The organism is Embleya sp. NPDC127516 (assembly GCF_044765325.1).
Lineage (GTDB): Bacteria > Actinomycetota > Actinomycetes > Streptomycetales > Streptomycetaceae > Embleya.
On record NZ_JBIWJT010000012.1, the window covers coordinates 113,308 to 228,650 of the forward strand.

At 72.2% G+C, this 115,343-nt stretch carries 103 protein-coding genes, 1 tRNA gene and 1 riboswitch (2 of these 105 only partly in view); of the genes, 76 read left to right on the forward strand and 28 right to left on the reverse strand.

Annotated elements, in window-relative coordinates; genetic code table 11:
- The 4 genes from ACIRL2_RS23975 to ACIRL2_RS23990 form a co-directional block, all read right to left on the reverse strand.
- A protein-coding gene (locus tag ACIRL2_RS23975) for an ArsA family ATPase (RefSeq protein WP_402234437.1) crosses the window boundary here: on the reverse strand, positions 1-161 show its 5' end (the start). The gene continues 1,045 nt to the left of window position 1, outside the view; 161 of the gene's 1,206 nt are visible here — the first part of the coding sequence; its start codon is at positions 159-161; its stop codon lies beyond the left edge, outside the window.
- Positions 158-1,231: an ArsA-related P-loop ATPase gene (locus ACIRL2_RS23980; protein WP_395866649.1), complete on the reverse strand. Its 1,074-nt coding sequence runs from the start codon at positions 1,229-1,231 to the stop codon at positions 158-160. The genes ACIRL2_RS23975 and ACIRL2_RS23980 overlap by 4 nt, the downstream gene beginning before the upstream one ends.
- Positions 1,232-1,379: 148 nt before the next feature.
- Positions 1,380-2,675, reverse strand: a complete 1,296-nt coding sequence (gene kynU / locus ACIRL2_RS23985; RefSeq protein WP_395866651.1) for a kynureninase — start codon at positions 2,673-2,675, stop codon at positions 1,380-1,382.
- Positions 2,676-2,697: 22 nt separating this feature from the next.
- Entirely contained in the window at positions 2,698-3,573 is an 876-nt protein-coding gene (locus ACIRL2_RS23990; protein ID WP_402234438.1) for a tryptophan 2,3-dioxygenase, read from the reverse strand.
- A gap of 180 nt (positions 3,574-3,753) precedes the next feature.
- Here ACIRL2_RS23990 and ACIRL2_RS23995 point away from each other — a divergent pair, with 180 nt between their 5' ends.
- The 5 genes from ACIRL2_RS23995 (at position 3,754) to ACIRL2_RS24015 (ending at position 6,742) form a co-directional block, all read left to right on the forward strand.
- Positions 3,754-4,206 carry an Lrp/AsnC family transcriptional regulator gene (locus ACIRL2_RS23995; protein ID WP_395866655.1) on the forward strand — a complete coding sequence of 151 codons (453 nt, stop codon included), beginning with the start codon at positions 3,754-3,756 and terminating at the stop codon, positions 4,204-4,206.
- Between the two features lie 11 nt (positions 4,207-4,217).
- Positions 4,218-4,385, forward strand: a complete 168-nt coding sequence (locus tag ACIRL2_RS24000; protein ID WP_395866657.1) for a hypothetical protein — start codon at positions 4,218-4,220, stop codon at positions 4,383-4,385.
- A complete protein-coding gene (locus ACIRL2_RS24005; RefSeq protein ID WP_395866659.1) occupies positions 4,382-4,849 on the forward strand; it encodes a RidA family protein in 468 nt (155 codons plus the stop codon). The genes ACIRL2_RS24000 and ACIRL2_RS24005 overlap by 4 nt, the downstream gene beginning before the upstream one ends.
- A 114-nt stretch (positions 4,850-4,963) precedes the next feature.
- Positions 4,964-5,839 carry an NUDIX hydrolase gene (locus tag ACIRL2_RS24010; RefSeq protein WP_402234441.1) on the forward strand — a complete coding sequence of 292 codons (876 nt, stop codon included), beginning with the start codon at positions 4,964-4,966 and terminating at the stop codon, positions 5,837-5,839.
- A 78-nt stretch (positions 5,840-5,917) separates the two neighbouring features.
- Complete coding sequence (locus ACIRL2_RS24015; RefSeq protein WP_395866662.1) at positions 5,918-6,742, forward strand: MBL fold metallo-hydrolase; 825 nt, start codon at positions 5,918-5,920, stop codon at positions 6,740-6,742.
- A 55-nt stretch (positions 6,743-6,797) separates the two neighbouring features.
- On the opposite strand, the gene ACIRL2_RS24020 is transcribed toward ACIRL2_RS24015, so the two are convergent.
- A complete protein-coding gene (locus tag ACIRL2_RS24020; protein ID WP_020554920.1) occupies positions 6,798-7,472 on the reverse strand; it encodes a Crp/Fnr family transcriptional regulator in 675 nt (224 codons plus the stop codon).
- A 167-nt stretch (positions 7,473-7,639) separates the two neighbouring features.
- Here ACIRL2_RS24020 and nth point away from each other — a divergent pair, with 167 nt between their 5' ends.
- From nth to ACIRL2_RS24040, 4 genes are all read left to right on the forward strand, one after another.
- A complete protein-coding gene (gene nth / locus ACIRL2_RS24025) occupies positions 7,640-8,641 on the forward strand; it encodes an endonuclease III (protein WP_402234443.1) in 1,002 nt (333 codons plus the stop codon).
- Complete coding sequence (locus tag ACIRL2_RS24030) at positions 8,638-9,372, forward strand: NUDIX hydrolase (protein ID WP_395866665.1); 735 nt, start codon at positions 8,638-8,640, stop codon at positions 9,370-9,372. Before nth ends, ACIRL2_RS24030 begins: the two co-directional genes overlap by 4 nt.
- A 138-nt stretch (positions 9,373-9,510) precedes the next feature.
- Positions 9,511-10,695: a MarP family serine protease gene (locus ACIRL2_RS24035; protein WP_395866667.1), complete on the forward strand. Its 1,185-nt coding sequence runs from the start codon at positions 9,511-9,513 to the stop codon at positions 10,693-10,695.
- Positions 10,696-10,781: 86 nt separating this feature from the next.
- Positions 10,782-11,468 (forward strand): metal-dependent hydrolase, encoded by a 687-nt coding sequence (locus ACIRL2_RS24040; RefSeq protein ID WP_395866669.1) that lies wholly within the window; start codon positions 10,782-10,784, stop codon positions 11,466-11,468.
- 495 nt (positions 11,469-11,963) lie between these two features.
- Here ACIRL2_RS24040 and ACIRL2_RS24045 read toward each other — a convergent pair whose 3' ends face one another.
- The 5 genes from ACIRL2_RS24045 to ACIRL2_RS24065 form a co-directional block, all read right to left on the reverse strand.
- The gene (locus tag ACIRL2_RS24045; RefSeq protein WP_402234445.1) at positions 11,964-12,884 is read right to left on the reverse strand and encodes an alpha/beta fold hydrolase; all 921 of its coding nucleotides are present in this window, start codon (positions 12,882-12,884) and stop codon (positions 11,964-11,966) included.
- A gap of 76 nt (positions 12,885-12,960) precedes the next feature.
- Positions 12,961-13,380, reverse strand: coding sequence for a phage holin family protein (locus tag ACIRL2_RS24050; protein WP_395866673.1), 420 nt, complete (start codon positions 13,378-13,380; stop codon positions 12,961-12,963).
- A gap of 110 nt (positions 13,381-13,490) precedes the next feature.
- Positions 13,491-14,813 carry a Na+/H+ antiporter NhaA gene (nhaA, locus tag ACIRL2_RS24055; protein ID WP_402234447.1) on the reverse strand — a complete coding sequence of 441 codons (1,323 nt, stop codon included), beginning with the start codon at positions 14,811-14,813 and terminating at the stop codon, positions 13,491-13,493.
- Between the two features lie 310 nt (positions 14,814-15,123).
- Entirely contained in the window at positions 15,124-16,461 is a 1,338-nt protein-coding gene (locus ACIRL2_RS24060) for a hypothetical protein (protein ID WP_395866677.1), read from the reverse strand.
- Positions 16,462-16,671: 210 nt separating this feature from the next.
- Entirely contained in the window at positions 16,672-17,658 is a 987-nt protein-coding gene (locus ACIRL2_RS24065; RefSeq protein ID WP_395866679.1) for a sulfite exporter TauE/SafE family protein, read from the reverse strand.
- 258 nt (positions 17,659-17,916) lie between these two features.
- Between ACIRL2_RS24065 and ACIRL2_RS24070 the strand changes: the two genes are divergently transcribed.
- Both ACIRL2_RS24070 and acs read left to right on the forward strand, forming a co-directional pair.
- Entirely contained in the window at positions 17,917-20,265 is a 2,349-nt protein-coding gene (locus ACIRL2_RS24070; protein WP_395866681.1) for a SulP family inorganic anion transporter, read from the forward strand.
- 148 nt (positions 20,266-20,413) lie between these two features.
- On the forward strand, positions 20,414-22,399 hold the full coding sequence (acs, locus tag ACIRL2_RS24075; protein WP_402234450.1) for an acetate--CoA ligase: 1,986 nt from the start codon (positions 20,414-20,416) through the stop codon (positions 22,397-22,399).
- A gap of 78 nt (positions 22,400-22,477) precedes the next feature.
- Here the strand turns inward: acs and ACIRL2_RS24080 are convergent, their stop codons facing one another.
- Entirely contained in the window at positions 22,478-23,458 is a 981-nt protein-coding gene (locus tag ACIRL2_RS24080; RefSeq protein ID WP_395866685.1) for an ATP-binding protein, read from the reverse strand.
- A 249-nt stretch (positions 23,459-23,707) separates the two neighbouring features.
- On the opposite strand from ACIRL2_RS24080, the gene ACIRL2_RS24085 reads away from it, so the two are divergent.
- Complete coding sequence (locus tag ACIRL2_RS24085; RefSeq protein WP_402234452.1) at positions 23,708-24,535, forward strand: oxidoreductase; 828 nt, start codon at positions 23,708-23,710, stop codon at positions 24,533-24,535.
- A gap of 456 nt (positions 24,536-24,991) precedes the next feature.
- Here ACIRL2_RS24085 and ACIRL2_RS24090 read toward each other — a convergent pair whose 3' ends face one another.
- Positions 24,992-25,798, reverse strand: coding sequence for an HAD family hydrolase (locus tag ACIRL2_RS24090; protein ID WP_395866689.1), 807 nt, complete (start codon positions 25,796-25,798; stop codon positions 24,992-24,994).
- A gap of 689 nt (positions 25,799-26,487) precedes the next feature.
- Here ACIRL2_RS24090 and ssd point away from each other — a divergent pair.
- From ssd to ACIRL2_RS24125, 7 genes are all read left to right on the forward strand, one after another.
- Positions 26,488-27,540: a septum site-determining protein Ssd gene (gene ssd, locus ACIRL2_RS24095; protein ID WP_395867028.1), complete on the forward strand. Its 1,053-nt coding sequence runs from the start codon at positions 26,488-26,490 to the stop codon at positions 27,538-27,540.
- A complete protein-coding gene (locus ACIRL2_RS24100; protein ID WP_402234454.1) occupies positions 27,537-28,943 on the forward strand; it encodes a TadA family conjugal transfer-associated ATPase in 1,407 nt (468 codons plus the stop codon). Before ssd ends, ACIRL2_RS24100 begins: the two co-directional genes overlap by 4 nt.
- 282 nt (positions 28,944-29,225) lie before the next feature.
- Positions 29,226-30,068 carry a type II secretion system F family protein gene (locus tag ACIRL2_RS24105; RefSeq protein WP_395866693.1) on the forward strand — a complete coding sequence of 281 codons (843 nt, stop codon included), beginning with the start codon at positions 29,226-29,228 and terminating at the stop codon, positions 30,066-30,068.
- A gap of 753 nt (positions 30,069-30,821) precedes the next feature.
- Positions 30,822-31,343 (forward strand): type II secretion system F family protein, encoded by a 522-nt coding sequence (locus tag ACIRL2_RS24110; RefSeq protein WP_402234455.1) that lies wholly within the window; start codon positions 30,822-30,824, stop codon positions 31,341-31,343.
- Positions 31,344-31,389: 46 nt separating this feature from the next.
- A complete protein-coding gene (locus ACIRL2_RS24115) occupies positions 31,390-31,599 on the forward strand; it encodes a DUF4244 domain-containing protein (protein ID WP_395866697.1) in 210 nt (69 codons plus the stop codon).
- A 55-nt stretch (positions 31,600-31,654) separates the two neighbouring features.
- Positions 31,655-31,990 carry a TadE family type IV pilus minor pilin gene (locus ACIRL2_RS24120; protein WP_402234457.1) on the forward strand — a complete coding sequence of 112 codons (336 nt, stop codon included), beginning with the start codon at positions 31,655-31,657 and terminating at the stop codon, positions 31,988-31,990.
- Positions 31,987-32,361, forward strand: a complete 375-nt coding sequence (locus tag ACIRL2_RS24125; RefSeq protein WP_395866701.1) for an Rv3654c family TadE-like protein — start codon at positions 31,987-31,989, stop codon at positions 32,359-32,361. Before ACIRL2_RS24120 ends, ACIRL2_RS24125 begins: the two co-directional genes overlap by 4 nt.
- 977 nt (positions 32,362-33,338) lie before the next feature.
- On the opposite strand, the gene ACIRL2_RS24130 is transcribed toward ACIRL2_RS24125, so the two are convergent.
- Positions 33,339-35,756: a DEAD/DEAH box helicase gene (locus tag ACIRL2_RS24130; protein ID WP_395866703.1), complete on the reverse strand. Its 2,418-nt coding sequence runs from the start codon at positions 35,754-35,756 to the stop codon at positions 33,339-33,341.
- A 126-nt stretch (positions 35,757-35,882) separates the two neighbouring features.
- On the opposite strand from ACIRL2_RS24130, the gene ACIRL2_RS24135 reads away from it, so the two are divergent.
- The 12 genes from ACIRL2_RS24135 (at position 35,883) to ACIRL2_RS24190 (ending at position 55,218) form a co-directional block, all read left to right on the forward strand.
- Positions 35,883-36,224 (forward strand): STAS domain-containing protein, encoded by a 342-nt coding sequence (locus ACIRL2_RS24135; RefSeq protein ID WP_020549531.1) that lies wholly within the window; start codon positions 35,883-35,885, stop codon positions 36,222-36,224.
- Between the two features lie 74 nt (positions 36,225-36,298).
- Positions 36,299-36,766, forward strand: a complete 468-nt coding sequence (locus ACIRL2_RS24140; RefSeq protein WP_402234459.1) for an ATP-binding protein — start codon at positions 36,299-36,301, stop codon at positions 36,764-36,766.
- Positions 36,767-37,021: 255 nt separating this feature from the next.
- Complete coding sequence (locus ACIRL2_RS24145; RefSeq protein WP_395866707.1) at positions 37,022-39,376, forward strand: sodium-translocating pyrophosphatase; 2,355 nt, start codon at positions 37,022-37,024, stop codon at positions 39,374-39,376.
- Positions 39,377-39,511: 135 nt separating this feature from the next.
- Positions 39,512-40,291, forward strand: coding sequence for a hypothetical protein (locus ACIRL2_RS24150; RefSeq protein WP_395866709.1), 780 nt, complete (start codon positions 39,512-39,514; stop codon positions 40,289-40,291).
- Positions 40,292-40,318: 27 nt separating this feature from the next.
- Positions 40,319-41,851 carry a methyltransferase gene (locus ACIRL2_RS24155; RefSeq protein WP_402234461.1) on the forward strand — a complete coding sequence of 511 codons (1,533 nt, stop codon included), beginning with the start codon at positions 40,319-40,321 and terminating at the stop codon, positions 41,849-41,851.
- Positions 41,852-42,267: 416 nt separating this feature from the next.
- Complete coding sequence (gene topA, locus ACIRL2_RS24160) at positions 42,268-45,132, forward strand: type I DNA topoisomerase (RefSeq protein WP_395866713.1); 2,865 nt, start codon at positions 42,268-42,270, stop codon at positions 45,130-45,132.
- Positions 45,133-45,315: 183 nt separating this feature from the next.
- Positions 45,316-48,504: a dTMP kinase gene (tmk, locus tag ACIRL2_RS24165; protein WP_402234464.1), complete on the forward strand. Its 3,189-nt coding sequence runs from the start codon at positions 45,316-45,318 to the stop codon at positions 48,502-48,504.
- A gap of 109 nt (positions 48,505-48,613) precedes the next feature.
- Entirely contained in the window at positions 48,614-49,798 is a 1,185-nt protein-coding gene (locus ACIRL2_RS24170; RefSeq protein ID WP_395866717.1) for a DNA polymerase III subunit delta', read from the forward strand.
- Between the two features lie 297 nt (positions 49,799-50,095).
- Positions 50,096-51,601 (forward strand): alpha/beta hydrolase-fold protein, encoded by a 1,506-nt coding sequence (locus ACIRL2_RS24175; protein WP_402234466.1) that lies wholly within the window; start codon positions 50,096-50,098, stop codon positions 51,599-51,601.
- Between the two features lie 98 nt (positions 51,602-51,699).
- Positions 51,700-53,331: an alpha/beta hydrolase gene (locus ACIRL2_RS24180; RefSeq protein ID WP_395866721.1), complete on the forward strand. Its 1,632-nt coding sequence runs from the start codon at positions 51,700-51,702 to the stop codon at positions 53,329-53,331.
- A gap of 178 nt (positions 53,332-53,509) precedes the next feature.
- Positions 53,510-55,060 (forward strand): alpha/beta hydrolase, encoded by a 1,551-nt coding sequence (locus ACIRL2_RS24185; RefSeq protein WP_402234468.1) that lies wholly within the window; start codon positions 53,510-53,512, stop codon positions 55,058-55,060.
- A gap of 81 nt (positions 55,061-55,141) precedes the next feature.
- Positions 55,142-55,218 (forward strand) — tRNA-Thr (locus tag ACIRL2_RS24190).
- 137 nt (positions 55,219-55,355) lie between these two features.
- Here the strand turns inward: ACIRL2_RS24190 and ACIRL2_RS24195 are convergent.
- Positions 55,356-57,902: an FtsX-like permease family protein gene (locus tag ACIRL2_RS24195; protein ID WP_402234470.1), complete on the reverse strand. Its 2,547-nt coding sequence runs from the start codon at positions 57,900-57,902 to the stop codon at positions 55,356-55,358.
- Positions 57,902-58,735, reverse strand: a complete 834-nt coding sequence (locus ACIRL2_RS24200) for an ABC transporter ATP-binding protein (protein ID WP_402234472.1) — start codon at positions 58,733-58,735, stop codon at positions 57,902-57,904. The genes ACIRL2_RS24195 and ACIRL2_RS24200 overlap by 1 nt, the downstream gene beginning before the upstream one ends.
- Before the next feature lie 273 nt (positions 58,736-59,008).
- Between ACIRL2_RS24200 and ACIRL2_RS24205 the strand changes: the two genes are divergently transcribed.
- Positions 59,009-59,203 (forward strand): DUF5708 family protein, encoded by a 195-nt coding sequence (locus ACIRL2_RS24205; protein ID WP_395866729.1) that lies wholly within the window; start codon positions 59,009-59,011, stop codon positions 59,201-59,203.
- A 202-nt stretch (positions 59,204-59,405) separates the two neighbouring features.
- Here ACIRL2_RS24205 and ACIRL2_RS24210 read toward each other — a convergent pair whose 3' ends face one another.
- Positions 59,406-59,951, reverse strand: coding sequence for an Ig-like domain-containing protein (locus ACIRL2_RS24210; protein WP_395866731.1), 546 nt, complete (start codon positions 59,949-59,951; stop codon positions 59,406-59,408).
- Between the two features lie 625 nt (positions 59,952-60,576).
- A riboswitch (cobalamin riboswitch) is annotated at positions 60,577-60,703 on the forward strand.
- 58 nt (positions 60,704-60,761) lie between these two features.
- Here ACIRL2_RS24210 and ACIRL2_RS24215 point away from each other — a divergent pair.
- The 3 genes from ACIRL2_RS24215 to ACIRL2_RS24225 all read left to right on the forward strand — a co-directional run bounded on the left by ACIRL2_RS24215 (position 60,762) and on the right by ACIRL2_RS24225 (position 63,489).
- Positions 60,762-61,355: a cob(I)yrinic acid a,c-diamide adenosyltransferase gene (locus ACIRL2_RS24215; RefSeq protein WP_402234474.1), complete on the forward strand. Its 594-nt coding sequence runs from the start codon at positions 60,762-60,764 to the stop codon at positions 61,353-61,355.
- Entirely contained in the window at positions 61,331-62,146 is an 816-nt protein-coding gene (locus ACIRL2_RS24220) for a (2Fe-2S)-binding protein (RefSeq protein WP_402234476.1), read from the forward strand. Before ACIRL2_RS24215 ends, ACIRL2_RS24220 begins: the two co-directional genes overlap by 25 nt.
- 368 nt (positions 62,147-62,514) lie before the next feature.
- Positions 62,515-63,489, forward strand: a complete 975-nt coding sequence (locus tag ACIRL2_RS24225; RefSeq protein WP_395866737.1) for a hypothetical protein — start codon at positions 62,515-62,517, stop codon at positions 63,487-63,489.
- 88 nt (positions 63,490-63,577) lie between these two features.
- On the opposite strand, the gene ACIRL2_RS24230 is transcribed toward ACIRL2_RS24225, so the two are convergent.
- On the reverse strand, positions 63,578-64,363 hold the full coding sequence (locus ACIRL2_RS24230; RefSeq protein WP_402234478.1) for a phosphotransferase: 786 nt from the start codon (positions 64,361-64,363) through the stop codon (positions 63,578-63,580).
- Positions 64,364-64,406: 43 nt separating this feature from the next.
- Positions 64,407-64,694, reverse strand: a complete 288-nt coding sequence (locus tag ACIRL2_RS24235) for a hypothetical protein (protein ID WP_402234480.1) — start codon at positions 64,692-64,694, stop codon at positions 64,407-64,409.
- A 261-nt stretch (positions 64,695-64,955) separates the two neighbouring features.
- On the opposite strand from ACIRL2_RS24235, the gene ACIRL2_RS24240 reads away from it, so the two are divergent.
- Both ACIRL2_RS24240 and ACIRL2_RS24245 read left to right on the forward strand, forming a co-directional pair.
- A complete protein-coding gene (locus ACIRL2_RS24240) occupies positions 64,956-65,636 on the forward strand; it encodes an HAD-IA family hydrolase (RefSeq protein WP_395866743.1) in 681 nt (226 codons plus the stop codon).
- 94 nt (positions 65,637-65,730) lie between these two features.
- Positions 65,731-66,438 (forward strand): L,D-transpeptidase, encoded by a 708-nt coding sequence (locus ACIRL2_RS24245; RefSeq protein WP_402234482.1) that lies wholly within the window; start codon positions 65,731-65,733, stop codon positions 66,436-66,438.
- Positions 66,439-66,549: 111 nt separating this feature from the next.
- Here ACIRL2_RS24245 and ACIRL2_RS24250 read toward each other — a convergent pair whose 3' ends face one another.
- The 3 genes from ACIRL2_RS24250 to ACIRL2_RS24260 all read right to left on the reverse strand — a co-directional run bounded on the left by ACIRL2_RS24250 (position 66,550) and on the right by ACIRL2_RS24260 (position 69,791).
- Positions 66,550-67,812, reverse strand: coding sequence for a TerD family protein (locus tag ACIRL2_RS24250; RefSeq protein ID WP_402234484.1), 1,263 nt, complete (start codon positions 67,810-67,812; stop codon positions 66,550-66,552).
- A gap of 144 nt (positions 67,813-67,956) precedes the next feature.
- On the reverse strand, positions 67,957-68,880 hold the full coding sequence (locus tag ACIRL2_RS24255; protein ID WP_395866749.1) for a TIGR03619 family F420-dependent LLM class oxidoreductase: 924 nt from the start codon (positions 68,878-68,880) through the stop codon (positions 67,957-67,959).
- Between the two features lie 59 nt (positions 68,881-68,939).
- Positions 68,940-69,791: an SDR family NAD(P)-dependent oxidoreductase gene (locus ACIRL2_RS24260; protein WP_402234486.1), complete on the reverse strand. Its 852-nt coding sequence runs from the start codon at positions 69,789-69,791 to the stop codon at positions 68,940-68,942.
- Between the two features lie 109 nt (positions 69,792-69,900).
- Between ACIRL2_RS24260 and ACIRL2_RS24265 the strand changes: the two genes are divergently transcribed.
- A complete protein-coding gene (locus ACIRL2_RS24265) occupies positions 69,901-70,317 on the forward strand; it encodes a MarR family winged helix-turn-helix transcriptional regulator (protein WP_395866753.1) in 417 nt (138 codons plus the stop codon).
- A gap of 139 nt (positions 70,318-70,456) precedes the next feature.
- On the forward strand, positions 70,457-71,437 hold the full coding sequence (locus ACIRL2_RS24270; protein WP_395866755.1) for an LLM class flavin-dependent oxidoreductase: 981 nt from the start codon (positions 70,457-70,459) through the stop codon (positions 71,435-71,437).
- A 44-nt stretch (positions 71,438-71,481) separates the two neighbouring features.
- Here ACIRL2_RS24270 and ACIRL2_RS24275 read toward each other — a convergent pair whose 3' ends face one another.
- Positions 71,482-72,240, reverse strand: a complete 759-nt coding sequence (locus ACIRL2_RS24275) for a hypothetical protein (RefSeq protein ID WP_402234488.1) — start codon at positions 72,238-72,240, stop codon at positions 71,482-71,484.
- 119 nt (positions 72,241-72,359) lie between these two features.
- On the opposite strand from ACIRL2_RS24275, the gene ACIRL2_RS24280 reads away from it, so the two are divergent.
- The 4 genes from ACIRL2_RS24280 (at position 72,360) to ACIRL2_RS24295 (ending at position 76,623) form a co-directional block, all read left to right on the forward strand.
- Positions 72,360-73,238: a metal-dependent hydrolase gene (locus ACIRL2_RS24280; protein ID WP_402234490.1), complete on the forward strand. Its 879-nt coding sequence runs from the start codon at positions 72,360-72,362 to the stop codon at positions 73,236-73,238.
- Between the two features lie 147 nt (positions 73,239-73,385).
- On the forward strand, positions 73,386-74,108 hold the full coding sequence (locus tag ACIRL2_RS24285; protein ID WP_395866761.1) for a DedA family protein: 723 nt from the start codon (positions 73,386-73,388) through the stop codon (positions 74,106-74,108).
- 40 nt (positions 74,109-74,148) lie between these two features.
- Positions 74,149-75,087: a hypothetical protein gene (locus tag ACIRL2_RS24290; protein WP_402234491.1), complete on the forward strand. Its 939-nt coding sequence runs from the start codon at positions 74,149-74,151 to the stop codon at positions 75,085-75,087.
- Between the two features lie 216 nt (positions 75,088-75,303).
- On the forward strand, positions 75,304-76,623 hold the full coding sequence (locus tag ACIRL2_RS24295) for an NlpC/P60 family protein (RefSeq protein WP_402234492.1): 1,320 nt from the start codon (positions 75,304-75,306) through the stop codon (positions 76,621-76,623).
- A gap of 122 nt (positions 76,624-76,745) precedes the next feature.
- On the opposite strand, the gene ACIRL2_RS24300 is transcribed toward ACIRL2_RS24295, so the two are convergent.
- Entirely contained in the window at positions 76,746-77,237 is a 492-nt protein-coding gene (locus ACIRL2_RS24300; RefSeq protein ID WP_395866767.1) for an inorganic diphosphatase, read from the reverse strand.
- Positions 77,238-77,388: 151 nt separating this feature from the next.
- Between ACIRL2_RS24300 and dacB the strand changes: the two genes are divergently transcribed.
- The 11 genes from dacB to ACIRL2_RS24355 all read left to right on the forward strand — a co-directional run bounded on the left by dacB (position 77,389) and on the right by ACIRL2_RS24355 (position 87,917).
- Complete coding sequence (dacB, locus tag ACIRL2_RS24305; protein ID WP_402234494.1) at positions 77,389-78,792, forward strand: D-alanyl-D-alanine carboxypeptidase/D-alanyl-D-alanine-endopeptidase; 1,404 nt, start codon at positions 77,389-77,391, stop codon at positions 78,790-78,792.
- A gap of 125 nt (positions 78,793-78,917) precedes the next feature.
- Positions 78,918-80,072 (forward strand): zinc-dependent metalloprotease, encoded by a 1,155-nt coding sequence (locus ACIRL2_RS24310; protein ID WP_402234496.1) that lies wholly within the window; start codon positions 78,918-78,920, stop codon positions 80,070-80,072.
- Between the two features lie 228 nt (positions 80,073-80,300).
- Entirely contained in the window at positions 80,301-81,281 is a 981-nt protein-coding gene (gene tilS, locus ACIRL2_RS24315) for a tRNA lysidine(34) synthetase TilS (RefSeq protein ID WP_402234498.1), read from the forward strand.
- A 46-nt stretch (positions 81,282-81,327) separates the two neighbouring features.
- The gene (gene hpt / locus ACIRL2_RS24320) at positions 81,328-81,894 is read left to right on the forward strand and encodes a hypoxanthine phosphoribosyltransferase (protein WP_395866775.1); all 567 of its coding nucleotides are present in this window, start codon (positions 81,328-81,330) and stop codon (positions 81,892-81,894) included.
- Positions 81,895-82,201: 307 nt separating this feature from the next.
- Positions 82,202-84,256, forward strand: coding sequence for an ATP-dependent zinc metalloprotease FtsH (gene ftsH, locus ACIRL2_RS24325; protein ID WP_395866777.1), 2,055 nt, complete (start codon positions 82,202-82,204; stop codon positions 84,254-84,256).
- Between the two features lie 2 nt (positions 84,257-84,258).
- Positions 84,259-84,864, forward strand: a complete 606-nt coding sequence (gene folE, locus ACIRL2_RS24330; protein ID WP_395866779.1) for a GTP cyclohydrolase I FolE — start codon at positions 84,259-84,261, stop codon at positions 84,862-84,864.
- Between the two features lie 108 nt (positions 84,865-84,972).
- A complete protein-coding gene (gene folP, locus ACIRL2_RS24335; RefSeq protein WP_395866781.1) occupies positions 84,973-85,857 on the forward strand; it encodes a dihydropteroate synthase in 885 nt (294 codons plus the stop codon).
- A complete protein-coding gene (locus ACIRL2_RS24340) occupies positions 85,854-86,318 on the forward strand; it encodes a nuclear transport factor 2 family protein (RefSeq protein ID WP_078976561.1) in 465 nt (154 codons plus the stop codon). The genes folP and ACIRL2_RS24340 overlap by 4 nt, the downstream gene beginning before the upstream one ends.
- A 191-nt stretch (positions 86,319-86,509) precedes the next feature.
- Positions 86,510-86,872 carry a dihydroneopterin aldolase gene (gene folB / locus ACIRL2_RS24345; RefSeq protein WP_395867030.1) on the forward strand — a complete coding sequence of 121 codons (363 nt, stop codon included), beginning with the start codon at positions 86,510-86,512 and terminating at the stop codon, positions 86,870-86,872.
- On the forward strand, positions 86,869-87,456 hold the full coding sequence (gene folK / locus ACIRL2_RS24350) for a 2-amino-4-hydroxy-6-hydroxymethyldihydropteridine diphosphokinase (RefSeq protein ID WP_395866783.1): 588 nt from the start codon (positions 86,869-86,871) through the stop codon (positions 87,454-87,456). Before folB ends, folK begins: the two co-directional genes overlap by 4 nt.
- Positions 87,453-87,917 carry a DUF3180 domain-containing protein gene (locus tag ACIRL2_RS24355; RefSeq protein WP_395866784.1) on the forward strand — a complete coding sequence of 155 codons (465 nt, stop codon included), beginning with the start codon at positions 87,453-87,455 and terminating at the stop codon, positions 87,915-87,917. The genes folK and ACIRL2_RS24355 overlap by 4 nt, the downstream gene beginning before the upstream one ends.
- Before the next feature lie 49 nt (positions 87,918-87,966).
- On the opposite strand, the gene ACIRL2_RS24360 is transcribed toward ACIRL2_RS24355, so the two are convergent.
- Entirely contained in the window at positions 87,967-89,115 is a 1,149-nt protein-coding gene (locus ACIRL2_RS24360) for an ABC transporter ATP-binding protein (protein ID WP_395866786.1), read from the reverse strand.
- 169 nt (positions 89,116-89,284) lie between these two features.
- Between ACIRL2_RS24360 and ACIRL2_RS24365 the strand changes: the two genes are divergently transcribed.
- The 4 genes from ACIRL2_RS24365 to ACIRL2_RS24380 all read left to right on the forward strand — a co-directional run bounded on the left by ACIRL2_RS24365 (position 89,285) and on the right by ACIRL2_RS24380 (position 93,426).
- Entirely contained in the window at positions 89,285-90,025 is a 741-nt protein-coding gene (locus tag ACIRL2_RS24365; protein WP_395867032.1) for an ABC transporter permease, read from the forward strand.
- Positions 90,022-90,696, forward strand: a complete 675-nt coding sequence (locus ACIRL2_RS24370) for an ABC transporter permease (RefSeq protein WP_395866788.1) — start codon at positions 90,022-90,024, stop codon at positions 90,694-90,696. Before ACIRL2_RS24365 ends, ACIRL2_RS24370 begins: the two co-directional genes overlap by 4 nt.
- 23 nt (positions 90,697-90,719) lie before the next feature.
- Positions 90,720-91,643, forward strand: coding sequence for an ABC transporter substrate-binding protein (locus ACIRL2_RS24375; protein ID WP_402234615.1), 924 nt, complete (start codon positions 90,720-90,722; stop codon positions 91,641-91,643).
- A gap of 226 nt (positions 91,644-91,869) precedes the next feature.
- Complete coding sequence (locus ACIRL2_RS24380) at positions 91,870-93,426, forward strand: hypothetical protein (protein ID WP_402234502.1); 1,557 nt, start codon at positions 91,870-91,872, stop codon at positions 93,424-93,426.
- Between the two features lie 54 nt (positions 93,427-93,480).
- Here ACIRL2_RS24380 and ACIRL2_RS24385 read toward each other — a convergent pair whose 3' ends face one another.
- Positions 93,481-94,632: an NADH-quinone oxidoreductase subunit D gene (locus ACIRL2_RS24385; protein WP_402234504.1), complete on the reverse strand. Its 1,152-nt coding sequence runs from the start codon at positions 94,630-94,632 to the stop codon at positions 93,481-93,483.
- Positions 94,633-94,702: 70 nt separating this feature from the next.
- Here ACIRL2_RS24385 and ACIRL2_RS24390 point away from each other — a divergent pair, with 70 nt between their 5' ends.
- From ACIRL2_RS24390 to ACIRL2_RS24400, 3 genes are read left to right on the forward strand one after another with little or no spacing between them, the layout of a single operon-like run.
- A complete protein-coding gene (locus ACIRL2_RS24390; protein ID WP_395866794.1) occupies positions 94,703-95,200 on the forward strand; it encodes a PH domain-containing protein in 498 nt (165 codons plus the stop codon).
- Complete coding sequence (locus ACIRL2_RS24395; protein ID WP_402234506.1) at positions 95,197-96,567, forward strand: PH domain-containing protein; 1,371 nt, start codon at positions 95,197-95,199, stop codon at positions 96,565-96,567. Before ACIRL2_RS24390 ends, ACIRL2_RS24395 begins: the two co-directional genes overlap by 4 nt.
- 36 nt (positions 96,568-96,603) lie before the next feature.
- On the forward strand, positions 96,604-97,857 hold the full coding sequence (locus ACIRL2_RS24400; RefSeq protein WP_395866798.1) for a CaiB/BaiF CoA transferase family protein: 1,254 nt from the start codon (positions 96,604-96,606) through the stop codon (positions 97,855-97,857).
- 167 nt (positions 97,858-98,024) lie between these two features.
- Here the strand turns inward: ACIRL2_RS24400 and ACIRL2_RS24405 are convergent, their stop codons facing one another.
- Positions 98,025-98,999, reverse strand: coding sequence for an SAM-dependent methyltransferase (locus ACIRL2_RS24405; protein WP_402234508.1), 975 nt, complete (start codon positions 98,997-98,999; stop codon positions 98,025-98,027).
- A gap of 107 nt (positions 99,000-99,106) precedes the next feature.
- Here ACIRL2_RS24405 and ACIRL2_RS24410 point away from each other — a divergent pair, with 107 nt between their 5' ends.
- From ACIRL2_RS24410 to ACIRL2_RS24420, 3 genes are all read left to right on the forward strand, one after another.
- Positions 99,107-100,285, forward strand: a complete 1,179-nt coding sequence (locus tag ACIRL2_RS24410; protein WP_395866802.1) for a sensor histidine kinase — start codon at positions 99,107-99,109, stop codon at positions 100,283-100,285.
- A gap of 118 nt (positions 100,286-100,403) precedes the next feature.
- Positions 100,404-101,636, forward strand: a complete 1,233-nt coding sequence (locus ACIRL2_RS24415; protein ID WP_402234510.1) for a histidine kinase — start codon at positions 100,404-100,406, stop codon at positions 101,634-101,636.
- A complete protein-coding gene (locus ACIRL2_RS24420) occupies positions 101,633-102,331 on the forward strand; it encodes a response regulator (protein ID WP_402234511.1) in 699 nt (232 codons plus the stop codon). The genes ACIRL2_RS24415 and ACIRL2_RS24420 overlap by 4 nt, the downstream gene beginning before the upstream one ends.
- Before the next feature lie 177 nt (positions 102,332-102,508).
- On the opposite strand, the gene ACIRL2_RS24425 is transcribed toward ACIRL2_RS24420, so the two are convergent.
- Positions 102,509-103,318, reverse strand: a complete 810-nt coding sequence (locus ACIRL2_RS24425; protein WP_395866808.1) for an SDR family NAD(P)-dependent oxidoreductase — start codon at positions 103,316-103,318, stop codon at positions 102,509-102,511.
- A 139-nt stretch (positions 103,319-103,457) separates the two neighbouring features.
- Here ACIRL2_RS24425 and ACIRL2_RS24430 point away from each other — a divergent pair, with 139 nt between their 5' ends.
- From ACIRL2_RS24430 to ACIRL2_RS24485, 12 genes are all read left to right on the forward strand, one after another.
- The gene (locus ACIRL2_RS24430) at positions 103,458-103,916 is read left to right on the forward strand and encodes a 2,4'-dihydroxyacetophenone dioxygenase family protein (protein WP_395866810.1); all 459 of its coding nucleotides are present in this window, start codon (positions 103,458-103,460) and stop codon (positions 103,914-103,916) included.
- Positions 103,917-103,949: 33 nt separating this feature from the next.
- Positions 103,950-105,131, forward strand: a complete 1,182-nt coding sequence (locus tag ACIRL2_RS24435) for a cytochrome P450 (protein WP_402234513.1) — start codon at positions 103,950-103,952, stop codon at positions 105,129-105,131.
- A 357-nt stretch (positions 105,132-105,488) separates the two neighbouring features.
- Complete coding sequence (locus ACIRL2_RS24440) at positions 105,489-105,926, forward strand: hypothetical protein (protein ID WP_395866814.1); 438 nt, start codon at positions 105,489-105,491, stop codon at positions 105,924-105,926.
- A 64-nt stretch (positions 105,927-105,990) separates the two neighbouring features.
- Positions 105,991-106,929 carry a Rossmann-like and DUF2520 domain-containing protein gene (locus ACIRL2_RS24445; RefSeq protein ID WP_395866816.1) on the forward strand — a complete coding sequence of 313 codons (939 nt, stop codon included), beginning with the start codon at positions 105,991-105,993 and terminating at the stop codon, positions 106,927-106,929.
- A complete protein-coding gene (panC, locus tag ACIRL2_RS24450; RefSeq protein ID WP_402234515.1) occupies positions 106,926-107,786 on the forward strand; it encodes a pantoate--beta-alanine ligase in 861 nt (286 codons plus the stop codon). Before ACIRL2_RS24445 ends, panC begins: the two co-directional genes overlap by 4 nt.
- Entirely contained in the window at positions 107,783-108,214 is a 432-nt protein-coding gene (panD, locus tag ACIRL2_RS24455) for an aspartate 1-decarboxylase (RefSeq protein WP_395866820.1), read from the forward strand. The genes panC and panD overlap by 4 nt, the downstream gene beginning before the upstream one ends.
- Positions 108,211-109,860: an L-aspartate oxidase gene (locus ACIRL2_RS24460; protein WP_402234517.1), complete on the forward strand. Its 1,650-nt coding sequence runs from the start codon at positions 108,211-108,213 to the stop codon at positions 109,858-109,860. The genes panD and ACIRL2_RS24460 overlap by 4 nt, the downstream gene beginning before the upstream one ends.
- The gene (gene nadC, locus ACIRL2_RS24465) at positions 109,857-110,747 is read left to right on the forward strand and encodes a carboxylating nicotinate-nucleotide diphosphorylase (protein ID WP_402234519.1); all 891 of its coding nucleotides are present in this window, start codon (positions 109,857-109,859) and stop codon (positions 110,745-110,747) included. The genes ACIRL2_RS24460 and nadC overlap by 4 nt, the downstream gene beginning before the upstream one ends.
- Positions 110,748-110,857: 110 nt before the next feature.
- The gene (locus tag ACIRL2_RS24470) at positions 110,858-111,646 is read left to right on the forward strand and encodes a type III pantothenate kinase (RefSeq protein ID WP_020549599.1); all 789 of its coding nucleotides are present in this window, start codon (positions 110,858-110,860) and stop codon (positions 111,644-111,646) included.
- 90 nt (positions 111,647-111,736) lie between these two features.
- Positions 111,737-112,804: a hypothetical protein gene (locus tag ACIRL2_RS24475; RefSeq protein WP_395866826.1), complete on the forward strand. Its 1,068-nt coding sequence runs from the start codon at positions 111,737-111,739 to the stop codon at positions 112,802-112,804.
- 70 nt (positions 112,805-112,874) lie between these two features.
- Positions 112,875-114,383, forward strand: a complete 1,509-nt coding sequence (lysX, locus tag ACIRL2_RS24480) for a bifunctional lysylphosphatidylglycerol synthetase/lysine--tRNA ligase LysX (RefSeq protein ID WP_395866828.1) — start codon at positions 112,875-112,877, stop codon at positions 114,381-114,383.
- Between the two features lie 109 nt (positions 114,384-114,492).
- Positions 114,493-115,122 carry a GDSL-type esterase/lipase family protein gene (locus ACIRL2_RS24485; protein WP_402234521.1) on the forward strand — a complete coding sequence of 210 codons (630 nt, stop codon included), beginning with the start codon at positions 114,493-114,495 and terminating at the stop codon, positions 115,120-115,122.
- Between the two features lie 21 nt (positions 115,123-115,143).
- On the opposite strand, the gene ACIRL2_RS24490 is transcribed toward ACIRL2_RS24485, so the two are convergent.
- Positions 115,144-115,343 carry the 3' end of a M23 family metallopeptidase gene (locus tag ACIRL2_RS24490; RefSeq protein WP_402234523.1) on the reverse strand. The gene runs 691 nt beyond the window's last position, so the window shows 200 of its 891 coding nt (coding positions 692-891); its start codon lies beyond the right edge, outside the window; it ends in the stop codon at positions 115,144-115,146.

Genomic DNA, 115,343 nt, shown 5'->3' on the forward strand with positions numbered 1-115,343 from the left:
GCGGGGTCGATGGTCAGCACCACCACGTCCCGACCGCGTTCGGCCGCGCGCAGCCCGAGCGCCGCGGCGGTGGTGGTCTTGCCGACGCCGCCGGAGCCGCAGCACACCAGGATGCGGGTGCCCGGGTCGTCGATCAGCTCGTCGATCTCCAGCCTGTTCATGCCATCCCCTGCTCGCGCAGCGCTTCGGCGAGGCGGTACAGACCGCCCAGGTCCATTCCGTCGGCCAGCAGCGGCAGTTCGTACACCGGCAGGTCCAGCCCGCGGACCAGGGCGCGGCCGGTGCTCTCCAACTCGATCCGGCTCGCGTGCTCGTCGGCCTCGGCCAGCAGCGAGGTGACCAGCGGCCGGGTGGGCTTGATGCCGCCCGCGACCAGGCCGGCCTCGAGCAGCTCGGCGGTGAGCCGCTGTCCGGTGTCGCTCTCGTCCTCGGCTTGGAGCGGCGGCCGGGCCATGTTGATCACCACGCCGCCGGTGGGCAGGCCCGAGTCGCGCAGTTCGGTGACGCCGTCCACGGTCTCCTGGACCGGCATCTCCTCCAGCAGGGTGACCAGGTGGACCGCGGTCTGCGGTGAGCGGATCACCCCCATCACCGCCTCGGCCTGGGTGTGGATCGGGCCGAATCTGGCCAGCCCCGCGACCTCGGTGTTGACGTTGAGGAAGCGTGCGATCCGGCCGGTGGGCGGCGCGTCCATGACCACCGCGTCGTAGGCGAACTTCCCCTGCGTGCGGCGCCGGGCCGACTCGCACGCCTTGCCGGTCAGCAGCACGTCGCGCAGCCCCGGCGCGATGGTGGTCGCGAAGTCGATCGCCCCGAGCTTCTTCAGGCCCTTACCGGCCCGACCCAGGTGGTAGAACATGTCGAGATATTCGAGCAGCGCCTCTTCCGGGTCGATCGCGAGCGCGTACACCTCGCCGCCACCCGGGGCGACCGCGATCTTGCGGTCCTCGTAGGGCAGATGCGGGCAGTCGAAGAGCTGCGCGATGCCCTGTCGCCCCTCCACCTCGACCAGTAGCGTGCGCCGCCCGCCCGAGGCCAGCGCCAGTGCCAGCGCGGCGGCCACGGTGGTCTTGCCGGTGCCGCCCTTGCCGCTGACCACGTGCAGGCGCACGCCCTCCCAGTCGGCGTTGCCGTCGGTCGTGCGTGCGCCCGCCGTCGAGGTGCTCACGGCGTCCGTCCAGCGGGTACGGCCGGGGCGGCCGGCGCGACGGTCGTCTCGGGTACGTGGCATGCCCGGATCCCTGCCCTCGAAGGCTTGCGCCATTCGGCCGCAGCCGAGGCGTTACCGGACCCGTGTGACCGCGCACCCAAACTCACGAGTCGAGCCTAACCACCCCGTCCCCGCCCGGTCGGAGGTGATCCCCCTGTGGTGACCCGCGTCACGTCACCGTCGCCCGAACGGCGTAGCGCGCGTCCTTGTACGCCCCCGTCTCCAGGATGTCCCCGAGGACGCGCGCGGCCTCGACCACGTCGGCGTGGCCGATGTAGAGCGGGTTGAACCCGAAGCGCAGCACATCCGGCGGCCGGACGTCGCCGATCACGCCCCGGTCGATCAGCGCCGCCATCACCGCGTGCGGTTCCGGGTGGCGCACCGCGACCTGGCTGCCGCGCCGCGCGTGCTCGAGCGGGGTCAGCGTCTCCAGGCCCAGATCGGTGACGCAGGCGATGAACAGGTCGGTCAGCGCCAGGCCCTTGGCCCGCACGGCCGTCATGGACACGTCGTCGTAGGCGCCGAGCGCGGCTTCGAGCGCGAGCATCGACAACAGCGGCGGGGTGCCTATCCGGGCCCGCTCGATGCCCGGCGCGGGCGCGTATCCCGGCTCCATGCCGAACGGGTTCGCGTGCCCGTGCCAGCCGGTCAGGGCGGGCGCGAAGTCGGCGATGTGCCGCTCGGCCACGTAGACGAACGCCGGCGCGCCGGGGCCGCCGGACAGGTACTTGTAGCCGCAGCCGACGGCGAGGTCGACGTCGTGCGCGTCCAGGTCGATCGGGAACGCGCCGGCGGAGTGGCACAGGTCCCACAGCGCCAACGCGCCGACCGCGTGCGCCGCGGCGGTCAATCCGGGCAGGTCGCGCAGTTCGCCGCTGCGGTAGTCGACGTGGTTGTAGGCGATCACCGCGACCGTGTCGCCGTCCGCGCGCAGCACCTCGGCGAGTTCGCCGACCGGGACCCGGCGCACCTGGGCGCCGAGCAGGCCGGCCATCGAGTCGGCCAGGTAGAGGTCGGTGGGGAAGCTGTCCGGGTCGGCCAGCACCACGGTGCGTCCCGGGCGCAGCCGCAGGGCACCGGCGATCGCGTTGAAGATCTGCACCGACGTCGAGTCGCCGCACACCACCCGACCGGGCGCGGCGCCGATCAGCGCGCCGATCCGGTCGCCGATCCGCGCGGGCGCCCCCCACCAGTCGTTGGCGTTCCAGGAGCGGATCAGGTCGGTGCCCCACTGGCGGTGCACCGCGTCGTTCAGCGCCTCGGGCACCGCGGCGGGCAGCGCGCCCAGCGAGTTGCCGTCGAGGTAGATCACGCCTGCCGGCAGCAGGAACCGCTCGCGCACGTGCGCCAGCGGGTCGGCCGCGTCCAGTTCGGCGGCTTCGGCCACCCGTCCGGCCGCTAGGCGACCGTTGGAGAGTCGGACCGACGCGTCGTCGGCGGCCGTGTTCGGCAAGGAATCGGACATGCTTCACCCATCTTTCGATGAATCAGACCTTCGATGGTTCGACCAAGGTGCGCATGGTCCACAATTCGGGAAAAACGCGCACACGTACGGTCTGCTCCAACCAAGACGCTCCGGCCGAGCCACCCGTGCCCGGCCGGTTTCCCAGCGCTCGCAGTGTGGCGGCCAGATGTCGCTCGCGCCAGCGGGTCCAGCGCTCGGAGATGTCGGTGAGCACCTCGCCGAGCTCGACCAAGTCGACCACGCCGTCCGTATACACGCCCGCCCACGCGCGTTCGACGTCCTGGGACGGCTCGTACGGCCGACTCGGATCCGCGCCGGGAGTCGGGGTGTGTCGACCCCGGCGGGCGAGCAGGGCGAGCGCGTGGTCGTACAGGCTCGGCGCGCGCAACGAGCGCTCCAGCTCGGCGTGCACCTCCGGACTGCCCGTGTAGGGCCGCAGCACGCCCGCGCGTTTGACGCCGAGCAGGAATTCGAGATGCCGGTACAGGTGCGACTGGAAGCCGGACGCGTCGCCGAGCGCGTCCCGGAAGCCGCCGAACTCGCCGGGGGTGAGCGTCGCGAGCAGGTCCCACGTGGACACCAGCACGTCCAGCTCGCGGATGCTGCGCCGCAGCGTGCCGATCGCGCCGGGCACGTCGTTTGCGTCGAGCCGTTCGCCCGCGATCGTCCATTCGTGCCGCAGCAGCGCGAACAGCAGCTCCATCACCTGGGAGGAGATCAGGAACGACAGCTCGGCGGGCACGTCGGTGCGGGTGCGCTGGAGGGAGAGCAGCCGGTCGAGTTGCACGTAGTCCGCGTACGGCGGCGCCGCGGCGTCCGCGGAGCCTCGACGCGGGCCCGCCATCGGACACGTCGCGCTCGCCGGATCGGCCGGTGGGGTCCGTTCGTCGAACGTCATCGCAGGTCACCTCTCCGGCCGGTCCCGCCGGTGCGCCGGAAGGGCCGGTCGGGGAGTGCCCATATGGAATCGTGCGACCATTCGGTTGGGAATGGGTGTCGAGCATCGGAAGCCCCGGTTCGGTTTACGCTCGCAAAGTGTCGAAGGACATGTGCTCACGATCGTGAACGGAGGGTGCGCATGGACGCGATCGACCGCAGATTGCTCGCCGAATTGCAGCGCGACGCCCGGGTCTCGCTCAACGAGTTGTCCCGGCGGATCAACCTCTCCGCGCCCGCGGTGGCCACCCGGGTGCGCCGGCTCGAACACACCGGCGTGATCACCGGTTATCACGCGCATGTGGATCCGGCCGCGGCCGGCCGCGGTGTGGTGGCGCTGGTCCGGATGAATTGCTACGGCCCCGGCTGCCTGCTGCGCCGGGACGCGGACACCGTGCGCGAGTGGCCCGAGGTGCTCCAGGTGCACCGGGTCACCGGTGACGCGTGCTGCCTGCTCATGGTCGCGGTCGCATCGATGTCCGACTTCCAGATTCTGATCGACCGGCTCGCCGAGCACGGCAAACCCTCCAGCACGATGGTGTTGTCCTCGCCGGTGGCGTGGCGCCCCGTCGAACCGCCCGACGTGTCCGTCTAAAGTCTGCACACATGACGAAGTGGGAATACGTGACGGTCCCCCTGCTGGTGCACGCGACCAAGCAGATCCTGGACAACTGGGGCGACGACGGCTGGGAGCTCGTGCAGGTCGTGCCCGGCCCCAACCCGGAGAGCCTGGTGGCCTACATGAAGCGTGCGAAGCAGGAGGCGGCGAAGTGAGCGAGGTACACCCCGAGCAGCGCCTGACCGAGCTGGGGCTTACCCTGCCCGGCGTGGTGCCGCCGGTGGCCGCGTACGTTCCGGCGATCCGCACCGGCAATTACATCTACACCTCGGGCCAGTTGCCGATGGTCGAGGGCAAGCTGCCCTCGACCGGCAAGGTCGGCGCCGAGGTCACCGCCGAGGAGGCGAAGGAACTCGCCCGCCAGTGCGCGCTCAACGCGCTCGCGGCGGTCAAGGCCGAGCTCGGCGACCTGTCGCTGGTGCGTCGGGTGGTCAAGGTGGTCGGGTTCGTGGCCAGCGCCCCGGACTTCACCGGCCAGCCCGGCGTGATCAACGGCGCCAGCGAACTGCTCGGCGAGGTGTTCGGCGAGTCCGGGCGGCACGCCCGCAGCGCGGTCGGGGTGGCCGTGCTGCCGCTGGACGCCCCGGTCGAGGTGGAGATCCTCGTCGAGGTGGTCTGAGCGGATCGCCCGCTGCGCCATCGTGATGATCGGACCTGGCCCTTTCGGGTCGGGTCCGATCGTTTTCGGGGGCGAGGGATGGAACTTGACTCGGTCAGGCGTACGATCCGGCGCATGGCCGAATCAGGGAGTACGCGAGCCGGGAAGGCCCAGCCGGGCATGCCCGCGTCCTGGGCCGAGCGGGCCCGCGCGATCATCGCCGGCGAGGCGGAACCGGTGGCTCCGCGCCGCGCGGCGACCGTGGTGCTGCTGCGCGAGCGGCCGCACGGTGCCGAGGCGTATCTGCTGCGCCGGCACACCACGATGAAGTTCGCGGCCGGGATGTACGCCTTCCCCGGCGGCGGCGTCGACCCCCGGGACGCGGACCACTCGGTGGCCTGGGCCGGCCCCGAACCCGCCGAGTGGGCCAAGCGGCTGGGCACCGGCGTCGCCGAGGCCCGCGCGATCGTCTGCGCCGCCGTGCGCGAGACCTTCGAGGAATCCGGTGTGCTGCTCGCCGGGCCCGACCCGAGCACCGTCGTCTCGGACACCACCGGCGCGGACTGGGAGGCGGACCGCGCCGCGCTGGTGGCGCGCGAGCAGACGCTGACCGAGTTCCTGGAGCGGCGCGAACTGGTGCTGCGCTCCGACCTGCTGGGCGCGTGGGGGCGCTGGATCACCCCCGAGTTCGAGGACCGCCGCTACGACACGTGGTTCTTCGTCGCCGCCCTGCCCGCCGGCCAGCGCACCCGGGACGTCTCCGGCGAGGCCGACCGGGTCACCTGGGCCCGGCCCGGCGACGCGCTGGCACAACACCGGGCGCAGGAGATGGCGATGTTGCCGCCCACCATCGACACGCTGCGCCACCTGGCGGAGCTGGCCGACCCGGCGGCTGCCCTGGCCGCCGCGGCCGACCGGGAGATCACCCCGATCATGGCCCAGGGCCGTTTCGACGGGGATCGCCTCGTGCTCGAATGGCCGGGGGTCGCGGACCCGTTCGGTCTGCGCTGAGGCCCCACCGACGACCCGGAGCCGGTCCGAGGGCATCCACCGGATCGGTCCGGGCCACCGAGGTACAGGATGACCACCATGAACGCACAGCCCCTGCCCGGCAACCCGCGCCCGACCATCGGCGGACCCGCGAGCTCCCGGGTGACCTGTCTGCTCGCACCGAACCCGAGCGCGATGTCGCTGGACGGCACCAACACGTGGATCGTGGCCGAGCCGGGCGCGGACACCGCCGTGGTGATCGACCCCGGCCCCGACGACGAGGGCCATCTGCGCGCGATCGTGGCCGCGGTGGAGGCCGAGGGCCGCCGCGTGGGCCGGATCCTGCTCACCCACGGCCACCCCGACCACTCGGCCGGCGTGGCCGGCCTCAAGGCGCTCACCAACGCCGTCGTGCACTCGGTCGACCCGCAGTGGCGCTACGGCGGCGAGGGCCTGGTGGACGGCCAGGTGATCGACGACGGCGGCTTGGACCTGCGGGTACTGGCCACTCCCGGCCATTCCGGCGACTCGGTGTGCTTCGTGGTGGCCGCGGACCGCTTCGTGATCACCGGCGACACCGTGCTGGGTCGTGGCACCACGGTGGTCGCGCACCCCGACGGCCGACTCGGCGACTACCTGGACTCGCTGCGCCGGCTGCGCGCCCTCGCCGCCGCCGGCGAGGTCACCGCGGTGCTGCCCGCGCACGGCCCGATCCTGGACGACGCGGTCGGCGTGCTCGACTTCTACCTGGCCCACCGGGCGGCCCGGCTGGCCCAGGTGGAGGCCGCGGTCGCGGCGGGCGACAAGACCGCCCAGGACGTCGTCGAACGGGTCTACGCGGACGTGGACCGCGGCCTGTGGTGGGCCGCCGAGATGTCGGTCCGCGCCCAGCTCGAATACCTGACCGAGCGCGCGGACGCCTGAACGCCGCGTGGGGGCCCGCCGACGGCGGACCCCCACGTGTTCGGTGCGCGACGTGCTAGCGCGAGCGGCGCGACAACCGCTCGACGTCCATCAGGACCACCGCACGCGCCTCCAGTCGCAGCCAACCCCGGCTGGCGAAGTCGGCGAGCGCCTTGTTGACCGTCTCCCGCGAGGCGCCGACCAACTGGGCCAGCTCCTCCTGGGTGAGGTCGTGCGCGACGTGGATGCCTTCGTCGGCGGGCACGCCGAACCGGCGGGACAGGTCGAGCAGGGCCTTGGCCACCCGTCCCGGGACGTCGGAGAAGACCAGGTCGCCCAGGCTCTCGTTGGTCCGCCGCAGCCGACGCGCTATCGCCCGCAGCAGTGCCGCGGCGACCTTGGGCCGACCGGTCAGCCAGGGCTGCAGGTCGGAGTGGCCCAGGCCGAGCAGGCGCACGTCGGTGAGCGCGGTCGCGGTCGCCGTACGCGGTCCGGGGTCGAACAGCGACAGCTCGCCGAACATCTCGCCCGGGCCCAGCACCGCGAGCATGTTCTCGCGGCCGTCGTTGGAGCTGCGGTGCAGCTTGATCTTGCCCTCGATCACCACGTACAGCCGGTCACCCGGGTCACCCTCGTGGAAGAGCGAGTCCCCGCGCTCGAGCGCGACCTCCGTCATGGAGGCCCGCAGCTCGGCGGCGTCCTCATCTTCGAGCGCCGCGAACAGCGGAGCCCGCTGCAAAACGTCGTCCACGAGGTTCCTCCTAGGCCGGCCTGGTCGACACCAATGAAAGCCGAGCGGTCAAACAGTGCGATCGGTCACAGTCTGACGCACCGGTACCCGCAATCATCACGCGGGGTGGCCTGGATCACGAACGGGCGGATCCACAGTAACCGGACATGTCGCTCCTGTGATCAAGCATGTGCGGACTGCTCGACCGTACGCCCCGTCCATCTGCGTACTCTGGCCGGGTGTCGAGCAACGTGACGGAGCCCGCGCCGCGCAGGTCGCGGGCGGCCGCGAAGGTCGTGAAAACCGAGTCCCATCTCGCTCTGGTGCGCCGCGCGCGCCGGATCAATCGCGAATTGGGCGAGATATACCCGGGTGCGCACTGCGAACTCGACTACGGCGACGCGTTCCAGCTCCTGGTCGCGGTGGTGTTGTCCGCGCAGACCACCGACCGACGGGTCAACACGGTCACCCCGGCACTGTTCGCCCGCTTTCCCGACGCCGCCGCGGTGGCCGCCGCGGAACCGGCCGAACTGGAGGCGATCATTCAGCCGACCGGGTTCTTCCGGGCCAAGACGCGCTCGGTGCAGGGCCTGGCCCAGGCGCTCCTGGAACGCTACGACGGCGAGGTGCCGGGCAAGCTCGCCGAACTGGTCACGCTGCCCGGCGTGGGTCGCAAGACCGCCAACGTGGTGCTCGGCGAGGTCTTCGACGTGCCCGGCATCACCGTCGACACCCACTTCGGCCGGCTGGCCCGGCGCTTCGGGTGGACCAAGGACGATGATCCGGTCAAGGTCGAGCAGGAGGTCGGCGCGCTGTTTCCGCGCAAGGACCTGACCCTGCTGTCGCACCGGGTGATCTTCCACGGCCGCCGGGTCTGCCACGCCCGCCGCCCGGCGTGCGGGGCGTGCGCCATCGCGCCGCTGTGTCCGGCGTACGGCGAGGGCGAGACGGATCCGATCAAGGCCAGGGCGCTGCTGAAGTACGAGATGGCCGGGCAACCCGGCCAACGGCTCAAGCCGCCGGCCAAGCCGGTGCTTGCCGTGCCGGGCGACGCATCCGAAGACGTGGACGCATCCGAAGACGTATCCGAGACGAAGGCCGCACCGGCCGAGGCCGCACGAACGAAGGCCACCCGAGCGAGGGCCGCACGAGCGAAGGCCGCACCGCGAGACGAGGGGGACGCCGGGTGACCCAGACCGGAACCGGGATCCAGACCTGGGCCGAAGCGGATCTGCCGGAATGGCTGCGCCCGGTCGCGCGCGCCGCTCGGGAGATCCGCCCCGAGCAACTGAGCCGTTTCCTGCCACCGGCCGAGGGCGGTCGGCGCTCCGCCGTGCTGGTGTTGTTCGGCGAGGGGCCCGACGGTCCGGACCTGCTGCTGCTGCAACGCGCCGCGACGCTGCGCTCGCACGCGGGCCAGCCCGCGTTTCCGGGCGGTTCGGTGGACCCGGGCGACGACGGCCCGGAGGGCACCGCGCTGCGCGAGGCGCAGGAGGAGGTCGGGCTCGACCCCTCCGGTGTGCGGGTCTTCGGCCGGCTGCCGGACCTGTACATCCCGGTGAGCGACTTCGTGGTCACGCCCGTGCTCGCGTGGTGGCACCGGGAGAGTGAAGTCGCCCCGGGGGCACCCGAGGAGGTCGCGCGCGTGTTGCGGGTGTCGATCGCCGAGCTCGCCGAACCGGCGAACCGGGCCCGACTGCGCCACCCCGGCGGTCACCTGGGCCCGGCGTTCCTGGTGCACGACCTGGTGGTCTGGGGCTTCACCGCGGGGCTGATCGACCGGGTCCTGCACCACACCGGCTGGGAACGGCCGTGGGACAGCCGCCGCGAGGTCGCCCTTTCGGAGACCGAGAGCCGGTTGGCCCGGCGCGGGTTCGACCGCTACGAGGAGACCGCCTCCGAGCCCGAGGTCCGCGACTGACCGCCGGCCCGCCCGCCGCACCCGGTGCGGGGCGGGCTGACGGCACGTCAACACCGGTCCTGTACGGCTGTGTCACCGGTGTTCGACGAACCGGCACGGCGGCGGACAGCGCGGGCTCGCACATGAGAACGTGAGCCCGTGAATGTCCTGGACCTGTTGCTGCTCGCCGCCGCGGTGGCCTTCGCCATCTCCGGATACCGGCAGGGCTTCATCGTCGGCGTGCTCTCGTTCCTGGGCTTCATCGGCGGCGGTGTGTTCGGCATGTGGCTGGTGCCGTCGCTGCTCAACCGGTTCGAGCCGGGGCTGGGTCCCTCGATCGCGGCGATCTGTGTCGTGCTCGTGCTGGCCACCGCGCTCCAGGCGCTGACCACCGCGGCCGGCAACCGGCTGCGCCGGCAACTCACCTGGCGTCCGGCGCGACTGGTGGACGCGGCCGGGGGCTCGATCGTGAGCGTGTGCGCGCTGCTGATCGTGGTCTGGCTGATCGGCTCCTCGGTCGCGGGCGCCTCGATGCCCACCATCTCGCGCGAGGTGCGTTCCTCGCAGGTGCTCGGCGGCGTGCAGAAGGTGTTGCCGCAGGGCGCCGACACGTGGTTCTCCTCGTTCGGCAACCTGCTCGACCGCAACGGCTTCCCGCAGGTCTTCAGCCCGTTCGTTCGCGAGGACATCCCGCAGGTCCCGCCGCCGGACCCGAGGTTGTTGTCGATGCCGGCGGTCCAGGAGACCCGGGACAGCATCGTCAAGATCGTCGGCACCGCGAAGAGTTGCGGCAAGGTGATCGAGGGCTCCGGCTTCGTCTACGCCCCGCAGCGCGTGATGACCAACGCCCACGTAGTAGGTGGCGTCAAGAAGCCGACCGTGCAGATCGGCGGCGAGGGCCGCGAATACCCGGCCGAGGTCGTGCTCTACGACTGGAAGCGCGACATCGCGGTGCTCAAGGTGCCCGGACTCAAGGCCACCCCGCTGCAGTTCGAACCCAAGGTGGAGAGCGGCGCGGACGCGATCGTGGTGGGCTTCCCGGAGAACGGCGCCTTCCACGTCGAACCCGCCCGGGTCCGGGCCCGGATCCAGGCCGGCGGCCCGGACATCTACAAACGCGGCACGGTCAGTCGCGACGTCTACTCGCTGTACGCGAAGGTGCGCCAGGGCAACTCCGGCGGCCCGCTGATCTCACCGAACGGCAAGGTCGCCGGGGTGATCTTCGCCAAGTCGCTCGACGACGAGTCCACCGGGTACGCGCTCACCGTCGAGGAGGTGCGCGCGGACGCCGAGGCGGGCGCGGTCGGCGACCGTCCCGTGGACACCCAGAGTTGCGCCATGTGACGCATGTCCGCCGGGTTCTCGGGCAGACGTTCGGGCACAGCCGCGACGAGCGGCGAGGGCGGGGCGAGGCGGGGTGGGGTGGGGGAATGCTCGGGCATTCGCACGCGGTCAGCGGGGCACTGGTGTTCGCGGCGACGGCACCGACGCTGCCCCAACACCTGTGGCACAACCACCTGTCCCCGTCCGAGATCGTGATCGGTACGTTCCTGACCGCCGGCGCGGCGCTGCTGCCCGACCTCGATCACCACAACGGCACGATCGCCAACTTCCTGGGACCGCTCTCGCGGGCGCTGTGCGCGGGCGTGGCCAAAGTGTCCGGCGGGCACCGACACGCGACCCACTCGATCGCCTTCGTCGTCCTGGCCGGACTGCTGACCTGGCAGGGGGTCGAGCACTTGGGGCGGCCGTTCACCCTCACCATGGTCTTCCTGCTGCTCGCGCTCGCGCTGCGCGCGCTGAACCTGTGTCCGCCGGGCAAGGGCGTCGCCTCCTGGATCACCATCGTCGCGCTCGCCGGCGGCGGCACGGCGGTGGTCGACCACTGGATGCCGGCGGCCCCCGACTGGTTGCCGATGGTGATCGTGCTGGGCTGTATCGCGCACCTGCTCGGCGACTTCCTCACCAAGCAGGGGATACCGCTGTTCTGGCCGCTGGGCACCCGCTTCGAGGTGGCCGTGGTCAGCCGGACCGGAAATCGCGTGGAGACGCTCGTCCTGGTGCCGGTGATGATGCTCGCCACCGTCGCGCTCTTGTGGTTCAGCACGTTCGCCTGAGCGGCGAAAAGCGGCATCGAGCGCTGCGCGGAGCCCGTGCGCGAAGCGGAACCCGTACGCGAGACAGGGGATGGTGCGACGCGACCCGGTCCCGGGTCGCGTCGACACGTCAACGCAGGAAGCGCAGGCGCAGACTCAACCAACGCGCTCGTCGGCGCAATATCCCCATCAGCCCCGGCAAATGATCCCCCCGGTCGGCAACCGCGCCGGCCGGCGCCCCTCGCGTGTGCTCGAACCCGTGAGTGCCAGTGGTGCCGATCTCAACCATGAGGGTCTCTGCCGTCTCCGACCGGGTGTCCCCGGCCCCCGCCGCCATGCTCGGAGCGTTGTACGTCCGGCTCATACGGTGGCGCCTACCCGGGTCACCGACGGCGTAATCGCGCCGCCTCGGCGGTCCGAAAATCATTTCCGGACACGTCGGAGGCGATCTGTACGGAAGTGTCGGATATCCCCGTCAAGATCGTACAAGAAAGGCCCGGAAGCGCTGTCGGAACTTCAGCGCTCGGGTTCCGGGTCCTTCAACCAACCCAGGAGTTCCTCGGTGAACACGGCCGGTTGTTCCTCGTGCGGGAAGTGCCCCACGCCCTCGATCAGTCGCCAGCGGTAGGGCGCCTCCACGTAGCGCCCGGAGCCGGCCGCCGTGCGCGGCAGGATCACCGGGTCGAGCGCGCCGTGCAGATGCAGCGTGGGCACCTCGACGGGGGCCTTCATCCGGGCCGAGTACTGGATGCCGTCCGGGCGCGGGATGGACCGGATCAGCCAGCGGTAGTGCTCCGCCGCGCAGTGCGCCGTGCCGGGCACCAGCATCGCCTGGCGATAGCGCGCGATCGACTCGTCGGCCGGCCGGCCCGGCGCCGACCACGCGCTCAACATGTCGCCCACCATCGCCGCGCCATCGCGGACCAACTGCCGCTCGGGCACCCACGGTCGCTGGAAGCCGAAGATGTGCGAACTCGCGGCCATCTGGTGCCGGTCGGTCAACAGCGCGCCGCGCAGTTGCCGGGGATGCGGCATGGACACCGCGACCAACCGGCGCACCACCTTGGGCCGCAACACGGCCGCGGTCCAGCCCAGGTAGGCGCCCAGGTCGTGGCCGACCACGATCGCGTCCGGCTCGCCGAGCGAGCGGATCACCCCGGTCACGTCCAGGGCCAGGGTGATCGGGTCGTAGCCGCGCGGGGTGCGGTCACTGCCGCCGTACCCGCGCAGGTCCATCGCGACCGCGCGGTAGCCGGCCCGGGCCAGCACCGGCATCTGATGCCGCCAGGCCCACCAGAACTCCGGGAAACCGTGCAGCAACAGCACGACCGGCCCCTCGCCCATTTCGGCGATGTGGAACCGCGCGCCGTTGGCGGCGATGTCGCGGTGTGTCCAGGGCCCGTCCACGTTGACCACGGTGCTCTCGGGAACCGTCATGCGGAGCAGCGTCGCACACTCGCCATCGCACCCCGGTTTCCGCCGCCGGTTTGGCCGGCCCGGGCGCGTTGCCGGATCAACCGACGTTCTTGAGCGTGGTGACCGTGTCCCGGGTGGTGGTGATCGTGCGCTCCGGCGCGCGGACGTTCTTGAACGACTTGATGCCGTAGAACGCGAGCCCGCCCGCGAGCAGGAGGTAGAAGCCGCCGACGATCAGGAAGCTCCACGCCACGCCGAGACCGAGGGCGTGGATTCCGTACACGATCGCGAAGCTCAGGAAGATGAACGCGAACACGCCGATGAAGGCAGCCGCGCCGAACGCGCCGCCGCCCTTCGCGACGTTGACCACGCTGACCTTGACCTCGCTCTTGGCGAGCGCGATCTCGCTGCGCACCAGCGTGGACATGTCGCGGCTGGCCGACGAGAACAGCTCGCCGAGGGATCGCTGTGCGTCGACGGGCACGTCCTGGGCCGGGGACCTGTCGGTGCCTGCCATGGTCACTCCTTGTACCTGTATGGATAATCCGACCCCGATCATGCCCTGCTGCGGCGATACGTATCCAGCGGGGCGCGTCGTACGAGTGTTTCGGATGGGAAACGAAGTATTCAGGAGTGGCCGAGCTTCTCGTCGCGGAGTCGATCCGCGTCCGCTTGATAGACGTCCGGAATGCCGTCGCCGTCGTCGTCGCGATTCTCCTCGACGCACAACCGGGCGTAGGTGTTGTTCCTTATCCGCAGCACCACCGACGCCGCGACGGCCGCGAGCACCGAGCCCACCAGCACCGCGGCCTTGGCCTGTTCGGTCAGCGTCGGGTCGTCGGTGAAGGCCAGTTCGCTGATCAACAGGGACACCGTGAAGCCGATGCCGGCGAGCATGGACATGCCGAACACGTCCGACCACGCGAGGTCGTCGCTGAGTTGGGCCCGGGTGAACCGGGCGACCAGCCAGGTGCCCGCGAAGATCCCGACCACCTTGCCCGCGACCAGGCCGATCATGATGCCGAGCGTGGGCCGCTGGGTGAACACGTCGCCGAGCACCGAACCGGAGACCGCGACGCCCGCGGACAGCAGCGCGAAGATCGGCACCGCCACGCCCGCGGAGACCGGCCGCACCAGGTGCTCGACGTGCTCGGCCGGCGAGGTTCGCTCGTCCGGGTCCGGGACCACGCGCATCAACAGGCCCATCGCGACACCCGCGACCGTGGCGTGTACGCCGCTCTCGTGCATCAGCGCCCAGGTCACCAGGGCGAGGGGTACGTACCACCACCAGCCGCGCACCCGGAAGCGCTGGAGCAGCGCGAACACCACGAGCAGGGCGAAGGCCCCGGCCAGCGCGAGGAAGTCGACCGAGTCGGTGAAGAAGATCGCGATGATCAGGATCGCGCCGAGGTCGTCGACCACCGCGAGGGTGAGCAGGAACGAACGCAGCGCGGAGGGCAGGCTGGTGCCGATCACCGCGAGTACGGCCAGCGCGAACGCGATGTCGGTCGCGGTGGGGATGGCCCAGCCGTCGGGCGATCCGCCGCCCGCGTTGACCGCGAAGTAGAACAGCGCGGGAGTGAGCATCCCGCACGCGGCGGCCACCACCGGCAGCACGGCCTGGGCCGGATTGCGCAGGTCGCCGACCACCAGTTCGCGCTTGAGTTCGATGCCCGCCACGAAGAAGAACACCGCGAGCAGGCCGTCCGCGGCCCACGTGCCCAGCGACAGGTCCAGGTTGAGCGCGCTCGGACCGATGCGGAAATCGCGCAGGTCGTGGTAGGCCCCGCTCCACCCGGTGTTCGCCCAGATCACCGCGATCACCGCCGCGATCAGCAACAGCGCGCCGCCGACGGTCTCGGTGCGTAGCGCGTCCGCGATGAAGTTCCGTTCGGCCAACGTGGACGGACGCCGAAAGAACTTGGTGCGTGGTGCGGACTCGGCAGCCACGGGACCTCCAGGTCGGCTGTGGTTCGCAGGCGTATACCGCCCTGCGAAAACGACAAAACAGCGCCGACCAGACTTCCCGGCATGCCTCCAAGAGGAGACCCCTGACGCGGGACGGCGGAACCCGAACCGACCCGATCCCCGTCAGTGTATCGACAAGATGCGCACCACGAGGGAACCGAACCGCGCACGGCCGCGTCGGCGCCCCTCGGCTCGCCGATGCACCTGCCGACCCGCGCCGCCCACGCAAAGGCCCCGTACCGAAGGGGATTTCGATACGGGGCCGGAGCCGGACGCGGATTCGGCCGGTCGCTCAGTCCTGGCGACGAGGCAGCACCGCGGAGTCCGAGGCGGCGAGCGGGCGAAGCGCGGCGGGCTTGTTCTGGCCCCCGGCGGAGGCGGTGATGATCGTGCTCCAGTCGGTCACGTTCTGGCCGACGCCCAGACCCTGCAGCTTGGTGATCACCGCGGGGTCCTGGCCTTCGAGCCAGTCGGTCAACTGACGGAAGGTCACACAGCGCACGTCGGACTTGGTGCAGATCGACTTCACCGTGTCCCGGACGGCATTCATATAGATGCCGCCGTTCCAGTCCTCGAAGTGGTTGCCGATGAACAAAGGCGCGCGATTGGTGGTATAGGCGCGCTGGAATCCGTTCATGTAGAACTCGTGGGCCTCTTTCTCCCACGCGTCCTTCTTGGACGGGTCGTACTTACCGTGCAGCGCTTCCTGCTCGTACATGATGTTGTAGTCCATGGAGAGCTGCGACTTGCTCGGGTTCCCCGGCCACGGCAGCGACTGGAGCGGGAAGTCCCAGATGCCGGTCTCCTTGCCGCGCTTGGGCCACACCTGAAGACCACCGGCGGAACTCGCGTCGTAGCGGAAGCCCATTTCCTTGCCGGCCCGCATCAGATTCGTCTGGCCCTCCAGGCACGGTGCCCGGCCGCCGATGAGTTCCTTGCCGAGCGAGTAGTCGAACGGCAGCGGCGGCAGATCGGCGAACCCGGTGTTCGTCTTCCAGTTCTGGACGAACTTGACCGCCTGTTCGGTCTCGTTCTTCCAGTCCGCCGGGGCCCAGGACTTGCCACTCGTGGAACTGTTGCAGAAGTGGCCGTTGAAGTGCGTGCCGATCTCGTTGCCCTTGAGCCAGACCTCGCGCATCTGGACGATCGTGTTGCGGATCGTCTCGTCGGACATGAACGCGATGTCCGATGCGCCGGCCGCGTGCTTCGGTCCGGTGTACATGGCCCGCTTCGCCTTCGGGAGCATGTAGATGCCGCTCAGGAAGTACGTCATCTGCGCCTTGTTCGCCTCGGACAGCTTCAAGAATTCCGAGACCAGCTTGTTGCCGTCCTCGGCCGCGCCGTCCCAGGAGAACACGACGAACTGCGGCGGTTTCTCACCCGGCTTGAGCTTTTCCACCTTCGGCTGGTTCGGCTGCGGACCGGTGTCGGCGGTCGAGCCGTCGCCGATCGGCCGGACCGGACCTCTCGGTTTGTCCGATTCCTTGCCCGGAGCGCTCGGATTTCCGTTGCCAGAGGTCTTTGCAGAGGAGTTGCCGGAATCTTTCCCGTCCTTTGCGAAAACCACGAAACCGATAGCGGCCAGGACTGCGACAACGACGAGCACCGCAGCGCCGCGGACAGTTCGCACAGTTCACCTCTTCCCATGGACATGCCGGACCGAGCTGTATTCCCTATCGATACATACGCACGCCGGGGTCACCCGGTTGCGTGCGTGCCCGGACCGCTTTCCCCGCGTACCCGAGTCGGGACGCGTCGGATCGCACGGGGCGCGTGAGTGCGGACACATCACCGTACGGGGCGGAAGGGCCCCAAAGCGATCCGCCGTCACCCGGGACGGTCAGGGGTCGGCCCGGAACTCGATCCGTCCGCTGTACATGCCCATCGAGCAGGTCCAGGTGAGGGTGCCGGCGTGCGGCGTGCCCAGGTCGATCCCGGTCTCGCCGGACGTCGGCAGGACGCGCTGCACGTTGCGGGCGGGCAGGACGAAGCCCCGGGTGCAGCCGGTGGTGCGGTCGGTACGCAGCACCAACACGGTGCGTACGCCGGCCCGGGCGAGCGCGCGGGCCGGGTGGTAGCCCTCGTTCCCGACCCGCACGGTGACCCGCTGCACGCCATCGGCCCCGGTGCTCGCCGCCGCGTGGTCCACCGTGCCCACCGCGGCCGGCGTCCACCAGCCGCCCAGGCGCAGTCCGGAGGCGATCGTCCAGGCGGCCACCGCGAGCACCAACAGGCCCACGGCGGCCGTCGGTCGGCCGCGCAGGAGCCGTCCCGACGCGCCGACCAGCAGGCCGAGCGCGGCGAACAGCGGGAAGGTGCCGAGCACGAAGCCGGTCAGCACGGCGGCCCCGCCGAGGGCGTTCCCGGCGGTCACGGCGACCAGTTCGACGCTCAGCGTCACTCCGCACGGGACCAGCACCGTGGCCGCGCCCAAGAGCAGCGGACCGCGACCGGCGCCGCGCGGCGAGGGGCGCGGCAGCAGTCGGCCGACGCCGGGCACGCCGAGCATGGACAACCCGAAGAGCACCATCAGCGCGCCCGCCAGGAGCAGCAGAATCGCACGGGTGCCCGGCGCCGGTTGCACCGCGCCGCCGAGCAGGCCGAGCAGTGCGCCGAGGATGGTGTGCGCGAGCAGCTTCGCGCCGAGGAACGCGGTCAGTGCGCGGGGGAGCAGGCCGCGCGGCGGCGTGCTCGCGCAGTCGCCGGCCGGGTTCTCGCACGGGCGCACGGCCCCGGCCAGCAGGCCGCCCTGGACCGCCGCGCAGGACGCGCCACCCGCGACGATCCCCGCACCGAGCCCGGTCGCGAACAGCGTGAGCACCTGCACGGCACCACCCCCACTCCGGGGAGATTACGTGCCATCACGCACAGTGTGGAAGATCTCCGGCGCGAAACACTCGTTTCACCCATGCGGGTGCATATTTTACGTTCCGAAAAGGATAGCCTTACTGTGACGATGTAAACACTTAGAGTTAACTTGGCCTACCGGGCCCGGAACTCTCTCGTTCGACCCGCGCGCCGCCATCCCTGCGGCAGCCATGCCCGCCATGACATGACTGACATGACTGACCCGGAGGACACGGACATGCCCGTTGCCCCTACCACCACACCCGCGCCGGTCTCCCGGACCGCCACGCTGCGCGCGGACCTCGGCGCCTCACTCGTGGTTTTCCTCGTCGCCGTACCGCTCTCGCTCGGTATCGCGCTCGCCGCCGGCGCCCCCCTCGGCGCCGGCATCATCTCCGCCGTGATCGGCGGCATCGTGGTCGGCCTGCTCGGAGGCGCGCCCCTCCAGGTGAGCGGCCCCACCGCCGGCGTCATGGTGATCGTGGCCGGTCTCGTGCAGACCTACGGCTGGCGGGTCACCTGTCTCGTCACCGTCGGCGCCGGCCTGGTGCAGATCCTGCTCGGCCTGCTCCGGGTGGCCAGGGCCACCCTCGCGCTGTCGCCGGCCGTCGTGCACGGCGTCGTCGCGGGCATCGGCGTGGTGATCGCGCTGGCCCAGTTGCACGTGGTCCTGGGCGGCGCGCCACAGCGCTCGGCCTGGGAGAACCTGCGCGAACTGCCCACCCAGGTCGGCAATCTGCGCGCCCCCGCGGTCGCGGTGGGAGTGATCACCGTGGTCCTGCTGCTCGGTTGGCCGCTGTTGTCCCGGCTGCCCGGGCGGTGGGCGGCGCCGGCCAAGGTGCCCGCGCCGCTGATCGCGGTCTCGCTCGCCACGGCGGTCGCGAGCGTGACCCACCTGAACGTGGCCAGGGTGGACCTGTCCTCGGTCACCTTCACCACCCCGGTGTTGCCGCCGTCGGGCGCCTGGAGCGCGATCGCGGTCGGCGTGGTCAGCGTGGCCCTGGTCTCCGGCATGGAGTCGCTGCTGTCGGCCGCCGCGGTCGACCGGCTGCACAACGGGCCCCGGGCCAACCTCGATCGCGAACTGATCGGCCAAGGCGTGGGCAACGTGGCCTCCGGCGCGATCGGCGGCTATCCGGTCACCGGTGTCGCGATCCGCTCGGTGACCAACGTGCGCGCGGGCGCGGTCTCTCGGTTCTCGACCATCCTGCACGGCGTGTGGGTGATGGTGTTCGTGGTCCTGCTCGGCGCGCTCGTCGAGCGCATCCCGCTCGCGGTGCTGGCCGCGCTGGTGATGGTGGTCGGCATCCAGATGGTCAGCCTCGCGCACATCCGACACGTGCACCGGCACCGCGAGTTCCCCGCCTACGCGGCGACGATCGCGGGGGTGGTCCTGGCCGGTGTGCTCCAGGGCGTGCTGCTGGGCGTGGTGGTCGCGGTGCTCACCGCGCTGTACCGGCTCAGCCGCAGCACCGTGCGGGTCCAGCCCGACGACGGTGTGCTGCACGTCGAGGTGCACGGGTCGCTGACCTTCCTGTCGGTGCCGCGGCTGTCCCGAGTGCTGGGCAAGTTGCCGCCGGGCGAGCACGTCGTGCTGGACATGACGGTGGACTACCTCGACCAGGCCGCGTTCGAGGCGGTGCACTCGTGGCGGGCGGGCTACCTCGCGCGTGGCGGGCGGGTGGACATCGAGGAGATCCACGACGGGTGCTACGAGCGGGCCGCGGGCGGTTCCCCGGGGCCCAGGCGCTCGCGGCTGACCCCGTCGCCGCGCTGGTTCGCGCCGTGGTGGCACTGGCAGCGCGCGTGCCCGCGCGAGGACGGCACCGCGTCCCAGGCGCTGGTGGCCGGCGCGCGCGAGTTCCAGCAGCGCACCGCGCCGCTCGTGCAGCCGTTCCTGGAGCGGCTCGCGTTGGAGGGGCAAAAGCCCGCGCAACTGTTCATCACCTGCGCCGACTCGCGGATCGTGCCGAACCTGATCACCGCGAGCGGCCCCGGCGACCTGTTCACCGTGCGCAACGTGGGCAACCTGGTGCCGTGCGGCGAAGCCGGGCACGCCGACCCGAACACGGCCGACGCTTCGGTGGGCGCGGCGATCGAGTACGCGGTGGCCGTGCTCGGTGTGCGCAGCATCACGGTGTGCGGGCACTCCGGGTGCGGCGCGATGAACGCGCTGCTGGACAAGGTCGGCGACGCGGCCGAGGCCGGGTCGGGGCACGGCACCACGCCGCATCTGGATCGCTGGTTGCGCAACGGCGACGCGTCGCTGGCGCGCTTCACGGCCGGCCCCGCGCCGACCCTGACCGGCCATCTGGTGCCGCCGGTGGAGCAACTGTGCCTGACCAACGTGGTCCAGCAATTGGACAACCTGCTCGACCACGCGGTGGTCGCCCGGGCCGTGTCCGAGGGCCGACTGCGGCTGTTCGGGCTGTACTTCGACATCGCCTCCGCGCAGATGTATCTCTACGACGGCGTGCGCGGCGACTTCGGCCCGGTGGACGCGGAGCGGGCCGAATCCGGGGTGCTCCCGGAGGGTGTCACCCTGGGCGCCGAAGATCACACTTTTCCGGTGCTCAACGCGGGGTAGCCACCCCGTACGATCGCGCGGTCGGCCACGATGCGCCGTGAGCCGACAAGTGGTCTAAACCAATCGTGGTCCTCCTCTTGCCGGCTCGGGCCGGTCCCTGATGAGCTACGGCCAAAGGAACCGACCGCAGCGGCACGGAGGAGTACGCGTGAGCAACGCAGACCGGAACACCGGGGACAAGGCCGGAGAGGCACTGTCGAACCTGCTGCGCGAGGAGCGACGCTTCGCGCCCCCGCCGGCGCTCGCGGCAGACGCCAACGTCAAGGCCGAGGCGTACGAGCGCGCGGCCGCGGACCGGCTCGGCTTCTGGGCCGAGCAGGCCCGGCGGCTGGACTGGGCGGTGGAGCCGCAGGAGACGCTGGACTGGTCGACGGCGCCGTTCGCCAAGTGGTTCGCCGACGGCAAGCTCAACGTCGCCTACAACTGCGTCGACCGGCACGTCGAGGCGGGCAACGGCGACCGGGTGGCGATCCACTTCGAGGGCGAGCCGGGCGACACCCGCACGCTGACCTACGCCGACCTCAAGCGCGAGGTGTCCAAGGCGGCCAACGCGCTGACCTCGCTGGGCGTGGAGGCGGGCGACCGGGTCGCGATCTACCTGCCGATGATCCCCGAGGCGGTGATCTCGATGCTCGCGTGTGCGCGCATCGGCGCCCCGCACTCGGTCGTCTTCGGCGGCTTCTCGGCGGACGCGGTGTCCTCACGTGTCAACGACAACGACGCGCGCGTCGTGATCACCGCCGACGGCGGCTACCGGCGCGGCAAGCCCTCCGCGCTCAAGCCGGCCATCGACGAGGCGCTGCAGTCCTGCCCGGACGTGCGCAACGTGCTGGTGGTGCGCCGTACCGGCGGCGACGTCGCCTGGACCGAGGGCCGCGACCTCTGGTGGCACGACCTGGTCGACGCGCAGTCCGAGGAGCACGAGCCGCAGGCGTTCGACGCCGAGCACCCGCTGTTCATCCTGTACACGTCCGGCACCACGGGGAAGCCGAAGGGCATCCTGCACACCTCCGGCGGCTACCTGACCCAGGCGAGCTACACGCACAACGCGGTGTTCGACCTCAAGCCCGAGACCGACGTGTACTGGTGCACGGCCGACATCGGCTGGGTCACCGGGCACTCGTACATCACCTACGGCCCGCTCTCCAACGGCACCACCCAGGTCATGTACGAGGGCACGCCGGACTCGCCGCACCAGGGCCGCTGGTGGGAGATCGTGCAGAAGTACGGGGTCACCATCCTGTACACCGCGCCCACCGCGATCCGCACCTGCATGAAGTGGGGCGACGACATCCCGGCCCGGTTCGACCTGTCCTCGCTGCGCATCCTGGGCAGTGTCGGCGAGCCGATCAACCCCGAGGCGTGGATCTGGTACCGCGAGCACATCGGCGCCGGGAAGACCCCGATCGTCGACACGTGGTGGCAGACCGAGACCGGCGCGATCATGATCAGCCCGCTGCCGGGCGTGACCGAGACCAAGCCGGGTTCCGCGCAGCGCGCGCTGCCGGGCATCTCGGCCAAGGTGGTCGACGACACCGCGACCGAGGTCGGCAACGGCGGCGGGGGCTACCTGGTCCTGGACCAGCCGTGGCCGTCGATGCTGCGCACCATCTGGGGTGACGACCAGCGGTTCAAGGACACTTACTGGTCCCGCTTCGATGGGCTGTACTTTGCCGGCGACGGTGCCAAGAAGGACGAGGACGGCGACGTCTGGCTGCTCGGCCGGGTGGACGACGTGATGCTCGTGTCCGGCCACAACATCTCCACCACCGAGGTCGAGTCGGCGCTGGTCTCGCACCCCAAGGTCGCCGAGTCGGCCGTGGTCGGCGCGACCGACGCGACCACCGGGCAGTCGATCGTGGCGTTCGTGATCCTGCGCGGCAGCGCGTCCGAGTCCGAGGACCTCGTCGGCGAACTGCGCGAGCACGTCGGCAAGGTGCTCGGCCCGATCGCCAAGCCCAAGCGCATCCTGCCGGTCGCCGAACTGCCCAAGACGCGCTCCGGCAAGATCATGCGCCGCCTGCTGCGCGACATCGCGGAGGGCCGCACGCTCGGCGATGTGACCACGCTGACCGACGCGTCGGTGATGGACCTGATCACGTCGCAGTTGCCCTCGGCGGCGGCCGAGGACTGACCCCGGGGCCGGCCGCCGGCCGGGACTTGATCGAGGCGGGGCGGCCCGTTCCTTCGGGAGCGGGCCGCCCCGCCGCGTTCACACCGCGGCGGAGATCGCCTGCGGGCCGAGCACGAACGCCGAGTCGACCTGCTCGGCGAGGTCGGCGCCGGTCTTCGCGTTCGCCCAGCTCCGCGCGTTCCTGAGGTGGAACTCGACCATCTGCGCGGTGTATCGCTCCCAGTCGCGGCGCTCGAACGCGGCGTCGCAGGCGCGGGTCAACTCCTCCAGCGCGGCGCGATTGGCCGGCTCCAGGGTCTCGAAGCCGGGCGCGCGGCCCTTCTCCAGGGCGCGCACGAAGTCGGACTGCACGGTCCAGGTGAGCAGGTCCGCGCCGACGTGCTCGCGCAGGAACTCGACGTCCTCGGGCCCCTGGACCTTGTTGCCGACCACCGCGAGCGAGACGCCCCAGTCGCGCGCGTAGTCGCGGTACTGCCGGTAGACGCCGACACCCCGGCGGGTCGGTTCGGCGACCAGGAAGGTGATGTCGAAGCGGGTGAACAGCCCGGAGGCGAACGAGTCGGATCCGGCGGTCATGTCCACCACCAGGTATTCGTCGGCGTCGTCGACGAGGTGGTTGAGGTAGAGCTCGACCGCGCCGACCTTCGAGTGGTAGCACGCGACGCCCAGGTCGGACTCCTCGAACGGCCCGGTCGCCATCAGCCGCAGCCCGGGTAGGCCCGGCACCTCGCGCGCGCACGCCGCGTGGATCGGGTTGTCGTCGGCGAGCCGGATCAGCCGCGAACCGCGGCCCGGTGGCGTGGTCTTGACCATCTCGGCGACCGATGCGATCCGCGGGTTGTCCCCGCGCAGCCATTCCTTGATCGCGGGCAGTTCGGCGCCCATCGCGGGCAGCGTCGCGGCGGCCTGTTCGTCCAGGCCCAGGGCCACGCCCAGGTGCTGGTTGATGTCCGCGTCCACCGCGACGACCGGCCGGCCGGTCGTCGCGAGGTGTCGGATGAACAGGGACGACAACGTGGTCTTGCCGCTGCCGCCCTTGCCGACGAAGGCGATCTTCACGGATGGGCCCTCCGATGATGGGTTCGACCGATGGAACCGATCGACGGGTTCGACCCGACGACGGGGTCGGTCCGGGTGGTTCAACGATCCGGGTTCGACGACCTGGGTTCGACGATCTGGGTTTGACAATCGTTTTCGAATACGATCATCCGTCGCTCACCGTGTCCGCGTCAAGTCGCTCGGTGATCGTGTGGTGGTGGGCGTGCGGCCGTCGCGTGTCGTGCGGACCGGGGTCGCGGGTGGTTTCCCATGCGGCGTAATCTCGCCCGGGTGAGCACCGCAACCGATCCCCTCGCCGCCCTGGCCGCGCTGCCCGGCGTCCCGGAGGCCGTCGAGGACACCCGCAAGGCCGTCGACCGGCTGCTCGGCCACCGCACGATGCGCCGCCGCAGCATGGACATCAGCGCCGAGTCCGCGCTTCGAGGCGCGCGCGCGAGTGCCGCGCTCGAAGGGGTCGACTGGTCGCTCGAGGAGATCCGCCGCCGTACCGACTTCTCGTCCTCGCTCGACGACGGCGGCGCGGTGATCGCCGGCGCGTTGCGGCTGTCCGCCGAGATCGGCTCGTTGCTGGGCACGTGGGGGCACAGTCCGCTCCAGGTGCTGGCGCGCCTGCACGTGGTCGCCGCCGCCGACGCGGTGCCCGCGGAGGCGCTCGGCCGACCGCGCCGCGACGGCGAACTGCCCGGCCCGCTGCCCTCCGCGGAGGAGGTGGCCGCCCGCCTGGACGGACTGTCCCGGCTGCTGCTCGCGCCCTCCTCGGCGCCCGCGGTCGTGGTCGCCGCCGTCACCCACGCGGAGATCCTCACCCTCGCGCCGTTCACCTGGGGCAACGGCCTGGTCGCGCGGGCCGCGCAGCGGATCGTGCTGGTCACCCGCGGCCTGGACCCCAAGGGCGCGGCGGTGCCCGAGGTCGGTCACCTGGAACTGGGCGTGGACGCCTACGCGGCGGCGCTGCGCGCGTACGAGAGCGGCACCGCCGAAGGTGTGTCGATCTGGATCCGGCACTGCGCGGAGGCGATGACGCTGGGCGCGCGGGAGAGCGTGGCGGTCTGCGAAGCGGTGATGCGCGGGATCTGACCGCGATCCCGCGGGCGGTCGTGGCGCCGGCCGCGATCGGGCCGCGCCGTGCGTGCTCGGCGGTTTCCGACCGTGGACGCACGAGACGGCGGCGCCCGTGAGGACGCCGCCGTTTTGTCACTCCCACCGGGGTACCAAGCGTGTACCCGTTATGACGATCGGCCCCGGCATGCGCATCCACGGGGGGAAGAACATGCAGGTCATCCGACGCGTTCGGCCCCTACGAGGGTCGGTCGCACGTGGGTTCCCGGCGGTCGTGCTCGGCCTGCTCGGGCCGTCCGCCGAAGCGGGGGCCGTACGGGCCGTTGGTCCCTTTTCTAGTGGGTTGCCGGGGGGAGTGGAACCCCTGGGCCAAGATCTTTACTTTTGGCCTTTGTCGGATTTGCTCCCCGATCGTCGTGCTCCCGGCCCGCTTCGCCCGTGCCGGCGATCCGGGTTTCGGCCGGTCGCCCGGGGTCAGCGGCGCTTCCTGGCCAGGTACCACACGAAGCCGGCCGCCGTGGCGCCCGCGCCGATCGCGGTCGCGGCGAGTACGGGGCGCGAGGGCACCGAGAGGGTGGGCACCCGCTGGCGCAGTGCGACGGGTCGGCTGAAGACCAGCACGGGCCATCCCCGACCGGTCGCCTCGCGGCGCAGGCCACGATCGGGATTGACCGCGTACGGGTGGCCGACCTCCAGGAGCATCGGCAGGTCGGTGATCGAATCGCTGTACGCGTAGCAGGAGGTCAGGTCGTAGCCCTCGGTTCGGGCCAACTCCTTGACCGCCGCGGCCTTGTTGGGCCCATACGCGTAGAAGTCGATCTCGCCGGAGTAGCGGCCGTCCTCGACCACCATGCGCGTGGCCACCACCCGGTCCGCGCCCAGCATGTCGCCGATCGGCTCGACCACTTCGGCTCCGGAGGAGCTGACGATGACCACGTCGCGGCCCGCGGCGTGGTGTTCCTCGATCAGGGACGCGGCCTCGTCGTAGATGATCGGGTCGATCATGTCGTGCAAAGTCTCCGCGACGATCTCGCGTACCTGCTGGACGTCCCAGCCGCGGCAGAGGGCGGAGAGATATTCGCGCATGCGCTCCATCTGGTCGTGATCCGCGCCGCCGACGAGGAACACGAACTGCGCGTAGGCACTCTTGAGGACGGAGCGGCGATTGATGAGACCGCCGTGGTAGAAGGATCTGCTGAACGCCAGCGCACTGGACCTGGCGATGATGGTCTTGTCGAGGTCGAAGAAGGCTGCTGTCCGCTTCGGAGCCTGGGTTTCCACAGTTCACGAGGATAAGGGCAGCCATTCGGCGTAAACTCCACGTCGTGGGTTTGCTAGAGAACCCCCTCGGGTACATCCTGGAAGTCACGGATCGTTCGCGACCGTGCTAACCCGGTCCGACTCCTCCCCCCCCGAGTCGGCCGTGGAGACGACCCCCGCTCTCCCCCCCGGCGGGGGTCGTCGCTTGTCCGGGGGGCTTTTTTGCGCCCATACGAGGGTGTGGGTCGGGCTTTGTCCGACTAACCGCCGAGGTGCGCGATTGTCGGTGTGCCGTCGGGTCGGCGGGCGGGATTGTCGACGCGGTGCCCGGCGGCCCGGCTCGGATTGAATCCGCGATTCCGCGTCGATCGGTGTCGGTCTGCGTCGATCGTGCCCCGGTGTGGGTCGCGGACTTTTTCGGAACCGCCGTTCTCCGCTGTTTCGGGGGGATTCCCGGTCGATTTTCGGTGGTCTACGCGCGATCAGACACGGAAGACATGTCCGGAACGGCTGAAGCGTCCCTCTCCCGAGTGAATCCGCAATCCACAACCACGGGCTTGTCCACAGGTACGAACCACCCGCTCGGCCGAGCGCGCGCCGGCGGCGACGGTGGGGTCAGTTCTCGGGAGGCTCGGTTCGGACGGACCTCCCCGACCCCTGGAGGTTCCGTGGCAGCGCTCTCCCCGCCTCGGCCGGCCCGCCCGCTCCTGGTGACCGGCGATCCCGTCCTGCTCGACGAACTGTTGCGGCTGTGTGCCGCGGCCGGGATCGAACCGGAGGTACAACCGGACGCGGGCGCGGCGCGGGCCGCGTGGCGGGGCGCGCCGCTGGTGATCGTCGGCGACGACGTGACCCCGGGTCTGGCCCGGTGCGGATACCCGCGCCGGGAGGACGTGGTGCTGATCGGCGCCGACCTGGACGACGGCGACGTGTGGCGGCGGGCCCTGGACGCGGGCGCGGACCACGTGGTGTTCCTGCCCGACGCCGAGGCCTGGATCGTCGATCGATTGGGCGACGTGGCCGAGGGCACCGGACCGGACGCGTACACGATCGCGGTGCTCGGTGGTTGCGGCGGCAGCGGGGCCAGCACGCTGGCCTGCGCGCTCGCGGTGACCGCGGTGCGTACGGGGCTGACCACCGCGCTGGTGGACGTGGACCCGCTGGGCGGCGGTCTGGACGTGCTGCTCGGCGGCGAGGACGAGCGCGGCCTGCGTTGGCCGGATCTGGCGAGCGCGCGCGGGCGGATCGACGGCGGCGCGTTGTCCGACGCACTGGTGCACCTGCACGGACTGACCGTGCTCTCGTGGGATCGCGACCGACCACCGGGAATCCTGCCGGACACGATGCGCTCGGTGGTGCGGGCGGTGCGCAGACGCCACGACGTCGCCGTGCTCGACGTGCCGCGGCACACCGACTCGATGGGGGCGGAGGCGCTGCGCCAGTGCGACACCGGGCTGTTGGTGGTGCCGGCCGAGGTGCGCGCGCTGGCCGCGGCGGCGCAGGTGTCCACGCGGGTCGGGCCGATGGTGCGCGATCTGCGTGCGGTGGTGCGGCAGCCGAGCGCGTCGGGGCTGACCTCGGAGGCGGTCGCGCGCGGCCTCGGCCTGCCGCTCGCGGGCGAGTTGCGGCCGGAGGCGGGGCTTTCGGCGGCGGCCGAGCGAGGCGATCCGCCGGGCCTGCGGGCGCGCGGACCGCTGGCCAGGTTCTGTCGCGACTACCTCGCGGGCGACCCGGCCGGCCTGATGCGCGGGGAGGCGGCGTGAGCGCGCGCGAGGTGCCGCCGATGCCGCCGTTCCCGCCGCCGACGCCGCTTCCGGGGCCGCAGGGCACCGGGCGGGCGGGGCCGGCGGCTCGGGTGCCGCAACCGCCGCCGTGGCCGGTGCCGACTCCGGCGGGCGGCGGGACCGGGGTGTTCTCGGCGCCGCAGTTGCGGGCGGTGCCGCCGCCGGCACCGCCTGCCGCGGTGGGGACACCGCCGTCGGCGGCGACGGTGGTCGCGGTGCCGCCGCCGGAGCCGGAGTTGGTGGAGGCGGTGCGGTCGCGGTTGGCCGCCGGCGGGCACGAGCCGACCCCCGGGGCGGTGGCCGCGGCACTTCGTGCCGAGGGGCGGGTGCTGGGCGAGGCGGCGTTGCCGGAGTTGGTCCGGGCGCTGCGGTCGGAGATCGCCGGTGCCGGACCGCTGGACGCGCTGTTGCGCGATCCCGAGGTGACCGACGTGTTGGTCAACGCGCCCGACGAGGTGTGGATCGACCGGGGGGCGGGGCCGCAGCGCACGGCGGTGACCTTTGCCGACGACGCGGCGGTGCGGCGGCTCGCGCAGCGGTTGGCGAGCGGTGCCGGGCGGCGGTTGGACGACGCCTCGCCCTATGTGGACGCGACGTTGGCCGACGGGATCCGGCTGCACGCGGTGCTGCGTCCGGTCGCCGTGCGCGGGACGTGTTTGTCGTTGCGGGTGCCGCGGCGGACCTCGCTCGGCCTGGCCGACCTGGTGCGGGCCGGTTCGTTGTCGCCGGCGGCGGCCGAACTGTTGTGCGCGGTGGTCTCGGCGCGGGCCGCGTTCCTGGTCTCCGGCGGCACCGGGTCGGGCAAGACCACGCTGCTCGGGGCGCTGCTCGGGTGCGCGCATCCGGCCGAACGGCTGTTGCTCGCCGAGGACTCGGCCGAGCTGACGCCGCGTCATCCACATGTCGTGCGGCTCCAGTCGCGGCCGGCCAACGTCGAGGGCGCGGGCGAGGTGACGCTGCGGGACCTGGTCCGCCAGGCACTGCGGATGCGACCGGACCGGCTCGTGGTCGGAGAGGTGCGCGGCGCCGAGGTGGTCGAACTGCTCGCGGCGCTGAACACGGGCCACGAGGGCGGCTGCGGCACGGTGCACGCGAACTCGGCGGCGGACGTGCCCGCGCGGCTGGAGGCACTCGGGGCGCTGGCCGGCCTGGGCCGGGAAGCGTTGCACAGCCAACTGGCCGCCGCGCTCGACCTGGTGGTGCATGTGGTGCGCGAGCGCGACGGTCTGCGCCGGGTGGCCGAGATCCACGTCCTCGAACGGGACGCGGCGGGATGGGTCCGCCCGATCCCGGCAGCCTGCTTCGAACGCGGCGGAGGCCACCGAGCCGGCCCGGGCCACCAACGCTTGACCGCACTGCTGACGGGGTGGTGGCGGGGATGAGGGCGGCGGGGGCGGTTCGGGGGGCGGGCAGCCGGCGATCGGCTGCGTTGCCGGGGGTGGTGGCGGCGAGGGGGCGCGGTTCTTGGCGGGTGGTGCGGGTCGGTCGCGGGGCGGGCCGCGGACGATTGGTGCGCTGCGGGGGGTTTCGGGCTCGGTGCGGCGTTTTGAGGGGGTGGGGTGCGGCGGGGGCGGTGTGGGCGCTTGGCGGGGCGGGTGTCGGAGGGCGAGATGGGTCGGTGGTGGGTGGCCGCCGGGCCGGCTGTGTGTGTGGGGGTGGAGTGAGTGATTGCGGCGGTGTTGGCCGTGTTCGGGGTTGCGGGGCTGGTGTGGTTGTCGATGACTCGGGCGGGGCCGGGTCGGTTGCGCGCGGTGCTGGGGTCGCTCGACGGCGAGCGGGTGGGGCGGTCGGTGGGCGGCACGGTGGTGGCCCGGCGGCATCGGGTGCCGTTGGCGGTACTCGCGGGCGGGAGCGGTGCGGCTTTGGCGCTGGGATCGCCGGTGCCCGCGCTGCTGGCCCTGCCGGGTGCGTGGGTGCTGCGCCGGCGGCGGGCGCGGGCCGTGGCGGACCGGGAGGCGGCTGCGGTGCGCGGCGGGGTCGTCGGGCTGTGCGCGGCGCTCGCGGGGGAGTTGCGGGCGGGACGCACACCTACAGAGGCGTTGGCGGCGGCCGCGCACGCGGTGGACGGGCCGGTCCTGGCGGTGGTGGGCGAGGCGATCGGGTCGGCCCGGGTCGGTGGCGACGTGCCGGACGCGTTGGACCGGGCGTCGGTCCGACCCGGGGCGGCCGGATTACGACGGATCGCCGCGTGCTGGCGGATCGCGATCGGTCGGGGCGCCGGGTTCGCCCCGGCGCTGGAGCGGATCGCGGCCACGCTGCGGGCCGAGGAGGACGCGCACGAGGAACTGATCGCCGAACTCGCCGGGGCCCGCTCGACCGCGCACGTGCTGGCCGCGTTGCCGGTTTTCGGCCTCTTCCTGGGCAGCGGTCTGGGCGCCCGGCCACTGGACGTGCTGCTCCGCACGCCGACCGGAGTCGGGTGCCTGTGCGGGGGCTTGGCCCTGGTGGCCGCCGGCTTGGAGTGGACGGACCGCCTGGTGACCGGGGCGATGCCGAGGTCGGCATGACCGACGTCGGGCCCGTACGGGATGTCGAGGCCGCTCGGATGTGGCCGCCGCGAGAGGTGGATGGATGCCGGGGCGCCGGGAGTGGCGTGGCGGCGGTGCGGGATGGCGCGGGTTTTCGCGGTTCCTGACGTGGGGCCGGAGCCGGCCGGCTCCGGGTAGCCGCTGCGCGGGTGGGGTGGCCGCCGGGGTGGGTGGGCGGGCGTGGTGGTGGTTCGGGATGCCGCGAGTGCCTGTTGCGGCGGTCCGGAGGCGGGTGGCTTTGAGGGGTCGCTGCCGGGCAGGGCGGTGCCGGGGTTGGCGTGACCGGCGTGGTGAGGGTGTGGGACGGCGCGAGGGAGTCGTGGGTGCGTGTCGCGGTGGCTCGGAAGTGGGCTTTGGGGTGGTGGGTGTGGTGAGGGATGGCAGCTCCCGGAGGTGAGCTCAGGGAGCAGGTGGTGGGCGGGTGCTGGTGGCGTCGTAGGGGCCGGTGGCTGCTGTGGGGGTGGGGTGTATGCGGGAGGTCGAGGGGCCTTTCGGGGGCGGGCTCGGGGGTGATTGGAGGTTGGAGCGGTGGGTGGGGACCTGAGTGGGGTGGCCGTGGTGGTGGCGGTGTTCGCGGCGGCGGGTGGGGCCGGGGGTGCCGTGCGAGGGAGGGGGGTTCGGGGGCGGCGGCGGCCGTATGGGTGGGGGAGCGAATCGGCGCGACGGCGGGTGGCGGCGTTGCTGGGTGGGGCGGCCGTCTTCGTGGTGTTCGGGGGGTGGGTCGGGGGTGGTGTGGGCGTCGTCGTGGCCGTGCTGCTCGATCGGCGATTGGGGCGGCTGGAGTCGCGGTCCGGGCGAGTGCTGCGGGAGCGGCTGCGAGCCGATCTGCCGTCCGCCGCCGACTTGTTCGCGGCGTGTCTGGTGGCCGGGAGTTCGCCGGTGGAGGCCGCCGAGGCGGTCGCGCACGCGGTCGGTGGGCCGCTCGCCGGCCGATTGCGGCCGATCGTTGCTTCGTTGCGGTTGGGCGGCGAGCCGAGTCGGTGCTGGCTCGGGTTGACCGACGATCCCGTGCTCGCGCCGCTGGGACGGACTCTCGCGCGCGCCGCGACAGGTGGCGCACCGGCCGCGGCCCTGGTGGCTCGGATGGCCGACGAGCAACGCGCCGAGCACCGGCGGGCCGCCAGTGCGGCCGCTCGCCGGGTGGGGGTGCGGGCCACCGTTCCGCTCGGGCTGTGCTTTCTGCCGGCTTTTCTGCTGATCGGGGTGGTCCCGATCGTGATCGGGCTGACGACAACGTTGCTGCGGCCGTTCTGATCGATCGATTTATTCATTCATATACGCATCAATAAGGGGGAATCTCATGCGAATTCTTATGCCGATTCTCGGTCCGGCCGCGCGTCGGATGTGGCTGCGGTTGCGCGACGACGCCGGGATGACCACGGCCGAGTACGCGGTGGGCACGGTCGCCGCGGTGGCCTTCGGGGCCGTGTTGTTCAAGATCGTGACCAGCCCCGGGGTCGCTACGGCGCTCACCGGCGTGATCACCAAGGCGCTCGATGTCTCGTTCTGACGCGGGGTCGCGGGTCGCCGTCGCCGTTCGCCGAGTGCGCGCGGAGGACGGCTTCGTGACCGCGGAGACCGCCGTCGTGCTGCCGGTGCTGGTGCTGCTGACGGCCGTGCTGGTGTCCGGACTCGGTGCCGCCGCCGCGCAGATCCGCTGTGTGGACGCGGCGCAGGCGGGGGCGAGGGCACTGGCCCGAGGCGAGCCGATGGCGGTCGCGCAAACCCGGGCTCGGGCTGCCGGGCCGGCTGGGGCACGGACGGAGGTGTCCGGCGGGGAGGGGCTGGTGCGATTCCGGGTGGCGGCCGAGGTCGGCGTGCCGGGGGCTGCCTGGGCCGGGGTGAGGTTCCACGTGGAACATGTGGCGGTGGCGGCCGCGGAGGACGAGGTGCCGCCGTGAGCCCACGCGCGTCGACGCAGGAGGGCTCGGCGACGCTGTGGGTGATCGCGCTCGCGCTGGTGCCGATGTGTGTGGCCGCGTTCGTGTTCGTCTTCGCCGGAGCGGTCGCGGCCCGACATCGCGCGGGCGCCGCGGCCGACCTGGCCGCCCTCGCGGCGGCCGGTCGAGCCGCGGCCGGCGCCGATGCCGACGAGGCGTGCGCGCTGGCCCGCCGAGTGGCCCGCGCCCAGCACACCGAACTGACCCGCTGTCGGCTCACCGCCGGGTTCGCGGAGGTCGACGTGACGGCCCCCGCCCCGGCGGCACGCACAGCCCGAGCAACCGCCCGCGCGGGCCCCTCGGACCAGCCCGACACCCACGCACACCGCTGACGCGGCCCGACCCGATCCCCGATTGCAGCCATCCGCCCGGCTCACATCGTCCGTACCGATCGCGCGTCCACGCCATCCGACCCGTCAGCCCGCTCACCCATCCCACATCGCTCACGCCCGCCACCCCACCCGAACCCGCCGCGCCGTCTGCGGGTCCGTACCCGTTGCGGCCGCCGGCCGGTCGCGCCGTGCGTGCCTCCACCGGGCCGTCCGCGTCATTCGTCCGGACTACCCGCGCCTGCCGGGCCGCCCTCGTCGCCCGCGCAGGTCGCGCCCCTTCGTGGCGGCTCAGCTGCTTGCGCCTTGCGCGAACGCCGGGCCGTCGACCCCATCCGCGCAAGCCGCGCTCGTTCGTGGCGGCCGAGCCGTTTGCGCCGCGGCCGCCGAGCGCGCGCCGTCCGCGCCGTCCGGGCAGGTCGCGCCCATCGCGACAGCAAGGCCGCCGCTTGCGTTGTGCCCGCCCGCCGGGCCGCCCATGTCACCCGTGCGGGCTGCCCGTTCCCGCCGGCCGTCGGCGCCACCGCGCGGGTCGTGTCTGTCGCGGCAGCCGGGCCGTCGGCCGGCACCGGGCTGTCTGCGCAGGTCACCCTGCCCACGTCACCCGGGCAAGCCGCCCGACTCCGCCGCGCCGTCCGCGGCCGTCCGCGCAGGTCGTGCTCGTCATTCCGCCCATGTCACCCGTGCGGGCTGCCCGTTCCCGCCGGCCGTCGGCGCCACCGCGCGGGTCGTGTCTGTCGCGGCAGCCGGGCCGTCGGCCGGCACCGGGCTGCCTGCGCAGGTCACCCTGCCCACGTCACCCGGGCAAGCCGCCCGACTCCGCCGCGCCGTCCGCGGCCGTCCGCGCAGGTCGTGCTCGTCGTTCCGCCCATGCCACCCGCGCGGGTCGCCTGAACCCGGCGGGTTGCCCTCGCCGGTCGCGTAGGTCGCGTCCGTCGCCCTGTCCGTGCCATCCGAGCCTGTGCCCTACCTGTGCCGCCTCAGCCGGCTGCCCCGTCTGCGTCTTCCGAGCCGCCCGGCCCGCCCGAGCTTCCCGAGCCCGCCGCACCGCCCGCGCCCGCCACCCCGTTGGTTCCCAGTAGGGCGTCCAACAGGGCGACTGCGCCCGGCTTGTCCAACGGCTGGTTGCCGTTGCCGCATTTGGGGGATTGCACGCAGCTTGGGCAGCCGTGGTCGCATTCGCAGGACGCGATCGCCTCGCGGGTCGCGGTCAGCCATGCGGTGGCGGTCACATACGCGCGTTCGGCGAAGCCCGCGCCGCCGGGGTGGCCGTCGTAGACGAATACGGTCGGCAGCCGTGTGTCGGGGTGCAGCGAGGTGGACACGCCGCCGATGTCCCAACGGTCGCAGGTGGCGAACAGCGGCAGCAGACCGATCGAGGCGTGTTCGGCCGCGTGTGCCGCGCCGGGCAGGTCGTTCGGGTCGATGCCCGCCGCGGCGACCTGCTCGGGCGTGACCGTCCACCACACCGCGCGGGTGCGCAGGCTGCGTTCGGGCAGGTCCAGCTTGTGCTCGCCCAGCACCTCGCCGGTGATGATCCGCTTGCGCTGGAAGGAGACCACCCGGCCGGTGACCTCGACCGAGCCGAAGTGCAGCCGGGCCGCGCCCCACTCCTGGCTGCGCGCGGTCTCCAGGATCCGGATCTCGGTGACCTCGCGCGCGCTGGTGGTCCAGTCCGGATTCGCCGCGCGCACCAGCGCCACGCCCTCGCCCAGGTCGAGTTCGCGGACCAGGAAGGTGTCGCCCTGATGCAGGTGCACCGCGCCGGGGTGGACCGCCGAATGCGCCGCCGGCGCGTCGACCGTGCCGAGCAGTCGGCCGGTGTCCTGTTCGACCACCCGCACCGCCGGCCCGCCCGCGCCGCGGATGTCGGTCAGATCCGTGGCCCGCTCCCGGCTCGTCCAGTACCACCCGGTGGACCGCCGGCGCAGCAGCCCGCGCCGCTCCAGGCCCGGGAGCAGCTCGGCGGCCACCGGCCCGAACAGCTCCAGGTCCTCCTCGGTCAGCGCGAACTCTGCCGCGGCCGCGCACAAGTGCGGGGCCAGCACGTACGGGTTGTCCGGATCCAGCACGGTCGCCTCGACCGGCCGGTCGAACAGGGCCTCGGGGTGGTGCACCAGGAAGGTGTCCAGCGGATCGTCGCGCGCGACCAGGACGGCCAGCGCCTCCCGCCCGGCCCGCCCCGCCCGACCGGCCTGCTGCCACAGCGAGGCCCGGGTGCCGGGGTAGCCCGCGATCAGCACCGCGTCCAGACCGGAGATGTCCACGCCCAGTTCGAGCGCCGTGGTCGCGGCCACCCCCAGCAGGCTGCCGTCGTGCAACGCGCGCTCGATCGCCCGGCGCTCCTGCGGCAGGTAGCCGGCGCGATAGGTGGCCACCCGATCCGCCAGCGCCTCGTCGACCCGGGCGAGGTGGTCGCGCGCGATCACCCGCACCACCTCGGCGCCGCGCCGCGAGCGCACGAAGGCGACCGTGCGCACGCCGTCGAGCACCAGGTCGGTGAGCAACTCGGCGGTCTCCGCGGTCGCGGTACGCCGGACGGGTGCACCGTGTTCACCCTCGTGGCCGGTCAGTGGCGGCTCCCACAGGGCGAACACCAGTTCACCGTGCGGCGAGCCGTCCTCGGTCACCTCGACCACGGGCGCGCCGATCAGCCGTTCGGCGGCGTGCGCCGGATCGGACACGGTCGCCGACGCCAGGATGAACACGGGGTCCGAGCCGTACCGGCGACACACCCGGCGCAACCGGCGGATCAATTGGGCCACGTGCGAGCCGAAGACGCCGCGATACGTGTGGCATTCGTCGATCACCACATAGCGCAACGAGCGCAGGAAGGCGGCCCACGAACGGTGTCCGGGCAGCAACGCACGGTGCAACATGTCCGGATTCGTCAGGACGTACGACGCGTGCGCACGGACCCACTGGCGGATCTCCACGGGGGTGTCGCCGTCGTAGGTGGCGACCCGGACACGCCCGAGCGCGGGGTTCGCGGCGCGCAACTCCTCGACCGCGCGCGCCTGATCCGAGGCCAGCGCCTTGGTCGGGGAGAGGTAGAGTGCGGTCGCACCGCGCCCGCTGGGCGCGTCCGCGCCCTCGACCAGGGTCGTGAGGACCGGCAACAGATAGGCGAGGGACTTGCCCGAGGCGGTGCCGGTGGCGATCACGACCGAGCGGCCCTGTGCCGCAACAGAGGCGGCGCGGGCCTGATGCTCCCACGGCAGTTCGATACCCGCCGCGCGAAACGCGTCGCCCACTTCCGGCCGAACCCAGTCGGGCCAGGCCGAGGTAACGCCTTCGCGAGCGGGTATGCGCCGGACGTGCGTCACTCGATCGGGTCGATCCCGACTCGCCAAAAGGCGGCCGAGAAGACCTTCCGGGGGGCGTGTACTGGGCTGCATCGGGCACCAGTGTTACATCCAATGTCGCGGGATTCATCGTCCCCTAGTGCCCATAAGTGGTTGAATGCCTTGGCGGCTGCCGATCCATGGGGGGCGACCGCTCAAGAGCAAGGTGCTGGAGGATCCGTGGACTTGTCCCTGTCGACCCGAACCGAGGGCGGTCGTACGATCGTCGAGGTGGGCGGCGAGATCGATGTATACACCGCACCCAAGCTGCGCGAGCAACTGGTGGAACTCGTCAACGAAGGCCAGTTCCACCTGATCGTCGACATGGAAGCCGTCGACTTCCTGGACTCGACCGGGCTCGGTGTGCTGGTGGGTGGCCTGAAGCGGGTGCGTGCCCACGAAGGGTCGCTGCAGTTGGTGTGCACTCAGGAGCGCATCCTGAAGATCTTCCGCATCACCGGCCTGACCAAGGTCTTCCCGATTCATCCGTCGGTGGCCGTGGCCATCGCCTCGTCCGACTGACCGACGTGCGTCCTGACCGGACGCACACCGCACCCGCGCCGGCCCGGGCGGGTGCTCGCACGGCTGGGGGAACCATGGCCATCGTCGAGCTGCGCTTCAGCGCGCTGCCCGAACACGTCCGCACGGCGCGGCTCGTCGCCGCCGCCGTGGCGCGGCGCGCGGGGGTTGCTGAGACGGTGCTCGACGAGGTGCGCCTCGCCGTCGGCGAGGCGTGTTCCCGCGCCGTCGGGATGCACCAGGACCGGGTGGACGACGACCGCCCGGTCACGGTCACCCTGGACGACGGCGACGGCCGCTTCTGTATCGAGGTCAACGACGGCGTGCCACAGCCGGCGTTGACCGAGGCGGGCCTCGCGGAGGGTGCCGGGCTGATGCCCGACCTGTCCACGAACGGCCGCGGTCTCGATCTGATCGAGAACGAGATGGGCCTCGCCGTGATCCTCGGCCTGGTCGACGATCTCGACGTGCGGACCGGCGCCGAGGGCGGCGTGATCCGCATGTCGTGGCCCTCCGGCGCGAAGTCCGCCGAGACCGTGGGCTGACCGAGAGCCCCACCCCGCACCACCTCATCGCCCCCGGGACGCCCGGGGGCGATTTCGGCGTTCTCGTGTATCCCCTTTTCCGGGTCGTAAAACCTGATTCCGGATCGATAGGCCATTTTTGGGAATCGCGCCCGGATTTCATCGGTAATTTGATCTGATCATGGCGATTCCCATGGTCTGATCTTGATCATTTGCATACACTCCTTTCGCATTGAGAAGTCCCGATCTGAAAGTGCTCCTAGCCAAGGAGGACGAATGTCCGGGATCCACCCCTCCGAACTCACCGTCGCCGCGGACGTCTCCGTCACCGGCGGCAACCTCACCTACGTCGTCATCGTCGCGGTGATCGCCCTCGGTGCCCTGGGCGTCGCCGCCGGACTCGTGCGTCAAGTGCTCGCGGCGGACGAGGGCACCGAATCCATGCGCCGGATCGCCGGTGCCATCCAAGAGGGCGCGGCCGCCTACCTGGCCCGTCAGTTCCGCACGCTCGCGGTGTTCGCGGTGGGCGTTTTCTTCCTGCTCATGCTGTTGCCCGCGGACGACTGGAACGAGCGGATCGGCCGCTCGATCTTCTTCCTGGTGGGCGCGGTCTTCTCGGCCGTCACCGGGTACGTGGGCATGTGGCTCGCCGTGCGCAGCAACGTGCGGGTCGCCGCCGCCGCCCGCTCCGGCAACGCCGGCCGGGACGCCGCGACGCGGATCGCCTTCCGCACCGGCGGCGTCGCGGGCATGTTCACGGTCGGCCTGGGCCTGTTCGGGGCGGCCCTCGTGGTGATCCTCTACCGCGAGAACGCCCCCAAGGTGCTCGAGGGCTTCGGCTTCGGCGCCGCGCTGCTCGCGATGTTCATGCGCGTGGGCGGCGGCATCTTCACCAAGGCCGCCGACGTCGGCGCGGACCTGGTCGGCAAGGTCGAACAGGGCATCCCCGAGGACGACCCGCGCAACGCCGCGACGATCGCCGACAACGTCGGGGACAACGTGGGCGACTGCGCGGGCATGGCCGCGGACCTGTTCGAGTCGTACGCGGTCACCCTGGTCGCCGCGCTGATCCTGGGCAAGGCCGCCTTCGGCGACGCGGGCCTGGTCTTCCCGTTGATCGTGCCCGCGATCGGCGTGCTGACCGCGATCGTGGGCATCTACACGGTCGCGCCGCGGCAGGGCGACCGCAGCGGCATGACCGCGATCAACCGGGGCTTCTTCGTCTCGGCGGTCATCTCGCTGATCCTGGTCGCGGGCGCGGCGTTCCTGTACCTGCCGAGCAAGTTCTCGGACCTGGACGGGCTCACCGATCAGGAGATCCTCGCGCACGACGCCGACCCGCGCGTGTTCGCGCTGGTGGCGGTGCTGATCGGGATCGTGCTCGCGGCGGTCATCCAACAGTTGACCGGCTACTTCACCGAGACCAGCCGGCGACCGGTGCGCGACGTCACCAAGACCTCGCTGACCGGCCCGGCCACGGTGATCCTGTCCGGCATCGCGCTGGGCCTGGAGTCCGCGGTGTACGCCGCGGTGCTGATCTCGGTGGCGGTGCTGGGCGCGTACCTGCTCGGCGCCGGGATCATCATGCTCGCGCTGTTCGCGGTCGCGCTCGCGGGTACCGGGCTGTTGACCACGGTCGGCGTGATCGTGGCCATGGACACCTTCGGACCGGTTTCCGACAACGCCCAGGGCATCGCCGAGATGTCCGGCGACGTCGAGGGCGAGGGCGCCCAGGTGCTCACCGAGCTCGACGCGGTGGGCAACACGACCAAGGCGATCACCAAGGGCATCGCCATCGCGACCGCCGTGCTCGCGGCGACCGCGCTGTACGGGTCCTATCGCGACGCCGTGCGCACGGCCGTGGACGAGGCGGGCGGACTGGCCGACGCCTCCAAGCTCACCTCGTTCTCGTTCGCCACCGACATCACCCAGCCGAACAACCTGGTCGGGCTGATCCTGGGCGCGGCCGTGGTGTTCCTGTTCAGCGGCCTGGCGATCAACGCGGTCTCCCGGGCGGCGGGCGCGGTGGTGTTCGAGGTGCGCAACCAGTTCCGCACCCGGCCCGGGATCATGGACGGCACCGAACTGCCCGAATACGGCCGGGTGGTGGACATCTGCACCCGCGACTCGCTGCGCGAGTTGGCCACTCCCGGGCTGCTCGCGGTGATGGCTCCGATCGCGGTCGGCTTCACCCTGGGCATCGGCCCGCTCGCGGCGTTCCTCGCCGGTGCGATCGGCACCGGCACGCTGATGGCGGTGTTCCTGGCCAACTCCGGCGGCGCGTGGGACAACGCCAAGAAGATGGTCGAGGACGGCAGTTACGGCGGCAAGGGTTCGGCCGCGCACGAGGCCACGATCATCGGCGACACGGTCGGCGACCCGTTCAAGGACACCGCCGGACCGGCGATCAACCCGCTGCTCAAGGTGATGAACCTGGTGTCGCTGCTGATCGCGCCGGCCGTGGTCAAGCTGAGCATCGGCGCGGACGAGAACGGCGCGCTGCGGGCCCTCGCGGCGGCCTTCTCGGTCGTGGTGATCGTGGGCGCGGTCTGGTACAGCAAGCGCAAGTCGGTGGTCGTCGGCGAGGACGAGGACGACCACGAGGAGCGGACGACCAAGGCGGCCGCCTGATCCGATCCGAGGTGAGCACGGGCGCGGAACCGGGGGAATCCGGTACCGCGCCCGTGCCGCGTCCGAGGTGCGCGTTTGGCCGAACACCTTTGCGCTGTGCGAGTCTGCGTCCGGCTCCGAGCAAAGGTGGAAAGCGTGTCGAGGAAGTTCCTGGTGGTCTCCGCGCTGGTCCTGGCATCGGCCTTGACCGCGTGTGGTGGCGGCGACGACGACAAGAACGACGAGAAAAAGAAGAAGCAGGCCGAACTGCGGGCGTGGGCCGCGAAGGTCTGCGCGGTGGAGGTGACGGCGCGCATCGACGAGGCGCGGGTGGCGCTGGCCGACGTGGGCAAGGTGATCCCCAACGAGCAGCCCGCGACCCTGCGCACCCGGCTGGCCGCCGACATCTCCCGACTCGCCGACGCGGACAACGCGCTGGCCGACGCGATCGACCGGGCGGGCATACCCGCCGTCGCGGACGGCGCCACGCTGCGCACGTCGGTGGTCGCGGAACTGCGCAACGCGGCCAAGGGCTGGGCCGGGATCCAGGCCAAGATGGAGAGCCTGGCCACCGACAAGCAGAACGTGTTCGCCGACGGACTGCGCTCGCTGAATCCGGAGATCGAGGGGCTGCGCGCGTCCGCGCACACGGCGCTGGACAAGCTGCACCGCGGCGAGCCGGGCAAGGCGCTCGCGGCGGTGCCCGGATGCGCGGCGGGCAAGCCGGACGCGCTCCCCACCGCGCCGGTCACCTCGGCGCCGACGAGCGCCGCGCCGGGCGGTACTCCGAGTGCCGGTGCCTCGGGCGCCGCGCCGAGCGCGTCCGGGTCGCCGAGCGCCTCCGCGAGCGCGTCCACCACGTCGAGCGGCCCGCCGCCGAGCGGCGGCACGTCGTCCTCCTCGGCGCCGCCGACCGGCACGGCGCCCACCGGCTGAACCGCCAGGGGGCGCGCACGAGGCAGGATGGTGCGCGTGACCATGAACGACACCTCCCAGGTGGCCCGACTTCGCGAGGCCCTGATCGCGGCCGGCTACACCGTCGACGGCTGCCTCGACGCCCTCGGTCCGCAGGCGTACGCGGCGCTGTCGCGCGGTGAGACCGTGCCGGCGCTGCGTGCCCTGCGGGCGGACGCGGCGAGCCCGCTGGCCGTGCTGATCCGGCTGTTCCTGCTGCAGACCTCGGCGCCCGAGGCGCACGTGCGACGGGCCCTGCCGCTGGCCGAGGCGCTGGCCGGCGGGCTGCTGGAGCAGGACGGCGAGGACGTGCGCCCGCTCGTGGACATCCGGCCCTACGGCGAGGCGGACACCGACTGGTGGGTGGTGTCCGACCTGGGCGCGGGCATCGGCGGCGTCAACGGCCCGGTCCGGGCGGACCACGTGCTCGGCATCGGCGGGGCGTCCACCACGCTCGCCGGGATCACCGTGCGTGAGCGGGTGGGCCGCGCGCTGGACCTGGGCACCGGATGCGGCGTGCAGGCGCTGCACGCGTCGCGACACGCCGACTCGGTGCTGGCGACCGACGTCAACAAGCGGGCGCTGGACCTGACCCGGCTGACCATGGCGCTGTCCGGGGTGGGCAACGTCGGCTTGGCCGAGGGCAGCCTGTTCGAGCCGGTCGAGGGCGAGCGGTTCGACCTGATTGTGTCCAACCCGCCGTTCGTGATCACTCCGGTGGGTGAACGATTCACCTACCGCGACGCGGGCCTGCCCGGCGACGAGGTGTGCCGACTCCTGGTGGCGCAGGCGCCGCGCTTCCTGAACGACGGCGGCTACTGCCAGCTACTGGCCAATTGGCAGCACCTGCGCGGGCAGGACTGGCAGGACCGGCTGGCCGCCTGGCTCGCGCCCACCGGCTGCGACGCGTGGGTGGTCCAGCGCGACGTGCAGGACCCGGCGCAGTACGCCGAGCTGTGGTTGCGCGATTCGGGTGACCATCGCGGGGCCGCCTACGCCGAACGCTACGACGCGTGGCTGGCCGCGTTCGAGCGGGACGGCGTGGAGGGGATCGGGTTCGGCTGGATCACGCTGCGCGCGTCGGGCGCCGACACGCCGAACGTGCACATCGAGGACTGGCCGCACGCGATCGAACAACCGCTCGGTGCGGAGGTGCACGCGTGGTTCGGCCGGCAGGACCGGCTGGCCGGGACGGACGACGACGGCCTGCTCGACGTCCCCTTCCGGCTCGCCGACCACGTGGTCCAGGAACAGACCGGCGCTCCGGGCGCGGAGGATCCCGAGGCGGTCGTCCTGCGGCAGCGGCGCGGCATGTGCCGCGCGGATCGGGTGGACACCGTCGGCGCGGCCCTGGCCGGGGCCAGCGACGGTCGGCTTCCGGCCGGCGTCATCGTGGACGCGATCGCCGAGCTGCTCGAGGAGGAGCCGGCCCGGTTGCGCGACGCCGTACCCGGCGAACTGCGCGGTTTGGTCGCCGACGGATTCCTGCTGTTCCCCGAGGTCGGGGAGGCTCTCCCGGCGGAGTCCGACACCACCGACTGAGCGCGGCTTGGGCCGGTGCACCGTGATCCGGGGCGACACGCCTGTACAGTCGCAGGTGTTGTCCCCACCGGATACTCCTTGCCGTTGCCAAGAAAATGTGTTGTATGGAGGCGGCGGCTTCCCGTTCGGCCACGAACCAACGGGGTCGGGAGGCGGGAACCGCGATGCGCGCGTTACCGTTCGAGGGGCATGGGCCCGGCCGTCGGAGCATTCGCCGGATCCGGGGGACGGTCCGGCCGGACAGCGGCGCCGGGACGACTCCGTGACGCAAGCCGAGCAGAACCGGTTTGACACACGGGGCCGACCCCCGGTCACGCTCCGCCACCCGGCAACCGCAATGTGAATACGAACCCCCGAGTACGGCCTTGCCCAACTGGGCACGGCCGCTGCCGACGACGATGGAGAGAGAAGCGAAGGTGTCCCCGAGCAGCGAGACCGCGCGCGACGGCCTGAGACTCGTCATTGTCGAGTCCCCGGCCAAGGCGAAAACGATCAAGGGCTATCTCGGCCCCGGTTACGTGGTCGAGGCGAGCGTGGGACACATCCGCGACCTGCCCAACGGCGCCGCCGAGGTCCCGGCCGAGTACGCCGGCAAGCCGTGGGCCCGTCTCGGGGTCGACGTCGACGCCGACTTCGAGCCGATCTACGTGGTCAACGCGGACAAGAAATCCCAGGTCGCCAAGCTCAAGAAGCTCCTCAAGGACGCCGACGAACTCTTCCTCGCGACCGACGAGGACCGCGAGGGCGAGGCCATCGCGTGGCACCTGCTCGAAGTGCTCAAGCCCAAGGTGCCGGTGCACCGGATGGTGTTCCACGAGATCACCAAGGACGCGATCCGCACCGCGGTGAACAACCCGCGTGAGCTCAACCAGCGACTGGTCGACGCGCAGGAGACCCGCCGCATCCTCGACCGCCTCTACGGCTACGAGGTCTCGCCGGTCCTGTGGAAGAAGGTCGGTCCGCGCCTGTCGGCCGGCCGTGTGCAGTCGGTGGCCACCCGCCTGGTGGTCGAGCGCGAGCGGGAGCGCCGCGCGTTCACCTCGGCCTCCTACTGGGACCTGCTCGGCGTCTTCGGCACCGGGCGGGCGGGCGACCCCACCGACCCGAGCACGATGAACGCGCGCCTGGTCTCGTTGGACGGCAAGCGGGTCGCCTCCGGTCGCGACTTCGGCCAGGACGGCAAGCTCAAGAACGCCGGTGTGCTCCAGTTGGAGGAGGCCGGTGCGCGCGCGCTGAGCGCCGCGCTGGAGTCCGCGTCGTTCACGGTGCGCGCCGTCGAGCGCAAGCCCTACCGTCGCTCCCCGTACGCCCCGTTCCGCACCACCACCCTCCAGCAGGAGGCCTCGCGCAAGCTCGGCTACGGCGCCAAGCGCACGATGCAGATCGCGCAGAAGCTGTACGAGAACGGCTTCATCACCTATATGCGTACGGACTCCACCACGCTGTCCGAGACGGCCGTCACGGCCGCCCGGGCGCAGGTGCGCGAGCTGTACGGCGCCGAGTACGTGCCGGACGCGCCGCGGGTGTACGCGGGCAAGGTGAAGAACGCGCAGGAGGCGCACGAGGCGATCCGACCCTCGGGCGAGAGCTTCCGCACGCCGGCCGAGACCGGATTGGCCGGCGACGAGTTCCGGCTGTACGAGCTGATCTGGATGCGTACCGTCGCGTCGCAGATGAAGGACGCGGTCGGCCAGTCGGTGACCGTGCGCATCGGCGGCGTCGCCCAGGGCGCGGACCTGCCCGGGCGCGACGCCGAGTTCACCGCGAGCGGCAAGATCATCACCTTCCACGGCTTCCTCAAGGCCTACGTGGAGGGCTCGGACGACCCCGACGCGGAGCTGGACGACCGCGAGCGACGGCTGCCGATGGTCACCGAGGGCGACGCGCTCAGCGCCGACGAGCTCACCCCGGAGGGCCACGCGACCAAGCCGCCGGCCCGCTACACCGAGGCGTCGCTGATCAAGGAGCTGGAGGACCGGGAGATCGGTCGGCCCTCGACGTTCGCGTCGATCGTCGGCACCATCCTGGACCGCGGCTACACGTTCAAGAAGGGCACCGCGCTGGTGCCGTCCTTCCTCGCGTTCGCCGTGGTCGGGCTGCTCGAGGGCCACTTCGCCACGCTGGTCGACTACGACTTCACCGCGAAGATGGAGGACGACCTCGACCGGATCGCGCGCGGCGAGACCGCGGCCGTGCCGTGGCTGCGCAAGTTCTACTTCGGCGACGAGAGCCGGCCCGACGAGGACCACCTCGGCGGCCTCAAGGCCCTGGTCACCGACCTCAGCTCGATCGACGCCCGTGAGGTCAACTCGTTCCCGGTCGGCGAGGGCATCGTGCTGCGCGTGGGCCGGTACGGTCCCTACGTCGAGCGCGGGGAGCGACGCGCGGACGTGCCGGACGACCTGCCGCCGGACGAGCTGACCGTGGCCAAGGCCGAGGAACTGCTCGACAAGCCCAGCGGCGACCACGAGCTGGGCATCGACCCGGTCAGCGGGCACATGATCGTGGCCAAGGACGGCCGCTACGGCCCGTACGTGACCGAGGTGCTGCCGGAGCCCGAGGCGCCCGCCGCCCCGGCCGCGGACGGCGCCAAGCCGGCCAAGAAGACCGCGAAGAAGGCCGCCGCGAAGAACGGCCCCAAGCCGCGCACCGCGTCGCTGTTCAAGTCGATGGCGCTGGACACGGTGACTCTGGAGGACGCGCTCAAGCTGTTCACGCTGCCGCGCGTGGTGGGCAAGCACCCGGAGACGGGTACCGAGATCACCGCGCAGAACGGCCGCTACGGCCCGTACCTCAAGATGGACACCGACTCGCGCTCGCTGGAGACCGAGGACCAGTTGTTCACGGTGACCCTCGACGAGGCGCTGGCGATCTACGCCCAGCCCAAGGCGCGCGGCCGGGCCGCGGCCAAGCCGCCGCTGAAGGAGCTGGGCACCGACCCGGTCAGCGGCAAGGCGGTCACGGTCAAGGACGGCCGGTTCGGGCCGTACGTGACCGACGGCGAGACCAACGCGACGCTGCGCGCGGACGACTCGGTGGAGACGATCACCCCCGAGCGCGGCTACGAGTTGCTCGCGGACAAGCGGGCCAAGGGCCCGGCGAAGAAGACGACCAAGAAGGCGGCGGCCAAGAAGGCCCCGGCGAAGAAGACGACGGCCACGAAGACCGCCGCGAAGAAGACGGCGGCGAAGAAGCCCGCGGCCGACGGCAAGACCACCAAGTCGGCGGCGGCGAAGGCGACGGCGAACGCCGGCGCGAAGAACGCGGCCGACGAGGCGTGAGGCGACAGGACCGAGGTAGGGATATCTCGGTACGTTTCGATCAGGCGGCGCCGGCGGGATCCGGCGCCGCCTCGGTCGGTTCCGGCGACGACATCGGGCCCTGTGCTACGGTCCGCCGCCGGAGCACGGGGGATCGGTCGAGGTTGCCGTTTCCCGTCAGGTGACGACGTTAGGGTTCTCCGTATGACGCACGCGGAGCAGCAAGCGCCGGATTCGGCGATACCGCCCCGTCAGGTCGAACCGGCAGAGGGCATCGGGGGCGTGCTGAGCATCCGCCCCTTCCGCCGCTTCTGGTTCGCGGTCGCGGCCTCCGCGCTGGGCGATTGGCTCGCGCTGCTCGCCTTGACCTCCGCCGCGCTGTGGACGGTCGAGGGCGACTACCGCGAGCATGCCACGGCGGTCGCGGTGGTGTTCGCGTTGCGGATGCTGCCGGCCGCCCTGGTCGCCTCGGTGGCGGGCGCGATCGTGGACCACCTCGACCGGCGCTGGACGCTGGTGACGTGCGACGTGATCCGGGCCCTGGTGCTCGTGTCCGTGCCGTTCGTGGACGAGATGTGGTGGGTCTGGGGCGCAACCGCGGCGGTCGGCGTGGTCGGCGCGCTCGCCGGGCCCGCCCGGGACGCCACCGTGCCGAACCTGGTGCCGCGGCAACGGCTGGGCACCGCCAACCAGTTCAACCTCGTGACCTCCTACGGCGCGGCCCCGGCGGCGGCGCTGTTGTTCATCCTCGGCGCGCTGATCGGCACCGCCTTCTCGCGCGATGTGTCGATGTTCGTCGAGCACCCCTCGAACCTGGCCTGCTACACCGCGGGCGCGGTGTTCCTGGGCGCCTCCGTGTTCGCCTTCCTGATCCGGATGCCCACGCGAGGACGTTCGGTCAGCACCCGGCGGCCCAACCCGTTCAAGGTGCTCGCCGACGGGCGCAAGGTGTTCGGCCACGGCCGGACCGCGCGCGGCCTGATCGTCGGGATGATCGCGCTGTTCCTGGCGGGCGGCGCGCTGGTGGCCACCGCGCCGCTGCTGGTGGTCGGTCTGCACGCGGGCAACGCGGCGTACGGCACGGTGTTCCTGATGCTCATCGCCGGCGTCAGCGCGGGCATGTTGTGGGGTCCGCGGGTGGTGCCGGCGTTCAGCCGGCGGCGGCTGTACGGCGTTGCGGTGATGTTCGCCGGACTGACCCTGCTGATCCTGGCCGCGGTCGCCAACGTGGTGGTGGCCGCCGTACTCGCCGCCGTGCTCGGCGTGTTCGCGGGCGTCGCGTGGGTCACCGGATACACGATGTACGGCCTCGACTTCGGTGAGGACCTGCGGGCCCGGGCCTTCGCGTTCGCCCAACTGACAGTGCGGATCGTGCTGTTCGTGGCGCTGGTCGCCGCACCGATCGGCGCGGGCTACGTGGGTGTGCGCTCGTGGGTGATCGCGGACCGGTTCACCTTCGACTACAGCGGTGCCGCGCTGGTCCTGGCCGGCACCGGCGCGTTCGTGGTGATCCTGGGCTGGATCGCGCTGCTGAGCGTGGACGACCGGCGCGGCGTGCCGATCCTGCGCGACCTGGCCGCCGCGACCCGCAACGAGGACCACATCACCGGCCGACCGGCCGGGGCCACCGGCTTCTTCATCGCCCTGGAGGGCGGCGAGGGAGCGGGCAAGTCGACCCAGGCCAACGCGATCGCGGCGTGGATCCGGGCCAAGGGCCACGAGGTCGTGGTCACCCGCGAGCCCGGCGCGACCGAGGTCGGCAAGCGGCTGCGCGCAATGCTGCTCGACCTGGACGGCGCTCCGGTCGACCCGCGCACCGAGGCGCTGCTGTACGCGGCGGACCGGGCCGAGCACGTGCAGACCGTGATCCTGCCCGCGCTGCGGCGCGGCGCGATCGTGATCAGCGACCGCTACATCGACTCCTCGATCGCCTACCAGGGTGCCGGGCGCGGCCTGGGCGCGCGCGAGATCGGCCGGGTCTCGCGCTGGGCCAGTGACGGGCTGCTGCCCGACCTGACCATCCTGCTCGACCTGGACCCCGCGGTGGGTCACGGCCGCTTCACCGAGGCGCCGGACCGCCTGGAGTCCGAGCCGCGCGAGTTCCACCTGCGAGTGCGGCACGCGTTCCTGGACCTGGCCGCGCACGACCCCGACCGCTACCTGGTCGTGGACGCCGACCAGGAGCCGGACGCGGTCACCACGCCGATCCGGCACCGGCTCGACCGCGAACTGCCGCTGTCCGAGCAGGAGAAGCGCCAGGCGCTGGAGTTGGCCAAGCGCATGCGCGAGGAGGACGCCCGGCGCAAGGCCGAGCAGGCCGCGCGGGACGCCGAGAAGGCCGCGCTGATCGCCCGGCTGCGGGCGGAGAGCGAGGAGCGCCAGCGTCAGGCCGAACAGGCCCGGCTCGAGGAGGAGTCGGCCCGGCTGGCCGAGGAGGAGCAGCGCTACGCCGAGGAGGAGGCCCGTCGGATCGCCGCCGAGGCGGACGAGCGGGCCCGCACCGCGGCCGAGGCGGCGGAGGAGGCCCGGCTGCACGCCGAGGCCGAGCGCCGCCGGCTCGCCGCCGAGGCCGAGCGCCGGGCCGAGGAGCAGCAGCGGGTCGCCGAGGAGGCCAAGGCCAGGGCCGAGGAGGCCCGGGTGCGCGCCGAGGAGGAGGCCGAGCGCCGCGACGAGCAGCGCCGCCGGCTCGAGGAGGCGTCCGCGCTCCAGGCCGAGCAGGCCCGGGCCAGTGCCGAGGAGGAGCGCGAGGCGGCTCTGGAGCGGCAGCGGTCGGCCGAGGAGGAGCGCGACCGGTTGCAGGCCGAGGCGGCCCGCGACGTCGAGCGCATGCGCGCCGAGGAGGCGATCCGGGTCGCCGACGAGCGCCGGGCCGCCGAGGAGCGCCGCCGGGCGGAGGACGCGCTGCGCCGGGCCGAGGCCGATCGTCGCCGGGCCGAGCGGGAGGCCTCGCGCGCGGCGGAGGCCGCGGCGTCCGCGCGGGCACGCGCCGCGCAGGAGGCCGCCGCACTCGCCGCGGAGGCGGGGCCCTCGACCGACACCGACATGCTCGAGACCCCGGTGCACGGGATCCGGCGGCCGGACCCGTCGCTGGGGGAGACACCCGTACACGGCATTCCCAAGGTGTCCGCGGACGACGCCGACACCACCGAGTTGCGGCAGATAAAGCTGCGCGAGGCGGCCGAGGACACCCGGGAGATCCCGACGCTGAACCTGGACGAGACGCACGCGCTGCCGGTGCTGCCGCCACCGGCCGCGCCGGGCGACCAGTCGCTGGCCGACGACCTGCTCGGGCCGTGGACGGGTGATCCGGCCGCGGACGAGGCGGGGGCGGACGCGGACGACGAGCCGGCCGAGCCGGAGCGCAAGCGGCGGTGGCGGCGCAACAAGTCCTGACGCCGGGCCGCACCGGGCATACCCGGCCGCGGGGTGACGTGGCCTCGATTGTCACGTCACCCCGGTACGGTCGTACTCGGGGCACACCGGAACGAGGAGACAAGAGCGCGTGACCGTCTGGGACGACCTCGTCGGGCAGGATCGCGTCGCCGAGCAGTTGCGCACCGCGGCCGGCGCCGCCCGTGCGGTCCTCGCGGGCGAGGGCGTCGGCGGGATGACCCACGCGTGGCTGTTCACCGGCCCGCCCGGTGTCGGCACCGCGACCGCCGCGCGGGCGTTCGCGGCGGCGCTGCAGTGCGTCAGCCCGGATCTGGCGCTGGGCGCCGAGCCCGGCTGCGGACACTGCGACGGTTGCCACACCGCGCTCACCGGGACGCACGCCGACGTCGACGTGGTCGCCACCGAGCTGCTCTCGATCGGCGTCAAGGAGACCCGTGACCTGGTCCGGCGCGCGGCCATGACGCCGGCGGGCGGGCGCTGGCAGGTGATCGTCCTGGAGGACGCGGGCCGGCTCACCGAGGGCGCGGGCAACGTACTGCTCAAGGCGATCGAGGAGCCCGCGGACCGCACCGTGTGGCTGCTGTGCGCGCCCTCCCTGGAGGACGCGCTGCCCACGATCCGCTCGCGTTGTCGCAACGTGGCGCTGCGCACGCCGCCCGCCGGGGCGGTCGCCGATCTGTTGATGCGCCGGGACGGGATCGAACCGGCGATGGCCGCCTTCGCCGCGGCCGCCTCCGGCGGCGACATCAACAGCGCGCGCCGGCTGGCTCTGGACGAGCAGGCGCGCGGGCGCCGCTCGGACGTGTTGCGGATCCCGATGGTGGTCGGCGACATCGGCCTGGCGATGGCCGCCGCACAGCGCCTGGTGGACGCGGCGGCCGAGGACGCGAAGCAGGTCGCGGCGGATCTGGACGGCCGCGAGACCGAGGATCTGCGGGCCGCGCTGGGCGCGGTCGGCGGCGGTCGCATGCCCAGCGGCACGGCCGGCGTGATGAAGGAGCTGGAGAACAAGCAGAAGAAGCGGGCCACCCGCACCCAGCGGGACTGTCTGGACCGCGCACTGGTGGATCTGACCGCGTTCTATCGGGACGTGCTGGCGCTGCAACTGCGCGCCGCCGTGCCGTTGGCCAACGACGTGTTGCGCGCGGACCTGGACACGGTGGCCCGTACCTCCACGCCGGAGGCGACGCTGCGCCGGATCGAGGCGATCCTGGCCTGTCGGCGGGCGATCGACGCGAACGTCGCGCCGCTGCTCGCGGTCGAGGCGATGGTGCTGACGCTGCGGACCGGCTGAGCGTCGGGCACGGCGGGGATCGCGGCCGGCGGGCCCGTTCGCGGGGCGGTTCCGCCGAGGTTCGCGCGCGGGTGTGTGGCCGTCGCGGCGTTTGCGCGGGTGCCGGGGCGAGTTTTCGATGCCTGGTCGGAGCCCGACGGGGGATCGAAGGCCCGCCCTGGGTCGACTCCTTCACTCCTTGGGGCGGAGGTGCCCGTCGAGCGGAACCCGGAGCCCCCACCCGGACGTCATCGTGGGAGAGTTCGCGGGAACATTGTGGCTGGTGAGGTTCGGAAGGACGGTGCGGGGTTGCGTTCCGTGACCAGGACGCTCAAAGGTCTGCTGATCGCGGTGACCCTCGGGGCGGTTGTCGTTCTTGTGCTGCGGGCGCGCACATCGGCCGCGGCCGATGCGGCCGAGGCCGGCTCGTCGGCCGACCCGGAGGCCGAACCCGGATCGGAGGCCGAACCCGGGCCCGGTGCGGCCGAGTTGCCGGCGGCGGTGTCGGTGCCGGCCCGGGAGCAGGCGCGGACGCCGGCGCGGGCCGGTGGGCCGGGGCACACCGAGCCGGCCGAGCGGATCGGCGCGGCGGGTTCGAAGAGTGCGACGGGTTCGACGGGTTCGACGGGCGGGTCGACGTCGACCGGACCTGCGCGATCGTCCGGCACGTCGCGGTCGGCGCCCGCGCGAGCCGAGGCGCCGATGCCGTTCGCGCCGGTCGAGGCCGCCTCCGCGGTGCCCGCCGGGCCGGCCGGGCCCGAGCCGGTGCGCGTCGTCGAGCCCGTGGTGATCGGGGCCGATCCGGCGCCCGTTCGCCGCAGGCGCGGTGTGCGCTCGCCGCTGGGCGTCGGCCTGCTCGCGCTGGCCGTGGTCGCGGCCGGCGTCGGCGGCACCTTCGCCTACAAGGGGATGGCCGACGACGACAAGCAGAACGTCGCCTCCGCCACCGAGGTCGAACCGTCCGCCGAGCCGGTCGCGACGTCGGGCCAACCCAAGCCCGCACCACAGAAGTTCACCAAGGTCGGCACCAAGTCCGGTGGCACGCTGACCAAGACGACCGTCGCGGGCCGCCGCTCCGGGGTCACCGCCGACGTGTGGGTGTGGCTGCCGCCGGGCTACGACACCGCCGCCAACCAGGCCCGCAACTACCCCGTCCTGGTCGCCCAGTCGGCGCTGCCGGGCGTCGAGTCGAACAGCTTCGTGGACGACTCGGTGGCGTTCCTGCCCAAGCTCGCGGCGGCCATCGAGGCCGGCACCGTCCCGCCGTACATCGTGGTCGCGCCCGAACTGCTGCCGTACTCGAAGCAGGAGGCGGACGCCGGTCAGACGGCGGCCAAGGACACCGAGTGCAGCGACGTCCCGAACCGGCCGAAGATGGCCACCTTCCACAACGACGACGTGCGCGAGGCGGTGCTGTCCACCTACCGCGCCACCGCCGACCGCGCCTCGTGGGCGCTGATCGGGGACGGCTCGGGCGGCCTGTGCGCGGTCAAGTACGCGTTGCAGTACCCGCAGTACTACGCCGCCGCGGTCAGCCTGTCCGGCCGCACCACGCTCAAGTCCCCGCTGTGGGACGCCGATGCGGCGACGAAGGCGGCGAGGACGGCGAACGACCCGGTCAAGCTGCTCGACGCGAAGCCCGACGTACAGATTCTGCTGTCCGGCCACACCGGCAGCACGGGCGGTGAATTCGCCGCGAAGGCGAAGGCGCCGACCACGGTCAAGGCGATCGCGGGCGCGGGCGGGGCCTCGGGTGACATCGCGCGTCAGGTGCCCGAGGCGCTCGCCTTCCTGGGCAGGAACACCAGGAACCCGGCGGCGTGACCCGGCGCGGCCCGGCGGTGCGCGGAGGGGGCGTATCGGTCCGACCGCAGCGCGTACCGCCCGTGCGCCGGGATGCGTTCGGATGGTAGGCAGTACGCGTGAAACGAATATCCAGGGTGGGACTCCTCGGCCGTGCGATCCCGGTCGTGCTCGCCGTCGCGGCAGTCGCGGGCTGTACGGTCGCGTCCGATCTCGGCGACGCGGCGGGCGGCGGGCGAACGGCCGCGGCCCCGCCCACGTCGGCCGGTGCCGGGGCGCCGGGCCCGCCCGGGGACCCCAATCCCGCGCTGGCGCGCTTCTACACCCAGCGGCCGACCTGGAAGGACTGCGAGACCGAGGACGCCGACCAGCGCAGCCAGGCCAAGGCGTTCCGCTGCGCGAGCTTCACCGTGCCGCTCGACTACTCCCAACCGACCGGGAAGACCATCGACATCGCGGTGACCCGCAAGAGCGCGGGCAAGCCCGGACAGCGGCTCGGCTCGCTGCTGCTCAACCCCGGCGGCCCGGGCGGCTCCGGGGTCGAGGCGGCGTGGTGGATGGCCGAGGACAACATCGGCAAGCCGCTCCAGGACGCCTACGACCTGGTCGGCTTCGACCCGCGCGGGGTCGATCGCAGCGCGCCGGTGCGATGCATGACCGACGCCGAGCGGGACGCGTACGTGGCCGAGGACCTGCCCGACGACCCGGTACAGGCGGAGGCCCGGTCCAAGGAGCGGGACAGGACGTACGCGGCGGAGTGCCAGAGCCGATCCGGCGAACTGCTGCCCTTCGTCGGCACCGACAACGCCGCGCGCGACATGGACATCCTGCGCGCGGCCCTGGGCGACGCGAAGCTCAACTACATCGGCTTCTCGTACGGCACCTACCTGGGCGCCACCTACGCGGAACGTTTCCCGGCCCGTACCGGTCGGCTCGTCCTGGACGGCGCGGTGGACCCGGCCGCGGACAACCTGAGCGCGTCGGTCGAGCAGCAGGTGGGCTTCGAGCGGTCGCTGCGCCGGTTCGCCGAGGACTGCGCGGGCCGCGCCGGCTGCCCGCTGGGCAACGACCCGAAGACTGCGGCGACCAGGGCCGCCGACTTCCTGGACGGGCTCCAGGACCAGCCGCTCGTCGGCCGGAGCGGGCGCAAGCTCACCTCCAGCCTGGGTTGGATCGGCGTGATCAGCCTGCTGTACGGCGACAAGGACACCGCCTGGAAGTACCTGCGCGACGCGCTCACCGACGCGATGGTGCGGCGGTCGCCGGAGGGGCTGCTGTTCTATGCCGACAACTACAACGGGCGGGACGAGCAGGGGCGGTACGACAACAGCTCGGACGCGTTCGTCGCGATCGGCTGCGCGGACGGGAGCGGCGACGCGCCGACGCCGCAGCAGGTGCAGACGGCGCTGGCCCGGCTCAGGGCCGAGGCCCCGCTGTTGTCGCGCGACGTCACAACCGAGGACCTGACCGGGCAGAGCTGTGAGGACTGGCCGTTCAAGTCGCCGACCAAGCCGCACGCGATCCGGGCGCCGGGGAGCGCGCCGATCCTGGTGGTCGGTACGACGGGCGACCCGGCGACGCCGTACGCCTCGGCCGAGAAGCTGGCGAGCCAGTTGGCCGACGCGACGTTGTTGACCTTCGAGGGTGAGGGGCACACCGCGTACGGCGGCAACAGCACGTGCGTGGACGGGGCGGTGGAGGGCTACCTGCTGCGCGGGACGATGCCGGCGAAGGGGAAGCGGTGCAGTTGATCGGCGGCCGGTGATCCGTGGTCGGCGGTCCCCGGCCGGTGGTCGGGGACCGCGCGGTTGCGTGGCCTCGCGGCCGCGTCGTTGGGGAGTATCGCTCGGCTGCGTGGTTACCCTCCCCAGGAGGCGCACGGTCGTACCGGGCCGACGGTTGTACCGGTCTAGCGGAGGAGCGGGTCGCATGCTGCGGGGTTCGTGCGCGAGGATCGCCGCGGCGGCGGTCGGCCTGTTGTTGGTGGCCGGATGCGATTCGGGCTCGTCGTCGAAGTCGCCGGACCGGATCGCGGACTCGGACAAGGCGCCGGTGACCGGTGACCCGGACGGCAGGGTCGGCGAGAAGGCGCCGCCGACCGCGGCGGCCGAGCCGATCGGGTGGACGGCGTGTGCCGGCGGCTTCCAGTGCGGCACGCTCCAGGTGCCGCTGGACCATGCCAAGCCCGACGGCCCGAAGATCAAGCTCGCGGTGATGCGGAAGCCCGCCACCGGCCCGAATCGGATCGGTTCGCTGGTCCTGAACCCGGGCGGCCCGGGCGGCTCGGGCCTGGACTTCGCGCAGTACGCGGCCATGCGGTATCCGGCCGACCTGCGCAAGCGCTTCGACATCGTCGGCTTCGATCCGCGCGGGGTGGGCCGCAGCACCGCGATCGGATGCCTGACCGACAACGCGATGGACGCGTTCACCCAGCTCGACGCGACACCGGACACTCCCGCCGAGGAACAGGCGTGGGTGGACGGCACCCGTTCCTACGCGCAGGCCTGCGCCGACAAGTCGGCCGATCTGCTCGGCCACGTGAGCACCGTCGACGCGGCGCGCGACCTGGACCTGCTCCGCGCGTCGCTGGGCGACGCCAAGCTCCACTACCTGGGCGCGTCCTACGGGACGTTCCTCGGCGCGACCTACGCCGAGCTGTACCCGAACCGGGTCGGCCGGCTGGTCCTGGACGGCGCGATGGACCCCAGCCAGTCGCCGACGGCCGCCAACAAGGTGCAGGGCGGCGGCTTCGAGACCGCGCTGGCGGCGTTCCTGGACAACTGCGTCGACGGCGGTTCGTGCTCGCTGGGCGCGACCCGCGAGGCCGGGCTGACCAGGATCCGGGGCCTGCTGCAACAGCTCGACGCACGCCCGCTGCCGGGCGACGCGACCCGCAAGGTCACCGAGTCGATCGCGACCACCGGCATCCTGTCGCCGCTGTACTCCAAGGAACAGTGGCCGGCCCTGCGCCAGGCGCTGGACGCGGCACAGCGCGGCGACGGGGAGCCGCTGCTCGAACTCAACGACCAGTACTACGAGCGCGGCCAGGACGGAAAGTACAGCAACCTGATGTCCGCCAACGCGGCGGTGAACTGCCTGGACGCCCCACCCGCGGCCACGTCCCGCGCGGACGTCGAACGCGACCTGCCCGGCTACCTCGCCGACTCCCCGACCTTCGGCCGCAACCTCGCCTGGGCGGGCCTGACCTGCGCCTCCTGGCCGGTCCCGCCGACCGGCAAGCCACACCCGATCAAGGCCGAGGGCGCCGCCCCGATCCTGGTGGTGGGCACTACCCGCGACCCGGCCACCCCGTACGTGTGGTCCCAATCCCTGGCCGCCCAACTGGCCTCCGGCAACCTGCTGACCTACGACGGCGACGGCCACACCGCCTTCGGTCGAGGCAGCAACTGCGTCGACCGCACGGTCGTCGACTACCTCACCCAGGGCACCGTCCCCACCAAGCCCAAGACCTGCCGCTGACCCCCGACAAACGCGCGTGTGGACCACCCCGACGGGTGTGTACACTCATTCCCTGTCGCCACCTTCAAGGTGGGCGGACAAGCCGCCTTAGCTCAGTCGGCTAGAGCGACGCACTCGTAATGCGTAGGTCAAGGGTTCGACTCCCTTAGGCGGCTCCATCACAAAGGCCCGGGTCACTTCATGGTGACCTGGGCCTTTGTCATGTTCGGAGGTGGCTCGCGGTGGCGGGGTCGTCGCGTCGATGGGGCTGCCCGGGTGGTGGTGGGAGCCGGCTTCCGAACGCGCCCTCGCTCCGTCAGGCCTGGGCCGCCGTGACCGGGTTCGTGCGCAGGGCGTTCCAGGTGGGCAGGAGGGTGGCCGCGAAGGTGAGTGTGGCCGCTGTGGCGACCACGGTCGCGTAGATGGTGATCGGGCCGGTGGGGAGCCAGGAGTCGGTGAGCGAGAGGCTGTAGGGGATCACCGCCGCGGCCGCCGCGGCCGTGCCCAGGATCACGCCGATCAGCGTGGTGAGCGTGGCCTCGACCGCGGCCATGTGCATGATCTGGCCGCGGGTCGCGCCGTTCAGGCGTTGCAGGCCGAACTCGCGGCGCCGGTTGTGCGTGGCCAGGATCAGCGAGTTGATCAGGGCCAGCGTGGTGTAGAGGGTCAGCATGCCGATGATCAGGTAGTTGGCCCAGGCCTGGGTCTTGGACTCCTCGGCGTGCGTCTCCAGCAGCGCGTCCCGGGAGGCGGCCCGAACGCCCGGATGCTCCTTGGCCCATGCCCCGAGCGAGGCGACCAGCCGGTCGGGGTCGGTGCCCTCGGCCGCGCGCACCAGGATCTGCGCGGGCAGCCCGTTCGTGGTGTGCGGCGCGAGCAGGGACACCGGCAGCAGCAGCGAGTCGTAGCCCGGCCGGCTCTCGAACAGCGCGACCACGCGCACGTCCACCGAAGCGCCGTCGCCCAGCCGCACGCGGACCGTGTCACCGAGCCCGCGATGGATCGACCGGGCCAGACCCCGAGGGATCGCCACGGTATTGCCGCGCAACTCGGACAACGACCCGGAGGTGGCCGTCACAGCCGTGGCGGAAAGGCCGAACTCGGCATCCACACCCTGGAGTTGCAGGCCGTGCCGACCGTCCGGCGCGGTCCGCGGCTGCTCGATGAAGCCTTCGCTCGCGGCGTACGCGCTCGCGCTCGCGACGCCCGGAATGCCCCGTACCCGCTCGGCCAGAGCCGGGTCGAGACCGCCGCCCGCACCGGTCAGCACGGCGTCGGCGCGCAGGCTTTCCGTGTACACCCGCTCGGCGTGCGTGGTCGTGGTGGTCTGCAGGTACAACTGGCCGGTGCTGATCGCCACCGCGAGCATGATCGGCGTCACCACGGCGGCCGTCCGCACCGAGGTGATCCGTGAGCCGAGCATCGCGATCCGGCCGGACTCGCCGGTCAGCGCGCCGAGCGGAAGGGACAACACCCAGGTGAGCAGCTTGGTCAGGCCGGGGGCGAGCAGGGCCAGGCCGATCGCGGCGCAGATCACCGCCGGGCCCGCCGTACTCCCGGCGATCGGGCCCTCCAGGACGAGCACGGTGACCAGGCCCAGCGCGGTGGCGCCGGCCAGCGCGATCAGCGCGAGCACGAATCGGAACCAGTTGAACCAGCGCTGCTGGAGCGCGGATTCGGCGAGCGCCTCGGTCGGCTTCGCGGTCACCGTGCGCCGCGCGCCGATGAAGCCGCCGACCAGTGCGGTCAGCAGCACCGCGCCCGCCGCCGCGACCGCCGGGATCCAGCCCTGCTCGAACCGCACCGTCTCGGCGACCATGCCGGACGCCACCAGTCGGTCGAAGAGCACCCGACCGGCGGCGGGTCCGGTGAACCATGCGACGCCCGCCGCGAGCACGGTCACCAGGAACGTCTCGCCGAGCAACATCCTGCGCAGCTGACGCGGTGTCGCGCCGATCGCGCGCATCAACGCGAACTCGCGGCGGCGCTGCTGTACGGACAGCCCGATCGTGCCGGCCACCACGAACACCGCGACCGCGACGGCCAGCCCGCCGAAGACGCCCGCCAGCGAGATCAGGTCGGACTTGTCCGCCAAAATCTCGGGGTACTCGACCGCGCCGCGATCGTCGCCGGCGAGGATTCTGGCCCGGTCCTCGTTCAACGCGCCGGCGACCCGCTTGCGCAGCGCGCCGAGATCGGCGCCCGGGTCGGCCACGATCGCGATGTCGGCGATGGTGCCGGCGGGTGCCGCGAGCCGCTCGGCCTCGGCCGCCGCGAAGAACATGGTGGCCCGCGGGACGGTACGCGCCGGCTGCGCGATGCCGGTGACCCGGTACGCGGCCGAGCCGCCGTGTGCGGCGATCTCGACCCGATCGCCCACGGCGACGCCCGCGCGGCGCGCGAGCGCGGCATCCAGGACCACCTCGTCCGGCCCGATCGGCGCGGCCCCTCGGGTGAGCGCGTACGGCGTCAGCGCCGCCGACTCCCAGGCGTGCCCCTGTGCCTTGCGACTGCCGCCGGCGCCGGTCAGCGCGGTCTCGAAGGTGCGTTCGCCGACCGCCGCGCGCACACCCTCCAGGCCCCGCACCCGATCCACGAGCCGCGCGTCCAACGGCACCCGCTCGGCCAGGGCGAAGTCCCGCTCCCGGTCCCCGGATCCGTCGCGTGGGCCGGTGAAGGTGGGATCACCGATCACCAACAGCGAGGCTTGGGCCAGGCGTTGCGGTGGCGCGTTGTTGCGTACGCCGGTCTCGAGCAGCCCGCCGCAGGCCATCACCACGGTCGCGCCGAGGCACAGCGCGACGAAGGTGGCGACGAAGCCACCGGCCCGGAAGCGCAACGTGCGCAGTGCGAGCCCCCACATCAGCGGATCCCGCCGAACGTCGGCCGCCCACCCGGGAGCGGGGCTTTCGCGAACGCGCCCAGGTGGGTCATGCGTTCGGCGATCGCGTCCACGGTCGGCGCGTCCAGCCGGTCGGCGATCCGGCCGTCGGCGAGGAAGACCACGTGGTCGGCGAAGGATGCGGCGATCGGATCGTGCGTGACCATCACGATGGTCTGGCCGTCGGTTCGCACGGACTCCCGAAGCAGACCCAGCACCTCGGCCGCCGTCCGGGTGTCCAACGCCCCCGTCGGCTCGTCCGCGAACAGCACGGCGGGGCGCACGGCCAGCGCGCGGGCGATCGCCACTCGTTGTTGCCGGCCGCCGGACAACTCGTGCGGCCGGTGCCGGGCGCGGTCGGTCAGGCCGACGCGCGCGATCACCTCGGGGATCCGCCGATGGTCGGCGCGCTTGGCCGCGAACCGCAGCGGCAGCGTGATGTTCTGCTCCACCGTGAGGGTGGGCAGCAGGTTGAACGCCTGGAAGACGAAACCGATCCGCTCCCGACGGAGCCTGGTCAGCGCGTTCTCGTTCAGCTCGGCGAGGTCTCGGCCGGCCACCGCGACCGTGCCCGACGTGGGTCGGTCCAGGCCGGCCGCGCAGTGCAGGAAGGTGCTCTTGCCGGAGCCGGACGGACCCATCACGGCGGTGAACGACCCGTGTTCGAAGGCGAGGGTGACCCCGTCGAGGGCGGCGACCTGGGCCGAGCCCTTGCCGTACACCTTGCGCACCGCGTCGAGCCGGACGGCCGGTGCCCCGGCACCCTCCCGCTCGTCCCCGATCGTGTGTCGTGGCCGTGTCGGTCGCCCGCTCACGTTCGTCCCTCCGCCGTTCCGGCCGCTCCCCGTTCACGGCACCGGATCCACGCTAGGAGCGTGCAACGGGCGTGCCCATGGGGCTGGCCGCCCTCCGGGGGTGGGGCCCGCCCCCATTCCCGGAGGCCCCGACGAACCCACCGGCCGCGGCGAACCCGGACAGGGCCTAGGCCGAAGTGTGTACGCCGGTTCGTTCCCGCGGAGGGCGTGCCGGGCCGGGGCCCGGACCTAGCCTCATAGCCGTACCCGCAGGTCGAGTGGAGGAGGAAGACCGTGGCGAAGGCACGCGGCTCGTTGACGGCCGGCCTGTTGAGCGCGGTGGTGGGCGGAGCCCTGAAGCTGTTCGCGGACGACGTGGACACACCGGTGGTCGCGCTCGGGAAGATCGGTGTCGTGTTGCTGATCGTCGGCATCGCCGAGCTGCTGTACGGGCTCTACCAGCTCACCCAGGAGGCCCGGAAGGGCTGACCGGGGCGACACCGGCCGGACCGAGGAGGCCCGGAGGGGCCGATCGGGGTGACGAGCCTGGGAAGGGCCATCAGACCGAAGAACCCCGGAGCAGCCGATCGGGGGAAGAGCCCCGGAAGGGCGATCAGGCCGAAGAACCCCGGAACAGCCGCCGATCCGGGCACGGAACCCCGAACGGCCGATCGAAGCGACCCGGGCCCGCTCAGCCGGGCCGCCGCCGGCCCGGCCGCCGGTGGGCGACGAAGGCCAGGACACCCGCCCCGAGCAGGGCCGAGCCGAGGAAGGCCACGAGCAGCGACCCGCCGCCCGGATCGATCCCGGCGCGCGGACGCGCCGCCGACGCGGCGGAGGGCGCGCGGAGTTCGTCGACGCCGCGATGGACGCCGAGCTTGCCCGCCCGGGTCTCGACCGGCCGGCCGGACGCTCCGGGGCCGGCCGCCACGTCGATCCGCACGCTCGCGGTGGCCTCGCGGCCGAGCCGGTCGACGATCGTGTAGCGAAAGTTGTCGCGTCCGGTGAAGCCCGGCCCCGGCGTGTACCGCAGCACCGAATTCGCGTCGCCCCGCTCGTCCGGCTGGAGCACCAGGCCGTGTTCGGGATTGGTGTACGACAGCACGACCAGCCCTTCGCCGGAGTCGCCGGCCAGGACCGGGACGTCCACCGACTGCCCGGCGCGAGTGCCCACCCGATCGGCGACGGCACGCGGGACGGGTGGCAGGTTCGGCTCGGGCTGGTCCCTGGACCGCACCCGGTCGCCGGACCCGACGGGGCGCCCGGCGCCGGCGCTCAACAGCGATGCGGATGGGGTGGGGCCTGCCGTCCCCGCGCCGAGGGGTCCGGCGGGCGGGGCGGTATGTCCCGACCCGGCGTCGAAGTCCGCAGCGGAAGGAGTCGGCCGCGCCGAGCCGGCATCGAAGAGCGGTACGGAGGAGGTGAGATGCATCCCCTCGGGACCGAACCACCCCGCGCAGGCGGCTGGATGCCCCGACCCGGCTCCGAACAGCGACACACAACACGCCAGGAGCACGCCCGCTCGACGTACCCGACCCACCCGACGCGTCGGACCGGCTGGTTCAGGTGTTCCGGACACCGTGGACACGCATACCTCCGGCACTGATTTCCCGGCACGGCCGGATCGCGGATCGACTCACCGGCACCCTCCGGTGCCCGTCGGCACCCTTCGGCGCCGATACCGCCGGGCCGACGCCGGCCGAGGGAGCCGCTCTCGGAATCCGATCCTGGGCTTTACCCGCGCCGGTCCGGGGCTCGGCGCGCGGACCGGCGGCAAGCTTCACCCGCACGCGTGGTCCGGATCCGACGGTGGACCGGGCCCGTCGCGCGTGTCATGGTGGGAGGCGCAAGGCGACGGCGGTACGAGGAAGCCGGTGTGAATCCGGCGCGGTCCCGCCACTGTGATCGGGGAGCGACTCCCGAACCGGCCACGGCCCCGAGACGGGTCGGAAGGCCGGGAGGAGCGATGATCCGAGAGCCAGGAGACTCACGTCGTCGCCACCTCACCAACCGGGGCGGATTTCCCCGAGAGAGGCCGGTGCCGACCATGTCCTTGGTTTTGAGCCGGATCTACACCCGTACCGGCGATGCCGGCACGACCGCGCTGGGCGACAACTCCCGTACGCGCAAGACCGATCCGAGGTTGGCGGCGTACGCCGACACGGACGAGACCAACGCGGCGATCGGGGTCGTGCTCGCGCTCGGCGACCCGCAACCGCAGACGCGCGCGGTACTGGCGCAACTGCAGCACGACCTGTTCGACGTCGGCGCCGACCTGTGCGCGCCGATCGCCGTGGGGGACACCCGGCTGCGGATCACCGAGGCGGACGTGGCCCGGCTGGAGGAGCACTGCGACGCGTTCAACGCGGAACTGGCCGCGCTGCGTTCCTTCGTACTGCCCGGCGGCAGCCCGGCCGCGGCCCTGCTGCACGTGGCCCGCACCTCGGCCCGACGTGCCGAGCGCTCGACCTGGGCGCTGATCGAGGCGGACGAGCGGGCGACGGCAGGCGGTGCCGCGACCGTCAACCCGCTCACCGCGCGCTACCTCAACCGGTTGTCCGACCTGCTGTTCGTCCTCGCCCGGCGGGCCAACGCCGACGGTGCGGGTGATGTGTTGTGGCGTCCGGGCGACAGCCGCTGACCGGCGGGCGGTCGCGGTCCCACGGCGGCGGGCCGCTGCGCCGGCTCGCCGACGTGGGGCCCTACTTCGAGCTGCGGACCGGACCGATCACCGACGGCGCGGGCTTTCGGCCGTTGGCCGAGCTGTACGACCCGGCCGCGCCCGCCGCGTGGGCGGCCCGGGTGGAGCACGTACGGGCCCGGCTGCGGACCGAGGAACCGCGTGTCGCCGCGTCGATCCTGTATCTGGGCGTGGCCTCGCGGCTGTGGTCGGTGGCACTGGGTGCGGCGGTGCTCGGCCGGGTGGTGCCCGACCTGGATCCGGCCCGGACGTACTGGCGCTTCCCGGACGCCGGGCCGGTCGAGTTGTGGGCGCCCGATCCGGAGCCGGCGCCGGTGCCGGACGATCGCTCGGGGATCGAGCAGCTGCACGACGCGGTGCTGGTCGGGCATCTGGTGCCGCTCGCCGGGGCGACCCGAGCGGTGGTGCCGGTCGCCGAGCGGCTGCTGTGGGGCAACGCCGCGTCGGCCCTGGTCGGCGCGGCCCGCGTGTTGCACCGGCACCTGGCTCCGACCGAGCCGGAACTCGTCGCGACCACACGCGTGTTCGCCGACGGCCTGTTGGCCGCAGGCCGGTTGCGTGGAACCGGCCTGCACGGTGCGCTCGGCGCGTTCCGCCGCACCACGTGCTGCCTGTACTACCGGATCCCCGGGGGCGGTACGTGCGGCGACTGTGTCTTCCACGACAAGCCGCCGCGGCCGACCCGGACCCGGATCGGGTCGTCGGCATCGGGTCGGGGGAACGCGGGCTGAGCACCGTCGGCCTGCCCGTTCGGTTCGCTCGGGGCACCGGGAACCGTGTGTCGGGTCCCGCGCGGAGCGGCCGATCGGGTGAATCGGTCGGACACGCCGAGCCGCGCATCCGGGTGACATTCCCGGATCCTCGGCCCGGTTGTTTCTAGCCTCGGCCACGAGACACCGAATCCGGCATCGACGAATGCGAACGCCGGGGCCGTGTCCTCGGTCCTGCCGGGTCTGCGCCCCCGGCAGGATCGGGGAGACGGCCCCGGCCGTCGAAGGCCCGCCGAGGACGAATGACCGGGCGCCCCCGGGGCAGGCGCCAGGCGCGGTCCTCGGCGGTGACGCGAGGACATCGAGACCGTGAAGAGGAGTACGCACCGATGAGTACCCCAGGCCGAGACTCCGGCGGCAGGTCCGCGTCGCGCGATCCCGACGAGGTCGCCGCGTTCCCGACCGTCCTTCCCCCCGCCGTCGAATCACCCACGCAGAGCGCACTCCCGCAGCAGGAGCCGACGCTGAGCCGCAAACGTGAGCAATTGGATCACGCGGTGGAGGAGTTGACCCAGGCCGAGCCGCCCGAGACGGTGCACCGCAAGGTGGGTGAGGCCGCGGAGCAGGTCGGCCGAGGAAGCGACCGTGCCGCGGGGCGGGCCCGACGCCGGGCCGAACGGCTCGAAGCGGCGGCCGGCGAAGCCGTCGAACAGGCCGCGGGCACCGTCCGCGACCGGGCCGGGGAGGCCAAGGACGCCGCCCGTGACCGGGCCGGGCAAGCGAAGGACGCCGCGCGGGAGGGGGCCGGGCAGGCCAGGAAGGCCGCCCGCGATCGGGCCGAGCAGGCCAAGGACGCCGTCCAGGACCGAACCGAGCACGCCAAGGACGCCGCGCGGCAGCGGGTCGAGCAGGCCAAGGAGACGGCCCGACACAAGACCGCGAAGGCCAAGGAGGCGGTCGGCCACCGCGCCGAAGAGCTCATCGAAGCGGCCGGACACCGCGCCGAGCAGGCCAAGGAAGCCGTCGAGCACCGGGCCGGAGAGCTCAAGGAAGCGGCCGGACACCGCGCCGAGGAACTCAAGCAATCGGCCGGACACCGCGCCGAGGAGCTCAAGGACGCGGCCGTGCACAAGGCCGGTCAGGCCCGCGAGCTGGCCGGTGACCGGGTCGGACACGCCAAGGACCGCACCGTCGAGGTCGGACACACCGCCGGCAACCAAATCTTCGACCACACCCCGGACCCGCTCCGGCACGCGACCCTCACCGGCTCGGCGGAGATCCGCCGGCGCCCGGTGCCGGCCGCCGCCGCCGCGGTCGCGACCGTGCTCGTCCTGATCTGGGCGATCCGCAGGTCGCGCCGCTGAATCGACCGCACCGACCGCCCGGCCGCACCCGCCGCCCCGGCCGCCCCGACCCTCGGGCCGGTGCGCCGGGCGCGGCAGGGAACCCGGATCAACGGCCCACCGCGTCCTCGGTCCACTTCCGCAACATCCGCCGGGTCGCCGCGTCCGCACCGGGTCCGTACTTCGCGGGCGCCGTCGCCGCGATCGCGATCCGCACGTCCGCCTCGGCCCGTTCCGCGCCCCGCGCGTACTCGGCCGGCAGCGTGGCGTCCAGGGTCGCGGCCAGCTCGGGATCGGCCGCGTGCGCCAGGATCAACCCGGTCAGGTCCTCACCCGGCAGCCCATAGCCCGCGTGCGACCAGTCGAGCAGTACGACGTCCTCGTCGCGCGCGATCAGGTCCACCGGCCGCAGGTTCAGATGGCAAGGCACGTACGGCAGTTCGAGGGTCCGGGCGGCCAGTGGTCCGACCGGCGGCGGGCGCTCGAACAGCCAGGAGGGCCCGGCCGGTCGGGGGACGGCCTGCGCGGCGCCGAGTCGCCGGGCGAAATCGGCCCACCGGGTGACGTTCCACGTGGTTCCGGACCGCCCGCGCACGAAGTCCAGCCACAGCGCGACCGACCCGTCCTCGCGCGGATCCGCGCGCAGTCGCCGAGGCGCGGTCAGCCCGAAGTCGGCGTAGACGCTGTGCGCGAAGCCGCTCTCGTACGCCTCGACCTCCCGGGCCCAGTAGCGCGGATTGGCCGCCGCGGTGCCGTCCGGTGTCGCGAGCTTGAGGACCGCGTCCGCACGGCTGCCCAACACGTGCCACACGTCGGCGTGTGTGGACAGCGGTGTGGCGCCCAGCGGGGAGCCCAGTTCGGGCGGTACGGACTCGATGCGCACCGGCGGCGGCACGGCGGACTCACTCAGGGTCGGCTCCGGGACGGGGGACCGGCGGTCAGCGGAAGACCGGGGCTCGGGGCGGGCGCCGGCGGCCGATGTGATGCCGGTAGGCGAGCAGCGAGGTCGAGCGACGGGCGTGCCGCGGTCGACCCGATCGCACGGTGTGCCCGGCCGGCCGGGGCACGGTGGGCAGCGGGGTCGGGATGGCGGCCGCGGCCACCGCGGCGGGTTCGACCGCCGGTCGCGCGGTGGACGGCACGGGCACGGGCAACGGGGTCGGCGGCGGCGGGGTCAGCGAGCCCAACATGCGGTCCTCGAGCCAGGAGAGCCCGGGTATCAGCAAGAACATCACGATCGGTGCAAGCAGAGCGAGGACCAAGTACATGATTGCCGCCTGGGGGTGAGCGCGTCCGGGCCGTAGTGAGCACCTAGCCGGTGACGATCAGCGCAAACGTGACAGTTAGGCAACGAGGGCCGTTGACCCAGGTCCGAAGATGATCGATTTCGATCAATAGCTGAGCCATGTGGGTGATCGATCAACCCGACGTGATCATGAGCCGGGAAGGCCTCGACGCTCCGCCGCCGTTCCTGACAGCCTGTTCGGATGGCGAACGACGGCACCACGCTCGACTGTGACGCGATCCTGTTCGATCTCGACGGAGTGTTGGTGGACTCCCACCCGCTGATCGAACGCATCCTGCGGGCGTGGGCGGCCGATCGCGGCGTGGACCCGGACGCGGCGGTCGCGGCGTCGTACGGCCGCCGCGACATCGACCTGGTGCGCGTGGTCGCCCCCACGCTGGACGCCGAGGTCGAGGCCGGGTGGATCGTCGAGCGCGAGGAGCGCGAATTCACCGGCATCATCCCGATCCCCGGTGCGGCCGGGCTGCTCGCCGCACTGCCCGCGGCGCGTTGGGCCATCGTCACGTCGGGCACCCGCAAGGTGGCGAGCGGGCGACTGCGCGCGGCGGAACTGCCCGAACCGGTGTACATGGTCACCGCGGAGGACGTTCGCGAGGGCAAGCCGGCCCCGGAGGGCTACCTGCGTGCGGCCGGTCTGCTCGGCGTACGACCGGACCGCTGCCTGGTGGTGGAGGACGCGGAGAGCGGTGTGCGGGCGGCGGAGGCGGCCGGGATGCGTTGCCTGGGCATCGGTGCGGCCCTGGCCGGGGGCGAGATCGGCGCCGCGTTGGACGCGTGGGCCGCGGACCTGCGTCCGGTCGATCCCGAAGTGGTCACGGCAGGACATGTCCGGCTGAACATTCACCCGAATGGGTCAAACTAGGGACGCAACCTCTGGGGCCCCATCCGCGTCTACAAGGGAGCACGACTCGGGGAACACTCCACATTTGGGTTTGGGTCGGGAGAGGCACCACTCGATGAAGAAGACTCGTATATCCCTCGCGGTCACCGTGACGGCGATCCTGGCCTTGTCGGCCTGCAACTCCGGCTCGTCGAGCGATTCGACCGCGAAGGCCGGTGCGCAGTCGCCGCTGCCCGTGACCTCCTCCTCCGCACCGGTGACGCCGGCGCCCGAGAGCACCGCCCCGACCTCGGCCCCGCCCACGAGCAGCGCGCCGAGCAGCGCCACGCCGTCGGCGAGCCAGAGCACGGCCAAGCCCGCCACCAGCAGCAAGCCGCCGACCACCAAGCCGCCGACGAGCAAGCCGCCGACCACCAAGCCCGCCCCGCCCAAGCCGCAGGCCGGACTGGACGATCGGTGCCTGACCGGCCGGGCGATCTGCATCGACAAGCGCACCGACCGCCTCACCTGGGTGATCGACGGCAAGGCCCAGTACTCGACCGACGTACGCTTCGGCTCGGCCGAGACGCCGACCCGCGAGGGCGCGTTCAGCGTCAACTTCAAGAGCCGCGACCACGTTTCGACGCTGTACCACACGCCGATGCCGTTCGCGATGTTCTTCTCCGGCGGCCAGGCCGTGCACTACTCGGCCGACTTCGCCGCCCGCGGCTACAACGGGGCCTCGCACGGCTGCGTGAACGTGCGGGACAAGGGTCTCGTGCAGCGGTTGTTCAACGAGACGCGCGTCGGCGACAAGGTGATCGTCTACCGCTCGGCCAAGTAGGCCGCACACCGCCGTACCACCGGCCGGAGCCCGATGCCCGGTCGGTGCCCGGCCGGTCCGGCTACCGCTCGGCCACGACGACCGAGCGGTAGCGACCCACCGGGTGAGGGATCAGCGCTCGCGCGGCGAGCGCACCGTCTTGAACTCCGCCGGACCCGCGCCCATTTCGAAGGTGCCGTCCGCGTAGAGCATCGGGCGACGCTCCTGCATCAGCTTGGAGTACTTCTCCACGTGCTGGATCGACACGCCGTCGGGGTCGGTGAAGTCGACCAGCGCGATGGCCACCCAGAACACCGCGCGCTTGTTGTTGAACAGCGGCACGTTCACCGTCGAACCCTGGCCGTCGGTGACCTCGGCGTGCGCGCCGTAGGACTTGAAGCTGCCGAAGCCGTTCTCGACCGCGCTGTACGCGCAGATGAGCACGTAGCCCTGCTCGTCCGGCCGGGTGATCCGGACCGTCTCGCGGCCGGGGACGCGCGAGTCGCCGTCCAGTTGGATGTACGGCGCCGAGGTCAGGCTGCCGAGCTCGCGGTAGTAGATCACCCCGTCGCCGCCCTTCTTGGCGCCCACCTTCGACCTGGGCACGAACAGCGCGTACAGGTCCAGGTCGGCGCCCGTCTTGCGGCGCGCGTCGTTGCCGCCGTCCCAGACCAGGGACGCGGTGACGGTGACCGAGCGGTCGCCCTTGTCCATGCTGATCGTCGCGCGGCCGCCCTTGGCCAGGTCGACCCGGCCGAGCGGCTCCTTGGCCATCGAGATCGGCGCGGGCGCGGCCGGCGCGGGAGCCGCGGCGGGCTCCTTGACCATCACGTGGGCCGGCGCGGCGGGCGCGGGGGCCGGCTCGGGCTCCGGCTCGTCCTCGACCGAGATGCCGAAGTCGGTCGCCAGCCCGGCGAGTCCGCTCGCGTAGCCCTGACCCACCGCGCGCACCTTCCACGCGTCGCCGCGGCGGTACAACTCGACCAGGACCGCGACCGTCTCGCCACCGGCGAAGGCGTCCGGCGTGTAGGCGATCCGCGCGTCCCCGGACACGGTGGTCGCGCCCAGGCCCGGCACCTGGCCCAGGGTCGCCCCGGGGCGGTCCGCGTCCGAGCTGACCACGACCACCACCTGGGCGATCTCTGCGGGCAGCTTGGCCAATTCGACGCTGACGTGGGTGGTGCCCGAGGGCCCGGGCGCGGTGCGCACCGCCCCGTCGCCGCCGACCGGATTGTTGAAGAAGACCAGGTCCTCGTCGGTGCGCACCTTGTGCGCGTCGGTCAGGAGCACGGCGGACACGTCCACGACGTCGGCCGAGCCCCACCCGATCGAGACCTCGGCGCGGTCGCCGGTCAGGGGCGCGTTGGCCCCGGTGGGCAGCGTGACGTCGGACATGGAGGGCCCTCCCGCGTTGGACAAAGGCGCCGTATCGCGCCCTGACCAGGGCAACGACCCTCCCGCCGACGACGTTCCGCAAACCTCGAACTTTCCCCAAGCCGGGGTAAAGCCCCCAGGTGGCCGGCCGCGTCCGCGGGCGGCTCAGCGCCCGGACACCACCTTGTCGAACAGCTCCCTGGCCTCGGCGAAGAACGCGGGCGCGCCCTCGGGCCCGGTACAGAACACCTGGATGGGCAGGTGCACGGCGGTCGCGCCGGCGGCGATCACCTCGGCCGCACCGGCCATCGTGCGGGCCAGGTCGAACCGTCCCGCGTCGTCCTTGACCATCGGCAGCGGGCCCTGCACACCCAGCGCCCGCGGGTCGCGACCGGCCGCGGCGAGCGCCTCGCGGATACGGACCACGTCCCGGGCCATGTCGGCGGTGGACAGGCCCATGATCGGAATCCAGCCGTCGCCGCTGCGCACGATGCGATCCAGGTTTCGCTTGTTCAGCGTGCCGCCGATCCACAGCGGCACACCGCCGGGCTGCGCCGGCTGCGGCGCGCAATAGGCGTCGGTGAAGTTCACCGTCGGGGACGCGAAGGACGCGGGCAGGTTCGTCCACAACGCCTTGCACGCCGCGAGCGTGTCGGTGAGCAGTTGTCCGCGCGCGTCCCAGTCGATCCCGGCCGCGTCGTACTCCTCGCGCTGCCACCCCGTGGCCACGCCCAGTTCCAGCCGCCCGCCGGAGATCTGGTCCAGTGTCGCCGCCGTCTTGGCGAGCAGCGTCGCGCCGCGCAGCGGGGCGACCAGGATGCCGGTGGCCAGGCGCACGTTCGAGGTGACCGCGGCGATCGCGGCGAGCAGCGTGAGCGGTTCGGGCCAGGCCGCCTCGGGCGGCGTGGGGAAGCGACCCCACGTGTAGTTGTGCGTGTTGGGGCCCATCACCACGTGGTCGACCAGGACGATCCGGTCGATGCCCGCGTCGTCGGCGGCCCGGCCGACGTCCACGAAGCCGCGCCAGTCGTCGGCGGGCCAGGTGCCGAAGTTCGGCAGGCCGATGGAGAGTTGCACGTCGGTGGTCATCCGGATGCTCCGTCGCGTTCGAAGTGGGGTGGGGGTAGGGCAGGGGTTTCGGGGATGGTTCAGGGTGAAGCGGCGTACGGGTCGCGTCCCGCGATCGCCGCGTCGATCACCGCGTCGCCGAGCGCGGCCCGGGCGTACTTCTCGAAGGACGGCGCCCGGCGCAGTTCGTTGCCGCCGTCCACGGCCAGGCTCTGGCCGGTGGTCCAGGACGATTCCGGGCCGGCCAGGTGGCGGACGGTCTCCGCGATGTCCTCGGGCAGGCCGGTGCGGCCCAGCGGCTTGTTCGCCAGGAAGCGCGCGAGCATCTCCTCGTCGCGGAAGATCCGGGCGTCCTCCTGCGAGCGCACCAGGCCGGGGCGGACCGCGTTGACCCGGACGCCGGCCGCGCCCAGTTCGTCCGCGGCGGCTCGGACCAGGGCCTCCAGGCCCGCCTTCCCGGCCGCGTAGCCGCTCAGGAACGGCATGGTCAGCTTGGCCGCGGTCGAGGACACGCACACGATGGCGCCGCCGCCGCGTGCGGCGATCACGGGCGCGGCGTACTTGATCGCCAGGAACGCGCTGTGCGTGTTGCGGTGCAGGTCGGCCAGGAACGCGTCGTCGTCCATGGCCAGGATCGGCGCGGTGCTCCCGCCGCCCACCGTGGCCACGCAGACGGCGAGTTCGGGGCCCGCCACGCGGACCGCCGTACGGATCCCGTCGGTGCCGCACACGTCCGCCGCGACCACGCGCACCTCGGTGCCGGCCGGGGCCTGCGCGCGCAGCCGTTCGGCGGTCTCGGTGAGCGCGTCGGCCCGGCGGGCGGTGAGCGTGACCGAGCAGCCGTCACGCAGCAGCCGCGCCGCGCACGCGGAGCCGATGCCGCCGCTGCCACCGGTGACCAGGGCCATCCGGCCGGCCAGGATTGCGGACATGGACGGGTGCCTCCCGGGACGACCAAGAGAACTGACGGCGTGTCAGTTCCATGCCGACGTTACACCTCGAATCATTCGAGCTGTAACGAAGTTCGGCTAGAGTGTGGCCATGACCACGGGGGAAGGCGAGCTGCCGGGACTGACCGCGCTGCTCTACGCGGCCACCGCACGGCTGGACGCGCACTTCGCCGCGTGTGCCGGCGCGGTCGGCCTGACCGCGTCCCAGGCGAACGCGGTGCACGAACTCGCCGAACCGCTGGGCATGCGCGAACTGGGTCGGCGGATGTGCTGCGAGCCGCCCAACGTGACCTTCGTGGTGGACCGGCTGGCGGAGCGCGGCCTGGTCGAGCGCCGACCGCATCCCGGCGACCGTCGCGCGAAGCTGATCGCGCTCACCCCGGCCGGCGCCGACCTGCGCGAGCGCCTGTTCGCCGGCCTCGCCCAGGACCCGCCGCTGACCGGCCTGCCGGACGCCGACCGGCGCGCGCTGCGGGTCCTGCTGGACCGGGCGCTGCGCGGGGACTGACCGGCCGCATCGGCCGATCGCCGCCGGCGCTCGTTCGCGCCGCCCCTGGTTCTCCTCGACCCGCGCGACTAACCTGACGCCCCATCAGAGAGTGCGGCGCCGATCACCTCGGCGGTGGCGCCGGGGACAGGAGTACGGCATGGCTGTGTTCGCGCTGCGTTTCGACTTCCGCAATCCGGCTTTCGCCGGGACGAGCATGGGGGAGCGCTACGCGGCGGCACTCGACATGGTCGAGTGGGCCGACCGGCACGGGTTCTTCATGGTGACGCTGTCCGAGCACCACGGCTTCGCCGACGGATACCTGCCCGCCCCGCTCCAGTTCGCCGCCGCGATCACCGCGCGGAGCCGGAACATGGGCGTGACCATCGCGGCGATACCCGCGCCGCTGCACGACCCGCTGCACCTGGCCGAGGAACTCGCGGTGCTCGACCTGCTCAGCCAGGGCCGGGTCAACGTGGTGCTCACCAACGGCTACGTCGACGCCGAGTTCGCGATGTACGACGTGCCGATGCGCGAGCGGGTCAAGCGCACCGTGGAGACCGTCGAGACACTGCGCAAGGCGTGGACGGGCGAGGAGTTCGAGTTCCGCGGCCGGACCGTGCGGGTGACCCCGGAGCCGTTTCAGAAGGGCGGACCGCCGATCATCCTCGGCGGCAGCGTCGAGGCCGCCGCGCGCCGCGCCGCGCGGATCGCCGACGGGTTCATGCCCTCGAATCCGGCGATCTGGGAGTTCTACCGGGACGAGAAGGTCAAGCTCGGCGAGGAGGACCCGGGCCCGTACTTCGGCGGCGACACCAGCTTCTTCCACCTCTCGAACGATCCCGACCGGGACTGGGACAGGATCGCGCCGCACGCGCTGCACGAGGTCAACGCCTACGGCGAGACGATGGCGAAGGCGGGCACGTCGGGTGTGGGCGGCTACGCGAGCGTCACCGACGCCGACGAACTGCGCGCGGGCGGTCAGTACCGGGTGATCACACCCCAGACCCTGGTGGCCGAGCTCAAGGCCCAGGGCGACGCGGCGTTCGCGATCCTGCACCCGATGATGGGCGGCATCCCGCCCGAGCTGGCGTGGGAGAGCCTGCGCCTGTTCGAGAACGAGGTGCTGCCCAACCTGTAGACCGGCGACGCGTCGGGGCGGCCCGCCTGGCCGCCCCGCACGTCCTACCGGTGCGGCGCGCCCGCCACGAAGTCCTTGGTGTGGTCCCACCACGTGCGCCGGTCGGGCGGGAAGCGGCGCAACGAGCGGGCCAGCTTGGTGTCCGCGTGCGGCGAGGTGCGCCCCGGGCCCTCCTTGTACCGCCAACGTGCCCACGGCGACTCGGGCTTGGCGATGCGCATCGCCGACACCATCGCGACGAACGGCACGAACACCCCGATCAGACCGGTGGCCACCTTCCCCTTGGCCAGCGCGCACAGCGCGAAGGTCAGGTTGAACACGACCACCGTCGCGGCCACCGGCTTGCTGTCGCCGTCGCCGAGGCCGAGCGGGTTGGCGCCGACGAACAGCAGCAGCCCCATCGCGGCGGTGATCAGCACCGCGTCCACCGACTTGCGGCCGTCCGCCGCCCAGTACACGTCGTCCAGGTGCACGAGCAGCGCGAACTCGTCCAGCGTGAGTGCGGCGCCCATCCCGAAGAACCCGGCGAGCACCTGCCGCAGCGCGCCGCCCGGCTCGTAGGCGAACTCCAGCGCGCCCGCGATCAACATCAGGAAGATCCCGTACACCTGGTGGTGCACGTGCACCTTGCCCACCATCATGTTCCGGAACGGGCCCTTGCCCGCCCGGATCAGCCGGGTGATCAGTCGCGTCACGGCGAAGGTGAAGATGAACGCGACGAGCATCCAGCCGACGCCGTGTGGCCCGGCCTCGGCGTCGCCCGCCAGCCCCGTCGTGGTCGAGATCCAGCCTTGGTCGTGCACAGACCCGTCCCTGCTCGCGATTCCCGTGTGAGGAGGATTGTCCATGATCGAATGGACCGAACGGCGCCACCGCCGCACCGGTGCGACGGCGACCGGATCGAATCGAGGTTAGGACGCGCATGGCCCTCCCCACGACTTCCACCGAGGTGACCTTCCCGGCGGGCGCCGGCACCGGCACCACACCGATCCTGGCCGCGCCCGTGCTGCCGGACGGGCGGACCGCGCTGGTGGTCGCGCGCACCCCGTTCCACCCGCTGGACCACACCTGGCCGGACCAGCCCGCCGACACCGGGGTGATCCGGGTGGCGGGCGCGGAGTTGGCCGTGGCGGACTGCGTGACCGGCGCGGTCGGCCCGGACGGGGAGTTCGCGGTGGGCGAGGCGATCCCGGTCCGGCGCGGCGACGAGGACTGGTCCTGGCTGGTGCTGCACGTGCTCGCGCAGGCTCCCGGCGATCCGGACGACCTGGTCGGGGCGAGCGCCGAACTGATCGTGGACGCCGAGCGTCGGGCCGCGCTGAGCGCCGCGCACACCTCCTGCCACCTGCTGGCCTTCGCGCTCAACGCGGTACTCGCGCCGCGCTGGCGCAAGGAGGTGCGTACCGACAGCCTCGGCCGCCCCGACTTCGACAACCTGGCGATCACCTCGTCCCGGATGGACGTGGGCGGCAGCCGCGACGACTACCGGATCGGCAAGTCGCTGCGGAAGAAGGGCTTCACCGCGGATGGCCTGGCCCAGGACCTGCCCGGCGTGCGTGACGAGGTCGAGGCGCTGCTCGGACAATGGCTGAAAACCGACGCCGAGGTGCGGATCGAGGTGCCCGGCCCGGCGCTCACCGCCCGCCGGGTGTGGCACTGCGGACTGCCGGACGGCGACGCGCACATCCCGTGCGGCGGCTCGCACCTGGGCCGGCTCGGCGAACTGCGCGCCCTGGCGATCGAACTGACCCTGGACGAGGACGGCGCGCTGGTCGCGCTGACCCGGCCCGAGCGCGTCTGACCCGACCCGGCGAATTCCTCCACCGCACCCCCGGGAACCGGTCCCACGCTGCGGACGTTACCTTCGGAAGGAATTCTCTTTGCCTAATCATGACCTGGTCGGGGGACTTCCGACGTCCGCCATCACCCGTTCCAGGAGGCTCACGCCGTGAACACCATCGCCCTGGGTCCATCGTTCCTGGACCCCGACAAGCTGATCTCCACGTTCGGTCTGATCGGCATCCTGGTGATCGTCTTCGCCGAGTCGGGCCTGCTGATCGGCTTCTTCCTGCCGGGCGACTCGCTGCTGTTCACCACCGGTCTGCTGGTCTCGGACGGCAAGTTCTCGCAGCCGCTGTGGCTGGTGTGCCTGCTCCTGTGGGTCGCGGCGGTGGTGGGCGACCAGGTCGGCTTCCTGTTCGGCCGCAAAGTGGGGCCGTCCCTGTTCAACCGGCCCGATTCGCGCTTCTTCAAGCGGGAGAACGTGGAGAAGGCGCACGAGTTCTTCGAGAAGTACGGCCCGCGCTCGATCGTGCTGGCCCGGTTCGTGCCGATTGTGCGCACCTTCACGCCGATCGTCGCGGGCGTGGCCCGGATGAAGTACCGCACGTTCGTGGTCTACAACGTGATCGGCGGGTTCCTGTGGGCGGTGGGCGTCACGCTGCTCGGTTACTCGCTGGGGCAGGTGCGATTCGTCCGGGACAACATCGAGTTCATCCTGGTCGGCATCGTGCTGATCTCGGTGCTCCCGGTCGCGATCGAACTCCTGCGCGCCCGCTCGGCGTCGCGCAGGCGGGCCGAGACGGACCCGGAGCCGTCGTCCGTCCCGGGGCGGGGCCGGCACCGCGCGGGCGACGACCGGCCGGACGCGGAGACCGATCGTCGGCGCTGAGCCGTACGGGTCGGTGCCGGGCGCCAATAGAGTTCACGCCATGCGCGCTCAACTTCTGGCCCGGGCGACCCTGCCGTCCCTGTGGAGTCTCGACCGCATCCCCGGCGCGGCGGCCTGGCTCGCGCACGGTGTGGACGGCTCGCTCGTCGTGCTCGACGACTCGCTGACCACCGTGCGCGAGGTACGACTGCCCGAGGACTGGCGGGGCGGCCACTCGGTCACCCCGGACCTCGGGCACTTCGTCGCCTCGGCACCGGATCGGGTCGTGGTGCTGGATCCGGACGGACGCGAGGTGTGGGCCCACCCGCACGTGCCGTGGGAGGCCGAGGAGGCCGGCTCGAGCGCGGTCACCTCGGCCGGGGTCTGGGCGGTGGTGCGGACCGCGGAGGGGGACCGGTGTGTGCTGCTCGACGGCGCGGACGGCTCCGCGCTGGCGACCTGGTCGCTGGACCCGACCACCGTCGGCTCCGAACTGCTCCCGCACCCCGACGGCGTGCACGTGGGCCTGGCCGCGTCGCACGCCGACGACGCGTACCGGATCTTCGTGCTCCGCGCGGACGCCCCGGGCGCGGTCGCCCAGGTGCCGCCGGGGGACAGCCGGGTGCTCAACGACATCCACGGCTCCGGCCGGATGATGCTGACCACGCCGATCGAGGCCGGTCCGCTGGGGCTGGTGCGCTTTCCGGACGGCGCGGTGATAGCGGCCCGACCGGGCGAGCAGGTCTTCCCGGACCAGGACGAGGTGTTCGACATCTACGCCGGCTTCGTCCGCCGCGACCTGGTGCTCGCCGCCTCCTCGGGCGAGCGGCACGTGCTGTTCTCGGTGCCGGACCTGCGGGCGATCGCCGAGGTCGAGTACCCCGAGGACGCGCCGCGCGAATGGCTCGTGGTGCGCTCCGACGGCGTGTGGCTCACCGCCGACTCGGAGTCGGGAACGGTGTGCACGTGGTCCCTGGAGCAGTCGATGGCGACCGGCTGAACCGAGCGCCGGCCCGACGAGGTCCGGGCACGGGTGTGTGGCCGGCGGGACCCGCGTGCGTACCGGTGTTCGGGTCGACCGTTGAGGGATAAGCCCATTAGCGGGAAATGTGTGGCTTGTGGTGCGGTTGTGACTACGGCTCGTTAGCGTGAGATGACCTGCCCGGAATCGGAACCCCCGGTTCCCCTCGGTGCCCGCCGCTTGGAGGGAGACCGCATGCCTCGATCGTTCATCCATGCCGCAGTCCCTGCCGGACTCGCCGCCGTCCTCGTCCTCACGATCACCCCAGGGGCCTTCGCCGACGATCCGGCCGGCTCCGGCTACCCCGGGGCCGACCAACTCGACCAGGCACAGGACGCGGTCACCGGCAAGGTCTCGGACGTCGGCCTGATCGAGGCCGAACTCGATCGTGCGGCGAGCGACCTCGAGCGGCTCGACATCCGCGCCGGCGTCGCCGTCGAGGCGTACAACGGGGCCGTGGTGCTGCGGGAGCAGACCCGGGACCGGGCCGTCGTCGCCGACGGACACCTGCGTACGGCCGACGCGCAACTGGGCCTGGCCCGGGCCGAACTCGGCCGGCTCGCCGCGCAGACCTACCGGATGGGCGGCGGTGCCCGGCTCGGCGGCTTCCAGGCGGTCCTGGGCGCCGACTCGCCCGCCGACATGGTCGCCCGGATGGAGAGCCTGCGGCGGATCTCGCAGGACGGCGACGACACCGTGCGGCGCGGCACCACCGCCGTCCGCGAGGCGGCGACAGCCAAGGCCGACGCCGTGCACACGGCGGAGGCGGCCGCCCGCGCGACCGAGGCGGTGCGCGCGGCCAAGGACCGGGTCGAGGCCGAACTCGCGGCGCAGCAGCGCCGCGTCGGCGAGATCGCGGCCCGGCGCACCGCGCTGCTGAGCGAACTGGCCGAACTGAAGCAGACCTCGGTCGCCCTGGAGACGCAGCGTCGGGACGACCTGGCGGCCGAGGCTCGGCGTCGCGCCGAGGAGCAGGCCCGCGCTCGGGCCGAGGCCGAGGCCGAGGAGGCCCGACAGGAGGCCGACCGGCAGGCCCGCGAACAGGCGGCGAGCAAGGCCGCCGAGACGAGCGGGCCCGCCAAGCCGGCCAAGGGCACCGACCCGGCCACCGCGACCCGCGCCGACACCTCGGGCAAGGCCACGACCGCCGCCGGCGTGTCCGCCGCGATCGCCTACGCCAAGGCCCAACTCGGCAAGCCCTACGTGTGGGGCGGCGAGGGCCCGCGCGGCTACGACTGCTCGGGCCTGGTGATGCAGGCGTGGCGCAAGGCGGGCGTGAACATGCCGCACTTCGCCGCCACGCAGTACTTCGAGAGCAAGCCCGTGTCCTACCGGAACCTGCGTCCGGGCGACCTGATCTTCTGGAGCGAGACCAAGAGCGCGTCCGACATCCACCACGTCGCGATGTACCTGGGCGGCGGCCGGATGATCCACGCGCCGCGCACCGGCGACGTGATCAAGATCAGCAACATGTTCTACATGGGCACCCCGGACTACTACGCCCGCCCGTCCTGACCGCGTCCCGAGCCCTGCGGACCGATTCCCGAGTGCCCGGGACGACGAACGCCGGTCGGCGACGGCCGCCCCGGTTGTGGGGTGACCGTCGCCGACCGGCGTTCGCGTGTCGTGCTACCGGGTCAGTGGTGACCCTGCTCGGTGAGCCGCTTGCGCGAGGCCTCGACCTCGGCCTCGGCCTCGTCGCGGCCGACCCAGTTGGCGCCCTCGACCGACTTGCCCGGCTCCAGGTCCTTGTAGACCTCGAAGAAGTGCTGGATCTCGAGCCGGTCGAACTCCGAGACGTGGTGGATGTCACGCAGGTGCTCCACGCGCGGGTCCGTGGCCGGCACGCACAGGACCTTGTCGTCGCCGCCGGCCTCGTCCGTCATCCGGAACATGCCGATCGCCCGGCACTTGACCTGCACGCCCGGGAAGGTCGGCTCGTCCAGCAGCACCAGCGCGTCCAGCGGGTCACCGTCCTCACCGAGGGTGTCCTCGATGAAGCCGTAGTCCGCCGGGTAGCGCGTCGACGTGAACAACATCCGGTCGAGCCGGATGCGGCCCGTCTCGTGGTCCACCTCGTACTTGTTGCGCGATCCCCGGGGGATCTCGATGGTGACGTCGAACTCCAAGGCTCCTCCATAGTGCTGCGCCGGGACCGTTGCCGGGACCGTTAGGGTCGTTCTGTCCGCGAGGCCGAACCCGGCACAGGTCCCGGACAGAACCTGATCTCGTCTCAGTGTCTCGCATGGCCGGTGGTCCGGCGGAAGGGGATGGTCTCGCGTGGCCGGCACCAGGAGCAAAGCGATCGCCGCGGTGGTGGCGGCCATCGTGCTGGCCGTGCTCGTGACGCTCGTGCACGGGTCGTGGAAGGGCGAACGCCTGGCCCGGGCCGACGAGGACACCAAGCGGGTGGCGAGCGCCGCCGCGCCGCCGGTGCTCGCGCCGGTGTCCGGCGACGCGGCCGGGGTCACCCCGACCGAGGCCGGCATCCGGGCCGCGCTGGAACCGTTGGCCAAGGCGACCGCGCTCGGCGCACCGCCCGCGGTCGCCGTGGTCGACGCGCTGACCGGGCGCCCGCTGTACGGCGCCAATCAGGAGCGCGCGGCGACGCCGGCGTCCACGACCAAGATCACCACGGCGGTGGCCGCGCTCACCGCGCCGGGCCCGAACCACCGGATCGCGACCCGGGTGGTGCCCGGCGCGACGCCCGGCACCATCGTGCTGGTCGGCGGTGGGGACCCGACGCTGACCGCGCTCGACGGCGGGCAGTTCGGCGCCGGCTACCGGCCCGCCCGGCTGTCCGACCTGGCGACGGCGACGGCGGCCGCGCTCAAGGCGAGCGGCACCACGCAGGTCAAACTCCAGTACGACACCACGCTCTACACCGGGCCGGCGCTGCACGCGATCGGCGTCAACGAGAACATCGCGCCGGTCGTGTCGCTGATGGTCGACGAGGGCCGGGTGGACCCGACCGTGGTCGGCAAGGAGAGCAACCGGGTGGCCTCCCCGGGCATCGACGCCGCGAAGAAGTTCGCCGCCCAGCTCAAGACCGCGGGCATCACCGTCGACGGCACGCCCGCCCCGGGCACCGCGCCCGCCGCCGGCGCGCCCGAACTCGCCTCCGTGCAGTCCCCGCCGCTGTCCGCGATGGTCGAGCAGATGTTGACGTTCAGCGACAACGACCTGGCCGAGGCGCTGCTGCGGCAGGTCGCGATCGCCAAGGGGCAGCCCGCGAGCTTCCAGGGCGGCACGGTCGCGGCGCGCCAGGTCCTGGAGGGACTGGGCGTCCCCTACGGCGCGTCCAACCTCAAGGACGGCAGCGGGTTGGACAAGGAGGACAAGCTCACCCCGCAGACCCTCGTGCAGACCCTCGCGGTGGCCGCGTCCCCGGCGCACCCCGAACTGCGCTGGGCGCTCACCGGCCTGCCCATCGCGGGCTTCACCGGCACCTTGACCGACCGGTACGGGGCCACGAGCGGCTCCGCCGACGCGGCCGGCGTGGTCCGTGCCAAGACCGGCTCGCTGACCGGGGTCAGCACGCTGTCCGGCCTGGTTCGGGACAAGGACGGCCGACTGCTCGCGTTCGCGATCCTGGCCGACAGGTTCACCGGCGACCCCGACCCGGCTCGTGCGGCGATCGACCGGATGGCGGCCGCGCTGGCCGACTGCGGCTGCGCCGGCTGAGGCGCGCCGGTCCCGGCGTTCGACCCGGTCCGCGCCGCCTCGCGGATCCACCGAATCCGCGATCCGCACAAGTCGCGGGCCCCGGTTCCTCTTTCGAGGCCGCGCCGAGCACGTACCGTGGCGGTATGACGAGCGGCAACGGTGCGGACATGATCGATTGGGACCTGGCCGTGGCGACGGCGAACCGGCTCGTGCGGCCGGGACCCGACGTCGGACGGGACGAGGCGCGGGCGGTCGTGGCGGAGCTGCGCGCGCACGCCAAGACGTCCGAGGGGCACGTACGGGCGTTCACGGGACTCGATTCGGGCGACAACGACACCCCGGTTCTGGTGGTGGACCGACCGGGCTGGGCGCGCGCCAATGTGCAGGGCTTCCGGCACGTGCTGCGCCCGCTCCTGGACAAGGTGGAACAACGCCGCGAGAACATGCCGGGCGGTGCCGCGCTGGGCACCGTGGGCGGCAAGGTCACCGGCCTGGAGCTGGGCACGCTGCTCGCGTTCCTGTCCTCGCGCGTGCTCGGCCAGTACGAGACCTTCGCACCGCAGACCCCGGGTGCGAGCGGGCACGGCCCCGGGCGGCTGCTCCTGGTCGCGCCCAACATCGTCCAGGTCGAGCGCGAGCTCGGGGTGGACCCGCACGACTTCCGGCTGTGGGTGTGCCTGCACGAGGAGACCCACCGGACCCAGTTCACCGCCGTGCCGTGGCTGCGCGACCACCTCGAACAGGAGATCCACGGCTTCCTGGGGCAGACCGAGGTCGACCCGTCGGCGGTGCTCGGCCGGCTGCGCGAGGCGGTCTCCACGTTCGCCGGCGCGCGTCGGGGCGGCGGTGAGGGCGACGGTGACGGCGGCTCGCTGGTCGAACTCGTGCAGACGCCGGAACAGCGCGAGATCCTGGGCCGGATCACCGCGGTGATGTCGCTCCTGGAGGGGCACGCCGACTTCGTGATGGACGGGGTCGGGCCGCGGGTGATCCCCACCGTGGCGGAGATCCGGGAGAAGTTCGCCGAGCGTCGGGCCCAGGGCACCGGGCGGCTCGACCAGGCACTGCGCAAGCTGCTGGGCATGGACGCCAAGCTGCGCCAGTACCGCGACGGCGAGCGGTTCGTACGCGAGGTCGTCGGTCGGGTCGGCATGGAGGGCTTCAACCGGGTGTGGACCTCCCCGAACACGCTGCCCACCAAGGCCGAGGTGGCCGAGCCGGGCACGTGGGTGGACCGGGTGCACGGCAAGGCCGGCGCCGGGCCAGCCGGGACCGAGGGCCCCGCCGACCCCGCGTGAGCCGACGCGCGAGACCCGACGCGGCGCCGACGCGGCGCCGTCTCGGGCCGCGGCGGGCCGGCGGCGGCCCGCCCGCGTCCTCATCCGGGCGACATCCGGTGGTGTCTGCGGCCCGGTGCGCTTCGGGTGACGTAGCGTGGGCAAACCAATTCTCTTCGGCATTTCTCGCGGAGGCCGCGACCTCCGCGAACCGGCCGAACCGGACGTGCAAGGAGGTGTCGTCGAGCCGTGGGACCCCATCCCGCCGTGGCCGCCACCAGGCTGGCCGTCCGCAAAACCCTGCGCGAGCTGCAACCGGGTGATCTCGTCCTGGTGGCCTGCAGTGGTGGCGCGGACTCGTTGGCGCTCGCAGCGGCCACCGCGTTCGAGGCCCCCCGCGCGGGTCTGCGCGCCGGAGCCATCACCGTCGACCACGGTCTCCAGACCGGCTCCACCCGCCGGGCCGTGGACCTGGTCGCCCGGCTGCGCGACCTGGGCCTGGGCCCGGTCGACGCGCTCGGCGTCACGGTCGGCACCCGAGGCGGCCCCGAGGGCGCCGCGCGGCTGGCCCGCTACACCGCCCTGGACACCGCCGCCAAGACGCACGGCGCCGCGCTGGTGCTGCTCGGACACACCCTGGAGGACCAGGCCGAGACCGTCCTGCTCGGGCTCGCCCGAGGCTCCGGCGCCCGCTCGCTCGCCGGCATGCCGCCGCTGACCGGCCACTACCAGCGCCCGTTCCTGGAGCTGGGCCGCGACATCACCCGCCAGGCGTGCGTCGCGCAGGACCTGCTGCCGTGGGAGGACCCGCACAACGCCGACCCGGCGTACACCAGGGCGCGGGTGCGGCACGAGGTGCTCCCGGTGCTGGAGAAGGCCCTGGGTCCCGGGGTGTCCGAGGCCCTGGCCCGCACCGCGCGACTGTTCCGCGACGACGCCGAGGCACTCGACCAGTGGGCCGACCGGGCCCAGGCGGACGTCACGCACGACGACGGGGAGCTGGAGGTCGCCGGGCTGGCCGAGCTGCCCGCGGCGGTGCGCCGCCGGGTACTGCGCCGGACCGCCGTCGGCGCGGGCAGTCCCTCCGGCGCGTTGTTCGCCCGGCACGTGGAGGCGGTGGAGAAGCTGGTCATCTCGTGGCACGGCCAGGGGCCCATCCACCTGCCCGGGGGCGTCGAGATACGCAGGCGGTGTGGCAGGCTTCTCTTTCACCGGCCGGCTCAATCCTGACCGGTGACCGCGGGGCTCTGTCGAAAACTTCGTAGTAAGGCATGTGGTGGACGAGAAGGACATGGGCGCCGACCTCGAAAGGGTCCTCGTCACGCAGGAGGAGATCGAGGCGAAGCTCGTCGAGCTCGCCGAGCGGATCGACGAGGACTACCAGGGTCAGGACCTGCTGCTCGTCGGCGTGCTCAAGGGCGCCGTCATGGTCATGGCCGACCTCGCCCGGGCGGTGCACTCGCCGGTCAAGATGGACTGGATGGCGGTGTCGTCGTACGGCTCCGGCACCAAGTCCTCGGGCGTCGTGCGCATCCTCAAGGACCTCGACGCGGACATCGCCGGTCGGCACGTCCTGGTCGTCGAGGACATCATCGACTCGGGCCTGACCCTGTCGTGGATGCTCGCCAACCTCACCTCGCGGGGCCCCGCCTCGCTCGAGGTGTGCGCGTTCTTCCGCAAGCCGGAGGCCGCCAAGGTCGACATCCCGGTCAAGTACGTGGGCTTCGACATCCCCAACGAGTTCGTGGTGGGCTACGGCCTCGACTACGCCGAGCGCTACCGCAACCTGCCGTTCGTGGGCACACTGGCCGAGCACGTGTACGGCGGTTCGAAGCCGACCTGACCCGCTCGGGCGCATGGATCACGGCTTCGGGTTTGCGCGATCGACATCCTGTAACAGCATCCGGGAACAAGGGGAACGTTTCCCCTCGTTGGAGGATGCGTCGGGGGTCGATCCACGAAGGCGCGCAACGTGAGTGAACGCGCGGCGCGTTGACGTGCGGACGCCCGGTGTACCGTCTAACGCAGTGACATCCGATCAGCACGGGCGACCGTGCCGGGCGATACCGGACAGGCAACGTACCCGGGGGCCATAAGGCGTCCGGGTCAAAAGTCGGCAGGAGGGACGGGGCGTCTGCTGCCCCGCATCGATGGACGTCAAGCGCTATTTCCGCGGGCCGGTCATGTGGATCGCGCTGGCCGTCATTGCTGTGATCCTCCTGATGCAGCTCGTCTCCTCTTCGAGCGGCTTCAAGGGTGTCGACACCGGCAAGGCGATCCAGGCGATCCAAAACGACCAGGTCAAGTCAGCCAAGCTCATCGGCGGTAACGACCAGTCACTCGAGCTCACCCTGATCCCCGGGGTGAAGATCGACAAGCACAACAAGATCAAGACCTCGTACATCGACGAGCAGGGCGTGGAGATCCAGCGCCTGCTCCAGTCCAAGTACGAGCAGGGCAAGATCCAGGACTCCTACACGGTCAAGCTCAGCAAGCAGAGCACGATCGTCAGCATCCTGTTCTCCCTGCTGCCGTTCGTGCTCATCGTCGTGGTCTTCCTGTTCCTGATGAATCAGATGCAGGGCGGCGGCTCCCGGGTCATGAACTTCGGGAAGTCCAAGGCCAAGCTGATCTCCAAGGACACCCCGAAGACGACCTTCTCCGACGTGGCCGGTGCGGACGAGGCGGTCGAGGAACTCCACGAGATCAAGGAGTTCCTCCAGGAGCCGGCCAAGTTCCAGGCGGTCGGCGCGAAGATCCCCAAGGGCGTGCTGCTCTACGGCCCGCCCGGAACCGGCAAGACCCTGCTCGCCCGCGCGGTCGCGGGTGAGGCCGGCGTGCCGTTCTACTCGATCTCCGGTTCGGACTTCGTCGAGATGTTCGTCGGTGTCGGTGCCTCCCGGGTGCGCGACCTGTTCGAGCAGGCCAAGGCCAACGCGCCGGCGATCGTCTTCGTCGACGAGATCGACGCGGTCGGCCGGCACCGCGGCGCGGGCATGGGCGGCGGTCACGACGAACGCGAGCAGACGCTCAACCAGCTCCTGGTCGAGATGGACGGCTTCGACGTCAAGGGCGGCGTGATCCTGATCGCGGCGACCAACCGGCCGGACATCCTGGACCCGGCGCTGCTGCGCCCGGGCCGCTTCGACCGGCAGATCGCGGTCGACCGTCCCGACATGCAGGGCCGCTGGGACATCCTCAAGGTGCACGCCAAGGGCAAGCCGGTCACCGAGGACATCGACCTCAAGGCGGTCGCCCGGCGCACCCCCGGGTTCACCGGTGCCGACCTCGCGAACGTGCTCAACGAGGCCGCGCTGCTGACCGCCCGCTCGGACGCCAAGCTGATCGACGCGAAGTCGATGGACGAGGCGATCGACCGGGTCGTGGCCGGGCCGCAGAAGCGCACCCGGATCATGAGCGACAAGGAAAAGAAGATCACCGCGTACCACGAGGGCGGCCACGCCCTGGTGGCGCACGCGCTGCCGAACACCGACCCGGTGCACAAGATCACGATCCTGTCCCGGGGCCGGGCGCTCGGCTACACGATGGTGCTGCCCGAAGAGGACAAGTACTCCACCACGCGCAACGAGATGCTCGACCAGCTCGCCTACATGATGGGCGGGCGCGCGGCGGAGGAACTGGTCTTCCACGACCCGACCACGGGCGCCTCGAACGACATCGAGAAGGCCACCGGTCTGGCCCGCTCGATGGTCACGCAGTACGGCATGACCGAGCGCCTGGGTGCGATCAAGTTCGGCAACGACGGTGCCGAGCCGTTCCTGGGTCGTGAAATGGGTCACCAGCGCGACTACTCCGAAGAGGTCGCGGCTATCGTCGACGAAGAGGTCAAGAGGTTCATCGAGACCGCCCACAACGAAGCGTGGGAGATTCTCGTCGAGAACCGTGACGTGCTGGACAACCTGGTGCTGGAGCTGCTGGAGAAGGAGACCCTGGACAAGGCCCAGGTCGCCGAGATCTTCGCACCGGTCACCAAGCGCCCGGCCCGTCCCGCGTGGACGGGTTCCAGTCGGCGTCAGCCGTCCAGCCGTCCTCCCGTGATGACGCCCCGCGAGCTCACGCTCTCCGGCGGCGGCAGCGACAATGGGATTCTCAACGGTGGCTCGACCTCTGCGACGGGCACCACGACGGGGTCCGGTGGGGCGGTAGTGCACCCCGAACCGCCGTCCGATTCTCCGGAGAACTGAACGTGACGATCGACCCGATCACCTTCGACGGTCGTGCCGTGGGTGAGTTCGACCAGGATCGCGCCGAGCGCGCGGTTCGGGAGCTGTTGCTCGCGGTCGGGGAGAACCCCGACCGCGAGGGTCTCAAGGACACCCCGGCCCGTGTGGCCAGGTCGTATCAGGAGATCTTCGCGGGGCTGCGGCAGGATCCCGAGGACGTGCTCACCACGACCTTCGACCTCGGCCACGACGAGATGGTCCTGGTCAAGGACATCGAGGTCTACAGCACGTGCGAGCACCACCTCGTGACTTTTCACGGGGTGGCGCACGTGGGGTACATCCCGTCGGAGGACGGTCAGATCACCGGCCTCTCCAAGCTCGCGCGCCTGGTGGACGTCTACGCCAAGCGTCCGCAGGTGCAGGAGCGGCTGACCACGCAGATCGCCGACGCGCTGGTGAACATCCTGCGCCCGCGCGGGGTGATCGTGGTGGTCGAGTGCGAGCACCTGTGCATGACGATGCGCGGCATACGCAAGCCGGGTGCGCGCACCCTCACCTCCGCCGTGCGCGGCCAGTTGCTGAACGCCGCCACGCGGGCCGAGGCGATGAGTCTGATCCTGAGCCGGTAGCGGCTCCACGGCGCACGGTCGCGGGGCGGCGAGGCGCCGATAACAAGTCACGACGCAGTACTTGGGGGTTGACCGGGCAGCGCCCGGTCAACCCCTACTCTGTTCCCCATGACAGCGACGACCGGCCCGCGACATCGGGCTCCCGACCGCCCACCAGGGGTGCGCGGCCTGCCCGAGTTCGGCCGGTGCGCGGTCATGGGCGTGGTCAATGTGACTCCCGATTCGTTCTCCGACGGCGGCCTGTGGTTCGACTCGAAGGCCGCGATCACCCGCGGACTCGCGTTGCTCGACCAGGGGGCCGACCTGATCGACGTGGGCGGCGAGTCGACCCGGCCCGGGGCCGGTCGGGTGGATGTGGACGAGGAATTGCGCCGGGTCGTGCCGGTCGTGCGCGAGTTGGCCGCGGCCGGCGCGGTGGTCAGCGTGGACACCACCCGGGTCGAGGTCGCGAGCGCCGCCGTCGAGGCGGGCGCGCGGCTGGTCAACGACGTCAGCGGCGGACTCGCGGATCCGGCGATGGCCGCGTACGTGGCCGACAGCGGGGTACCCGTGGTGGTCATGCACTGGCGCGGGCACTCGCGCGGGATGCAGCAGCGCGCGGTCTACGCCGACGTGGTCGCCGAGGTGCGCACCGAGTTGGCCGAGCGGATGGAGAAGGTGATCGCCGCCGGCGTCCACCCGGACGCGATCGTGCTCGACCCGGGCCTGGGCTTCGCCAAGACGGCCGAGCACAACTGGCCGTTGCTCGCCCACCTGGACGCGCTGCACGAACTCGGCCGTCCGCTGCTGGTGGCCGCGTCCCGCAAGACCTTCCTGGGGCGGCTGCTCGTCGCCGAGGACGGCACACTGCGCCCGCCCCGCGGGCGCGACGACGCGACGGCCGCGGTCTCCGCGCTGGCCGCCGCCGCGGGCGCGTGGGCCGTCCGTGTGCACGAGGTGCCCGCTTCGCTCGACGCGGTCAAGGTGGCGGCTGCCTGGCAGGAGGCCCGATGAACCCGATTGACGACCAGACGTCGCCCGAGGCGGACGCGGTACGCGAGGTCAACCTCGCGCTGTGGACGGCCGTCGAGGAGGGCGACATCGACGCCCTCGGCGCGATCTGGGCCGACGGCGCCGACGCGCCGAGCGTGACCTGCGTACACCCGGGCTGGCCCGCGCTGCACGGACGCGCGGAGATCCTGCGCTCGTACGCGCTGATCATGGCCAACACCGCGTACGTGCAGTTCTTCCTGACCGACGTCGAGGTCAAGCTGGCCGGCGAGGTCGCGGTGTTGTCCTGCACCGCGAACATGCTCACCGGGATGGCCGAGGAGGACGGCGGCGACGAGACCGGATTCGCGGGCGGCCGCGCGGTGGTCACCAACGTCTTCCGGCGTACCCCCGCGGGTTGGCGGTTGTGGCTGCACCACGCCTCCCCGGTGATGGCGGAGGTCGACGCCGAAGAGGAGATCTGACCGGTCTTCGGCGCGTTCGCGCGTCGTTCGTGCCCGCTTGGGGCACCCGGACGACGAAACCTGTCGGGACCGCTGGGTACATTCGTACCGCACAGAGGTGGTCCGGCCGTCGGCGCGACCGCCCCTCGACAGGTCCGACCGACCGTTCGGGGTGCGCAGGGATGGGATACGCGCCGAGGAGGCGACTGATGCTGGACCGCGTCTCGCTGCGGGGGTTGAAGGCCCGCGGCAACCATGGAGTGTTCGCGAAGGAACGCGACGAGGGCCAGACCTTCGTGGTCGACGTCGTGCTCGGGGTGGACACCCGTCCGGCCGCGCGGTCCGACGACCTCACCCTCACGGTCCACTACGGCGAGGTCGCCGAGGACGTGGTCGGCGTCGTGCAGGGCGACCCGGTCGACCTGATCGAGACGCTCGCGCAGCGGATCGCCGACGTGTGCCTGGCCCGCCCACTGGTGCAGGAGGTGGAAGTGATCGTGCACAAGCCCGACGCCCCGATCACCGTCCCGTTCGACGATGTGACCGTGACCATCGTGCGGGGGCGGGATCGATGACCGACACCGCCCGCGAGCCGGTCCACGAGCCGGTCCCGGAAGCACCCGCCGAGACCACCGCGCAGCGTGCGCAGCTCACCTGGAGCCGGGTCGTGCTCGCCCTCGGCAGCAACCTGGGCAACCGCCTGGAGACCCTCCAGGGCGCCATCGACGAGATCGCCGACACGCCGGGCGTGACACTGCTGCGGGTGTCCCCGGTCTACGAGACCGATCCGGTGGGCGGCCCCGAGCAGGGCACCTACTTCAACGCCGTCGTCGAGGTGCGCACGCTGCTCACCCCGGACTTGATCCTGGAGCGGGTCAACTCGATCGAGGAGGCCTTCCAGCGGGTCCGGGTCGAGCGCTGGGGGCCGCGCACGCTGGACGTGGACGTGATCCGGTTCGAGGGCGTGGTGCAGGACGACCCGCGGCTGACCCTGCCGCATCCGCGCGCGTACGAGCGTTCGTTCGTGCTCGCGCCGTGGTACGACATCGACCCCGAGGCGGACCTGCCGGGCCACGGCCCGATCGCCGAGCTGCTCGCGCGGATGGGCCTCGACGGGGTGCATCGCCGTGACGACCTGGAGCTGACCGCAGACCGATGAAGCCCACGCGCCCGCTCCTCCTGCTCGCCCTCGCGTTGGGGGCGGGCGGCATCGCGTATGCCGGAATCGACCTGTGGGACTCGCGCGGCACGCCGCCCGTGGTCCCGATCCTGGCCCCGATCGTGCTGCTGTGCCTGGCCGCGATCGCGTTGGCGACCGCGCTGTCGTTGCGCTCGCGACTCAAGGCGCAGCGCGAGCGGCGGCCGTCCGCGCGCCCGGTGGATCCGCTGGTCGCCGCCCGGGCGGTGGTCTTCGCCAAGGCCGGTTCGCTGGTCGGCGCGCTGGTGGTGGGTCTGTACGGCGGCTACGCGCTCTACCTGACCGGCTTCCTGGAGGTCACCGAGCGCTCGGCCCAGGCCCAGCGCTGTGCCTTCGCGGTGGGCGCGGGGGTGCTGCTGGTCGGCGGGTGCCTGTTCCTGGAGCGCATACTGCGCGTCCCCGAGGACCCCGAGGACAAGTGAATCCGCGCCCGTTCGGCGGGCGCGGGCAAGACGTCGGCCGAAGGCCCGCTCAGCCCTCGATGGTGTCCAGCACGACGTCGGCCAACGGGATGTCCCGCTCCTCGGCACCGATCGAGCGCCGCAACGCCTCGTGCAGCCGCGCCGGCGTGAGCACGCCCACGAAGCGGTCGCCGTCCACCACCGCGATCCACCCGGCGTCGTGCTGGAGCATCTCGCCGAACGCCTGCTTGAGCGACGCGCGCACCGGCACCCAGGCCTCCATCCGGCGGGCCCGGTCGCGCACCGTGCCGCCGACCGCGCGATCGTCGACCCAGCCGTGCAGGTTGCCCTCGTCGTCGAGCACCACGGCCCAGCGCGAGTCGGCCGCGCGCAGCTTCGCGAGTGCCTCCGACATCGGCTCGTCCAGGCGCACGACCGGTGGCAGTTCGAGGTCCTCGGGGGTGATCTCGGTCACCGACAGGCGCTTGAGGCCCCGATCGGCGCCGACGAAGTCGGCGACGTAGTCGTTGGCCGGCGCGCCCAGCACGCTGGAGGGGGTGTCGAACTGCTCGATGTGGCCGCCCATCGAGAAGACCGCCATCCGGTCGCCGAGCCGAACCGCCTCCTCGATGTCGTGCGTGACGAACAACACCGTCTTCTTCAACTCGCCCTGGAGCCGGAGGAACTCGCTCTGCAGGCGCTCGCGGACCACCGGGTCCACCGCGCCGAACGGCTCGTCCATCAGCAGTACGGGCGGATCGGCCGCGAGCGCGCGGGCCACCCCGACCCGCTGGCGCTGGCCACCGGAAAGCTGGTGCGGGTAGCGGTCGCCGAGTCTGGTCGGGTCCAGGCCGACCAGTTCGAGCAGTTCGACGCCGCGTGCCCGCGCCTTCTTGCGATCCCAGCCCAGCAGGCTCGGCACGGTGACCGTGTTCTCCAGCACGGTGCGGTGCGGGAACAGGCCGCCTGACTGGATCACGTAGCCCATCCGCCGACGCAGCTTGACCGGGTCGGCATGGGTGATGTCCTCGTCGTCCAGGAAGATCTGGCCGGATGTGGGCTCGATCAGCCGGTTGACCATCTTCATCGTGGTGGTCTTGCCGCAGCCGGACGGGCCGACCAGGGTGACCAGCTCGCCCGTGGCGACCTCCAGGGACAGTTCCGCGACCGCCTCGGTGCCGTCGGGGTACCGCTTGGTGACGCGGTCGAGCCGGATCATGGGGACCCTCCGGGGGCATGGCTGGCGATCGTGGCAGGTGTCCGGAGACCCGGATGTTTCCCGGCCCCCAGGGGTGGCAACGTACCCGGGTGCCTCCCCTCACACACCGGGTGTGTCCGCCGTCACGGGAATGCCCGTCGGACCACTGGGGTAGGGTCCGCCCGTGATTGTGGCCTCCGGTGACTGCCTGAAGCGCAACTCGTGGGTCTGCGGGAAGTACCTCGACGAGTACTCCGGGGAGATCACCACCGCGTTGCGCGAACACGTCTATCTGACCGTCGTCTCGGTGACGATCGGTCTGCTCGTCGCGTTCCCGATGGCGCTGGCGGCCCGTCGGTGGCGACTGACCGGCAGCGTGCTGCTCGGCTCGACCACGATCCTGTACACGATCCCCTCGCTCGCGATGTTCGCGATCCTCCAGCCGTTCACCGGCCTGACCGAGACGACGGTCATCATCGGCCTGGTGTTGTACTCGCTGACCATCCTGGTGCGGAACATGCTGGCCGGCCTGCGGTCGGTGCCGCCGGATGTGGTGGAGTCGGCGAAGGGCATGGGGTATGGACCCGGGCGGCTGCTGTTCCAGGTCGAACTGCCGCTCGCGCTGCCCGCGATCATGGCCGGCGTACGGGTCGCCACGGTGTCCACCGTCGCGCTCACCACGGTCGGCGCGATCGTGGGCTCCGGCGGGTTGGGCAACCTGATCTATTCGGGCATCGACACGCTCTTCAAGGCACAGGTGTTGACCGCGTCGGTGTTGTGTGTCGCGCTGGCGATCGCGGCCGACCTGCTGTTGCTGGGCGTACAGCGGCTGTTGACCCCGTGGGAGCGAACGGGTGGGCGCAAACGGCGGCTGCCGCTGGTGTCCGCGCCGACCGCCGAGGTCGACGTGCGGGCGGAGGCGGCGGCGTGAACGTACTCGGGGACGCCTGGGACTGGTTGGCCGACGGCGCGAACTGGAGCGGCGAGAGCGGGGTGTGGAATCGGCTCACCGAGCACATCGTGCTCACCGTGGTGTGTGTGCTGATCGCGGTCGCGATCGCGTTGCCGTTCGCGCTGTGGCTGGGTCATCTGGGCAAGGGCGGCGCGCTGGCGATCAACATCTCCAACATCGGGCGCGCCATCCCGACGTTCGCGGTGCTGGTGCTGCTCGGGCTGAGCCCGATCGGCATGGGCGACACCGCGACGATCATCGCGCTCGTGCTGTTCGCGATCCCGCCGGTGCTCACCAACGCGTACGTCGGTATGCGCCAGGTGGACCGGGACGTGGTCGAGGCCTCGCGCGGCATGGGCATGACGGGCGGCCAGATGTTGTTCCGGGTCGAGCTGCCCCTGGCACTTCCGTTGATCATGACGGGAATTCGAACGTGTGCCGTTCAGGTTGTTGCCACGGCAACACTCGCGGCACTGGTCGCGGGGGGCGGTCTCGGGCGCATCGTCACGGCCGGTTTCGACCTGCAGGACAACGGCCAGGTGGTGGCGGGGGCGATCCTCGTGGCCGCGCTGGCTCTGGTGGTGGAGGGCCTGTTCGCGCTCGTGCAGCGGTTCACGGCCCGGACGCCGCGTGGCGGTGTGACCTCGTGAGAACGGAAAGGGCGGTGCATCGCATGCTTATGCGGCGCGGCAAGACGGGCATGACGGTCGGCGTGGCGGCGGGGCTTTCCCTGGTCTTCCTGGTGGGCGCGACCGGGTGTTCCTCCTCGGACGACGACAAGACGGTGGTCGGTTCGGCCGGATTCACCGAGTCCGAGATCCTGGCGCAGATGTACAAACAGTTGCTCGACAAGGGCGGGGTGAAGGCGAGCATCAAGACGGTCAAGAACCGTGAGCTCTACGAACCCGAGCTGGAGAAGGGCAAGATCGCGGTCGTGCCGGAGTACGCGGCGACGATGGCGGAGTTCTTGAACCGAAAGAAGAACGGCCCGGACGCCGCGCCGGTGGCCTCCCCGGATGTCGCGGCGACGGTGGCCGCGCTGAACACGCTGGCCGGCCCGGCCGGGCTCAAGTCCGGTACCGCGTCGCAGGCGGTGGACCAGAACGCGTTCGCGGTGACCAAGGACTTCGCCGCCAAGTACAACCTGAAGACCCTCTCCGATCTGGGCAAGGCGGGTGTCGAGGTGAAGATCGCGGCGGGCGAGGAGTGCAAGACGCGCCCGTTCTGCGCCCCGGGCCTGGAGAAGACGTACGGCATCAAGGTGGGCAACGTGGACCCGCTCGGCGTCGGCACCACCGCCGCCAAGCAGGCGGTCAAGGACGGCAAGGACCAACTGGTCCTGACCACTTCGACGGACGCCACGCTCGACCAGTTCGGTCTGGTCGTCCTCACGGACGACAAGAAGCTGCAAAACGCCGACAACGTCATTCCGGTGGTCAATTCCGGCAAGGCCGACAAGATTCTGCCGCTGGTCGACAAGCTCGCCCCCGTTCTCACCACCGAGGACCTGACCGCACTCAACAAGCAGGTCGACGAGGACCGCAAGAAGCCGGCGGATGTGGCCAAGGCCTACTTGAAGTCCAAGAACCTGATCTGATCCGCGCGGCGAATTCCGCGATATCGGCGCAACACTCCACGCCGGCCGGGCAGTTCAATAGCCCGGCCGGCGTTTGGGGTCGATTCGGCCGAAGGCCGGCGCGCATTCGGCCCGACCGGTGTTCGAGGCCGACCCGGCCAAGTTCCCACCACGGAAAGCAAAAAACCCGCACCAACGGCAACCCCCGCACCAAGATGAACGCCGTATGCGCGCTAACGTCTGCTGCATGCCACGTGGACGCCATCGCTCGGTCTCGACCGCCACACGCATATCCCTGCTTGCCGCCATATGCGCGCCGGCGCTCGTCGCCGTCGTCCTGGCGGTCGTCGCGGGAGGTGCGACCACACTTCGAATCGCCGTGCTGCTCGGTGTGTCCTCCGCCGCCGGCGCCCTGGCGTGGGTGGTCCGCGGAAGCACCGCACACCACCGGCGGTCGGCCGAGGAGGCCATCGCGCGGCGTCGGGAGCGGGAACGCATGGCCGACGAGCTACGCGCGGCGATCGAGCGGGCCGGCGAGCACGAACTCGCCCTGGAACGGGCCGGCGCATCGGCCGCCGCCCACCTGGTGTCGCGTCCGCAGCCGTTGACCCCGGACCTGTTCGCGCGCGGTGCGGCGGTCCTGGACCTGCTGGACCGCCGAGCCGGCGAGGCGCGTCCGACGGCTCCGTCCATCGTTCCGGCGGTGCGCCGGCCACCGGTGTCCTCACCGGACCTGGTTCCGGCCTACGCGGCCTCGGTGTTCGGCCCGTCCGCGCGACCGCGGCCCGCCGAGCCGACGCACGCGCCGCGAGCACCGCAAGCGCCGCAGGCGCCGGTACGCGAGCCGGTACGCGCCGAGGAGCGCCGCACGGCCGATGTGCGGCCGAGCCCGGCGCGCGCCGCCGAGACGCCGCGCGAGGCCGCGCCGACGGTGCGCGAGCCGGTGCCGACCGGGCGCCCCGTCGCGCCGATCGAGACGGCCCCGGGCGCCGCGGCCCCGGAGCCCATCCCGGTACGCCCCTCTACTCCCCTCGCACCCGAGACCGCGCCGGCCGCCGTCACGCGACCCGCCTCGCCGATCGCGCCGCCCACCGAACTCACCCGGACCGCCGAGCGCACGCCGGAGACGCCGGCCGAGTCCGAGGTCGCCGCCGAGGCGACCGCGACGGAGGATGCCCCCACCCGCTCCGCGAGCGCACCCGTCGCCGCGCCCGCACCGGCCGAGGCGCCCGCGCCCGCCGAGGCGAGTGGACCCGCCGTCGAGGTGACCGAGGCCGCACCCGTCGCCGCTTCGGCCGCGCCGGCCGAGGTGGCGGAGTCGGCCGACTCCGAGACCGCCGAGGTCACCCGGATGGTGCGGGACAAGGTGCTGGAGGTGACCCGCCGCGTGGCCGACTCCGGCGCGTCCGGCCGGTTCGACTTCTTCGCGCCGCGTGCCGCCCTGGCCGAGCCCGAGGCGACCGGCTTCCTGACCGACGAGCTGTTCGGCTCCGACGCGCGCTACGACGCGCTCGTCGCCGGCCGCCCGCACGAGGACGAGGTCGAGCCGGCCGAGGCGACCTTTGCCCCGGGCCCGGTCGAGGACGACATCGAGGCGGATCGGCTCGCCGACCCGGTGCGCGCCGAGGAGGCTCCCGCCGCACAGCCGGCTCCGGTGCACCGCGGTCACGGCGTACGGTTCGCGCCCGACGAGTCCGACCCGAGCCGTCCGGGTGTGCCGCGGCCCAAGCCGCTGCCGGTGGACCTCACCGCGCACGACGACACCGAGGAGATCCCCCGGATCGACGTCCGAAAGCACGCCTGACCCGGCCGGCGCCCGTGGGGCCTGCCCCAGGAGCGCCGACCGGTGTCCCGGCCGTCATTTGTCGACGTCGCCCACGACGAAGAAGAGCGACCCCAGGATCGCCACCATGTCCGCGATCAGGCAGCCCGGCAGCAGCTCGGTCAGCACCTGCACGTTGTTGTAGGACGCCGAGCGCAGCTTGAGCCGCCACGGGGTCTTCTCGCCGCGCGAGACCAGGTAGTAGCCGTTGAGGCCGAGCGGGTTCTCGGTCCACGCGTAGGTGTGGCCCTCGGGCGCCTTGAGCACCTTGGGCAACCGCAGGTTCACCGGACCCTGCGGGAGCCGGTCGAGCCGGTCGCAGCACGCGTCGGCCAGGTCCAGGCTCACGTGTACCTGCTCCAGCAGGCACTCGAACCGGGCCAGACAGTCGCCCTCCCGGCGGGTGACCACGCGCAGCACGTCGGCCAGCTCGCCGTAGGCCAGGTACGGCTCGTCCCGGCGCAGGTCGAAGTCGACCCCGGAGGCCCGCGCGATCGGCCCGCTGACCCCGTAGGCGGCCACCAGGGCAGGCGACAACACGCCCACGCCCCGGGTGCGGGCGCGGAAGATCTCGTTGCCGGAGACCAGGGCGTCCAGGCCCGCCAGCCGGGTGCGCACGGTCGCCACGGCGTGCCGTACCCGCCCCGTCCAGCCCGCCGGCAGATCCTCCTTGAGCCCGCCGACCCGGTTGAACATGAAGTGCATCCGGCCGCCGGAGATCTCCTCCATCACCGCCTGGATCTCCTCACGCTCGCGGAACGCGTGGAAGATCGGGGTGATCGCGCCCAGCTCCAGCGGATACGAACCGAGGAACATCAGATGGTTGAGCACCCGGTTCAGCTCGGCGAGCAGGGTTCGCGCCCACACCGCGCGCTGCGGCACCTCCATGCCCAGCATGCGCTCCACGGCGAGCACCACGCCCAGCTCGTTCGCGAACGCGCTCAACCAGTCGTGCCGGTTGGCCAGCATCACGATCTGCCGGTAGTCGCGCACCTCGAAGAGCTTCTCCGCGCCGCGATGCATGTAGCCCACGATCGGCTCGGCGGAGACGATCCGCTCGCCGTCGAGTACGAGTCGCAGCCTCAGCACGCCGTGCGTGGAGGGGTGCTGGGGCCCGATGTTGAGCACCATGTCGGTCGTGTCGAGCTGGTCGGCGCCGATACCCACGCCCACGGTCCTGGCGGTCATGGACCCTGAGTCTGCCAGTAGTGGTGTGCTCCTTCGCACCCTTGTATGCCCACCTGGGAAGGTTGCCCGTATGAAACCGGCCGATGACGCCCTGGCTCCGCCCGATCTCGACTGGCGTGCCGTCTCGGAACAGCTCTACCGCATGCGCCGCGCCCTGCTGGTCGGCGCCTGCGCGCTGCTCGCCCTGGTCGGCGGCGGCCTGCTCGCGTGGCTCGTCGCGTGGTGGGTCGGCGCGGTGCTCGCGCTCGCCGGCGTCGGGGTCGCCGCCTGGGGTCTCCCGGCGATCCGGCGCAACCAGCGCTCGTGGCGCTACGCGGAGCGGGCCGACGACCTGCTGATCGCGCACGGCGTGCAGTTTCGCCGCCTGGTCGTGGTGCCGTACGGGCGGATGCAGTTCGTGGACGTCGAGGCGGGTCCGCTGGAGCGCCGGTTCGGCATCGCCACGGTGACTTTGCACACCGCCTCGGCCTCCTCGGACGCGGTCGTGCGCGGCCTGCCGCCGGCCGAGGCCGCGCGGCTGCGCGACCGGCTCGCGGCGCTCGGCGAGGCCCGATCGGCGGGGCTGTGAGCACCGGGGTCGAACGGCCGGTCGAGCACCCCGGCGAACCGCGCCGCCTGCACCCGCTGACCCCGCCCGCGCGCGGCTGGGTGGTGATCGCGGCCTGCCTGGGTGTGGTGGTCCACAACGTCAACTCCGGGTGGGCGACCCCGAGCCGCCTGATGATCGGGCTGGGCGTGGTGGTGCCGCTCGCGTTCGGGTACGGATACGTCTCGTGGTGGTTCACCACGTTCCGGATCGAGGGCGACGACCTGCGGCTGGACTCCGGCGTGTTGTTCCGGCGCACCCGGCACGTGCGGTTGTCCCGGCTCCAGGCGGTCGACATCGTCCGGCCGCTGGCCGCCCGGCTGTTCGGTCTCGCCGAGCTCCAACTCCAGGTGGCCGGCGGGGAACGGGCCGAGGCGAGCCTGTCCTACCTGGGCGAGGCGGACGCGCAGCGGCTGCGCGCCGAACTGCTCGCGCGCGCCGCGGGGGTGCGCCCGGACGTGGGGGAGGCGCCCGAACAGACGCTGGTGTCGGTGCCGCTGTCGGCGGTGGTCGGCTCGGTGCTGCTGTCGGTGGGCACCTGGGCCGCGCTCGCGCCCAGCGTGGCGGTGGTGGTGCTGGCCTTCGCGCTGCACGCGCCCGCGTTCGTGTTCGGCTCGGTGCCGCTGTTCCTGGCCGCCTGGCAGTTCACCGCGGGACGGGTGATCCGGAACTTCGACTTCACCGTGGCCGGTTCGCCGGACGGCCTGCGACTGCGGCACGGCCTGCTCGAACAGCGGCACCAGACGGTTCCGCCGGGCCGGGTCCAGGCGGTGCGGATCGTGCAGCCGTGGTTGTGGCGGCTGCGCGGGTGGGTGCGGGTCGAGATCAACGTGGCCGGCTACGGCGGCAAGGACGCCGACGCCAAGGAGACGATCCTGCTGCCGGTCGCGCCGCGCGCGGTCGCGCACGGCCTGCTCGGGCAGGTCCTGCCGGGTGTGCACGTCGACGCGATCGAGCTGATCCCGGCCCCGCGCCGGGCCCGCTGGCACGACCCGGTCGGCTGGTCGGTGTACGCCTACGGCGCGGACGCCGAGGTGTTCGTGGCCCGCAGCGGTCGGTTCCACCGGATCCTGGACGTGATCCCGCACGCGAAGGTGCAGAGCGTACGGCGGACCCAGGGGCCGTGGGAGCGCCGGCTCGGCCTGGCCACCGTGCACCTGGATTCCACGCCTGGCCCGGTGCATGTCAAGGCGGCCCGACGGGACGCGGCCGAGGCGCACACGATGGTCGCCGAACAGGCCGAGCGCTCGCGCGTCGGACGCCGCGGCGCGGGCGCGGAACGCTGGATCCACAACGCATCTGACAGTTCGTCAGGTTCCGCCTCTTCCCTCGGAGAGGGCGCCGGTTAATATCTGACGCATCGTCATATTCGCAGGGAGGCAGCGATGAGTCAGGTCGAGTCGAAGGGTGGAGCCCCGCTCGCGGGGGTTCGCATCATCGAGTGTTCGATGCTGGGGCCGGCCGCGATCACCTCGTCGCTGGTGGACCTGGGCGCCGAGGTGATCAAGATCGAGCCGCCGCAGGGCGACTACATCCGGGACATGACGTGGCCGATCGTGGAGGGCTCGTCGCTGATGCACCTCCACGTCAACCGGGGCAAGAAGTCCCTGGTCCTGGATCTGCGCAAGCCCGAGGCGATCGAGACGTTCAAGGCCCTGGTCAAGGACGCCGACGCGGTGATCGAGGCGATGCGGCCGGGCGGTCTGGCCCGGCGCGGGATCGGCTACGAGGACTTGAGGAAGATCAACCCGAGGATCGTGTTCTGCACGATCTCCGGCTACGGCGCCACCGGTCCGTACCGGGACATGCCCAGCCACGGCGTCGCCTACGACACCTGGGCCGGCGTGGTGAAGCCCGCGATCGACGAGGACGGCTTCCCGTACCTGCCCGAGCACGCCTCGATCGGCATCCACGCCGGCCCGATGTTCGGCGCGCTCGGTGTGCTCGCGGGCATCATCCGGGCCCGGGCCACCGGCGAGGGCAGTGTGATCGACATCGCCCAGTCCGACGCCGCCGCGTCGATGGACTGGCTGCGCAGCGAGACCTGGAAGGCGTACGAGCGCCCGGAGTCCGAGGTGACCGGCAACAAGTCGGACGACTACGAGCGCCGCGCGCCCGGCACCGGGGGCATGGAGAAGGGCGTGCGCTACCAGATCTACGCGACCAAGGACGACCGGCACGTGTTGTTCATGGCGTCCGAGCAGTCGTTGTGGAAGAACTTCTGCGAGGCGGTGGACCGGGCCGACCTGTTCGAGCGTTGGCCGGGCTCCAAGTACGCGGACCACGCGGTCGGCAACGTCGAGCTGCGAGGCATCCTGCGGGACATCTTCGCGACGCGCACCGCGCGGGAGTGGATCGAGTTCGGCAACGAGGCGAACACGCCGATCGCGCCGGTGAACACGCCGCAGACGATCGCCGAGGACCCGCAGTTCCAGCACCGGTTCCCGTGGATCGGCCAGGATCGGCTCGGCGCGGAGCAGCTCCCGTCGCCGATCAAGTTCGTCGGCGAGACGCTGCCGGTGCCGGAGCGGGCGCCGACGGTCGGGCAGCACAGCGCGGCCGTTCTGGCGGACCTGCTCGGGTACGACGAGGCCAGGATCGCCGAGCTTCGGGCGGCGGGTGCGCTCGGTAACAGCTGAGATTGGCCTCGAGCGCCGGCCGGGCTGGATTTGGTTGGCTTCCAGCGCCGGCCGGGCCGAGGGGTGGCCGCAAGCGCCGGCCGGGCTGAATGCGGTTGGCTTCCAGTGCCGGGCAGGCTGGATTCGGTTGGTTCTCAGGGGTCGCAGTCGGGCGGTCTCGGGGCCGGTCAGGGGCGGAGGCGGGCGGGGACGTTCATGCCCACGCCCTGGGCCAGCCAGTGGAAGTCGCCGAGGCCGCCCTTCGCGGTGAGTTCGCCGGCCTCGCCCGCGTCGCGCAGGCCGGCGAGGTAGCCGACCGGATCGGTGCGGGCCAGTTCGTACGGCGGTCGGTGGCCGACCACGCCCAGCGCGCGCAGGGCGTGTCGCTGGGTGGTCAGGACCGTGTCGCGCGCCCCGGCCGCCTCGCCCGCCGCGGCCACCGCGTCCATCGCGACATGGCAGGTCACATCGCAGGTGCCGTCCGGAACCGGCGGCACCTGCCGGCCCTGCCGATACCCGGCGAGCGTGCCGTACGGCGGGCGCCCGTCGGCCAGGTGCCCGTAGTCGATCGCCACCGCGACCCCCCGCTCCAGCCGCTCGATCGCGCCCGCCCACGCGAGGTCCCGCGGGTCGCCGATCTCCGCGCGCGCGCCCGGTTCCGCGCCGACCAGTGGCCACCAGCGGTCCAGCCAGCGCGCGTCCCGGTCGTCGGTGACCGCGCCGAGCCGCTCGTGGCCCGAGCGCACGTCCACCTCGACCAGCCTGGGCACGCCGTGCTCGTCCACCTCCGCGACGTCGGCCGGCACGTTGTCCAGCCACTCGTTGGCGATCAGCAGCGCGGTTCGGCCCGGTGGGATCTCCGGCCCCCAGGCGATCGACGGCGGCAGGGCCTCCGGCCGGTCGGCGACGTCCACGCCGATCAGTTCCAGGTGCGGCGCGATCCGACACAGCGCGATCAGCAGTTCGCCGCGCCCGGCGCCCACGTCCACGACGGTGTCCAGGCCCGCGGTCCGGGCCAGGTCGGCCAGCGCGCGGGCGAACAGCGGGGAGGCGTGTACCGAGGTGCGGAAATGGCCGGCGGGGCCCTCGGCCCGGCGGTAGAAGCCCTCGGCTCCGTACAACGCCCGACGGGTGGCTTCCTTCCAGGTCAGCCGTCGTTCCATCGCACCCGACGGTACCGGCCCCGGATCGCGCCCGTGCGACCGAGGTCGGTTCTGTGCCGGTCCGTCCGGAGTGCGAGCGAACGGATGTGCCCGTCTACCCTGCCTGTGTGCATCACCTGTACGCCTGGCTCCGTGGACGCCCCCTGCTCGTGGACGGAGCATGGGCGCTGCTGCTGCTCATGTTCGGCCTGTTCGAGGTGATCATCGATCAGCCCGGGCCGCCCGACGTCCCGCATCTGATCGCGCTCGGCACGATGTCGATCGTGCTGCTGATCCGCCGGCGCAATCCCACCCTCGCGCTGGTGGTCACCGTCGCGATCGGGATCTTCCAGCTCTTCGACGACATACCGCCGGGCCTGGAGGCGCTCGCGATGCCCGCGATCGCCTACAGCGCGGCCGCGTACAGCCCGCGCTGGGCGTCGCGCACGGCGCTCGTGGGCGGGGTGCTCGCGCCGATCGCGGCGATGTTGCGCTGGTGGGACAACCCGGATGTACCGACCACCGGCATCGTCTTCTTCACGCTGCTGCTGATGGGCCCGTTCGTGATCGCGTGGGTGCTGGGCGATTCGATGCGCACCCGGCGGGCGTACTACGTCGAATTGGAGGACCGGGCCGACCGGTTGGAGCGCGAGCGGGACCAGCAGGCGCAGATCGCGGCGGCGAGCGAGCGGGCCCGGATCGCGCGCGAACTGCACGACGTGGTCGCGCACAACGTGTCGGTGATGGTGGTGCAGGCCGACGGCGCGGCGTACGCGCTGGACGGAGCGCCGGAGTTGACCCGCGAGGCGCTCGGCACGATCTCCGCCACCGGGCGCGAGGCGCTCGCCGAGATGCGCCGACTGCTGGGCGTGCTGCGCTCGCAGAACGAGGGCGACGCGTATGTCCCACAACCGGGCGTCGAGCAGCTCGAGGACCTGCTGGAGCGGGTGCGCAGCGCGGGCCTGCCGGTCGGTCTGGCGGTCGAGGGGGTGCCGGTCGAACTGCCTCAGGGCGTCGCGTTGACCGTGTACCGGATCGTCCAGGAGGCGCTGACCAACACCCGCAAGCACGGTGGGCCGAACGCCGAGGCGATGGTGCGGCTGCGCTATCTCGGCGAGGACGTCGAACTGGACGTGGGCGACGACGGCCGCGGCGCGGCGGCCCCGGGCGACGGGATGGGCCACGGTCTGGTCGGCATGGGCGAGCGGGTCGCGCTGTTCGGCGGTCGGTTGGAGACCGGACCCCGGTCGGGCGGCGGCTGGCAGGTCCGGGCCCGATTGCCGGTACGCCCGGGGGAGGGCTCCTGAGCCGTCCGGACGGCACTCCGGGCGTGCTTGCCGCATTGCCGGGTGCGACTTGTGGCGGAGGACCGATTCGGTACGTCGGTTGACGCGCGCACGACCCGGTGCCGCGTAGCGTCGAAGTGTGCAACGAATCTACGCGTGGCTGCGAGCGCACCCCTTGTGGGTCGACTCGGTGTGCACGATTCCGATCCTCGGCCTCGCACTGCTGCAGGTCTTCGAGGACACCACCGCACCCGCTCCGCGCTGGTGGTGGTTCGTGATCGTGATGCTGCTCAGCCTGGGCATGGCGCTGCACCGGGTGCGGCCCCTGACCGCGACCGCCATGGTCGTGGTCGGCGGGTTGATGCAGCTGGTCTGGGACGGCACGCTCACCTCGGCCAACTACGCGATGCTCGTCGCGCTGTACACGGCTGCCAAGTCCGGCCCGCGATGGCTCTCGCGCATCGGGCTCGCGATGGTCCTGCTCGGGCCGGCCATCCTGCTCGCGCGCTTCCCGGAATCGAGCGATTCCTCGTTCCGCGACAACGTCATCGGTTTCGGCTTCCTCGTGGTGCTGCTCGCGATCGCGTGGGTGCTGGGCGATTCGATGCGCACCCGCCGGGCGTTCTACGCCGAGTTGGAGGAGCGGGCCACCCGGCTGGAGTTCGAGCGCGACCAGCAGGCGCAGATCGCCGCGGCGGCCGAGCGGGCCCGGATCGCGCGCGAACTGCACGACGTGGTCGCGCACAACGTGTCGGTGATGGTGGTGCAGGCCGACGGCGCGGCGTACGCGATCGACTCGTCGCCGGACCGGGCCCGCGAGGCGCTGGGCACGATCGCGGCGACCGGACGCGAGGCGCTGGCCGAGATGCGTCGGCTGCTGGGCGTGCTGCGCTCGCAGGCCGAGACCGACGCGTACGTACCGCAGCCGGGCGTGGACCAACTCGGCGAACTGGTCGAGCAGGTGCGCACCACCGGTCTCAACGTCGAGCTCCGGGTCGAGGGGGTGCCGGTCGAACTGCCGCAGAGCGTCGCGCTGACCGCGTACCGGATCGTCCAGGAGGCACTGACGAACACCCGCAAACACGCCGGCCCCGATGCCACCGCGACGGTCGGTGTGGGCTACGGGGAAGATGGCCTGGAGATGGAGATCAGCGACGACGGGCGGGGCGCCGCGGCTCCCGGCGACGGCATGGGCCACGGCCTGGTCGGTATGCGCGAGCGGGTCGCGATGCTGGGTGGTCGGTTGCGGACCGGGCCCAGCGTCGGCGGAGGGTGGTCGGTCAGCGCGATGTTGCCCTACTCGGGCCGCCCCGACTCCTCGTCCGTCTCCTCCGGCACGCCCAACAGGACGACTCTTCAAGGAGCTCAGTGAGCATCAAGGTGATGCTGGTCGACGACCAGGAATTGCTGCGGACCGGCTTCACCATGGTGTTGCAGGCGCAGCCGGACATGAGCGTGGTCGCCGAGGCCGGCGACGGTGTCGAGGCGCTCGACAAGCTTCGGCACGTGGACGTCGACGTGGTCCTGATGGACGTGCGGATGCCCCGGATGGACGGGGTCGAGGCATGCCGGCGGATCTGTGCCGAGGGTGGTGAGAACGCGCTGGTGCTGCCGGAGGGCCGGGCCCGGCCCAAGGTGCTCATGCTGACCACCTTCGACCTGGACGAGTACGCGTTCGCCGCGCTCAAGGCCGGGGCCAGCGGCTTCCTGCTCAAGGACGTGCCGCCGCCGGAACTGCTGTCCGGGATCCGCGCGGTGGCCTCCGGTGACGCGGTGGTCGCGCCGAGCACCACCAAGCGTCTGCTCGACCGGTTCGCGCCGATCCTGCCCAGCGACCACGAACCCCGGCCGGACGTTGTGGACGCGCTCACCGAGCGCGAGCTGGAGGTGATGATGTTGGTCGCCCAGGGCCTGTCCAACGCGGAGATCGCTCAGCGGCTGTTCCTGTCCGAGGCCACCATCAAGACCCACGTCGGCCGCATCCTGATGAAGCTCGGGCTGCGCGACCGGGTCCAGGTCGTGGTGCTCGCGTACGAGACGGGCCTGGTCAAGGCCCGGGGCCGCTAGGCGCGGTGCCAGGCGGCGCGGACCCACCAGGATCCGCCGGGACAGGGCCTGGCACCCGTCCCGAGGACCTGTGTCCGGGATCGTGAACGCGGGTCGGGCGATCGCCCGACCCGCGTTCGGTGTCCGGCCGGCCCGCGTCGGCCGGTCGATCGGTGGATCTGTCGGTGTATCGGTGGATCAGTCGGTGTAGAAGCCGCCGTCCGGGTGCAACATCTCGCCGGTGAAGTAGGACGACTGGTCGCTCGCCAGGAACAGCGCCGCGTTGGCCACCTCGCGGGCGCTGCCCATCCGGCCCAGCGGCACGCTGCCGAGCAGGCGCTGCTCCAGTTCGGGCATCCCGCGCAGGACCGCCGTCATGTTGGTCTCGATGAAGCCCGGTCCGATCGCGTTGACCCGGATCCCGGCCGGTCCGAGCGCGAGCGCGGCCTGCTTGGTCAGCATCCACACGCCGGCCTTGGACACCGAATAGGCCGCCGAGCCGGCCTCGGGGTGCTTCGCGGCGATCGACGCGATGGTGATGATCGAGCCGCGCCGGCCGCCGGCCACCATCCAGCGCGCGGCGGCCTGGACCGCCAGCAGCGTGCCGGTCAGGTTCACGTCGAGCACGCGCTGCCACTCGGCCAGGGGGCTGTCCACGAATCGTTTGATCGGGTCGCGTTCGACCGCGGCCCGGTTGCTCGGCCGCCCGCTGACGTAGTCGGCCGTACTGATGCCCGCGGCGGTGACCAGGACGTCGATCGCGCCGAACGTGTCGATCGCGTGCTGCATCACCGTCCCGGTGTCCGTGGGGCTGCTCGCGTCGGTGTGCATGTAGGTGGCCCGCCGGCCACGTTTCTCGACCGCCTCGATGGTGTCCATCGCGGCTTCGTCGAGAAGATCGGCGACCACGATGTCGGCGCCCTCCTCGGCGAACCGCTCGCAGCACGCGCGGCCGATCCCGTTGGCGCCGCCGGTGACCACGGCGACCCTCCCGTCGAGCTGTCCCATCTCCCGCTCCCCATCTCCATCCCCCCGCGTGTGCGATCGATGGTGTTGCCCATCCCACGCGACCCTCGAAACTCCCCGATCCTTGAGGCATGCTGTTACACCGTTACAGGAGCAGTGATCGCCTCCGGGAGGAACCCGCATGACCACCACCGCAGCCGGCCGCCCCGCCGTGCACATCGGGGCAGAGGACCTGCCGTTCGTCGAGATCGGCGACGGCAACAAGCTCAAGGTGCTGTGCGTCAAGGAGGAGGAGGGCCTCTGGATCGTGGAGAACATCTTCCAGCCCGGCTTCGCCGTCGAGACGCACCGCCACACCGGCCCGGTCTACGGCTACACCACGTCCGGCGCGTGGAAGTACGCCGAGTACGACTACGTCAACCGGGCCGGCTCGTTCCTGTACGAGCCCGCCGGTTCGGTGCACACGCTCACCTGCGTCGAGCCCGACACCCGGGTGTGGTTCCAGATGTACGGCGCCAACCTCAACCTGGACGCCGAGGGCAACATCACCTCGGTCACCGACGGCGCCGGCACGCTGCGCGCCTACTACGCCCTGTGCGAGGCGCAGGGCTTCGGTCGGCCGAACGTGCTCGTGGGCTGACGACGTGCGATCCGCGGTTGCGAGGGAGACGCCATGACCAGCACGCCCGACCTGATCCGACCCGACCTCTACAGCCCCGAGGGGTATCTCGACGGGCCGCCGCACGCGCTGTTCGCCGAGCTGCGCCGGACCGATCCCGTGTACTGGCAGGACATCCCGGGGCAACCGGGCTACTGGGCCGTGCTCAGGCACGCCGACGTCGAGTACGTGTCGCAGAATCCGGCGATCTTCTCCGCCGAGGCGGGCGGGATCATCCTGGAGGACCTCGAACCCGAGCGGCTCGAAGCCCTGCGCGGCACGTTGTTGTCGATGGATCCGCCGCGCCACCGCGCGTACCGCAAGCCGCTGGTGAAGTCCTTCACCGCGAAGGTGGTCGGCGGCATGGCGGACCGGATCCGGACCATCTGCCGGGAGATCTTCGCGCGCGTGGGCACCGGCGACGTCGAGTTCGTGCACGACGTCACCTCCGGCCTGCCGACCCAGGTGATCGGCGAGCTGATGGGCCTGCCCGCGGCGGACTGGGACCACATCCACGAGCTGGCCGAGCGGAACACCGCGGGCGAGGGCGGCCGGGCGGCGATCGAGATGGCCCGCTACGCGATCGGCTTCGCCGCGCGGCGCCGGGCCGAGGAACCGCGCGAGGACATCACCTCGCTGATCCTGGAGTCCGAGTTCGGTGGCCGGATGATGACCGACCTCGACTTCGGCCAGTTCTTCGTGCAACTGGTCACCGCCGGCAACGACACCACCAAGACCATGCTGTCCGCCGGACTGCACGCGCTGCTGAGCCATCCCGACCAGCTCGCCGCGCTGCGCGCGGATCGCGCCCTGGTGCCGGGCGCGGTCGAGGAGATCCTGCGCTGGGCCAACCCGCTGCACTACTTCCGCCGAACCGCCACCCGGGACACCGAGCTGCGCGGGGTGTCGATCAAGGCGGGCGACAAGGTGGCCATGTACTACACCTCGGCGAACCGCGACGAGGAGGTCTTCGCCGACCCGCAGCGCTTCGACATCACCCGCAGGCCCAACCCGCACCTGTCGTTCGGCTTCGCCGAGCACTTCTGTCTGGGCGTGCACATCGCGCGCCTGGAGGGCCGGGTGTTCTTCGAGGAGCTGCTCGCGACCTATCCCACGATCGAGGCGACCGGCGAGCCCGAACGGTTGCGCTCGAACCTCAACAACGCGCTCACCCGATTGCCGGTCCGGCTCGGCTAGGGCCGGTTTCCGGACAGGTCCCGGGTCCCGTCCGGGGGCGGTGTGGACTCGGATCGGACCGGGTTCCCCTCCGGTCCGGCGGTGCGGAGCGGACGGATCCCGGGATCCGTCCGCTCCGGGGGCGGTGCCGACCTGCCGTCCCGGGAGTGACCGACGGTGACCGGGCGTGATCCGGCCGAAGCGGCCGGTCTCTGCGGTGGCACGCGAGCGGTCCGCCAGGGCCGCCCTCGCGCCCTTAGCCGGCCGCGAGGCATGCGATCGCGGTCAAAAGGGGACACATAAGCGACCGACTCAGGGAAAGAAGAGGGCCGAACCCTCGCACCTGGTCAATCGTCACCGGTCTCCGGGAGGCTCCCCATGGGAAGCCGTCAACTGGTCATACGCGCGGGTCGACGCTGTGCGCTCGCGGTCGCCGCGATCGGAATCGTCGCGGCGGCCGGGGCCCTGGACGTCGGCTCCACCTCCTCGCCGTCACCCGAGCGCAGTAGCGCCGCCACGTCGGCGCAACCGACCGCCCCCGACACCCGACAGTCCTCCTCCGCCTACTCGCTGCAAACCCAGGGCGGCCCACGCAGCGTCCGGGTGGCCCGGGTGGTCACCGGCACGATGTTGTTGACCGGCCTCGTGCTGACCGCGCTCGGCGCGATCGGCATGCGCGGCCCCGAGCTGATCCGCCACCGGGTCGTGCGACGGGTCGTCCACCAGGCCGGCTCCTCCCGGTATCGGTGGCAGCCGCCCGGCGTGCCGCGGACCGGCCTGCCGACCAACCCGGGGACCGGCCCGCCCGGCGCGTGAGTACCCTGATCGGGCCAGTACTCGTCCGGTACCCGCCGCGGACTGGAACGGAAGGCTCGCTCGCGTGAACAACGACATCAACGCACGTCCGAATCCGCACGGCCGCTCGCCCGACCCCGCCGACCGCCCCGCGCGGCTGCGCGTGGGAGTCGTCGGCGCCGGCCGTGTCGGCCCGACCCTCGCCGCCGCCCTCGCCCTCGCCGGGCACTCGGTGGTGGCCGCCTCCGGTGTCTCGGAGACCTCCCGGCGCCGCGCCGAGGACCTGCTCCCCGGCGTCCCGCTGGTCACCCCGCAAGAGGTGATCGCGGCCTCCGACCTGACCCTGCTGACCGTGCCCGACGACGCGCTGGAGGCGCTCGTGCACGGCCTGGCCGAGACCGGCGCGATCAAGGCCGGTCAACTCCTGGTGCACGCGTCGGGCCGCTACGGCGTCGATGTCCTGGAGCCCGCCACCCGCGCCGGCGCGCTGCCGCTCGCGCTGCACCCGGTGATGACCTTCACCGGCAGCACGATCGACCTCGAACGACTGGCCGGGTGCTCCTTCGGGGTCACCTCGCCCGAGCCGCTGCGCCCGGTCGCCGAGGCGCTCGTGGTGGAGATGGGCGGTGAGCCGGAGTGGATCGAGGAGCGCGACCGCGCGCTCTACCACGTGGCCCTGGCCAACGGCGCGAACCACCTGGTCACCCTGGTCGCGCAGTCGATCGAACTGCTCGGCGCGGCCGGCGTGCGGGCCCCGGGCCGGATGCTCGGACCGCTGCTCGGCGCCGCCCTGGACAACGCGCTGCGATCCGGCGATCACGCGCTGACCGGCCCGGTCGCGCGCGGCGACGCGGGCACGGTGGCCGCGCACGTGGCCGAGCTGCGCCGGGTCTCACCCGAGGCACTCGCCGCCTACGTGGCGATGGCCCGGCTGACCGCCGACCGCGCACTGAACGCCGGCCTGCTCAAGGCCGAGGCGGCCGAGGCGCTGCTGGGCGTGCTGGCCGAGGGCGGCCGACCGTGACCGCCGTGCGCCTGGCCCGGACCGCGGCCGAACTCACCGAGGACACCCGGCCGTACGGGTTGCGCGCGGTGGTGATGACGATGGGCGCGCTGCACCAGGGCCACGCGGCGCTGATCCGCGCTGCGCGCGAGTTCGTCGGCCCGAGCGGCCACGTCGTGGTCACCGTGTTCGTCAACCCGCTCCAGTTCGGCGCGGGCGAGGACCTGGACCGCTACCCGCGCACCCTGGACGCCGACCTGGAGCTGAGCGAGGAGGCGGGCGCCGACGTGGTGTTCGCGCCGTCGGTGCAGGAGGTGTACCCGGGCGGCGAGCCGCGGGTGCGGATCACCGCCGGGCCCACCGGCGCGGTCCTGGAAGGCGCTTCCCGCCCCGGCCACTTCGACGGCATGCTCACCGTGGTCGCCAAGTTGCTGCACCTGACCGCGCCGAGGGTCGCCTTCTTCGGTGAGAAGGACGCCCAGCAACTCGCGCTGATCCGGCGCATGGTGCGCGACCTGAACTTCCCCGTCGAGATCGTGGGCGTGCCCACCGTCCGCGAACCCGACGGGCTGGCCCGGTCCAGCCGCAACCGCTACCTGTCCGAGGCCGAGCGGGAGAACGCGCTCTCGCTCAGCCGCGCGCTCGACGCGGGCGCCCGGCGCGCCGGCGAGGGCGCGGGCGCCGTGCGCGCCGCCGCCGAGGACGTGCTGCGCGCCGTGCTGGAACCCGACTATGTGGAGTTGGTCGACATCGACGACTTCACCCCGGTGGCCGCCGACCACGCCGGCCCGGCGATCCTGGCGATCGCGGCCCGCGTGGGCGCCACCCGGCTCATCGACAACGCCCGCCTGACGATCACGGGAGTCCCCCGGTCATGATGCGCACGATGTTCAAGTCCAAGATCCACCGCGCGACGATCACGCAGGCGGACCTCCACTACGTCGGCTCGATCACCATCGACGAGGATCTGCTCGAAGCCGCCGACATCCTCCCCGGCGAACTGGTGCACGTGGTCGACATCGACAACGGCGCGCGCCTGGAGACGTACACGATCGCCGGCCCGCGCGGCACCGGCGTGATCGGCATCAACGGCGCCGCGGCACGCCTGGTGCACACCGGCGACCTGGTGATCATCATCGCCTACGCGCAGGTCACCGACGCCGAGGCGCGGGCGATGAAGCCGCGGGTGGTGTTCGTCGACGCGGCCAACACGATCACCGGCACCGGACACGACCCGGCCGAGGCCCTGCCCGGCGGCGAGACGGTGCGCGGCGACCGGGTGGTCCCCGCGCGGGCCGCGCAATGAACACGCCCGTAATGCCCGCGCGCCTGGCCGCACCCGATCCCGGGTGGACCGTGCGCGCGGATGTGATCGTGGTCGGCTCCGGGGTGGCCGGCCTGACCGTCGCGCTGCGCGCGCGCCGGGCCGGCCGGGTTCTGCTGGTGACCAAGGCGCAACTCGACGAGGGCTCCACCCGCTGGGCGCAGGGCGGGATAGCGGCCGCGCTCGGCGAGGGTGACACCCCCGAACAGCACCTGCGCGACACGCTCGTGGCCGGTGCCGGATTGTGCGCCGAGGACGCGGTCCGGGTGCTGGTCACCGAGGGCCCGGACGCGGTGCGCCGACTGATCGACACCGGCGCCGAGTTCGACCGGGGCCCGAACGGGGACGTGCTGCTCACCCGCGAGGGTGGTCACCTGCGCAACCGGATCGCGCACGCGGGCGGCGACGCGACGGGTGCGGAGATATCGCGCGCGCTGGTCGCCGCGGTGCGGGCCACGCCGGACATCGAGGTGATCGAGAACGCGCTCGTGCTCGACCTGCTCAAGGACGCCTCCGGGCGCGCGTGCGGGGTCACCCTGCACGTGATGGGCGAGGGCGCGCGGGACGGGGTCGGCGCCGCCGTGGGGCGGGCCGTCGTGCTCGCCACCGGCGGCATGGGCCAGGTCTTCTCGTCCACCACGAACCCCTCGGTGTCCACCGGCGACGGGGTCGCGCTCGCGCTGCGCGGCGGGGCCGAGGTCACCGACCTGGAGTTCGTCCAGTTCCACCCGACCGTGCTGTGGCTCGGCCCGGGCGCCGAGGGCCAGCAGCCGCTGGTCTCCGAGGCCGTGCGCGGCGAGGGTGCCCATCTCGTGGACGCGGCCGGCATCCGGTTCATGACGGATCGCCATCCGCTGGGCGAGCTGGCCCCGCGTGACATCGTGGCCAAGGGCATCATGCGCCGGATGGCCGAGACCGGCGCCGAGCACATGTACCTGGACGGTCGGCACTTCGGCGCGGACATGTGGAAGCACCGCTTCCCGACCATCCTGGCCGCGTGCCGCGCGCACGGCATCGACCCGGTGACCGAGCCGATTCCGGTCGCGCCCGCCGCGCACTACGCGAGTGGAGGCGTACGGACCGACCTGCACGGACGGACCAGCGTGCCGGGGTTGTACGCGTGCGGAGAGGTGGCGTGCACCGGCGTGCACGGCGCCAACCGGCTCGCGTCCAACTCGCTCCTGGAGGGCCTGGTCTTCGCCGAGCGGATCGCGGCCGACCTGGCCCGGGACATGCCGCCGTTCGCCGAGCCGGTCGCGCCGAGCGGTGTGACCGGGCTGCTCGGTGAGGCGGCGCGGCTGCGCCTGCAGCGGGCGATGACCGCCGGTGCCGGGGTGCTGCGCGACGCGGCCGGGCTGATCGGCACCGAGGCCGAGCTGACCGCGTTGGCCGGTCGTACCAGCACCGACCCGTGCACGCAGACGTGGGAGACCACCAACCTGCACCTGGTCGCCGGCGCGCTCACCCGTGCCGCGCTGCTGCGCGAGGAGACGCGCGGCTGCCACTGGCGCGAGGATCATCCCGACCGCGACGACACCGCGTGGCGCGGGAATCTCGTCACGTCGCTGCGCGAGGGCGCCCTGCACGTCGCCTACCAGGCCTACGAATCCGAGGAGTCGACCCCGTGACCACCGTCGAGCTGTCCGCCGATCTCACGTCGCGCCTGGCCGAGGCCGGGCTCGACCCGCTCGCCGTCGCCGCGCTGGTGACCGCCGCCGTGGCCGAGGACCTCGACGGCGGGGTGGACGTCACCTCGGTGGCCACCGTGCCCGAGCACGCGCGCGGCCAGGCCGAGTTCGCCGCGCGCGGGTCGGGCGTGGTCGCGGGCATCCCGGTCGCCGAGGCGGTCCTGGAACTGGTCTGCGGCGCCGACCTGGTGGTCGCCCGGCACGTCCGGGACGGCGACGCGGTGACGCCCGGCACGGTGCTGTTCACGGCCGAGGCGAGCACCCGCGCGCTGCTCACCGCCGAGCGGGTCGCGCTCAACCTGCTGTCCCGGCTGTCCGGCGTGGCCACCGCCACCCGCGCGTGGGTCGACGCGATCGAGGGCACCGGTGCCTCGGTCCGCGACACCCGTAAGACCACGCCGGGCCTGCGCGCCCTGGAGAAGTACGCGGTGCGCTGCGGCGGCGGGGTCAACCACCGGATGTCGCTGTCCGACGCGGCCATGGTCAAGGACAACCACGTGGTCGCCGCGGGCGGCGTGGCGGAGGCCTTCAAGGCGGTGCGCGCGGCCTTCCCGAACGTGCCGGTCGAGGTCGAGGTGGACCACCTCGAACAGATCCCGCCGGTGCTGGACGCGGGCGCCGACCTGATCCTGCTGGACAACATGACGCCCGAACGCATGCGCGAGGCGGTGACCCTGGTCGCGGGCCGGGCCCGACTCGAAGCCAGCGGCGGCCTCACCCTGGCGACCGCCCGCGTGGTCGCCGAGACCGGCGTGGACTACCTCGCGGTCGGCGCGCTCACCCACTCCGCCCCGATCCTGGACGTCGGCGTGGACCTGCGCGCCTGAGCGACCGGTACCGTTCACCGGATCAGCCGTCCCCGCCCCGCCGCCCCTCTCCTTCCCGAAGCCGCGCTCCGTCCCCCACGGCCCGAGCCAGAACACCAAGGACGCCCACGATGTTGCTCACCATCGACGTCGGTAACTCGCATACCGTGCTCGGCCTGTTCGACGGTGACGAGATCGTCGAGCACTGGCGCATCTCGACCGAGGCCCGGCGGACCGCCGACGAACTCGCGGTGGTCCTCGCGGGATTGCTCGGCCAGCACCCGCTGATCGGTGCCGACGGCATCGACGGCATCGCGATCTGTTCCACTGTGCCGTCCGTGCTGCACGAGATGCGCGACATGGTGCGGCGCTACTACGGCGACATCCCCACGGTCGTCGTCGAGCCCGGGGTCAAGACCGGCGTGCCGGTCCTGATGGACAACCCCAAGGAGGTCGGCACCGACCGGATCATCAACGCGCTGGCGGCGGTCAAGCTGTACGGCGGCCCGTGCGTGGTGGTCGACTTCGGCACCGCGACCACCTTCGACGCGGTCAGCACCAAGGGCGAGTACGTCGGCGGCGCGATCGCCCCCGGCATCGAGATCTCGGTGGACGCGCTGGGCGCGCGCGGCGCGCAACTGCGCAAGATCGAGCTGATGCGCCCGCGGAGCGTGATCGGCAAGAGCACGGTCGAGGCGATGCAGGCGGGCATCCTGTACGGCTTCGCCGGCCAGGTGGACGGCGTGGTCAAGCGGATGGCGGCCGAACTGTCCCCGGACGACCCGGACGCGGTCACCGTGGTGGCCACCGGCGGACTGGCGACGCTGGTGCTGGGGGAGGCCTCGGTGATCGATGTGCACGAGCCGTGGCTGACCCTGATCGGCCTGCGGATGGTCTACGAGCGCAACGCGGCGGTCTGATCGGAGCCGGCCTCGCGGTCGGCTCCAAGTCGGAAAAACACACGCATCAAATAAGCCGGATTGTCCACCTCTCCGCATACAGTGCGTGGTATGCCGACGCCACATGGTGACCAGGGGATGGCCTTCAGCGCGCACGAGGTGCGGGTGCTGCGTCGCGCGCTGGCCGTCGCGCTGCGCGGGGGGCGCGACTCGGTCGACTTCTGGCTGCTGGGCCGGGCGATCGGCGAGGCGCAGGACGAGCGCGAACGGCTGCGCGCGTTCATGACGGCCGAACTGCGGCGCTATCGGGCCGCGCTGCCCGGGAGCGCGGCCGGCTTCCTGTCCTGCCTGCGCAACGCGGTGGACGAGATCGCGCACGTCCCCTCGGCCGAGGACCTGGCCGCCCTGCGCACCACCCTCGACCTGCCGTGCGGCGAACGCGAACGCGCGAGCCGCGCGGCCCTGCTCCGCCGCTGCACACACCTGGCCGAGACCGACCTCGAACACCGCCTCGCCGCCCGAGCCCACCGCCGAGCCACCGCCGAAGCCGCCCGAGCCGTCCGCACCGACCCCCTGGACATCCTGATCCCCACCCGCCCCCGCCCCGCCCCACCATCGCCGACACCGGCCGAGCACAAACGCGACCGCACCCCGGAGCCGACACCGGTGCCGGTTGCGGCAAGCGAACCCGAGCCCCGGCCGACTCTCGCCGAAGCACCCGTCGCGCAGGCCGCGGACCAGACCGGTCCGGAGGCGACGGACGACGCCATGGCCACCACGGATGTCGCCAACGGCGCGGAGCCGGCTGACGGTACGGATGTCACGGACGGTACCGCCGAGATCGTCGATCGCGCCGTCGAGGACCCGTCCGAGGCCGAGCACGAACCCCAGGCCGAGCACGAAGCCCAGGCCGGGCCCGAAGCCGAGCACGGGCACGGGTTCGCACCCGACGCACCCGCGTCGCCCGAGCCCGAGGGCGCCGAGGTCGCGACCGACCGCGACGCCGAGAACCCGAACGCGACGCACGCACCCGCCCCCGATCCCGCGCCGGCCGCCGTCCCGCCCCTCGACGTCGGCCCGATCCGCGCGGCCCTCTCGCCGGTCATCCCGCACCGCCGCCAGGGCCGCCCCCTCGGCCAACTCCCGGCTCCCGAGATCCTCCAGACCGGCACCGGCTGACCGGGACCCCGCTTCCCATCCGGGCGGATATCGGTTCGGGGAGTCGGTTGGCCATGGGTAGCCTTGTCCCGTGACCGAGCAGAGCGCAGCGCAGCCGCAGATCGACGACCTTCCCGAGCAGATGCGGGTTCGCCGCGACAAGCTCGATCGGCTTCGGGCCGAGGGGACCGACCCGTACCCGGTCGGGTTCCCCCGCAGTACGACGGTGGGCGCGCTGCGTGCCGAGTTCGACGGTCTCGAGGCGGATGTGGAGACCGGGCGCCGGGTCGGCGTCACCGGCCGGGTGGTGCTCTACCGCACTGGCGGCAAGCTGTGCTTCGCGACGCTGCGCGACGGGGACGGCGACATCCAGGTGATGGTCTCGCTGGACGGCGTCGGCGCCGAGTCGCTCGCCGCCTGGAAGAGCGACGTCGACCTGGGCGACCACGTCGGTGTCGAGGGCCAGGTGATCACGTCCCGCCGCGGCGAGCTGTCGATCATGGTCGACACGTGGGCGATCACGTCCAAGTGCCTGCGCCCGCTGCCGGACAAGCACAAGGGCCTGACCGACCCCGAGGCCCGGGTCCGCCAGCGCTACGTCGACCTGATCGTCAACGACGAGTCGCGCGCGATGTTGCGCACCCGCAGCCGGATCGTGCGCTCGATCCGCGAGTGGTTCGACACCAGGGACTTCCTGGAGGTCGAGACCCCGATGTTGCAGCCGGTGCACGGCGGCGCCACCGCGCGCCCGTTCGTCACCCACATCAATGCCTACGACATGGACCTCTACCTGCGCATCGCGCCGGAGTTGTACCTCAAGCGCCTGGTCGTCGGCGGCGCCGAGAAGGTCTTCGAGATCAACCGCAACTTCCGCAACGAGGGCGCGGACTCGACGCACAACCCCGAGTTCACCATGCTCGAGGCCTACCAGGCGTACGGCGACTACAACACGATGGCGACCCTCACCCGCGAGGTCTACCAGCACGTCGCGCAGGCCGTGTTCGGGACGCACACCTTCCGCTACGGCGACCGCGAGGTGGACATCTCCGGCGAGTGGCGCGAGATCACCGTCTACGGCTCGGTCTCCGAGGCCGTCGGCGAGGAAGTCACCCCCGAGACGCCGATCGAGACCGTGCGCAAGCTCGCCGACGCGCGCGAGATCGAGTACGACAAGGCGTGGGGCCAGGGCAAGCTGGTCCAGGAGATCTACGAGGCGCTGGTCGAGCACACCCTGGCCGAGCCGACCTTCGTGCGCGACTTCCCGATCGAGACCTCGCCGCTGACCCGCCAGCACCGCAGCGTGCCGGGCGTCGCGGAGAAGTGGGACCTGATCGGCTTCGGCATGGAACTGGGCACGGCGTACTCCGAGTTGGTCGACCCGGTCGAGCAGCGCCGCCGGCTCACCGAGCAGTCGCTGCTCGCGGCGGGCGGTGACGTCGAGGCCATGCGGATCGACGAGGACTTCCTGCGCGCGCTGGAGTTCGCGATGCCGCCGAGCGGCGGCCTGGGCCTGGGCATCGACCGGATGATCATGGCCTTCACCGGCCGCGGTATCCGCGAGACGATCCTGTTCCCGCTGGTGAAGCCGACCACCGACTGACCCGCCGGACGGCGCGGCGGAGCCCCCTCGGTGACGGATCGTCGCTCCCGAGGGGGCTCCTGTCCCATTTCCGGGCGCGTCACCCGTTCGTACGCATAGGGTCGGCCGCATGGAAGCAGCCCCCGATCTGCGGATCTGCGTCGCCGGCGACTCGTTCGTGCAAGGCGTCGGCGACCTCTCCGGCGGCGGATGGGTCGGTCGCCTCGCGGCCGAGTCCCGCCGCCGGGGCCGACAGTTGACCGCGTACAACCTCGGTGTACGACTGGAGACCTCGGCCGACGTCGCGGAGCGCTGGTACGGCGAGGCGGTCCCGCGCATGCGGCACGCCGACGGCACCGGCATGGTGTTCGCGTTCGGCGTCAACGATGTCAAGGTCGAGCACGGCCGCCGCCGGGTCAAGCATGCCGACAGTGTCGCCAACCTCGACGCGATACTGGACACCGCCACCGGCGCCCGCTGGACCTGCCTGGTCGTCGGCGCACCCCCGGTTCCCGGCGAGGCGAACGACGGCGAGGAGGCGCTCGTCCTGGAGGAGGCGTACGCGAAGACCTGCGCCGCGCGCGGCATCACCTTCGTGCCGCTCCAGCGCGTGCTGCGCGAGGACCCGCAGTGGTGGGCGAGCATCGAGGCGTACGGCGACGGGGCGCACTGCGACTCGGTCGGCTACGCCAAGCTCGCCGGGCTGATCGCCGAGGGCGGCTGGTGGGACTGGTTGGACTCGCTCGCCCGCAGGGGCTGAGCGGGCCGGCCGAAACGGCGCTCAGGGCTTGACGCCCTTCTTCGCCAGCCACGAGCCCGGGTCCACGGCCGCGCCGCCGCCTGGGTGCACCTCGAAGTGCAGGTGCGGGCCGGTGGAGTTGCCGGTGGTACCGACGTAGCCGATCACCTCGCCCGCCGTCACCGAGCCGGAGGTCTTCGCGAATCGCGACTGGTGGCAGTACCAGGTCTGGGTGCCGTCGG

Bases quoted from the DNA above. Each gene is read 5' to 3' on its own strand.
- ACIRL2_RS23980 (WP_395866649.1), bottom strand. From the start codon at position 1,231: ATGCCACGTACCCGAGACGACCGTCGCGCCGGCCGCCCCGGCCGTACC.
- ACIRL2_RS24265 (WP_395866753.1), top strand. From the start codon at position 69,901: ATGACCACGGGGGAAGGCGAGCTGCCGGGACTGACCGCGCTGCTCTAC.
- ACIRL2_RS23995 (WP_395866655.1), top strand. From the start codon at position 3,754: ATGGACGCGATCGACCGCAGATTGCTCGCCGAATTGCAGCGCGACGCC.
- panD (WP_395866820.1), top strand. From the start codon at position 107,783: ATGATGCGCACGATGTTCAAGTCCAAGATCCACCGCGCGACGATCACG.
- ACIRL2_RS24155 (WP_402234461.1), top strand. From the start codon at position 40,319: ATGGTGCGCGTGACCATGAACGACACCTCCCAGGTGGCCCGACTTCGC.
- ACIRL2_RS24225 (WP_395866737.1), top strand. From the start codon at position 62,515: ATGAGTACCCCAGGCCGAGACTCCGGCGGCAGGTCCGCGTCGCGCGAT.
- folP (WP_395866781.1), top strand. From the start codon at position 84,973: ATGACAGCGACGACCGGCCCGCGACATCGGGCTCCCGACCGCCCACCA.
- ACIRL2_RS24040 (WP_395866669.1), top strand. From the start codon at position 10,782: ATGCTCGGGCATTCGCACGCGGTCAGCGGGGCACTGGTGTTCGCGGCG.
- ACIRL2_RS24115 (WP_395866697.1), top strand. From the start codon at position 31,390: ATGCGAATTCTTATGCCGATTCTCGGTCCGGCCGCGCGTCGGATGTGG.
- ACIRL2_RS24010 (WP_402234441.1), top strand. From the start codon at position 4,964: ATGGCCGAATCAGGGAGTACGCGAGCCGGGAAGGCCCAGCCGGGCATG.
- nth (WP_402234443.1), top strand. From the start codon at position 7,640: ATGTGCGGACTGCTCGACCGTACGCCCCGTCCATCTGCGTACTCTGGC.
- ACIRL2_RS24475 (WP_395866826.1), top strand. From the start codon at position 111,737: ATGCCGACGCCACATGGTGACCAGGGGATGGCCTTCAGCGCGCACGAG.
- ACIRL2_RS24130 (WP_395866703.1), bottom strand. From the start codon at position 35,756: ATGCAGCCCAGTACACGCCCCCCGGAAGGTCTTCTCGGCCGCCTTTTG.
- ACIRL2_RS24400 (WP_395866798.1), top strand. From the start codon at position 96,604: ATGAGTCAGGTCGAGTCGAAGGGTGGAGCCCCGCTCGCGGGGGTTCGC.
- ACIRL2_RS24140 (WP_402234459.1), top strand. From the start codon at position 36,299: ATGGCCATCGTCGAGCTGCGCTTCAGCGCGCTGCCCGAACACGTCCGC.
- ACIRL2_RS24430 (WP_395866810.1), top strand. From the start codon at position 103,458: ATGACCACCACCGCAGCCGGCCGCCCCGCCGTGCACATCGGGGCAGAG.
- ftsH (WP_395866777.1), top strand. From the start codon at position 82,202: ATGGACGTCAAGCGCTATTTCCGCGGGCCGGTCATGTGGATCGCGCTG.
- ACIRL2_RS24375 (WP_402234615.1), top strand. From the start codon at position 90,720: ATGCTTATGCGGCGCGGCAAGACGGGCATGACGGTCGGCGTGGCGGCG.
- ACIRL2_RS24385 (WP_402234504.1), bottom strand. From the start codon at position 94,632: ATGACCGCCAGGACCGTGGGCGTGGGTATCGGCGCCGACCAGCTCGAC.
- ACIRL2_RS24460 (WP_402234517.1), top strand. From the start codon at position 108,211: ATGAACACGCCCGTAATGCCCGCGCGCCTGGCCGCACCCGATCCCGGG.
- ACIRL2_RS24255 (WP_395866749.1), bottom strand. From the start codon at position 68,880: ATGACCACCGACGTGCAACTCTCCATCGGCCTGCCGAACTTCGGCACC.
- ACIRL2_RS24485 (WP_402234521.1), top strand. From the start codon at position 114,493: ATGGAAGCAGCCCCCGATCTGCGGATCTGCGTCGCCGGCGACTCGTTC.
- ACIRL2_RS24045 (WP_402234445.1), bottom strand. From the start codon at position 12,884: ATGACGGTTCCCGAGAGCACCGTGGTCAACGTGGACGGGCCCTGGACA.
- ACIRL2_RS24250 (WP_402234484.1), bottom strand. From the start codon at position 67,812: ATGTCCGACGTCACGCTGCCCACCGGGGCCAACGCGCCCCTGACCGGC.
- ACIRL2_RS24425 (WP_395866808.1), bottom strand. From the start codon at position 103,318: ATGGGACAGCTCGACGGGAGGGTCGCCGTGGTCACCGGCGGCGCCAAC.
- ACIRL2_RS24405 (WP_402234508.1), bottom strand. From the start codon at position 98,999: ATGGAACGACGGCTGACCTGGAAGGAAGCCACCCGTCGGGCGTTGTAC.
- ACIRL2_RS24295 (WP_402234492.1), top strand. From the start codon at position 75,304: ATGCCTCGATCGTTCATCCATGCCGCAGTCCCTGCCGGACTCGCCGCC.
- ACIRL2_RS24355 (WP_395866784.1), top strand. From the start codon at position 87,453: ATGAAGCCCACGCGCCCGCTCCTCCTGCTCGCCCTCGCGTTGGGGGCG.
- ACIRL2_RS24145 (WP_395866707.1), top strand. From the start codon at position 37,022: ATGTCCGGGATCCACCCCTCCGAACTCACCGTCGCCGCGGACGTCTCC.
- ACIRL2_RS24070 (WP_395866681.1), top strand. From the start codon at position 17,917: ATGCCCGTTGCCCCTACCACCACACCCGCGCCGGTCTCCCGGACCGCC.
- tmk (WP_402234464.1), top strand. From the start codon at position 45,316: ATGACGCACGCGGAGCAGCAAGCGCCGGATTCGGCGATACCGCCCCGT.
- ACIRL2_RS24470 (WP_020549599.1), top strand. From the start codon at position 110,858: ATGTTGCTCACCATCGACGTCGGTAACTCGCATACCGTGCTCGGCCTG.
- ACIRL2_RS24015 (WP_395866662.1), top strand. From the start codon at position 5,918: ATGAACGCACAGCCCCTGCCCGGCAACCCGCGCCCGACCATCGGCGGA.
- ACIRL2_RS24360 (WP_395866786.1), bottom strand. From the start codon at position 89,115: ATGATCCGGCTCGACCGCGTCACCAAGCGGTACCCCGACGGCACCGAG.
- folK (WP_395866783.1), top strand. From the start codon at position 86,869: ATGACCGACACCGCCCGCGAGCCGGTCCACGAGCCGGTCCCGGAAGCA.
- ACIRL2_RS24280 (WP_402234490.1), top strand. From the start codon at position 72,360: ATGGCCCTCCCCACGACTTCCACCGAGGTGACCTTCCCGGCGGGCGCC.
- ACIRL2_RS24290 (WP_402234491.1), top strand. From the start codon at position 74,149: ATGCGCGCTCAACTTCTGGCCCGGGCGACCCTGCCGTCCCTGTGGAGT.
- ACIRL2_RS24245 (WP_402234482.1), top strand. From the start codon at position 65,731: ATGAAGAAGACTCGTATATCCCTCGCGGTCACCGTGACGGCGATCCTG.
- ACIRL2_RS24440 (WP_395866814.1), top strand. From the start codon at position 105,489: ATGGGAAGCCGTCAACTGGTCATACGCGCGGGTCGACGCTGTGCGCTC.
- ACIRL2_RS23990 (WP_402234438.1), bottom strand. From the start codon at position 3,573: ATGACGTTCGACGAACGGACCCCACCGGCCGATCCGGCGAGCGCGACG.
- kynU (WP_395866651.1), bottom strand. From the start codon at position 2,675: ATGTCCGATTCCTTGCCGAACACGGCCGCCGACGACGCGTCGGTCCGA.
- ACIRL2_RS24215 (WP_402234474.1), top strand. From the start codon at position 60,762: ATGTCCTTGGTTTTGAGCCGGATCTACACCCGTACCGGCGATGCCGGC.
- ACIRL2_RS24435 (WP_402234513.1), top strand. From the start codon at position 103,950: ATGACCAGCACGCCCGACCTGATCCGACCCGACCTCTACAGCCCCGAG.
- ACIRL2_RS24270 (WP_395866755.1), top strand. From the start codon at position 70,457: ATGGCTGTGTTCGCGCTGCGTTTCGACTTCCGCAATCCGGCTTTCGCC.
- ACIRL2_RS24000 (WP_395866657.1), top strand. From the start codon at position 4,218: ATGACGAAGTGGGAATACGTGACGGTCCCCCTGCTGGTGCACGCGACC.
- ACIRL2_RS24240 (WP_395866743.1), top strand. From the start codon at position 64,956: ATGGCGAACGACGGCACCACGCTCGACTGTGACGCGATCCTGTTCGAT.
- ACIRL2_RS24050 (WP_395866673.1), bottom strand. From the start codon at position 13,380: ATGGCAGGCACCGACAGGTCCCCGGCCCAGGACGTGCCCGTCGACGCA.
- ACIRL2_RS24195 (WP_402234470.1), bottom strand. From the start codon at position 57,902: ATGTGGGGGCTCGCACTGCGCACGTTGCGCTTCCGGGCCGGTGGCTTC.
- ACIRL2_RS24310 (WP_402234496.1), top strand. From the start codon at position 78,918: ATGACGAGCGGCAACGGTGCGGACATGATCGATTGGGACCTGGCCGTG.
- ACIRL2_RS24185 (WP_402234468.1), top strand. From the start codon at position 53,510: ATGCTGCGGGGTTCGTGCGCGAGGATCGCCGCGGCGGCGGTCGGCCTG.
- ACIRL2_RS24390 (WP_395866794.1), top strand. From the start codon at position 94,703: ATGAAACCGGCCGATGACGCCCTGGCTCCGCCCGATCTCGACTGGCGT.
- ACIRL2_RS24340 (WP_078976561.1), top strand. From the start codon at position 85,854: ATGAACCCGATTGACGACCAGACGTCGCCCGAGGCGGACGCGGTACGC.
- ACIRL2_RS24380 (WP_402234502.1), top strand. From the start codon at position 91,870: ATGCCACGTGGACGCCATCGCTCGGTCTCGACCGCCACACGCATATCC.
- ACIRL2_RS24085 (WP_402234452.1), top strand. From the start codon at position 23,708: ATGCGGCGTAATCTCGCCCGGGTGAGCACCGCAACCGATCCCCTCGCC.
- ACIRL2_RS24260 (WP_402234486.1), bottom strand. From the start codon at position 69,791: ATGTCCGCAATCCTGGCCGGCCGGATGGCCCTGGTCACCGGTGGCAGC.